This window comes from Paracoccus pacificus (genome assembly GCF_042680785.1).
Lineage (GTDB): Bacteria > Pseudomonadota > Alphaproteobacteria > Rhodobacterales > Rhodobacteraceae > Paracoccus > Paracoccus pacificus.
Window position 1 is genome coordinate 111,975 of sequence record NZ_JBHUEN010000053.1, and the last position, 109,323, is coordinate 221,297.

A 109,323-nucleotide genomic window follows, 5' to 3' on the forward strand; every position below is an offset into this window, starting at 1 on the left:
ACAATCAGGTCCACGGCATCGACGTGTCGAAGTATCAGGGCAATATCGACTGGAACCGCGCGCGCGAGGCCGGGGTCAGCTTTGCCTTCATCAAGGCGACCGAAGGCGGCGATCACCGCGATACCAGCTTTCCGCGCTATTACGCCGAGGCCGCGGCGGCCGGGATTCCGCGCGGCGCCTATCATTACTTCTACTTCTGCCGCTCGGCGCAGGAACAGGCGGCGTGGTTCATCGCCAACGTGCCGCGTCAGCGGGGCGCGTTGCCGCCGGTTCTGGATGCGGAATGGACGCCGACCTCGCGGACCTGCCGCACCCGCCCCTCGCCGGCCGAGGTTCAGCGCGAGCTGAACACATGGCTGACCATCATCGAGCGGTACTATGGCCAGCGCCCCATCGTTTACACGACGGTCGATTTCTATCGTCACAACAACCTTGGCCAGCTTCAGGCGGAATTCTGGCTGCGGTCGGTCGCCGGTCATCCCAGCAAGGTCTATCCCGGTCAAAGATGGACGTTCTGGCAGTATTCCGGGACCGGGATCGTGCCGGGCATTCGGGGGAACGTGGATCTGAACACCTTTGTCGGTGACGCGCAGACCTGGCGAAGCTGGTTTCAGCGCCGTTCGCAATAGCGACCGGATCGCCGCATGAGGTTCACGGACCGGCGTTCATGGCTTTGGGCGGAATTCGTCTGCCTTTTCGTGCTGACGCCGGTCGTAATCGCCGTTTTCATGCCGCCGCGCGCGATGTTTCTGGCGCTTTTCGCCTTCAGCCTCGCCGGGTTGGTGCTGTTGTGGCGCACCGGCGGCTTTGACTGGCGCGGGCTGCTGCGCGGCTGGCGACGCATCCCGTGGGGAAAGGTCGCGGCGGTCGGGCTGATCGTGCTAGTCTCGGGGTGGATCATCCTGTCGATAAACCGCCCGCAAAACCTGTTCAGCTTTCTGCTGACCGACCCGGCGCGGATGCTGCTGGTCTGGGCGTTTTACCCGTTTCTGTCGGCGCTGCCGCAAGAGCTGATCTTTCGGGTCCTGTTCTTCCACCGCTATGCGGCGCTGTTCCCGCAGCGGCGCCCGGCGATACTGGTGAACGCCGCCATATTCTCGCTTGCGCATCTGATGTACTGGTCGCCCATCGTCGCGGTGCTGACCTTTCTGGGCGGCATCGTCTTTGCCCGCGGCTATCTGGAACGCGGCTTTCCGACCGCGTGGCTGATGCATGCGGTGGCGGGCAATGTGCTTTTCGCCGTGGGGATGGGTGTATATTTCTATTCGGGCAACGTCGTCAGACCGTTCTGAACCTTGACTTCGCCGGTGTGAAGCGGTTGATGCAGGACCGACGAAAAGGGGACCTGCCATGAACGCCTATCGCAGCCATACTTGCGGCCAGTTGACCGCCGCCGATGCCGGGACCGAGGTCCGTCTTTCGGGCTGGGTGCACCGGGTGCGCGATCATGGCGGGGTGCTGTTCATCGACCTGCGCGATCACTATGGCATCACCCAGGTCATCGCCGACAGCGACAGCCCGGCCTTCGCCACGCTGGAGAAGCTGCGGGCCGAAACCGTGATCCGCATCGACGGCCGGGTCAAGCTGCGCGATGCGGCGCTGGTCAACCCGAAGCTGCCCACCGGCGAGATCGAGGTCTATGCGACCGATGTCGAGATCCTCGGCCCCGCCGACGATCTGCCGCTGCCGGTGTTCGGCGAACAGGACTATCCCGAGGAAACCCGGCTGGCGTACCGGTTCCTCGACCTGAGACGCGAAAGCCTGCACAACAACATCATGCTGCGCTCGCGCGTGATCCGGTCGATCCGCAACCGCATGTGGGACGCCGGGTTTACCGAGTTCCAGACCCCGATCATCACCGCCTCGTCGCCCGAAGGCGCGCGCGATTTCCTTGTCCCGTCGCGCCTGCATCCGGGCAAGTTCTATGCCCTGCCGCAGGCGCCGCAGCAGTTCAAGCAGTTGATCATGGTCGCGGGTTTCGACCGCTATTTCCAGATCGCCCCCTGCTTCCGCGACGAGGATCCGCGCGCCGACCGCAGCCCCACCGATTTCTATCAGCTCGATGTCGAGATGTCCTTTGTCGAGCAGGAGGACGTGTTCAACGCCATTCAGCCGGTCATTCAGGGCGTGTTCGCGGAATTCGGCGGCGGTCGTCCGATCAACGCCGACTGGCCGCGCATTCCCTATGCCGAAGCGATGCTGAAATACGGCAGCGACAAGCCCGACCTGCGCAACCCGATCGAGATGCAGGTGGTCAGCGATCATTTCCGCGGCGGCGGTTTCGCCATTTTCGCCAAACTGCTGGAGCAGGAAGGCACCGAGGTCCGCGCCATTCCGGCACCGACCGGAGGCAGCCGCAAATTCGCCGACCGCATGAATGCCTTCGCGCAGAAAGAGGGTCTGCCGGGCATGGGCTATATCTTCTGGCGCAAGGCCGAGGATGGCTCGACCGAGGCCGCCGGCCCGATCGCCAAGGCGCTGGGCGACGGCCCGACCGAGGCGATCCGCCAGCAGCTTGGTCTGGGCGAGGGTGACGCGGCGTTTTTCCTTGGCGGCAAGCCCGAGACCTTCGAGGCCGTCGCCGGCCGCGCGCGGAACGAGATCGGGCGTGAGCTTGGCCTGACCGACGAGAACCAGTTCAAATTCGCCTGGATCGTCGACTTCCCGATGTATGAAAAGACCGACGAGGGCCGGATCGACTTCAGCCACAACCCGTTCAGCATGCCGCAGGGCGGGCTTGACGCGCTGTCGGGCGATCCGCTGGCGGTCAAGGGCTATCAATACGATCTGGCCTGCAACGGCTATGAGTTGATTTCGGGCGCGATCCGCAACCACAAGCCCGAGATCATGTTCAAGGCTTTCGAACTGGCCGGTTATGGCCATGATGAGGTCGAAAAGCGCTTTGGCGGCATGGTCAAGGCGTTCCGCTATGGCGCGCCGCCGCACGGTGGCTGCGCGGCGGGCATCGACCGCATGGTGATGCTGCTGGCCGATGAGCAGAACATCCGCGAAGTCATCATGTTCCCGATGAACCAGCGCGCCGAAGACCTGATGATGGGCGCGCCGAGCGAGCCGACCGGCGAGCAGTTGCGCGAATTGCGGTTGCGGGTTTTGCCAAAAGAGTGATCGGCCCCGGGGGCTGACCTCGGCGCCCTTACATATATATTGTAACCCGTGTCAGCGGGCGTCGAACGCCTGCGGCAAAGCGAAAGCTGGGCGGGACAAGACATGTCGATCGGTTATCCTGAAATCGCGGCGATCCGGCTGGGTTACGGCCTGTCGCCGCTGATGCCGCCGCCGGCCGGCCCCGAAGAGGTGCTGGCCAGCGCCGCGCGGACGGGGGCGGGGCCAGCAGCCATCACCACCCGGCGGGCGCATGAAATGCGGCTGGAATATCAGAAAGTTGTCCGCGGCATGGGGCCCGGCAAGGAAAAAACCCCCGAATTCGTGGAATTGCGCAACGGGCTGAGAGAGCTCGGCTATCTTCAGCTTCAATCGCGTCTGGCCCGGGCGGCGGCCGAGCCGGTGGGTTTCGGTGAAAGGCTGGTGAACTTCTGGGCTGATCATTTCACCGTGCGGATCGACAACCCGGCAATGGAGGCGATGGAAACCGCCTTCTACGACACCGCCATCCGGCCCAAGGTCAACGGCCGGTTCGCGGATCTGCTGTTCGCCGCGATCACGCATCCGGCGATGCTGACCTATCTGGATCAGGTCAACAGCATCGGGCCGAACTCGCGTCAGGCGGTGGCGCAGGCGCGCAAGGGGCGCAAGGTCGGTCTGAACGAAAATCTGGCGCGCGAGCTGCTGGAGCTGCACACGGTCGGGGTCAACAGCGGCTATACCCAAAAGGACGTCCGCCAGTTGGCCGAACTGCTGACCGGGCTGACCTATGAGCTGAAATCGGGCGAGAATTTCGTGCCGCAGCGGTCCGAGCCGGGCGCCCAGTCGGTGCTGGGTGTCAGCTATGGCGGCGGCAAGAAAGCTAGTCTCGACGATATCCGCGCGGTGCTGGACGATCTGGCGGTCCGCCCGGATACGGCCGATCATCTTTCCTGGAAGCTGGCGGTGCATTTCGTGTCCGACAACCCTGATCCCGACCTGATCAAGGCCATGTCGCAGGCATGGAAGGATACCGGCGGCGATCTTCCTTCGGTCTATCGGGTGCTGGTGAACCATCCGGCGCTGACCGCGCAATTCCGCCAAAAAGCACGCCAGCCGTTTGATTTCATTGCGGCATCGCTGCGCGCCCTGGGGATGAACCGGGCTTCGGTCATGGCCATCGAATCGCGGAGTTTCCGCAACATGATCTTTCGTCCGATGACCGCGATGGGTCAGGCCTGGGGCCAGCCGATCGGGCCGGACGGCTGGCACGAAGAGGCCGAGACCTGGATCACGCCGCAGGCGCTGGCGGCGCGGATAAGCTGGGCGATGCGCATGCCGTCGCGTCTGCGCGAGAAATTGCCCGACCCGCGGTTGTTCATGAACACGGCGCTTGGCGCAACCGTTTCCGAGCCTTTGGCATGGGCGGTGCCGAAATCGGAATCGGTGACCGAGGGGATCGGTCTGGTCCTCGCCTCGGCCGACTTCAATCGGAGATAGCGCAAGATGATCGTCAATCGCAGGCTTTTTCTGAAGGGATCGGCGCTGATCGGCTGTTCGCTGGCCGCGCATCCGTTTATGTCCACCGTCACCATGGCCGCCGCGCCGGGCGAGAACCGGCTTGTGGTGATCGTGCTGCGCGGTGCGATGGACGGGCTGGATGCGGTTCAGCCATGGGGCGACCCGCTGTTACGCAAATTGCGCCAGAACCTGTCGGTCGGACCTCAGGGCGGGGCGACGGATCTGGACGGGTTTTATGCGCTGCACCGCGAACTGGCGCCGTTGTTGCCGCTGTGGAAGGCCGGGCAGCTTGGCTTCGTGCACGCGGTTTCGACGCCTTACCGGGACGAGCGCAGCCATTTCGACGGGCAGAGCATGCTCGAGGCCGGCACCGCGAACGACATGATCGCCGAGATGCGCAAGGGCGGCTGGCTGAACCGTCTGCTGACCGTGATGCCCGACCCCGAGGCCGAGACCGCCTATGCGATCGGCAATGAGGACATGCTGATCCTGTCGGGCGAGGCTTATCGGAAAAGCTGGGCGCCGAACACGAAATTCACCATCTCACCGCAGGCGCAACTGTTGCTGGACCGCGCCTACGAAGACGATCCGCTGTTCCGCAAGGCCTCGGCCGAGGCCGCGACCATCGCCGCGAACAGTCCCGAAATCGCCGGTGCAGGCGGTCCGACCGCGGCGGCTGCGGCGCTGGGCGGGTTTGCGGCCGACAGGATGAACGGCCGCACCCGGATCGCGGCGTTTTCGCTGTCGGGGTTCGACAGCCATGCCGGGCAGGAAGCCGTCCTTGGTCGGGCGCTGGCCAATCTGAGTGCGGCCGTTCTGGCCCTGCGCGATGGGCTGGGCGCGAACTGGGACAAGACCACCGTCCTTGCGATGACGGAATTCGGCCGCACCGTCCGCGAAAACGGCTCGGACGGCACCGACCACGGCACGGCCGGGGCGATGTTGATGGCGGGCGGCGCCATCAAGGGCGGCAAGGTCTTCGGCAAATGGCCGGGACTGGGCGAGGGCAATCTTTACGCCGACCGCGACCTGTTGCCGACGCGGGATGTCCGCGCCTATGCCGCCTGGGCGATGGCGGGGCTTTTCGGCATTCCGCGCAATGCGCTGGAAACCGTGGTGTTTCCGGCCCTCGACATGGGCACGGATCCGGGCATTCTGGCCTGACGGCCGCCCGGCGTTTCCGCCGCCGGACTTGTGTCCGCCCCGGCATGCCGCCATTCTGGGCGGGCTGATCATGGGGGGCGGGAATGGAAACGCAAACTGGCGATGGAACGCGGCATGGCGCTGAACGTCCGGTCGGCCGGTCCATTGCGGGCTGGACAGCGGTGCCGAGGCCCGGGCCGGACCGGCTTGACGGGCGCTATGTGTCGCTGGAAAGGCTGAACGCCGCGCGCCATGCCGGTGATATATTCGCGGCGAACATGGGTCAGGACTGGGTCTGGGATTATCTGGGTTACGGCCCCTTCGCCCGGGTCGAGGAATACGCCGCGTGGCTGGACGGCATGGCCCAAAGCCAGGACCCCTTTTTCTATGCGCTGATCGACAAGGCCGGGGCCAAGACCGGCGGTGTCGCGTCCTATCTGCGGATCGAGCCCGGCCATGGCGTGATCGAGATCGGCCATATCGAGATCGCGCCGTTCCTGCAGCGGACCCGCGCCGCGTCCGAGGCGATCATGCTGATGGTGCGCTGGGCCTTTGAGAACGGCTATCGCCGGGTAGAGTGGAAATGCGATGCGCTGAACGCACCCTCGCGCCGGGCGGCTGAACGCTATGGCTTTGCGTTCGAGGGCGTGTTCCGCAACCACATGATCATCAAGGGCCGCAACCGCGACACCGCCTGGTTTGCGATGACCAGCGAGGATTGGCCGGCGATCCGCGCCGAGTGGGACCGCTGGCTCGACCCGTCGAATTTCGACGACACCGGCCGGCAGTTGACGCCGTTGCGGGTTTCGTCCGGGGCCTGACACCGCCAAGCCGAAACCCGGCCGGGGCCTGACCGCGGCAAGCCGAAACCCGGCCGCTGCCATCCGGGGGGAAACGCAGCGGCCGGGGTCGTGACCGGGGTCGCGAGGCCGGGGTCGTAACCGGGGGCAAGGCAGCAGGGGGAGGAGCAGGCCCCCCACGCGCCATGCCGGCCCGGCAGCAGAACCCCTCAGCCTGCCTTGGCCAGCCGATCCTGAACCAGCCCGCTGATCCGGGCGAGATCCGTCGCCAGCGCCCGGCCGGCGCGGTGATCCTCGGCCAGACCCGTCGCCGCGTCCTCCAGCATGGTGTCATGCGAGGACCGGGCCACCCCGGCCAGGAATTTCGCGATATAGTCGATCATCCCGGTATCCTGCGCCGCCGACAGAACCTCGGCCACATGGGCCAGATCGTCGCGCAGGGCCGATGCATCGGGAAACACCACCTCATCCGGCAGGGCGCGAAGGCCGATCATGCGCGCCTCGACCGGCATGGCGGCAAGGATGGATTGCTGGAAAACGGCAAGGCTTTCGATCGGCTTGGCCAGAAAGCCGTCGGCACCCGCCCGCATGGCGGTGGCCTGACCGTCGCAATCGCCGGACAGGCCCAGCACCACCGGCACCCGGGGCATCATCGAGACGATATCAGCGATAAGTTCGGCCCCCGATCCGTCCGGCAGGCCCAGATCGACGATGACCACGCCGGGGCGATAGGTTTGCAGGTGGCGCTTGGCCGATCGCAGGCAATCCGCCCGGCGGATCCGCGCCCCCGACTTCAGGCAAAGCAGCCGCACGGCCTCGCTTGCGAACTGGCTGTCTTCCACCACAAGGACCGTCAGTCCGGTCAGCGGGCGGGTCGGAACCGTCGCCTTCCACATCGGCAAGGCGGCGATGGCCGCGTCAGGGGCCGAAATGTCGGGCTGTGACGTCAAGTCGCTGTGCATTGCATCCGTCCATGTTGGAATCACCTCTTGGACGCAGTAAACCCGCAAAAGGCTAAGCAACGGTTAACGGCGTCAGGAATGACACCACAGCACCGGGACCGCCGGACACGACCCAGCCAGTCGCCCGGCCCCTGACGGAGAAACCAGATGAACCTGACCGGCGGAATCATTCTTTATGCGGTGCTGTGGTTTCTGGCGCTTTTCGTGATTCTGCCCATCGGCCACCGTTCGCAGGCCGACGCGGGCGAGATCGTGCCGGGCACCCCTGCCGGGGCGCCGGCGGAAAACCGGCTGAAACGGCAGGCGCTGATTGCCACGATCGTGGCGACGGTGATCTGGGCTGTTCTGGCATGGCTTATTCTGGGCGGCATGTTCACCCGCGATGACCTGAACACGCTGTATTACTGGCTGCGGGGCTGATCCGCGCCGCCTCATCGGGGCCGGCGCCGACCGTTTTCAAAAATCACGCCAGATAGGTGGTTTTGGCGGCCACATCGGGGCGCGGCCGTTCGGGCGGCGCGCCGCGGCTGGTGCCGATATGGACCAGCCCGACGATCCGTTCGTCGGTTTTCAGCCCCAGATGCGCACGCCCGAAGTCGGGGTTGAGAGCGGCCAGCCCGGTCAGCCACGACGCCCCCCAACCGGCCGCAAGGGCTGCGTTCAAAAGACCAAGACAGACCGCGCCGGCGGAAAGAAACTGCTCCCACTCGGGGACCTTTTCGCTGGGAACCGGGGACGAGACGACCGCCACGATCAAGGGCGAATCAAAGGCGGAGGCCGCCTTGTCGGCGCCGGCCTGATCCTGACCCTGATCCAGCGCGGCCTGATGGATCAGCGGCTTCAGCCGGTCCAGCGCCGGACGGGTCATGACGATAAAGCGCCACGGCTCCAGCTTGCCGTGATCGGGAACGCGGGCGGCAAGGGTCAGAAGCTGCTCAAGCTGGGCGCGGTCGGGCGCCGGCCCGCTAAGCAGCTTGGGCGGATGCGAACGGCGCGAGCCGAGAAATTCAATGGCGGAAGGGTCGGCAGAGGTCATCGAGAGGTTCCGAAATATTGGGCCAGTTCCGAAAGATAGGCCGAGAGATGATTGACCCAGCGGGCGTCGGGCTGGCGGGCGCGAATGGTTGCGGCCAATGGATCGTCGGCCGCAATCGTGCTGTCCGCCATGCGCGCCAGAACGGCGTGGCCGCAGAACGGAACATGCAGTTCAGAATAGCCACCCTCATGCGCCATGACCAGACGCCCGGCGCACAGCCGGTCCGCCGCCGCCAGCAGCAGGTCGGTCATCGCGGCGAAACTGCCGGCGCCAAGCAGCATGCGGCCCAAGGGATCGACGGCCGAGGCGTCATAGCCGCAGGCGACGATGATCGCCTCGGGCTCGTGGGCAGTCAGGGCGGGCAGGATGATCCGCTCCATCGCCTCAAGATAGCTGGCATGACCGCTGCCGGGTGGAAGGGGGATGTTGATATTGGCGTTACCCGCGCCGCGAACCTCGGCCGCGCCGGTATCCAGCGGATAGTTCCGATCCTGATGGACCGATACGGTCAGCACCTCGGGGTCGTCGATGAATATCGCCTCGGTCCCGTTGCCGTGATGAACGTCCCAGTCGACGACGGCGAATCTGCGGCCAAGACCCTTGGCCCGGGCGGCGTGGATGGCGACGGCGATATTGGCCAGCAGGCAAAAACCGTTCGGCAGGTCCGGCAAACAGTGATGACCGGGCGGCCGCGACAGGGCATAGGCGTTCCGCGCACGCCCGGCCAGCACCGATTCGAGCGCGGCCATGCTCAGCCCGGCCGACAGGGCGGCGATATCATATCCGCCCCGCAGAAACGGGACCCGCGGGCCGAGTTCACCGCCTTGCGCATCCGACAGCGCCTTGAACCGGGTCAGATAGTCACTGGTATGGACGCGCAGCAGATCCTCGGCCGTGGCGGGCGCGGCACTGCTGACCGAGAGTTCGGCCGAAAGCCCGGTGACGGCCAGCAGATTGACCAGACGGCGCTTGGTTTCCGGGTTCTCGGGCAGGCCGCCGCCCGGCTGGACCAACCCGCCCGCCGGGATGGTCAGGACGTAATCGCCGCCGCCGTGCCACAGCGTCCGCTCATCATGGAAAAACGCGGTTCGGGACATGCGGGCGGTTCCTAAAGGCCCAGCACGTCGGTCATGTCATATTCACCCGGCGGCTTGTCCTGCCCCCAGATCGCCGCGCGCAACGCGCCGCGCGCGAATATCGCGCGGTCGCTGGCAAGATGGCGCAGGATCACCCGCTCGCCCTCGGTCGCGAAGATCACGTCATGCTCGCCCACCACATCGCCGCCGCGTATCGACGAAAAGCCGATGCTGCCACGGGAACGCGGGCCGGTCATGCCGTCGCGGGCGGGCGTGCGCAGGTCGCCGAAGGGCTCGCCCCGGCCTTCGGCTGCGGCCTCGCCCAGCATAAGCGCGGTGCCCGAAGGCGCGTCGACCTTCATCCGGTGATGGCTTTCGACGATTTCGATGTCCCAATCGGTGCCAAGCGCCACTGCTACCTTGCGGGTCAGGCCGACCAGCAGATTGACGCCAAGGCTCATGTTTCCAGCGCGGATGATCGGGGCGTGGCGCGCGGCGGCGCGCAACCGCAGCAGATCGGTATCCGACAGGCCGGTGGTGCCGATGACATGCACGGCGCGGGCCTGCGCGCTGAGCGTGGCAAGCTGCACCGTCACCTCGGGCGTGGTGAAGTCGATCAGCGCCTGCGCCCGCGCCATCGCCTCTACCGCGTCGTCGGTCAGGGCCACCCCCAGCGCCGGGCCGCCCATGGCGGTGCCCGCGTCCTGGCCGATCAACTCGCTGCCGGGCCGGACCAGCGCCCCGACAAGCGTCACCTGATCCGAGCTGGAGACCAGTTTGACCAGCATCCGGCCCATCCGCCCCATCGCCCCGGCCACGACCACACCCGGCTTGCTCATCCCCAAATCCTCCGACTATTGCACCCGACTATTGCACCGACCAACTGTTATCCCGTTGCGGCAAAGGCCGCGACCCCCTAGATGAAGGCACATGGCTACGAACAGATTTCAACAGGGGCCCGGCCCCTCTCAGCGACAGTTGCGGGTGGGGGAACTGATCCGCCGCACCCTGTCCGACGTGCTCATGCGCGGCGATGTTCACGACCCGGACCTGAACCGGCACTCGATCACCGTGGGCGAGGTGCGGTGCTCGCCCGATCTGAAGATCGCCACCGCCTATGTGCTGCCCTTGGGCGGCCAGCGCGCGGATGAGGCGCTTGCCGCGCTGCGCCGCAATACGCGAGAGCTTCGGCATCTGGTCGCGAAGGCGATGACCCTGAAATACGCCCCCGATCTGCGTTTCCAACTGGATGAGACCTTCGACCGCATGGATGACACCCGGCGCATGTTCGCGGACGAACGCGTGCGGCGGGATATGGCGGGCGAGGCCGATCAGGATGCCGATCGGTATGGTGACGACTGGGATGACGATGATCGGGACGAGAATGATCGGGATGATGACGACCGGGACGATTCGGACGATGCGGCGCGCTGATATGCTGCGCCGGCTGGGACGGGCGGCGGGCGCCCTTGCCGTCGTCGCGATGACCGCCGCCGGTGCCCCCGCGCCGGCCGCTGCCGAGGGCATCTGCCAGCGCCTGACCCATGCCGGCAACGGCTATGTCGTTTGCACCGTTCCGGCGGCGCAGGAGCCCAATCTTCAGCTATGGCTGAAAGGGGCCGACGGGCAGGTGCTGGGGCAGTTCGACCGCATATCGGCCACGCTGCCACAGGGGCGTGCGCTGGCATTCGCCATGAACGCCGGCATGTATCACGAGGATCGCAGCCCGGTCGGGCTGATGGCGGTCGACGGCACCGAGATCTCGCCTTTGGTGACGGCGGGCGGCGGCGGCAATTTCGGGATGCTGCCGAACGGGGTTTTCTGCACCGGCGGCAAGCGGCCCTTTCAGGTGATCGAAAGCCGCGCCTTCGCAAAGGCAAAGCCCGACTGCCGTCTGGCGACGCAAAGCGGGCCGATGCTGTTGCTTGACGGTCAGTTGCACCCGCGCTTTCTGGCCGATTCCACCTCGCGCTATGTGCGCAACGGGGTGGGCGTCGATGACAAGGGTCAGGTCGCGTGGTTCGCGATTTCCGATCGCCCGGTGACGTTTTACGAATTCGCAATGATGTTCCGCGACGGGCTTGGCGCCCGCGATGCGCTGTATTTCGATGGCTCGATCTCGCGGCTGCACGCGCCCGGGCTTGGCCGCTCGGACCGCGGGCGGTTGATGGGGCCGGTGATCGGCCTTGTGGGCGACACGGCGCAGGGAAGCTGAGATGGCGCGCAAAAAGGGCCGTGACATCTCGGGCTGGCTGATTGTCGACAAGCCCGCCGGCGTGACCTCGACCGCTGTTGTGGGCAAGGTGCGCTGGGCGCTCGACGCGAAAAAGGCCGGGCATGCGGGCACGCTCGACCCCGACGCGACCGGCCTTCTGGCCGTGGCGCTGGGCGAGGCCACCAAGACCGTGCCCTTCATCACCGATGCGTTGAAATGCTATGATTTCACCGTGCGCTGGGGGGCCGAGACCACCACCGACGATGCGGCGGGCGCTGTGGTGCGGACCAGCGACCGCCGCCCGGCGCCGGATCAGTTGGCCCATGCGCTTGGCGGCTTTATCGGCGACATCATGCAGGTTCCGCCGGCCTTTTCGGCGGTCAAGGTCGACGGCGAGCGGGCCTATGATCTCGCACGGGAGGGCGCGCGGCCCGAGCTTGCCGCCCGGCCCCTGTGGGTCGAGACGCTTGAGGTGACGGGCATGACGGCCGATACGTCGGATCTGCGGATGATCTGCGGCAAGGGCGGCTATGTGCGGTCGATCGCTCGGGACCTGGGCCGTGTGCTGGGTTGTCTTGGCCATGTCGAAACCCTGCGGCGGGTCTGGTCCGGGCCCTTCGATGTCGGGGACGGGGTCAGCTTCGACCAGCTTGACCGCGACAATGCCGCCACGCTGGAGCGACATCTGCTGCCGATCCAGAGCGGGTTGGGCGATCTGCCCGAGATGCGCGCGACCGAGGAGGGCGCGATCCGGTTGCGGAACGGCAATCCCGGGCAGGTCATCGGCAGCGCCGATTTCGGAACCGAGGTCTGGGTCAGCGCGCAAGGGCGGGCGCTGGCGGTCGGGCGTTACATGGGCGGCCTGGTGCACCCCTCGCGGGTATTCGTGCTGGGCGGGTCGGCTTAGGCGGGGAACTCCAAGCGAGGAGGGGCTGCATCAGACCCCAACCGCAAAGGTGATGGCCATGCAGTTGCCACTGGCGCGGACCGTCCCGGCAGACATGCTTGTCGCCGCGCATCGCGCCACCCAATCAACCCAGCCGCTTCACGCCCAGAAACGCGCCTTCGCCGGCGGCTTCGATTCGTGCCTTCGCTTCGGCGATCCCCTCGACCGTGACGGCCATGCGGCTGCCATTGGCGTGGATCGGAACGGCAGCCGTGGTTGTCGCCGGGCGTCGCGCCGGTCAATCAGGCCATCCGATCAGGTCAGCCGCTTCACGCGCAGAAACTTGCCTTCGCCGGCGGCTTCGATTCGCGCCTTCGCTTCGGTGATCCCCTCGGCCGTGACGGCCAGGTGGTTGCCGTTCGCGTGGATATGAGCAGCAGCTGTGATTGTCCCCGGCCGACGCTTCGGTCGATCAGGCCAGCCGATCAGATAAACCGCTTCAGGCCCGGAAACGCGCCTTCGCTTGCCGCTTCGATCCGTGCCTTCGCTTCGGCGATCCCCTCGACCGTGACGGCCGTGCGGTTACCACCAGCGCGGATCGTCCCGCCATTTGTCGCCGGGGCGGCGCGCCACCCAATCAACCCAACCGCTTCACGCCCAGAAACGCGCCTTCGCCGGCGGCTTCGATTCGTGCCTTCGCTTCGGCGATCCCCTCGACCGTCACCGCCATGCGGTTGGCGTTGGCGTGGATCATCTGATCGGGCGACAGCGCGATGGCGACGTGGCCTTTCCAGAACAACAGATCGCTGCGCTGGATCCGATCCGTCACCACCGCGCCGCTCAGCCGCCATTGCTGGTCGGAATCGCCGGCGCATATCCGTCCGGCGGCGCGCATCGCGGCCTGCGCCAGACCCGAGCAGTCAATCCCCCAGCGGCTGTTGCCGCCCCACAGATAGGGCGTGCCCAGCAGCATCTCGGCCACCCCGGCCGGGTCGGGCGCGGGCTGGTCGACCGCTGCGACATGCTGGAGCGGCACGAAACCCGCACCCTCCGCCAGCCGCAGAAACCGCCCCTCGACCCCTTCCGAGGACAGCCGCGCGCCAAGCGAAAGCCCCATCAGGTCCGGCGTTTTCAGGTCGGGACCCGAAAAGATCGTCGAGCCGGGCGCGTTGACCCAATGGGTGATCGGCGGGGTCGTTGTCGTGACCGCATCGGTTTCGATCCAGCCGCAATAGCCGTCTGCCCGCGCCTGCACAAAGCTCCACCCGTCGCGCGTCTCGATCAGGGTCAGGTCGGCGCCGAAAATCACCTGCCGGTCGCGCGGGCCGCCCGGGGCGCGGCGCAGGTCGGCAACGGGGCGTATCAGCCGCGCGGGGGTGCCTTCGGTCCAGTTTTCGGCGGCGATCATCCCGCGCAGACTGTCCAGCGCGACCCGGTCGGTCGCCGGGGTCAGGCGGCGATCGGTCGGATCGACAGGGGGGGCGTCGGGCGGTGTCGTCCCACTCATGCCGAAAGCCCGGGCAGGATTTCGGGCAGCGCGTTGAAGATCGCGCGCGCGCCTTGGGCGACCCCGCCCTTTGGCCGGCCGGGGGCGGCGGCGGGGGTCCAGCCGTAAATGTCGAAATGCGCGTAATGCCTTGCCCCTTCGGCAAAGCGGCGCAGGAACAGCGCGGCGGTGATGGCCCCGGCGAAGCCGCCGCCGGGGGCGTTGTCCAGATCGGCGATCAGCGGCTCGATCATCGGCTCATAGGGTTCCCAGAACGGCATCCGCCAGACCGGATCGGCCCCCGCTTGGCCGCCCTGATGAATGGCCGCCGCCACGCTGTCGTCGTCACAGAAGAACGGCGGCAGGTCGGGGCCAAGCGCCACCCGCGCCGCCCCGGTCAGCGTCGCCATCGAGATCAGAAGCTGCGGCTTTTCCTCGGCCGCGAGCGCCAGCGCATCGGCAAGGATCAGCCTGCCCTCGGCATCGGTGTTGTTGATCTCGACCGTCAGCCCCTTGCGGCTGGTCAGCACGTCGCCGGGCCGCATGGCATTGCCCGAGATCGCATTCTCGACCGCCGGAATCAGCACCCGCAACTGCATGTGTTTCGTGGCGCCGGTTTCGGCCAGAAGCTGCGCCAGACCCAATACGGTCGCAGCACCGCCCATATCCTTTTTCATCAGCGCCATGCCGGCGGCGGGCTTGATGTCGAGCCCGCCGGTATCGAAGGCCACGCCCTTTCCGACCAGCGTCACCCGCGGTCCGGCGGTGCCACCAAAGCGCAGGTCGATCAGTCGCGGGGCGCGGCTGCTGGCGCGGCCGACCGCATGTATCATCGGCAGGTTCGCGGCCGGAAGATCGTCACCGGCCGTCACGGTGATCCGCGCGTCATGCGCCTTGGCCAGATCGCGCGCCGCCGCCTCGATCTGGTCCGGGCCCATGTCGTTCGAGGGCGTGTTGATCAGGTCGCGGGTCAGGAATTCGGCCCGCGCCATCGCCAGCGCCCGCGCCGCGTCGGCACCCGCCGGTGCCTTGAGCATGGCCCGGCTGTCGCCCGATGACGGCTTGTAGCGATCGAATGCGTATTGCCCAAGCAGCCACCCCAGCGCCGCCATCTCGGGATCGAAATCGGGGCCGTCCGCGCCCGCCAGATGCCAGACGCCGGCCGGAAGCTGCGCCACCGCGCGCGCCAGCGGGAAACGGTCCCGCGCCGGCCGGTCGGCGGCGGCGCGACGTGGACCCATGCCGAACAACGCGCCGGCAAGACCGCCATCAGCGCCCGGCAGCAGACACAGCTTTCCCGCCGCCCCGGTGAACTGCGCCTTGCCCGCCCAGTCCCTGGCCCGGGTGCGGATATCCCCGTCGAGCTGCGACAGATCGGGGCCGTCCTTGCCGGACCATATCAGCCAAAGCGGCAGGCTTTCAGCATTGTCAGGCGCGAATTCGGGGGTCATGACCGGGGTCCCTTCAGCTTTTTGCCGCCAGACTAGCGGTCGCGTTCCCGCGCGCAAGTCCCGATGCGTTCAGCCGCCGGTGCCCGGCCCGAGGGGCAGGGTCAGGCCCCGTCATCCTCGGCCATCGTGCCATCCCATATTTCGGTCAGCGAGGCATTTGCGACCCGCAGCAAACGCGCCAATGTCGCGGCATATCCGACCTCGTCACCGCATTCGGCGCAGATGGCGACGTCCTGCGCGACGGATGCAAGCGAAACCAGCCCGACCTGCCACGCCAGCCGGGACAATTGCGTGGTGCGGTCGACCACGGCCGCGCGGTTGCCGCCGGCATGGGCCAGCCGCACATCGGTGATCGCGGTGGCAAGCTGTTCCAGCGCCATGCCGATGACGTTGCGCGCCGCCATGCCGCCCAGTTCATCGACGATTTCGGCCACCCTGCGGGCGTTTACCTCAACAGGTTCAAGGGGATTCAGTCGCGCAAATTCCGGCATCGCCATCTTTCTGGTTCTGGATTCTCGATGCGCTCACATTGGCCGAATATGCTCAAGAAAGGGTAACGAGCCCCGGCAAAAATAGCTCGAATTTTCGTCAAACCGGCATTATCTGTCGCGGGACGAACGAACAGGGACGACGCAGCATGAAACTGGTGAAACCTTTGCCGGCCTATCTGATCCAACGCTATCACGGCTGGAAGGCGACCTCATATGCCGAGAACCGGGCATGGTACCGGCGTCTTGCGGATGAGGGTCAGCGGCCGCGCGCGATGGTGGTATCCTGCTGCGACAGCCGGGTTCACGTCACCTCGATCTTCGGCGCCGACTCGGGCGAGTTCTTCATTCACCGCAACATCGCCAATCTGGTGCCGCAATACACCCCCGACGGCGATCATCACGGCACCTCGGCCGCCGTGGAATACGCGGTAAGCGCGCTTAAGGTCGCGCATCTGATCATTCTGGGCCACACTAATTGCGGCGGCGTCAAGGGCTGCCTTGACATGTGCAACGGCCACGCGCCCGAACTGCTGGAAAAGACCAGTTTCGTCGGGCGCTGGATGGATATTCTGCGGCCGGGTTATGAGCGGATCGAGGATCTGCCACCGGAGCAGCAGACCGCCGCACTGGAACAGCAGGCGGTCGTCGTGTCGCTTGAAAACCTGATGACCTTTCCGTTCGTACGGGCGGCGGTCGAATCCGAAGAGCTGTCGCTGCACGGGCTGGTGCACGACATCTCGTCGGGAGAGCTGAGCCAGTACGAATCCGGGTCCGGCCGGTTCAGCGTGATCTAGGATCCCGGGGCCGGGTCATTCGCTGATCAGGACCTGATCCTCGGGCCAGCGCATTTTCGTTTCCAGCCGGATTTCCTCGGTCGCGCCGGCGGCGACGTCGGTTTCCCAGACCAGAACCCCGCGTTTGCCTTCGGGATCGGTTTCGGTGGGCGCGGGTTTGGCGGACCAGTCGATTTTCAGCGCATCCTGCGTCGAATAGGGCACGCGGTCTAGCACGCGCACCGGCCAATCTTCATCGGTCAGGTTCTTGACCGTCAGAACCGCGGTTTCCTGCCGCCCGTTCGACGAGGACAGGATCCCCCGCTCGCCCTCCGACTGCTCGGGCAGGTCGCGCCGCAGGGTGATGCCATCGATGGGGCCGAAGCCCAGTTCCATGTCATCGCCCGCAGCGGTCAGCGGCAGGTCCTGGGTTCCCGACAGCACGCCGTCGACATAAAGGCTGGCCGGTCCGGGCAGCAGAACCTGACCGCTGGAGTTCGGGGTTTCGGCGGTCAGATAGGCCGAGGTTTCGGTTCGCGGAACGGCCTTGGCATAAACCTCGGGCGTCATCGCCAGCGTGTCGAGTTTCAGGCGCAGCGCATCCGCGCCGCTGCGGATATTGACGGGCGTCGGATAGTGATAGGCGACCGTCGCGCCATACATGACCGATTCGGCCGCATCGCGGGCCACGACCGGCGCGACCTCGAGGTTGGGCGCGTCCGCCATGGACTTCGCGGTCGCCCCGCCGGACTCCATCACCACACCATCGTCGCGCGGAATGATCCGGGCCTCGACCGGCCAGGGGTCCGGGGCATTCGACTGCCCCGCGGGGCGCGAGGTCGACAGCGTCAGATCGACGCCCTGCCAGTCCTCGCCCGAGTTCTGCACCACCATCAGCCCGCGTTCGACGTCAAGCGCCGGTTTTTCGACGCCGAAACGGGTCAGCCGCAGGTCATAGACTGGCGACCAGCCGGCGTCGGTTATGGCACTGGTCACGTCGATGGTCGCCGGCGCGCCGGTCGAGGATACCGTCATCACCAGCGCCACCCCGTCGCGGTTGTCCTCGGTCAGCGCGGTCAGACGGGCCTGTGCCTGACCCAAGATCCGCAGGTCATCCTCGCGGCCGACATCGGCCTTTTGGGCCTCGAGGTCGGCGGCCTGCGCGGTTTCAAGCGCGGTCAGGATGGCGGCGCCGACCGCCTGGGACAGCGCGACGATATCGCCCTCGGCGATGGTCCTTTCGCCCTTCGCCAGATCACGCAGGAAAGCCGCCTGTTCGCGGGCGGCCTCGGCGCGGACCCGGTGGCCCTGCGCCACGGCATCACGGTCGCGCAGGGCCTGCTCCAACCGCCGCACCTCGGCCCGGGCGGCGATGACCGCATCGCTTTCGGCGCTTTCATCGGGCAGGGCGCGGCTGGTCTGCGCCGAGACCGCCCCGACCGTCACCCCTTCGGCGGCGATGCGCAGCGTTCCGGGGTCGGTGCCTTGCGGCAGCCCGGGCAGCACGACCTCATGCGTGCCGGTCGGTATGGTCAGGCTGATCTGGCGGGTGACGCTGGCGCCGTTCGGGTAAAGCGTCACCTTGGTGATCGGGGCCGAGGCGGTGATCGTGTCGGCCATAAGGGCGGCGGGCGCCACCGACAGGCACAGGAACATTGCGGAAAAGCGCATGAACAATTCTCCCTCATCAATGGGGTCAGGTTCGGCGCCAACGCGCCCGAAATCAACCGTCCAGCGCGCGTATCGCAAAGATTTCACGCGGCAATGACAAAGGGCCCGGCGAGAACCGGGCCCCGTCAATCAATCCGCCGAATGGGCTTATCGTGCCGCAAAGGGCCGGTCAGCCGCAAAGGGCCGGTCAGCCGCGGGGAGCCTCAGCCCTTCTTCAGCACCCGGTTGCCCAGCGTCTCGGCGATCTGCACCGCGTTCAGCGCCGCGCCCTTGCGCAGGTTATCGCTGACACACCACAGGTTCAGCCCGTTTTCGATGGTCGAATCCTGCCGGATGCGGCTGACGAAAGTGGCATAGTCGCCGACGCTTTCGACCGGGGTGATGTAGCCGCCCGGCTCGCGCTTGTCGACGACGAGGATGCCCGGGGCCTCGCGCAGGATGTCGCGGGCTTCGTCCTCGTCCAGAAAATCCTCGAACTCGACGTTGATCGCCTCGGAATGGCCGACGAACACCGGCACCCGTACGCAGGTCGCGGTGACCTTGATCGCCGGATCGAGGATCTTCTTCGTCTCGGCCGTCATTTTCCATTCTTCCTTGGTCTCGCCGCCATCAAGGAAAACGTCGATCTGCGGGATCACATTGAAGGCGATCTGCTTCGGGAACTTCGACGGCGCGACCTCTTGTCCCGGGACATACATGCCCTTGGTCTGGTTCCACAGCTCATCCATAGCTTCCTTGCCGGCGCCGCTGACCGACTGATAGGTCGAGACGACGATGCGCTTGATCCGCGCGCGGTCATGCAGCGGCTTCAGCGCCACCACCATCTGCGCGGTCGAGCAGTTGGGGTTCGCGATGATGTTCTTGTTCTTGTATTGCTCGACCGCCTCGGGGTTCACCTCGGGCACGACCAGCGGAATTTCGGGGTCGTAGCGGTAGAGACTGGAATTGTCGATCACCACGCAGCCCTGCGATGCCGCGATGGGCGCGTATTTCTTGGTCGCGTCCGAGCCGATCGCGAACAGCGCGATGTCATAGCCGGTAAAGTCGAACCCGTCGATGTCCTTGGTCTTAAGGGTCTTGTCGCCATAGCTGACCTCGGTGCCAATGCTCCGGCGCGAAGCCAGAGCGACTACCTCATCAGCAGGAAACTGGCGCTCGGCCAGAATGTTCAGAATTTCACGGCCCACGTTCCCCGTGGCGCCGGCGACAACGACCTTGTAGCCCATTGGGGGTTCCTTTTCAGCGAATAGCGATGCGCTTTAGCCCAGCCGGGGGCGGGAGAAAAGGGCTAAGCGTGGCGAAAAGCAGGTCCCGAAGCCGGTGATCACATAAATACCATAGCGATGCGCCGCCATGGCCACGGGCGTGGCGTCAGTCCCTGACCACGCGCAGCCGCGGGTCGGCACGCTCCAACCCCGCCACCCAAGCCGCTTCGGCCGCGAAATCATGCGGGACCTGATCGGCCGTGCGGCGTCCCGACAGGCTTTGGCTGGCGAAGAAATCAAAGCCGTAAAGGGTCAGGCTGTTCAAAGGCGCGCCCAGCAGCAGGTCGATCATCATCGCCCCGGTGGTCGGCGGCGCGCCAAGCCGTGCGGCCAGCGCCGCGTAATCCGCCGGCGGGTACAGGTAAAACCCCGGGCTGGTGGCGGTGCGCCAGTCCAGACGCTTGCGCTTGGGCGACAGCCACAGGATGCGTCCGGGCGCGATCCTGTCCCGCTCGGCGTCGCGCAGTCGCACCGCCAGCGCCAGCCAGTCGGTGCGGGTGCCATGGCTTTCGGGCGCGGGCATCGGTGCGCGGTTGATGCGGATCACCAGATCGGCGGCGTCGATGGCCGCGCCGTGCCGGGCCTTTGCCAAGGCGCGGGCATTGCCGATCAGCGCGACATCACGGCCGGCGACGGCATCGCGCAAATCCTGCTTCGGCACCGAAAGTGTCGCCAGCGCGGCTTCATTACCCGTCAGCCGTGCACATAAAAAACCAAACCTGTTCAATCGACTGCATCCAGAAGTTTGCAGTATACATCAACGATGGCGCGGGCCTCGGTCTCGATGGAATGATTGGCGCGCACATGGGCCAGCGCGGCCTGTCCCGCACGGGCGCGAGCCGCGTCGTCGGCAAGCCAGCGGGCAATGGCCCGGGTCAGTTCGGGCGCGTCGTCGGGGGGCACCAGCGAACCCGTAACCCCATCGACGATCAGCGATTCGAAGGCGCCGACGCGGGTCGCGACCACGGGCACGCCGCAGGCCATCGCCTCAAGCGGGGTCAGGCCGAACCCCTCCCAACGCGGGGGGGCGACGAAAAGGTCAAGCGCCTGATAGTGGCGCACCACATCCTCCCACGGCAGTTCGCCAAGGAAACGCACCCGGTCGGCCAAGCCGGCCTTGGCCAGTTTCTGCTGCAGCCCTTCCGCGAAGGCGCGCTGGTCGGGGGTGATCCGGCCGGTGAAAATCACCATGGCGCGGGGGTATTGCGGCAAAAGTTCGATGGCGGCATCGACCAGCAGGTCGACGCCTTTCTGTGCGCGGATACGGCCAAAACAGCCGATGACGACCGCATCGGGGGGCAGGTCGAGCTGCCGGCGCAATGCGTTCCGGTCCTTAGCCGGTTTGAAAACCGCGGTGTCGACACCGTGCATGATCACCTTTGCCGGCCGCTCCAGATAGCCGGCGGCGCGGTCCGAGGTCGCGATCAGCGCGTCCTGCTGGCGGATCAGCCAGCGGGTAAAGCCGGTATGATGGCGCTGCGCGGCCGAGGTGAACAGCAGGCGATAGCGCCGCCGCAGAATGCGCCGCAGGATCAGACCCAGCGCCATTTCGGTATTGCGCCGCGCGTGCCAGACCCGCCAGCGGTCGCGGGGCAAGGTCGCCGCGCGGGCAAGCGGGATATGGGGCAGGGCGGGGGGCAGGCCCGGCCCGGTCGTCACGATCCCGATCATCCGCGCCTGCACCGGGATCAGCCGCACCACGGTCGCCGTGACCCCGGAGAGGCGGCGTTTCAGGTTCGGGGCGACGACTTCGATCTGTTTACTCTGCATGGCGGGACATGGTGAACATGATCAGCGCGATGGCAAGGGGCAGTGCGAAAAGCGCGAAGACCGCGACATAGGCAAAGGCCGGCATTTCGGGCGACACCGCCCCGGCATAGACAGGGCGCGAGGCGAATTGCATCAGCCCCGCGCCGCCGACCCCGAACATGTTGATCAAGGTGACGCCGCGGCCGATCAGATGCGGCGGAAGGGCGGTGCGGCCATGGGCCATGATCGCGGGATAGCTCGCGCCGAAGAAACTGGTCGCGGCCAGCAGGATGGCGGCGGGCCAGATGCCGCCGCCGGGCCACAGGCACAGACCCAGAAGCGCGGCAAGCTGCATGCCGGTGCCCAGCACGATGGTCCGGCGGCGCGATCCGGTCAGCCGGTCCACCGGGTCATAAAGGAAGGTGCCGACGATCAGCGCGATACCCATCGCAAGGGTCACTTGCCCGATGCCCTCGGTCCCCATGCCGAAGACGTCGCGCAGATAGGGGCCGGCCCACAGCCCCCGGATCCCGGCGGTCGGGGCATAGGCGAAGGTGATCAGCGCCAGCAGCACCCACATCCCGGGCAGGCGCAGGATCTCGGTCAGGCCAAGGCCGCGCGCCTGTGCCGGATGCGCGATCCGTTCGGGGTCGCGGACGGTGGCGGCGATGGCCGCCGCCGTGACAAGGGTGATGATGGCAAGCCCCCATTGCGTGCCGCGCCAGCCGAACGCCTCGATCGACCATGCCAGAGGCGCGGCGCCGGCCAGATTGCCAAGCGATCCGAAACCGACGATCAGCCCGGCGAGAAAGCCGAAACGCTGCGGCGGATAGCTGCGGGCGAAGATGAAATACGAGGCCATCAGCACCGGCGAGCAGCCGATCCCGGTCAGCGCCATGGCCAGATGGATCGCCCCCGGTCCCTGCGCCATCGCGAACACCACGCAGCCCAGCCCGCCGCCGAAAGCCAGCAACCCGGCCGTGGTCCAGCGCGGCCCGAACCGGTCCAGCGCCTGCCCCAGCGGCAGTTGCATCAGCGCAAATGTCAGGAACCACAGCCCCGACGAGATCGCGAGCGTGCCCGGCGTGGCGCCGATATCCTGTTGCAGGACCGGCGCCATCACCGCAAGGCAGGCGCGGAAAAACTGGCTGAGGCAATAGCCAAGGATCAGAAACAATATGCCCGCGCTCATCATCGTCCCGGATTGTTCGGTGCTGGCGGCACGCTGACGCAGCCGGACGGCGGGCGCAAGGGTCGGACGGGTGCGGCGCGCGCGCAAGCGCAGTCATCGACGGCGGTCATCGACGGCGGTCATCCAAGCGAGGCGACCCAGTCCGGCACCAGCCGCGTCGCCGGCCCGGTCAGCCGGCGGCTGAAATCCGGGGCGTTGGCGCTGTCGGTCAGGTTCAGCTCCAGCGTCGGCACGTCGTGATCGCGCGCGCATGCCGCAAACCCGGCGGCCGGATAGACCTGCCCGGATGTGCCGATGGCGCAGAACAGATCGGCTGCAGCTATCGCCGCGATGATGCGGTCGAGGTGGTGCGGCATCTCGCCGAACCAGACGATGTCGGGGCGCGTGGCCGGGCGGTTGCAGGCGGGGCAGGGATCGGTGGCCTGCATGCGCAACGGCGCCGGCCAGCGATGACCGCAGGCGGCGCAAAGCGCCCCGTCAAGCGCGCCATGCATATGCAGGACCTTGGGCGAGCCGGCGCGTTCATGCAGGTCATCGACGTTCTGGGTGACGAGCGTAAGGTCATGGGCGGGATTGCGGCCAAGATCGGCCAGCGCCAGATGCGCCGCATTCGGCCGCGCCGCCCGGGCATCGGCGCGGCGCATGTTATAGAAGCGGTGCACCAGTGCCGGGTCGCGCCGGAAGGCCCCGGGCGTGGCCACATCCTCGACCCGGTGGCTTTCCCACAAGCCGTCGCCGTCGCGGAACGTCCGCAGGCCGCTTTCGGCCGAGATCCCCGCGCCGGTCAGGACCACGATTTTCATGCCGAATTCTCCTTAGCCGGTGCCGTTCTCTTGGGGCTGGGCGGGCCGATAGGCGAGGCAGGGATCAAGGATCACTCGCGCGCCCTCGGCCGGGACCACGCCGCCGGCGATGGTCACCACCTCGCCCGGCTGCATGCCGAGCGTCTCATAGGTGACGCACATGGCTTGCGCGCCGCCGTCGGGGCAGATGATCAGATAGGCCAGCGTGCCGTCGCCCTTGACCATGGTCAGGGGCCCGGTGACGGCCATCGAGACGCGGCTGGCCGTATCCGGCATGCGGTCCAGCCACCCGCCCAAGGTCTCGCAGGTGGCGGGCGTGTCGGGCATCGCCTCGCCGGCGCGGTAGGGGCTGGCGGGATCGCAGCAACCGGCGGCCACACCGAAGCCCGGCGCGGCAAGCGTAACCAGCGACAAAACGGCCCCGACCGCCACGCAACCCACGCGCGTCGGCCGATCAACCCGGCGCATGGCGGCCGAACGGCGCCTTAGCGGGCGCAGTATGCCTCGGCGGTATTGGCGAAATTCTTGTAGCGGGCCCAGAAGGCGTTGTCGGCGTTGGATTTCGACATCCGCACTTCTTGCGCCTTATGCGGCTCCTTGAAGAACCCGGCGGCGCGGCGCTGGTCCGAACGCGACAGGGTCATGTCGGCGACCTGCTGGATGCAGCCGCAAAGCGGGGCATTTGCCTGCGTACGGTTCGACCGCAGGCACGCGCTGTCGATAGGTCCGGCGACGGCGAATGGTGTGGTCAACGCCAGAACGGCGCCGGCCAGAATGGCACGGTTGAACATGTTCCTGTCTCCTCGATCCCGGCCGTCTTACGCGGCGCTGTTTATCGGCGGGACGAATCCCCCGCACATATCTGTGATAGTACCAGAACATGGCCTTTGGCTCAATCAGACTGTCCGCCACACAGTTCGCCGGGGCGCGTCCGATCACCACTAAATATTGTTGCGCATGGCAGTCGAGAGCATCGCTTTCTCCGCCTCCGGGCGCGACCGGACGCCCGGGTGAGTCGGGCCGCGCCTCAGTCCGGGTTGGGGCTATAGCCCGCCTCGCGAATCGCGTTCTGCGCGGTTTCGGAATCCAGCCCCTCGACCTCGACCGTATGGGTGTCGAGATTGATCTCGGCCTTGCCTCCGGCGGCGTGGATCGCCTGTTCGATGGTGGCCTTGCAATGGCCGCATGACATATCGGGAACCTTGAAGCGCATCCTTTCCCTGCCTTTCTGATGATGGAGACAGATTTCGCTGTCATTTAAGTGATCATGCCCCGCGAAGGGCGCAAGGGCAAACCTATGATCCGCGCGGGATCTGCCCAAGCTCGGCCCGCAGCCAGTCGCGAAACCGGCGCACCGGCGCGCGGCGGGCGGCGGCGTCGGTGGTCACGAACCACAGGCCATGACCCCAGGACGTGCGGCGGGGTGCGAAAGGCTCGGCAAGCTGCCCGGCGGCAAGCCGGTCCTGCGCGATGGTTTCCCATGCCAGAAAGACGCCCTGACCGGCGAGTGCCGCGTCTATGCACATCCCGGCATCGCCATAGCCGGGGCCGCGTCCCAGATCGGCGGGCGTGATCCCGCTGCCTTCCAGCCAGCGCGCCCAGCCGGACATGTCGTCATTCTCGAAGATGACCGGAACCGACGACAGGTCGGCCGGCCTGCGCAACCGTTCCGCCATGGCCGGGGCGCAGACCGGCAGGTGGTGATAGGGCAGCAGCAGTTCCGAACACAGATCCGGCTGCCAGTCCCCCGCGCCCGCCCGCAAGCAGATGTCCACGCCATCGTGGCGCGGATCGACCAGCCGGACCGTGGGGTCGATGCGGATGCGCAGATCGGGGTTCGCCTGCTGGAAACGGCTCAGCCGCCAGACCAGCCAGCGGCCGGCGAACAGGGGGGCGGCCGAAACGGTCAGCAGGTCCGAGCGATCCGCCAGCGCGATATCCACGCTTTGCGCCAGATCGGACATTGCGCGCGCCAGCGCCGGCATCATCGCCGCCCCCAGTTCGGTCGGGACCATGCCGCCGGGCAGGCGATGAAACAGCGGCCGGCCGATCAGCGCCTCGACCTTGGCGATGCGCTGGCTGACCGCACCGGGCGTGACGGCAAGCTCCTCGGCGCTGCGGGAAAGCGTACCCAGCCGGCCGACGGCTTCCACCGCGCGCAGTCCGGAAAGGGGAAGGCGATCAAGCTCGGACATTCAGATAATCTAAAGCCATACGCAGGAAATATCCATGCGTTTATGGCGGTTTCGGATGGTATCACCTTATTTCGCTAAAGGAGTGACGCCATGCTCATTTTCTTGAAAACCCTGTTCCGGCCCCTCGAATGCCCGGCCTGCTGGCGGCGCGATCCATTGTCCCATCCCGATATCGCGGCCATGGACGAACGCGCGCGCGCCGATCTGCCCTTCGATCCCAGCCGCGTCGACCCCTGCTGAGCCACGCGGCGCCCCCTTTCGCCGGCACGCGTGGCCCTGTATGGGCGGGCCATGAGGAGACACGAAGATCACCCAAGCGGTTGTGTGAACGGCCTGTCCGCGTCCGGGTGGCGCGGCGGAACCATGCGCGACCGCGCGGCGCGGCACTGGCGGGATGCCGGCCGATGAACAACCTGCGTGCCGCCGGGCTGATGGTTCTGTCGATGGCGCTTTTCGCCTTCGAGGACACGTTTCTGAAACTTTTGTCCGCGTCCCTGCCGGTCGGTCAGGTTCTGGCCATGGCCGGGGGCCTTGGCATGCTGGTGTTCTGGGCGCTGATGGCGCTCCGCGGGCAAAGGCTGTGGACGCGCGGACTGCTGCATCCGCTGGTCATAATCCGCAATCTGGGCGAGGCGGTTTGCGCCATGGCCTTCATCCTGGCCATCGCGCTGGGCGATCTGTCCTCGGCCTCGGCCATCCTGCAATCGCTGCCATTGATGATGACGGTCGGCGCGGCGCTGTTTCTGGGCGAGCCGGTGGGCTGGCGGCGCTGGGCCTCGATCGCGGCGGGATTTGTCGGCGTGGTGATGATCGTGCGGCCGGGCGCCGCGTCGTTCGACGTCGCGTCGCTTCTTGCGGTGGTGGCGGTGCTGGGGCTGACGCTGCGCGATCTGGTCACGCGGCGGATCCCGCCACAGGTTTCGTCCGATGCGCTGACAGCCTCGGCCTTCGGGACCATGATGCTTGCCGGGATTGCCCTCGCGGTCCTGCGGGCCGAGCCGCCCGAAATCCCAGCGCCGTTGGATCTGCTGCGGCTTTGCGCCAGCGTCGTCTTTGGTCTGGGCGGCTATTCGGCCATGGTCGCGTCGGTCCGGCTGGCGCCTTTGGGGGCGATCGCGCCGTTCCGATACTCGCGACTGGTGTTTGCGATGCTCCTTGGCATCATCGTGTTCGGAGAGCGGCCGGACGCCCTGACCTGGCTTGGCAGCGCGATCATCGTCATCTCGGGCATCTATGCGATGTGGCGCGAGGCGCGGGTCGCGGGCGCCCGGGTCGCGGCATCGGCGGGCCCGCCGCGCGCCGGGGGCGCATGGTCGCGTTTGCGCCGCCGCTGACAATCCCACCGCGTCTTGCACGGGTCTTGCCGGACCGGCGCAAATTCCGCTTCCCGCCCGGCTTTCGCCCTTGTATAGCCCGGCCATGACCGACCTTGATCTCATCCGCAACTTCTCGATCGTGGCCCATATCGACCACGGTAAATCCACTTTGGCCGACCGGCTGATCCAGATGACCGGGACCGTCGCCGAACGCGACATGAAATCCCAGCTTCTGGACAGCATGGATATCGAGCGTGAGCGCGGCATCACCATCAAGGCCAACACGGTGCGGATCGAATATCCCGCCAAGGATGGCCGCAAATATGTGCTGAACCTGATCGACACCCCCGGCCACGTCGATTTCGCCTATGAGGTCAGCCGGTCGATGCGCGCGGTCGAAGGCTCGCTTCTGGTCGTCGACGCCACCCAAGGGGTCGAGGCGCAGACGCTGGCCAATGTCTATCAGGCGATCGACGCGGGCCACGAGATCGTGCCGGTCCTGAACAAGATCGACCTGCCCGCCTCCGAGCCCGATCGCGTCAAGGAACAGATCGAGGATGTGATCGGCATCGACGCATCCGACGCCATCCCGATTTCCGCGAAAACCGGCATCGGCATCCCCGACGTGCTGGAGGCCATTGTCCACCGCCTGCCCGCGCCCAAGGGCGACCGCGATGCGCCGCTGAAGGCGATGCTGGTCGATTCATGGTATGACGCCTATCTGGGCGTCGTCGTCATGATCCGGGTCATGGACGGCGTGATCCGCAAGGGCGACCGCATCAAGATGATGCAGACCGGCGCGGTTTACGGCATCGACAAGCTCGCCGTCCTGAAGCCGCAGATGGTCGATATCGCCGAGCTTGGCCCGGGCGAGATCGGCGTGCTGACCGCATCCATCAAGCAGGTGCGCGACACCCGCGTCGGCGACACGATCACCCATGAACGCCGCGGCACCGACACGCCTTTGCCCGGCTTCAAACCCGCCCAGCCGGTGGTGTTCTGCGGGCTGTTCCCGGTCGATGCCAACGACTTCGAGGCGCTGCGCGACGCCATCGAGAAACTGGCGCTGAACGATGCCAGCTTCAGCTATGAGATGGAGACCTCGGCCGCGCTTGGCTTTGGCTTCCGCTGCGGTTTCCTCGGGCTTCTGCATCTGGAGGTGATCCGCGACCGGCTGGAACGCGAATATGATCTGGACCTGATCACCACGGCGCCCTCGGTGGTGTTCAAGCTGCACATGCGCGACGGCGAGGTGCGCGACCTGCACAACCCCGCCGACATGCCGGACCTGACGATGGTCGATCATATCGAAGAGCCGCGCATCAAGGCGACGATCATGGTGCCCGACGAATATCTGGGCGACGTGCTGAAACTGTGTCAGGACCGCCGCGGCATCCAGTTGGACCTGACCTATGCCGGCCAGCGCGCCATGGTCGTCTATGACCTGCCCTTGGCCGAGGTGGTGTTCGATTTCTACGACCGCCTGAAATCGGTCACCAAGGGCTATGCGAGTTTCGATTATCAACTGTCGGAATATCGCGAGGATTATCTGGTCAAGATGTCGATCCTCGTGAACGACGAACCCGTCGACGCCCTGTCGATCATGGTCCACCGCGACCGTGCGGAATCGCGCGGCCGGGTGATGGTCGAAAAGCTGAAAGAGCTGATCCCCCGCCACATGTTCAAGATCCCGATCCAAGCGGCGATCGGCAGCCGCGTGATCGCGCGCGAAACGCTGTCGGCGATGCGCAAGGACGTGACGGCGAAGTGTTACGGCGGGGATGCCACGCGGAAGAAAAAGCTGCTGGAGAAGCAGAAAGCCGGCAAGAAGAAGATGCGCCAGTTCGGGAAGGTCGAGATCCCGCAGACGGCGTTTATTCAGGCGTTGAAGATGGAGTGAGGGGATGCCTCTTTCAGCCGAACACCGCAAAACGCTACTTTACTATCGGCAAGAATCTCTCAGTCTCGAACTAAAATCTATTATTGATCTTCGATCGCGCGAAGGACAGGCAAAGCTGATTAAAGCGGTGCACGCGCTGTACAATCGAAACGGCGGCGTCCTTTTAATCGGTTTTTCTAATTCAGGTGAGGCAGTAGGTCTAGCCCAGGAAATTTTATCTGAATACACGCAAGATAATGCGCAAACAATTATTTCTCGCCACTCCACGCCCTTAATCGAGATTGAACTAGACTTTCTTGAGGCGGACAATTTCAAATGTCCAGTAATTATCGTCCCTTCTGGTGTTCGGATTCCGATTTCTGTAAAAAGGGGATTGACGGATCAGTCGGACGGGACCACGCATCTTAAAGTTGGGGAGGTTTATTTTAGAACTTTATCGGCGAATGGTACCCCCAGCAGTGCATTGTTTAAGACGACGGATTTTTCAGAATTATTAGACGTCTGCTTTAGAAACAGGGGCGCAGAGATTATTCAGTTGCTTCGCGATGTTCAGTGGGCATCAATGAAAAATAACGAATCAGAAGTAACGGATGAAGAGATTGGTCGCTCTTCGCTCGCCGATTTCGACAAATTCTTCCAAGCTGAATTAGAAGCAAGTCCACTAGCTCAGGACCGTATATGGCTTCTTAAGGCCTTAACTATGAAGGTGGCCGTCACACCTCTGTCCCCTTTAACACAACGCTCTCCAACCGAACAACTTCTTAATAGGGTAAGATCATCAAACCCGAACTACACAGGTTGGCCAGTTTGGCTTGATTCTCGTGGCTTTCATGATCAATCTACACGGCCTCATGTAACTAATAACGGCTGGAACACGCTTTTCAATCGCGACGGCTGGGACGGAAGTCCTGAACTCGAAATGCTTCGGGTGGAACCCAGTGGAAGGCTATTTCTCCGTCGAGTATTACAGGACGATCTCAATACAGAGCGCCCTCGTGGCACCGTTCTCGATCCACTTCTTCTTACTCACCGTGTGGTCGAAGTAATTGCTGCCGGTACATCCATTCTTAGGGGCATTGGCGTAGATGAAGAGACAGACGCTATTTTTGCTTTCGAGTGGAGTGGACTTTCGGGGCGCCAATTAAATGCGTGGACCGACATTACGGCTTATTTCCGTGATCAACGAGCTCACGATAATAGCGCAGTGTCGATTGTTCGTGTTCCTGTTTCGACATCGCCTTGGGAGGTCGCTGACTTTGTGGCGAAGGCGGTAGATCCTCTCTTTGCATTGTTCGAGGGCTTTGAAATGCCGAAATTTAATATAGAACAAATGGTTAGTCGGGTAGTCAAAAATTCGCTGTAAAATATTCCAAACCACCATCCGACTAAATTGCACAGCAAGGGTAGGGTGCGTGTAAACACGCACCCTACCGGGCTTATCCGGCGGCTTTGTCGCGGTGATAGGACGAATACGGCCAACCCTCGGGCTGCGTCACAAATCCATACTTCACCGGATTGAACTAACACTATTGCATATGCGCCGCAAAATCGTCCTCATCGCGTATGTGATGTTCCCAAAACCGCCGTTGCCATACCCCACGCTTTTGCCGCGAGATATGGCTGTCGGCACACCAACCATTGGCACGGCGCGCGAAAACTATGATTTGATCAAACGCCAACGTATCGAATAGTCTCGATCCCCGTCCGGCAGCCACTAGGCGCAATGCAGATGATCCAGCAAGACCACTCAAGCGGTGATCCCGAACACCCGCTCCGTCCGCGTCTACCCCACCGCTTCACACAAGCGCAGGACATGATCGGCCAATGCCCCGCCGTGCAACCGCCCCGGCAAAAAGATCGGTACACCGGGAAGGCGCGGGCGAGGATTGCGCGACATGGCAGGACGCCGCGACGAACGGCTAAGGAACCGTTACGCGAGTGCATGCCCCGCACGCCCCGCCGTCGATACGCGTATTATCTCGCAAATGGACACGCACCCAAACATGTTCGGCAGATAGGCCCCCACCGTCCGGACCATAATCGCATGGCGCCTCCGCACACGTGGCCCGGCACAGCGTCAGTGGATCCGCTCTTTCGGCGCGCAGCTTTCCTTTTCCATCTGCAAGGTGGTGTGGTGCAGGTCGTAATCGTCCTGCAGCCGCTTCTCGATGTCCCGACGCACCTGCTCGGGGTCGGCGCCGTTGGCAAGCACGGCATGCGCCGTCAGCGAGTTCTGGCTTTTCGTCAGCGACCACAGATGAAGATCATGGACCGAGGCCACGCCGGGGGTCGTGGCGACGGCCTTTTCGATGTCGGCAAGGCTCATCCCCTCTGGGACGCCCTCCAGCAGGATGTTGACGCATTCCTTCAGAAGCACCCAGGTGCGCGGGAACACCATGAAGCCGATGCCGACCGCCAGCACCGAATCGACCCATGACCAGCCGGTGAAATAGATGATGACCGCGCCCAGAATGACCCCGATGGAACCAAGCATATCCGCCCAGACCTCCAGATAGGCGCCCTTCACGTTAAGGCTGCTGTCCTTGTGCCCGGTCAGAAGCCGCATCGAAATCAGATTGACCGCAAGGCCGATCGCCGCGACCACCAGCATGCCGACCGACTGGACCTCGGCGGGCGCATAAAGCCGCTCATAGGCTTCATAAAGGATGTAGAAGGCGACACCCAGCAGCAGAAGCGCGTTGAATGTCGCCGCAAGGATCTCGAACCGGGCATAGCCGTAGGTGCGCAGCAGATCCGCCGCGCGCCGCCCCAGATAGATCGCGACCAGCGCGATGCCAAGCGCGAAGGCATCTGTCGCCATATGCATCGCATCGGACAGAAGCGCGAGACTACCGGTGATGAAACTGCCGATGATCTCGGCCGTCATGTAGGTCGCGGTCAGGCCGAAAGCCATCCACAGGCGCGGTATCGGCGTATTCTGAACATCGCCGTGATTGTGATCGCCACTCATCGGCAGCTCCTTGATTGAGGTTATGCGCGCTTCCGTGGTGCAGCAGACCACATTTCCGACCCGAAGGCCAAGTGTAACGGCGGATCGGGCGGATCAAGGACGGGTGAACGCGATGTCGCGCAAATCGGGTGGCTGAGGTCCGAAGGGGCAGATTACGAGCGCCGGCGGAAGAAAAGCCCCGCTCGCGATGGCTGAACGGCAACCGGCTGCTTTGCCCGCGCGTGAGTGATCCCGGCGCCCGACATTTCTGTGGCGGCGCGCCCTTTGCCCGATCATCGCGCGGAAAGGTCAGGGAAGGGCGCGGAATGTGCCTGCGCGTCGCTTGCCAATAAAATCCGCGGGCGAAGCGCCCTATTTTGGCGGGTTCAGCTTGATCATCGTCTGCTGCGCCATGGTGCCGTTCGCGACGATGATCTCGCGCCCGTCGTCGGTGCGCAGCGAGGTAAAGCCCAGCGAGATATTCTGCACCGTGCCGACTTCGCACGAGTTCGCGGTCGGAGCGGCGATCTGCAAACGGTCCCCGCGCCGGAACGGGCGATAAAGCACAAGGCTGATCCCCGCGATCAGGTTGCCAAGGGTCTGTTGCGCGGCAAAGCCGACGATGACCGACATCAGCCCGACCCCCGCCAGCATCGTCGTCGCCAGCCGGTCCAGCGCCGGGATCAGATGGGCGTAAAGCGTCAGCAGCAGCACCCAGACCACAAGGCTGATCAGATGGCTGAGAAAGGACAGGGTGATCTGGTTGAACCGGTCGGAGGCGTCATGGGCCAGCGCCGCCAGCGTCAGCCGCCGGATCGTCCAGGACAGGATCAACCCCGTCGCGAACAGCGCCAGCGCGATGATCGTCGCACCCGGAAGCGTGTTGGGGTCCAGCAGTTTCAGAAGCGGTTTGAGCTGTTCCATGCCGTCAATCGGTGATGAATGGCACGGCATAGTCAAGCGGGAAATGGTCGCAGCAAGGGAGGCGGAAGACTATGAATGAACGGGAATTTCGTGGTGGTTAGGCGGAGGCGCCACGGGTTCGAACCCCACGGTGAGCACCGTATAAGGGGCCCGGATCAGTAGAAGTGCAGGGACCGCAGCAACAGAAGAAACGGGCAAGACGGGCCTGCGTAATCCGCTGGATATGCTGATCCCTGCCGATGTTGCGCCGAGGAACCACCGCGTCCCGCTCGACGGCGTTGGCGCCGGATGCTGCGGCAACTTCGATCAACGCGCGCCGCAAACGTCCATTGGGGGGCTGATGAAGATTTGCTGATCGTGGAGTTAATCAACCTCGCCCGGCGCGTGAGGGACAAGAGCGCCGATCGGCTGTGGCGGCGAGAGGGGCTGAAGCGGCGGCTAGCGGGGGTGCACCGCCATGTTGAGCCAATCTTTACCGCCGGTGCACCCGTTGAACACATCAGTTCGGTCGGTCTCGCGGGTCATGCAGGGTTCCGTCGGCCGGGTGGACGTATTCGCGCAATCATTGTTTCTGGAACGCGAGGGGCGGCACGGCGTCGTCGCGCTGGCCTTGATCGAACAGCAGAATGTGCGCCACGCCCATCGAAGCACTCCCCGCATGCCCCCGCATATTCGCGTGCAGAAGGCGTTCGAGACCAGACGCTAAGGATTATCCCAAATGCCGAGGGGCGGGAGTGCGGCTATTTTCGACGCTTTCGGGACGCGGGGCGCCACGGGAACCAGACCTGCATCCAGAACTCCATCGTCGCATCGCGCCATGCGTTCATCATCTCGTTTTGCTGCTGTTTGAAGGCTGCCGCCGCTTGGCCGCGCGCTGCTGCGGACACCTGCGCTGCGGCGGACATCCACATGCTCATCCAAGGGTTTTTCATGGAAACCTCCGCTGTTCCAGAAAGATGACGGGCGTCGTGAACAAAAAGCCCCGCCTGGTCATCATATGACCCTTCGCAAATCAACGTCCGGGACGGCCCTTTGTTCCGGTTGAATTGTGACCATTGACCTGAACTTGAACTCTTGCGCCGTTCACCGATCCTTAATCATTTCCGGCCATGGTGGGGCCATGCGTATCCTGACCGTCCTGCCGTTTTTGATGCTGCCGTTTTTGATTCTGGCCGCCTGCGCCTCGCCTGCACCCGAAATGTTCGGGGCGGCGCGCCACGACATCACGCTGGACGGTATCCGCTTTGCGGTGTTCCAGAAAGGCAATGAGGCCGAGGTGATCCGGCTGGGCTATCTGACGCGGGAACAGCGCGCCCGCGTGCCCGAATTGATGATGCAGGCGGCCGCCCGGACTACGGGATGCGCGGCGATACCCGGCAGCCTGATCACCCGGCTACCCGGCGACACCGGAGAGGCGCGGGTGTCTCTGGATTGTCGCGGGCCCGCATGACCGCGCTGCTGGCGCGGGCGGTCGCTGCGACACGTCCTGGTGGACGCTTTGCGGGCGTCGACGCGACTGCGCGCGTGCGAAAGCGGGTCGCGGCTGGGGTCGCGCTGATCGTTCTCGGTTTGGCGCTGCGGCGGAGCGGGCCCGAAACCGGGTCGGTGGGGCCGGAATCTCGGCTCTGGTTAGGCAAAAAACCCGGCAAGCTGATCCGCGACCTGTTCGGGCTGGTCGGCGTGCAGCCAGTGGCCGGCGCCGTCGATCCAGCGGATTTCGGCCTGCGGAAACCATCTGCGGATCGCCTCGATGCCGGCGCCCGCGCAATAATCCGATGTGACCCCGGCCAGAAACAGCGCGGGTCCGGTGAAGGCCGCAACGGGCAGCCCCTCGGGCCAGCCGACGATATTGTCCATCTGCGCCCGCAGCACCGGCAGGTTGAACTTCCAGCGCGGCGGATCGGATTTCAGGTCCAGGCTTTGCAGCAAAAAGGCCCTGACCCCCGGTTCGCCCATATGCTCGGCCAGACGGCGGTCCGCCTCTGATCGCAGCGTCAGGCCGGCCAGATCCACCGCCTGCATCGCGTCGATATAGAACATCTGGCTGTGGTCGTAACCGAAGGGCGCGATATCCAGCACCGCAAGGCGCCGGACCAGCTCGGGCCGGGTCAGGGCCAGCGTCATCGCCGCCTTGCCGCCCATGGAATGTCCCGCGACATCGGCCAGACCGCCATAAGCCTCGATCACCTGCGCCAGATCGGCGGCCATCGCGGAATAGCTGTGATCGGGGTCGTGGGGACTGTCGCCGTGATTGCGCATATCGACGCTGACGACCAGCCTGTCGGTGGCCAGACGCCGCGCCAGCCCGTTCAGGTTCCGCCCCGAGCCGAACAGCCCGTGCGCAAGGAGCACGGGCGGAAGATCGGTGGCGGTTCCGGTGGTGAATGCATTCAGCTTCATGCCGCAAACGTTAGGCCGTGACGCGCCGGGATGCCAGCATCCGATTGCACAATCCGCCCGTCTGTGGTTCCTGTTGGGGAAAATTGCAAAGGGGCTGGCGATGGCGGGTGATGTGCATGCGATGGCTGACGACGTGGCCGGGTTGATCGTCTCGCGGCTGGGCGGAGCGCGTCGGGGCGAGCCGGTCGACCTGCAAACCATGCTGCGCCGGCGCGGCGGCGCGCTGCCCGGCAAGCTGCGGCGCGAGGCGCTGGTTCTGGCTCAGGCCGACAAGCTGTCCGAATCGCCCCGTATAGCGCGCCAGCTGGATATGGAGCGGCTGGACAAGGCGCATGCGGCGCTGGTTTCCCACCTTCAGCCGCTGGGCGCGGCCAGCCGGTTCACCGGCGGCCTGACCAATGTGATCGCCTCGGTCATGTTCGGCCTGTTGATACTGGCGGCGGTGGTGATCTGGGTGATGGTGCGGCGCGGCCAGTTGTGACCGGGCCCGCCTGCGAAAAGCGGCCGGATCATCTCTGACCCGGCCGCCCCGACGCTGTTCGCGATCCCCCGCCGCTTGCTGTTACATGCCCATGTAAAGCGGGAATTTCTTGCAAAGCTCCTCGACTTCGGCGCGGACCTGCGCCTCGATCTCGCCATTGCCTTCCACGCCATTGGCGGCCAGCCCGTCCACGACCTGAACGATCCAGCGCGCGATCTGGCGGAATTCCTCTTCGCCAAAGCCGCGGGTGGTGCCGGCGGGGGTGCCCAGCCGGATGCCCGAGGTGACGAAGGGCTTTTCCGGGTCGAAGGGCACGCCGTTCTTGTTGCAGGTGATATGCGCCCGGCCCAGTGCCGCCTCGGTCATCTTGCCGTTCACGCCCTTCGGACGCAGATCGGCCAGCATCAGATGGTTGTCGGTGCCCCCCGACACGACGTCGATGCCGCCCTTCATCAGCTCATCCGCCATGGCGCGGGCATTGGCGACGACTTTCGCGGCGTAATCCTTGAAATCGGGGCGCAGCGCCTCGTTGAAGGCCACGGCCTTGGCCGCGATCACATGCATCAGCGGGCCGCCCTGAAGCCCCGGAAACACCGCCGAGTTGATCTTTTTCGCGATCTCCTCGTCATTGGTCAGGATCATGCCGCCGCGCGGGCCGCGCAGCGATTTATGGGTGGTCGTGGTCACGACATGGGCATGCGGAACCGGCGAAGGATGCTGGCCACCGGCGACCAGCCCGGCGATATGGGCCATGTCGACCATCAGATAGGCCCCGACCTCATCGGCGATCTTGCGGAACGCCTCCCAGTCCCAGACCCGGCTATAGGCGGTGCCGCCGGCAAGGATCAGCTTCGGCTTATGCTCAAGCGCGCTGGCGCGGATCGCCTCCATATCCAGCAGGTTATCCTGCTGGCGCACGCCATAGCTGACCACGTTGAACCATTTGCCCGACATGTTGACGGGTGAACCGTGGGTCAGGTGGCCGCCCGAGTTCAGATCCAGCCCCATGAAGGTATCGCCCGGCTTCAGCAGGGCCAGAAACACCGCCTGATTCATCTGGCTGCCCGAATTCGGCTGGACGTTGGCGAAACCGGCGCCGAACAGCTCCTTGGCGCGGTCGATGGCCAGATCCTCGACCACATCGACGAATTGGCAGCCGCCGTAGTAACGCTTGCCCGGATAGCCCTCGGCGTATTTGTTGGTCAGGACGGAACCCTGCGCCTCCAGCACCGCGCGGCTGACGATGTTTTCCGAGGCGATCAGCTCGATCTCATGGCGCTGACGGCCCAGTTCGTCGTTGATGGCCTTCGCGATGGCCGGGTCGCTTTCGGCAAGCGTTGCGGTGAAGAATTCGTTGGTCTGGTTGTTCATCGGCTGACTCCGGGTCGGCTGCTGCGGTCCGCGACTGTTTAGCCGAGGAGACGGCCGGCATAAACACAGAAACCGACATTGCGGATTATCAAAGCGGCGCTTGCCCCGGGGCGCGGCGCTAATGCAGGCGTTCGTCGGGAAGGATCTGCGCCACAAGCCAGCCGATCAGAACCCCGATGGTCATCGGGATCAGGGCAAGCGTGGTCGCCATGAAGGCGAGCACGAGCAGCACCACCAAGGGCTTGTTCATCCCGACGGTGCAACAGGCCGCGACCCCGGCGGCCGTCGCGACACCGATGTCGATCCCGGGGATTGCGACCGCCACCGCCGCCCCGGCGGCCGCGCCCGCCATGGCCAGCGGCATGATCGGTCCGCCCAGCCAATGGGCCGCCAGACACAGGCCCAGCACGATCGCCTTCATAAGCCCGACACCGGCCAGATAGCCGGCGTCGATCGTGCCGCCCTGCTCGGCCAGTTGCGCCAGTTCGTGCTGGCCGTTGAACCGCAGGAACGGAAACGCCGCCGCAAGTGCTGCAAACAGCGCCGTGCCCAGCAGCACCTGCACCCGGACATCGCCGGAAACCGCGCCCAGCAGGCGGTGAAAGCCCAGAAGGCCGCCGACATAGGCCGCACCGATCACCGCGCCCGCAAGCCCGGCCACAAGCGCCGGCAACAGATAGGGCAGATCGAAACGTGGCGCCGGGGGCAGCGGCAGTTGCAGGCCCGGCCCTTCTGGCAGAACCGCGCCGGCCAAAAGCAGCCCCGCCAGGCCGGCGACCGCGGCCAGAACCAGCAAAGGCCAGGGCGCGTCCGGGGCATCATTCGCAAAACCGGCCCCGCCCGGCGGCGATCCGTACAAGCCGCCAAGCGCGCCGGCGACGCCGATCTGACCGATCAGCCGCGCCTCGGCCACGTCGCGGGCGATCCGGGCCGAGATCAGCGCCGACAATTCGGTGACGACGGCAAGAATGCCTGCCTCGGGGCCGATCGCGCCGCCGAAACCGACGGAAACGATGCCCAGGCCCGCCAGAGTCGCCGCCTTGGACAGCGGTTGCGGCAACCCCTCGCGCCCGTCCTGCAACTGGCTGTCGAAATTCGCGCCGGGCAAGCGCCAGCGCATCATCGCGATCAGCACCCCGCCCGCCATGATCGTCACGGCGATCCGCAATGGTCCGGCCTCGCCCCGCCAGATCAACGCCTCCAACCCATGCATCAGCGTCAGCATCAGCGCGGCGACGGCGCCCGCCGCCAGTCCCAGAAGGATCGAGGTGATAATCGAACGATGCATGTGCAGCCCTTTTATCGCGCCGATCTTGCCCAGAGTTTGCTGAATTGCAATGCGCCGGGGGGCTTGCCAAGGCGCGCGGCAAGCGAAAGGCTGGCGGCGTATCGACGGAAAAGGGCCGATGGTTGACAGAATCCGATTCGTGGCCAGCGACACACCTGTCGCAACGGCCTCGCTCTCGCGGCTGACGGAACGCTACGGTCAGGCCCCGCAGGCGGAGGCGCAGGTGATCGTGGCGCTTGGCGGCGACGGGTTGATGCTGTCGACGCTACACCAGAACACCGGCCTGCCGGTCTATGGCATGAACCGGGGCACCATCGGTTTTCTGATGAATGATTACGCCGAGGATGATCTGCCGAACCGCATTGATATGGCCGAGCAGACGGTGACCAACCCGCTGGCGATGATCGCGGGCGCGGCGGACGGGCACGAGTATCGCGCGCTTGCGATCAACGAGGTCAGCCTTTTGCGCGCCGGCCCGCAAGCCGCCAAGCTGCGGATCAGCGTCAACGGCCGCGAACGGATGGAGGAGTTGGTCTGCGACGGTGCGCTTCTGTGCACGCCCGCCGGTTCGACGGCCTATAATTATTCCGCGCATGGCCCGATCCTGCCGATGGGGTCGGACGTGCTGGCGCTGACGGCCATCGCCGCGTTCAGGCCGCGCCGCTGGCATGGCGCGATCATCCCCAAATCGGCGACGGTGCGCTTTGACGTGCTTGAACCCGATAAACGCCCGGTCATGGCGGATGCGGATTCGCGTGGCGTCGATTCCGTCCACTGGGTCGAAATCCGTTCCGAACCGGCGATCCAGCATCGCATCCTGTTCGACCCCGGCCATGGGCTCGAGGAACGCCTGACCCGCGAACAATTCGTCTGACCCGCATTGGGTTCTCTTCCTTGCGAAAATATCCTCGGGGGGTCCGGGGGGCGAAGCGCCCCCGGCACTTCGGCCGGCAGACATTGCAGAATGCCCGGCGGCAGGCTACATGCCGGCCATGGAAAACCGCCCCGATCTCCCGCCCGAAATCGCCCGCCGCCGGACCTTCGCGATCATCTCGCATCCCGACGCCGGCAAGACCACGCTGACCGAAAAGTTCCTGCTTTTCGGCGGCGCGATCCAGATGGCCGGTCAGGTGCGCGCCAAGGGCGAGGCGCGGCGCACGCGCTCGGATTTCATGAAGATGGAACAGGACCGTGGCATTTCGGTTTCTGCATCCGCCATGTCCTTTGAATATGACGGGCATCGCTTCAATCTGGTCGACACGCCCGGGCACAGCGATTTTTCCGAGGATACCTATCGCACCCTGACGGCTGTCGATGCGGCAATCATGGTGATCGACGGCGCCAAGGGCGTCGAATCCCAGACCCGCAAGCTGTTTGAGGTCTGCCGGCTGCGCGACCTGCCGATCCTGACCTTCTGCAACAAGATGGACCGCGAAAGCCGCGACACGTTCGAGATCATCGACGAGATTCAGGAAAACCTCGCCATCGACGTGGCGCCGGCAAGCTGGCCCATCGGCATGGGCCGCGACTTCATCGGCGCCTATGACCTGCTGAACGACCGGCTGGAGATCATGGACCGCGCCGACCGCAACAAACTGGCGGAATCGGTCAAGATCAGCGGCCTTGATGATCCGAAACTGGCCGATCACATCCCCGCCGACCTGCTCGCCAAGCTGCGCGAAGAGGTCGAGATGGCGCGCGAGCTTCTGCCCGCCTTCGACCGCAAATCCTTCCTTGAGGGGCATATGACCCCGATCTGGTTCGGCAGCGCAATCAACAGCTTTGGCGTCAAGGAACTGATGAGCGGGATCAGCAATTACGGCCCGCAGCCGCAGCCGCAGATGACCGCCGAGCGTCAGATCGAGCCAGAGGAAAAATCCGTCACCGGCTTTGTCTTCAAGGTGCAGGCCAACATGGACCCGAAGCACCGCGACCGCGTGGCCTTCGTGCGCCTCGCCTCGGGGCATTTCGAGCGTGGCATGAAGCTGACCCATGTGCGGTCAAAGAAACCGATGGCGGTGACGAACCCGGTGCTGTTCCTTGCCGCCGACCGCGAGTTGGCGGATGAGGCGTGGGCCGGCGACATCATCGGCATCCCGAACCACGGCCAGTTGCGCATCGGCGATGCGCTGACCGAAGGCGAGGGGCTGCGCTTCACCGGCATCCCGTCCTTCGCGCCCGAGCTTTTGCAGACCGTGCGCTCGGGCGATCCGATGAAGGCCAAGCATCTGGAAAAGGCGCTGATGCAGTTCGCCGAGGAAGGCGCCGCGAAAGTGTTCAAGCCGATGATCGGCTCGGGCTTCATCGTCGGCGTGGTCGGTGCCCTGCAATTCGAGGTGCTGGCCAGCCGGATCGAGATCGAATACGGCATTCCGGTCCGGTTTGAGCCATCGCAGTTCACCAGCGCCCGCTGGGTCTCGGGTCCGCAGGACAAGCTGGACGCCTTTGCCAATGCCAACAAACAGCATATGGCGACCGACCATGACGGTGATCCGGTCTATCTGACCCGGCTGCAATGGGACATCGACCGTGTTGAGCGCGACCACCCCGAACTGAAGCTGACCGCGACGAAGGAAATGATGGTGTGATTTCGGGCGCCGCAAGGCACCGCAGGTTTCACATCATTCGCCTGGGTTTTTGACTCTGCCTTAAGGAACGCCATGTTAGTCATGGGTTCAGGTGCAGGGTCGGGATATGCCATCCATCAGGGAAGCCATCGGCAAGCGGTTCGCGAAATATCTTAACGGTGAGGTCGGCGAATATCTGATCTGGTGCGCCGCCAGCCCCGAGGCGCTGCGCCGCACGCTGCGGCCCGGCGACGTGCTGCTGGTCGACGGCAACCGCCGCATGTCGCGGGCGATCCGCTTTGCCACCCAGTCGATCTGGACCCATGCCGCCTATTTCGTCGGCGACGGCGATGGTGCGGATCTGATCGAGGCCGAGGTCGAAAAAGGCGTGATCGCGGTGGGGCTTGAACGATTTCTGGGGCTCAACACCCGAATCTGCCGCCCGGTCGGGCTGGATGACGAAGGGATTGCGGCGGTGTCCCGGCGCATGCGCTCGGCCATCGGCAAAAGCTATGACCTGAAAAACGTCTTTGATCTTGCGCGCTATCTGGTGCCGGTGGTGCCGGTGCCGGCCCGGTTCCGGCGCCAGCTTCTGGCGCTGGGGTCGGGCGATCCGACGCGGGCGATCTGTTCGTCGCTGATCGCCGAGGCGTTTCAGAACGTCGGCTATCCGGTCCTGCCGCATATCAGCTTTGATCCGGTCCGGGGCGCGGATGCCGAAGTGCTGTATATCCGGCACAAATCGCTGTATGTGCCGCGCGATTTCGACCTTTCGCCCTATTTCGCGATCGTCAAGCCGACGCTCGAGCAAGGGTTCGATTACCACAGCATCCGCATGGACACGTCGACCTGGCCCGAGGATGAGCCGCTGCCACGGGCGTGGACCGGGCGCGAAAAGGACGGCCCCGGCGGTCCCGATGATCCTGAGGATCCGGATGACGCCGGGGCCGCGGGTTAGGGGCCCGTTCAGGCCGCGTTGATGGTCGCATCCATCGTGACTTCGGCTTTCAGCAGCTTGCTGACCGGACAGCCGGCTTTTGCATCTTCGGTCGCCTTGCGGATCGCCGCCTCATCGCCCTTGCCCGAGACCGTGGTGGTCAGATGCGCCTTGGTGATGGCAAAGCCCTCGCCCTGCTTTTCAAGCGTCACCGCCGAGGTGGTTTCGATCTGCGCGTCGGTGACGCCCGCGTTTTCAAGGATCATCGACAGCGCCATGCTGAAACAGGCGGCATGCGCGGCGCCGATCAGCTCTTCGGGGTTGGTGCCGGGCTTGTCCTCGAACCGGGTGTTGTAGCCATAGGGCTGATCCTTCAGCGCGCCCGACTGGGTCGAAACCTCGCCCTTGCCGTCCTTCAAGCCGCCTTGCCACTGGGCCGAGCCTTTTCTGGTGAACATCTGGATCGCTCCTTTCGCGTTGATCATGGGACCAACGCCCGGTGGCTTGCAGTGGTTGCGCGCCGGGGTTAATTGTCCGCATCTGGCGCGAGGAACCATGCCCGTACACGAACTTGCCGCTTTGGGCGCTGCACTCTGCTGGGCGGTGACGGGCATTCTGGGGGCGGGGCCGGCGGCGGCGCTGGGGCCGCTTGGTTTTGGCCGTCTGCGGCATCTTCTGGTGACCGCCATGCTTCTGGTCGCGGTGCTGGTCGGCGGCGTCTGGCATGACGTGACCGCCGCGCAGATCCTGCCGCTGATCCTGTCGGGGCTGATCGGGATCTTCGTCGGCGACACGGTGCTGTATTTCTGCATGTTGCGCCTTGGCCCGCGCCGGACCGGGGCGCTGTTCGCGCTGAACGCGCCGATCGCCGCGCTGCTGGGCTGGACCATGCTGGACGAGACCCTGTCCGGGCAGGCGATCCTGGGCATCGTTCTTTGCGCGGCGGGCGTGATGCTGGCCGTGCTGGGCCGGCCCGGCCGTTCCGGCGGTCACCGGTTCGAGGCGGTGCGTGGCAATGTCTGGGCGGGGATCGCGCTGGGGCTTCTGGCGGCCCTTGGTCAGGCCGTGGGCAGCCTGATCGCCCGCCCGGTGATGGAGACCGGCATCGACCCGGTCGCGGCCTCGCTGATCCGGGTCGGAACCGCGGCGGCGAGCCTGACCATCCTGATGGCATTGCCGGTCGCGGGGCTGAAACAGACCGGCCGGATCACGCCCCGCATCCTTGGCCAGACCGCGCTCAGCGGGTTTCTGGCCATGGGCCTTGGCATGACGCTTTTGCTGTTCGCCCTGTCGGGGGGCAAGGTCGGCATCGTCTCGACCCTGTCGGCGCTGTCCCCGGTCTTCATCCTGCCGGTTCTTTGGGCGATCACCGGCGCGCGCCCCTCGGTGACCTCGTGGGTCGGGGCGATCATCGCCGTCGCCGGCATGGCGCTGGTCTTTCTGCGCTAGGCGGCGACGCCCGGAACGTGGTCGGGGTGACCGGGCGGCATGGCGATGCCGCCGGCGGCCGGGTCGGGCGTGGTGATCTCATCCGTCCAGACCTCGAAATCCTTCAGCACATGGGGGCCAAAAGTGTTCAGCATCGGCACGTCGGCCGCGTCGCGCCCATAGGCCAGCACGATGCGGCCGACCCGATGGGCGTTGTTGCGCGGATCGAAGGTCCACCAGCGCCCCGACAGCCAGACCTCGATCCAGGCCGAGAAATCCATCGGATCATCGGCCGCCGGAACGCCGATATCGCCCAGATGACCGTTCACATAACGCGCCGGGATGTTCAGGCAGCGCAGAAAGGCGATGGCAAGATGCGCGAAATCGCGGCAAACCGCATCGCCCGAACGATAGGCGTCATATGCCGTGCGGGTCGCGTCGGCCTTTTGGTAATCAAAGGTCAGATGGCCCGCGACCCAGTCGAGAACCGCCTGCACCCGGCCCCAGCCGGGCGGAATGGCGCCGAAAAGCTTCCACGCCGGTTCGGCAAGCCGGTCGGTGTCGCAATAGCGCGACCCGAGCGTATAGACCAGCACATGGTCGGGCAGTTGGTCCAACGGCATCTCCTCGGCCGCGGGCCAGACCGGGTCGGGCAGGCCGCTGACCCCCATGACCGCATCGGCGGTGATCACCGTCTCGCCCGCGGCGGGGGTAAAGCGGCGGCAGAGATTGCCGAATTCGTCCAGATAGCTGTCGACCGGCACCGCCGGCGATACCGAGAATACCTCGGGACCGCGCGCGTTCAGCATGACCTCGGGGCGCGGCGACATCTTGATCACCGTCATCGCCGGGGTCTCGGTCTGGATGGAAATACGGTATCCGTAGCGGATAAGCATGAAGGGGAAATCCGATCTCGCAGGTTAATGGGATATAACCTTCGGACGACCGGTTCGGTTCATCGACGGGGGGGGAATAGTCCGAAAGCACGGCGGATCCGGGGCCGGGCCGGTCCGCTTGCGCGCATCTGCCCGACAATCGGGCAGCACGCAAAAGGTTCAGCCCGCGCCGGTCTCAGCCCAGCAGGCGCTGCGCCTCGGAGATGGCGAAGCGATCGGTCATGCCGGCGACGTAATCCAGAACGGTGCGTGCCAGCAGGGTGTCATCGGTCGCGGCGGTGATCTCGGCGGTCCAGTTCTGGGGCAGAAGATCGGGGTGCGACATGTACAGCGGAAACAGGGCGTTCAGGACCTCGGTCACCTTCTGCCGCTCGATGACGACCGCGGGGGCGCGGTACATGCGGGTGAACAGGAAGGATTTGATCGCCTTGATGTTCTGGTAAAGCGGCTTGGAAAACCGGATGATCGGGCCGTCCATGGCGCGGATCTCGTCAACCGACTGCGGCTGAAGCGAGGCGAGCCGGTTCTGCGCCACCGCGATCACATCCTCGACCATGACCCCGAAGACCCGGCGCAGCGCCTCGTGCCGGCGGCGCATCGAGTCAAGGCCCGGGTGCAGCCGGTCGGTTTCCCGAAACGCCTCGCCGATCACCGGCAGGTGCAGCAATTCGGTTTCGGTGAACAGCCCGGCGCGCAGCCCGTCGTGCAGGTCATGGTGGTTATAGGCGACATCATCGGCCACGGCGGCGACCTGCGCCTCGGCGCTGGCGTTGGTGTGCAGCTCCAGATCCCACATCGCGTTCACCTCGGCCAGCGCATAGGGCAGGGGGGGATCGACCGGGCCGTTATGCTTGGCGATACCCTCGAGGCTTTCCCAGGTCAGGTTCAGCCCGTCGAACCCGGCATAGTGCCGTTCAAGCCGGGTCACGATGCGCAGCGCCTGCGCGTTGTGATCAAACCCGCCGTAGGGCTGCATCAGCAGGGCCAGCGCATCCTCGCCCGTATGGCCAAAGGGCGGGTGCCCAAGGTCATGGGCCAGCGCGATGGTCTCGGCCAGATCGGCGTTCAGCCCAAGCGCGCCGGCGATGGTCCGGGCGACCTGCGCGACCTCGATCGTATGGGTCAGGCGGGTGCGGAAATAGTCGCCGCGATAGGCCTCGCCGTCCAGTTCGACAAACACCTGCGTCTTGTGCTTGAGCCGCCGGAAGGCGCTGGAGTGGATGATGCGGTCGCGGTCGCGTTGCCACGGGCTGCGGAAGGTCGAGAGGTTTTCGGGATACAGACGGCCCCGGCTGTCCTCGGGCCGGCTGGCAAAGGAAAGCTGGTCGGCGGTCATCGAAAAATCCTTGTGATGCGGGCGTCGTGATGCGGGTGTCGTGATGCGGGCGTCGTGATATGGGTGTCTTGCGAGGGTTCCGGCAGCAACCTATATTGCCACTACGCCGAAAGACACGGGAACGACCCATGAACTTGCCGCCAAAAGTGACCGATCGCGCCTTTGAACGGCTGGCCGAGATCAATTCCGGTGCCGCGCGCCAGCAACCGCTGCGGGTGGCCGTGGCCGGGGGCGGCTGCTCGGGGTTTCAGTATGACATCCGCATGGATGATCAGGCCGATGACGATCTGGTGCTGGAACATGACGGCCAGAAGGTGCTGGTCGATCCGGTTTCGCTGCCGTTTCTGGCCGGCGCGGTGATCGACTATTCGGATGAGCTTATCGGGGCGCGGTTCACCATCGAGAACCCGAATGCGACCTCGTCCTGCGGTTGCGGCACATCGTTTTCCATCTGATCCATGTGGCTTGAGATTGCCGTCATCGCGGTTTTGACGGTCGTGAACGGCGCGCTTTCGATGTCCGAGCTTGCGGTGGTGTCATCGCGGCCGGTGCGGTTGCGCGCCATGGCGGCGCAGGGCAGCAAGGGCGCGGTGACGGCCCTGAAACTGCTGGAATCGCCGGGGAAATTCCTGTCGGCGGTGCAGATCGGAATCACCCTTGTCGGGATCGTCAATGGCGCGGTTTCGGGCGCCACGCTGGGCCAGCGCGCCGGTCTGGGCCTGACCGGAATGGGCACGCCGGCCGCGGTCGCGATGCCGCTTGGCGTGGGGCTGGTGGTCGTCGCGATCACCTGGGTTTCGCTGGTGGTGGGCGAGTTGGTGCCAAAGCAGATCGCCATGTCCGACCCCGAGGGCGTGGCCGCCCGCGTATCCCCGGCCATGCAGATGATCGCCCGCGCCATGACGCCGTTCGTCTGGGTGCTGGACGGCTCGGCCCGGCTGGCGCTTTGGGCCTTGGGGCTGGGCCAGGATAGCGAGAAGAAGATCACCGATGAAGAGGTCCGCCTGACCATTGCCGAGGCGACGCAGGCCGGTGTCCTGTTGCCGGATGAACGGGCGATGATTGCGGGCGTGATGCGCGTGGCCGACCGCAACGCCAGTGCCATGATGACCCCGCGGCGAGAGCTTGAGATCGTCGAACTGACCGACCCGCCCGAGGCGCAGATGCAGCAGATCCGCGCCTCGCGCAACTGGCGGATGCCGGTGACGGATGGCGACCCGGACAACGTCGTCGGTGTGATCACCGTCCGCGATCTGCTGACCGCCGGTGGCGAGACGCCCGATCTGCGCCGATTGGTGCAGGATGTGCCGATGGTGCTTGAAACCGCCGATGCCATGTCGGTCATGGAAAAGCTGCGTGCGACGCCGGCGCGCATGGTGCTGGTCTATGACGAATACGGGCTGTTTCAGGGCGCGATCACGGCGATGGATTTTCTGTATGCCATCGCCGGGGATTTTCTGGACGAGGATGACGAGGGCCCCGATGTCATCCGGCGCGAGGACGGAAGCTGGCTGGTGAACGGCGGCGAAAACGCCGATGAATTTTCGGTCGAGACCGGCATGGCGCTGCCCGAGGGCGAATTCAACACCGTCGCCGGCATGATCCTTCAGATCCTTGGCCGGATTCCGTCGACGGGCGAGGTGATACGCCACGGCGACTGGCGGATCGAGATCGCCGACATGGACGGGCTGCGGATCGACAAGGTGATCGTCAGCCGCGTGTCCTGAAGGGGCGGGTGCCGCGGCGCGCAGGGCGGCTTGTCCTTGCCCGCGCCCGGCAACCCGCCTAGAAACAAGCCATGAAGATCGCCACGTTCAACATCAACGGTATCCGCGCCCGGCTTCCCGCCCTGACCGACTGGCTGGCCGAGGCCGCGCCGGATCTGGTGGTCCTTCAGGAAATCAAGACGGTGGACGAGGGGTTCCCGGTCGAGCATTTCAGCGATCTTGGCTGGAACGTGGTCACCCATGGCCAGAAAAGTTTCAACGGCGTCGCCATCCTGTCGCGCCTGCCGCTTGAGGATGTGACGCGGGGACTGCCGGGCGACGAGACCGACGAACAGGCCCGCTATATCGAAGCCACGGTGGTCGGGCAGGTCGCGGTGCGCGTCGCCGGTCTGTACCTGCCGAACGGCAACCCCGCGCCCGGCCCGAAATACGACTATAAGCTCGCCTGGATGGAGCGGTTGCGGCAGCACGCGCTGACGCTTTTGGCGACGGAAATGCCGGTGGTGCTGACCGGCGATTTCAACGTCATCCCCGAGCCGCGCGACGCCGCCCACCCCGAGCAATGGGTCAATGACGCGCTGTTCCTGCCCGAAAGCCGCGCGGCGCTGCGCCGGATCGAGTTTCAGGGCTGGACCGACGCGATCCGCATCCGCGACCCTTATGCAAAACGCGGACCGTTCACCTTCTGGGACTTTCAGGCCGGCGCCTGGCCGCGCGACAACGGTATCCGCATCGACCATATGCTGCTGTCGCCACAGGCGGCCGACAGGCTGCGCGATGCCGGCGTCGACCGCGAGGTCCGGGGTCGCGAAAAGCCCAGCGATCACGTCCCGGTATGGGTCGAGCTGGACGCCTGAAGCGGGTCGTCTGGCGAGTCGTCGGGCGCGATGTCGAAATGGCAGACATCCTCGCGGATGCCGAGCCTTTCATAAAGTGCCACCGCCGCCGCGTCCGGCGGATCGGCCTGCACATACATCACCCACGCGCCCCGCGCCCGTGCGATCGGCCTTAGCGCGTCGATCAGCGCCGTGGCGATACCGCGCCGGCGATGGGTGGCGGCGACGGCGAGATCATAGATATAGATCTCGCGCCGCCGTTGTTCGAGCTTCGGCAGGTCATAGGCGACCAGACCGCCAACGACCCGGCCGGCATCGACCGCCGCCAGCACGATCACCTGATCGCCGGCCAGCAGGTCGCCCAGCCAGACGTCATCGGGCGGTGACTCAAGGTAAGTCTGCGGATCCCCGAAGGCCTCGGCAAACATCGCATTCACGGCCCGCATCTGCGCGATGTCGGCGGGGCCGAGTTTGCGGATGCTCTGGCTCATACCGGGCCGGGGTTACTCGTCGTCGTCGTCGGGATATTCGTCGTCGTCACCAAAGCGGGAATCGTCGTCCATTTCTTCCTCGCCCTCGGGCACGAATTTCGAGGACAGCGCGATGGAATGGTTGTCGTGACCCGGGTCCATGACCACGTCCGACGGAATTTCGCCCACCAGCCAGTCGCGGATCTCCTCGCGGGCTTCTTCGGGGTCCATTTCGCTGATCTCGGCGATATAGGCGATGAAGGCGCGCTGGTCGCCGTCGATCTCGTCCAGTTCGGCGTCATCCGCCTCGGGCCATTTTTCCTGGATCGCCTCGTAAAAGGCGGTCCAGTTCGCTTTGACGTGGCTCCATTTCATCGCCGGTCCCCTAGTATGATGACGCCGTTCCCGCCGTCCAGTTCGATGCGGCCGTTATGTCCTGGCCGACACCTGCGACCGTATTGCAACCGCCAAGGGCCAGAAGGCCCAAAAGTGCCATCAAAATTGCCGGTTTCATGTCCGGGCTCCTTTTTTTGTCACTGCTCTTGTTTTGCTTTTACTGCTCGTTCAGTCGGCTTCTGACCACCAGAGGTCGGGCATGAACCCGGGCCAGTCGCCATAGGCCGGAATGGTTTCAGGATACTTCAATGATGCGGAATGGGCTAGACGCCCCACCGGGCTGTAAGACACCGGGATCACATACCGGCCCGCCATCAGAATCCGGTCCAGCGCGCGCACCGCCGCGGTGAAATTCTCGGGGGAATCCGCGTTCAGCATGGTGTCGATCATGGCTTCGGCGGGGGGCGAATCCATGCCCATCCAGTTGCGGCTGCCGGGCTGGGTCACGCCATCGTGTCCCCAGTAAAGCATCAGCTCATTTCCCGGAGACAGCGAAAGCGCGCGCTCATACCACGTCATGTCAAAGCGATATTCGTTGGTCCGCGCCACATATTGCGCTGAATCAAGCGGCGTGATCACCGCCTGAACCCCCAGCTTGGCCAGCGAGGTCAGGAAAATGTCGGCGATCTGCTGCTGCTCGGCCCGGCTGCGCATGGCACTGCCCGACTGGTTCAGGATGATTTCAAAGCGAAACGGCACGCCCTCGGCGTTCTGCATGACGCCGTTCTTGACCGTCCAGCCGGCATCCTCCATCAGCTTCATCGCCCGGCGCAGGCTGGGGCGGTCCAGCTCGGTGCCGGCGCTGACCGGCAGCGCATAACCCTCGATCGTGCCGGGCAGAAGCTCGGCGGAATAGGGTTTCAGCAGATCCAGCACCTTGCCCTCGGCCGGCCCCGGCCGCATGGCCAGCGCCGAGTTCGCGAAGTAACTGGTGATCCGCGGCTCGATCCCGCCGGTCAGAACCTTGTTGATGAACTCGAAATTGAACGATTCGATCATCGCCTGCCGCACCCGCCAGTCCTTAAACAGCGGGTTGCGGGTGTTCATGACCAGACCGATGATGCCCGAAGGGCGCTGGTTTCCAATCTCGGACTTGACGATGCTGCCGTCGCGCACGGCGGGGAAGTCATAGGCGTTGGTCCATTTGATCGCGTTCAGCTCGCGCCACATGTTGGTTTCGCCGGCCCGGAACGCCTCGAACATCGCGTTTCCATCGGCAAAGAATTCATAGCGGATCTGGTCCAGATTATAGCGGCCGCGATTGATCGCCAGCGCGTTGCCCCAGTAATCGGGATTGCGGCGATAGGTGATGAAGCGGCCCGGCTCGAACGTGTCGATGACATAGGCGCCCGAGCCGATCGGGACCTCAAGGCTGGAGCGGGTGAAATCCTTGCCTTCCCACTGGGCCTTCTTCAGAACCGGCCGCATCCCCATCAGCAGCGCGAGTTCCCGGTCGGGTTCCTTGAAGCTGATGCGCAGGCTGCGCGGGCCGGTCTGTTCGATCTTCTGGACCTTGCTCCACGCGGTAAGATAGCGCGGATGCCCCTTGGTCCCCAAAGTCTCATAGGACCAGATCACATCCTCGACGGTGACCGGGCTGCCGTCGGAAAAACGCGCCTCGGGGCGCAGGGTGAATTCGACCCATGTCCGGGCCGGATCGGTGTCGACGCTTTCCGCCAGCAGTCCGTAAAGCGTGAAGGGTTCGTCCAGCGATCGGTACATCAGCGTTTCGGGAACGTGGACGCCGACCGACCAGGGCGCGTTGCCGCGCAGGATCCACGGGTTGAGCGAATCGAATCCGCCCGACTCGGCCATGCGAATCGTGCCGCCTTTCGGGGCGTCCGGATTGACATATGGCAGTTCCGTGAACCCGTCTTTCAGCGCAGGTTCGCCATACATTGCAATGCCATGGGCCGGTTCGGCAGGGCTTGCCAGCGGCATTGCGGCAACACCCAGCGCAAGCGCAAATCCGGCCGCAATCGCGGATTCGTTACGTATTTTGAAGATTCGCATCGCCCGTTCAGCCCCGATCCACGATTTTCTTGTTCTTTTCAAACGCTAGACTAATCCGCCAGCCGCACCGGCGCAAACTTTGGGCTTGGAGCCATCGGCGGAAAAGCGTATACCAGACTCACTGCTCGATAGGTTTCTTGCCTGTATGAAACCTGCCTCATGACTTGCGCCCGCCTTGTGCGGGCGCTTTTTTTTGTCCATGCCTGTGTGCGTGGCAGTCGCGCGTTCACTGCCGTTGCATCAAGGAAAATCGGATATGTTCGAAGGTTTGCTGAAGGGCCGTCTGGCCGTCGTCACCGGGTCGAATTCGGGAATCGGGCTGGGCATCGCCCGCGAGCTTGCGCGCGCCGGGTCGGATCTGGTCCTGAACAGTTTTACCGACCGTGACGAAGACCACGCCCTTGCACGCGACATGGCCAAGGAATTCGGCGTCGAGGTACGCTATATCAAGGCCGATCTGTCCAAAGCCGAAGAAGCCCGGGGGCTGGTCGAAAAGGCCGGGCGCTGCGATATTCTGGTCAATAACGCGGGCATTCAGCATGTCGCACCGATCCCCGAGTTTCCGACCGAGAAATGGGACGCGATCATCGCGATCAACCTGACCTCGGCTTTTCATACCACCGCGATCGCGCTGCCCATGATGCGCAAGGCCGGCTGGGGGCGGATCGTCAACATCGCCTCGGCCCACGGCTTGACCGCCAGCCCGTTCAAATCGGCCTATGTCGCCGCCAAGCACGGGCTTGTCGGGTTCACCAAGGTGACCGCGCTGGAGACGGCGACCGAGGAAATCACCTGCAACGCGATCTGCCCGGGCTATGTGCTGACCCCGCTGGTCGAGGCCCAGATCCCCGACCAGATGAAGACCCACAACATGGGCCGCGAGGAGGTCATCGAAAAGGTCATGCTGGATCGCCAGCCCTCGAAGAAATTCGCCACGGTCGAGGAAATGGGCGGCACGGCGGTGTTTCTGTGCAGCGATGCGGCGGCGCAGATCACCGGCACGACGATCAGCGTGGACGGGGGCTGGACGGCGCTATAGGCGTCGGTGCCATCATGTCCTCGGCCGCGATCTCGCTGTTCAAAAAGGCGCGAAACGCCCGGATGGCGGGGTGATTGCGGCGCGGGGTCGGATAGACCAGCCAGTAAGACTTGCCGTCCCGCGACAGGTGCGGAAAGGGCTGGATCAGGCTGCCGGTCGCCAGCTCATAGCGGAAAAACCGCGGTGTCAGCAGGGCGATGCCGGCGCCCGCGATCGCGGCACGGGCCTCGTGCACCTGCGTGCCAAGGCGCAGACCCGGCCGCGCCTCGCATGAGGGGTGGTCAATGCCCATATCGCGCAGCCAGATCGCCCAGCCCGGATCGCTTGGATCGACCCACCGCATCGGCACCAGATCGGCCGGCGTGGTGATCGCGCCGGCGGCCTCGGCCAGTGACGGCGACAGCATCGGGGTGAATTCGATGTCGAACAGCTTATGCGCGGTCAGCCCCGGCCATTTGCCCAGACCGTGCCGCACCGCCACGTCAAAATCCTCGCGTTTGAAATCGACCAGCCGATCCTGCGAATCCAGCCGCACCGCCAGATGCGGATGCGCCATCTGGAACCGCCCCAGACGCTGGGAAAGCCAGTTTCCGGCGAAGGTCGGCAGGGTCGAGATCGAGAACGTGCCGGTATCATCGGCGGGGCTGGTGAATGTGTCGCGCAAAAGCTCGAATGCCTCGGAGGTCGGCGCGGCAAGGCGCTGGCCAAGCGCAGTCAGTTCGATCCCCTTCGGCCGGCGCAGGAACAGCGCCCCGCCCAGCTTTTCCTCAAGCACGCGGATCTGATAGCTGACCCCGGCCTGGGTCATGCCCAGTTCCTCGGCGGCGCGGGTAAAGGACAGGTGACGTGCCGTCGCCTCGAAGGCGCGGATCGCGGGCAGGGGCGGGATCGTCATAAACACACCTTATGTCGGGATGCCGAGGCTTTGTTGGAAATCCAGCAATAAAGCTATCATCTTGAGCCTACCGATCAACAAGGCTTTTGGATGGTAGGAGGAAAAGATGACCGACATTTGCCATGAAACCGCCCAAAAGACCCGCCGGCACGGCAGCGTCTATGACTTCGTGACCGCGTGGGTGGCGGATCTTGCATGCTCTCACGCTTTTCGGCACCCGATTGCACCAAGATTCCGCACCCGGTCGCGTTATCCTTCGGCACCTGATCGCGCGAGGATTCGGCACCGAAGGATCGCGTGCTGCGGTCAGAGATCGTCGAAGCTGGCCTCGCGACGGCGGAGGGACTCGCCGCGCAGCTTGATGTGGTGCCGATCTCGCGACAGGCGGTCGAGCACGGCATCGGCAATGACAGGATTGTCGATGAACGAATGCCAGTCGTTATAGGGGCGCTGCCCGACGATGATGGTGGACAGCGTTCCGGCGCGGTCTTCGATGATGTCGAACAGGATCGATTTCTCGCCTTCGCTCATCGCGACCTTACCAAAGTCGTCGAGGATCAACAGCTTGAACTTCGCCAGTTTTTCGCGCTCGCGCAGATATACCCCGTCCTCCAGCGTCATCGACAGGCTGTAGAGCAGGTCCGACACCTTGAAGTATCGGGCCTTATGACCTGCGCGAATGGCCGCCGTGGCGATACAGCAAGCCACCCAGCTTTTGCCGGTGCCGGTCTCGCCGCTGATCAGGATGTTCCAGGCATGCGGAATCCAGGCGCATTGCAGCAGCTCACGCATGATTACCGGCTTGAGGCCGCGGGCTTCGGTGTTGATCAACTCCTCGGGCACCGCCTTCATCGGCAATTTGGCCTCGCTCAGCATCCGTGTCAGCCTGCTGGACGCGCGCCGCTCCTTCTCGGCAATCAACAGCGAGGCGATCCTTTCGATGAAGACCATCTCGGCATAAAGCGGATTACTCGCCTGACGGTCCAGCGTATCCGCAAAACCTGCCAACGAAAGCTCGCGCGCCAGCGCAACGACATGTTCATGCTGCATCGTCATCGTCCTCCGCATAATAGCCCGGGCCACGGATGTTGTCAGTGGGCGGTTGTGACGGCCCCGGCTCGCGTCGGGGTGGCTTGCGCGGTCCCCGGTCGAGGATCTGGCGCAGGGTGTCGGCATTGACCCGATTGCGCCGGATGGCTTCGACGCAGGCGGCATCGATGGCTGCCTTTCCATGGACCGACCCGACCTCAAGAAGCCGACCCAGCATGTTATGGGTTGCGCGCGGATTGCCATTGACCTCCAGGTGCAGCGACACGAAACGGCCCAGGGTCGGGCTATAGCTGGTCGCCCGCTCGATCAGGGCGTCCGGGTTCTGGCGCCACATCGCGCGATGGTTTTCAGGCATATGCGCAGGATCGATGACGGGGGCGTCATCTTGTGCTGTCACGATCCGGCGGGCGTGAACGGCGACGAGCGATGAATCGTGATAGATTTCGACAGTCGCGGCGGTCGTCTTGATGCTAACGTCCTCACCGATGAGGCGGTAGGGTACGCTGTAGTCACGGCCATCGACATTCACATGGTAATGGCGCTGGACCTTGATGCTGGCTTTCCAGGTGCCGTAATCATAGGGTGTTTCCGGCAGCGGTCGGAGTTCGGCGGCTTCACGGGCCTCGAACCGTTCGGTTCGCGACATCTTCCATCGCCGCATGACCTTCCGGTTCAGACGGTCCAGCGCCAATTGTAGCAGGTTATTCAATTCGGCTATAGAACGTGGCTGCCTGTCTTGCAGAACTCTTTGGTAGTATCGTTGGCCCAGCTTGACGATGCCTTCGACCGAACCCTTGTCCGGTGGTTCACCGGCGCGTGCCGGGTCCGGGGAGATACCGTAGTGGTCGAGAAATGCCTGAAACTCCGGGTTTATCCTGGCCTCTCTCCGCCTGGTTCGTGCAACGTCTATCGCAGCCTTGAAATTGTCGAGGGTGATCCGCTTGGCGGTACCGTTCAGGGCCTCGAAAATGCGAATGAGGCCATGGATCGTATCCGCGCGGTTTTGGCTGGGGATGATCCAGCCCAGACAGTACTGAGAAAACGGGAAAATGACGAGAAGAAGGGTGCACTTGATCCGTTCGTGCCGAGCGTTGGTGTAGACCGGCTGGAACCCGGCAAAATCGATCTGCATCACCTCGCCGGGGCGATAGTGATGCCGGTATTCCGGCGCACGTTGTTTCAGCATCGCAGACAATAGCCGAACGAAGCGCGAATAACTCATATACCGCTGATGCGCATTCACGAGCGGTTGCCTGAGATAATGATCCTCGTAATAGTCCAGCATGCTGTCGCCGGTTCTCATGATGTGCCGAGCTGCGGCATCCAGATCCGGCGGCAGGCACCCGCTCTTGCGAGTGCGTGACGGCATCAGGATTTTGCGCAACTCCGAGTCGGTCAGGTCAGCCAGCTTTTCGACCGTCAGTGCAGCATCCCGTGCACGAAGCCGCATGCGCCGTACCGTGTCCCGGTTCCTGCCGATGATCCGACCGGTCTGAGATTGGTTGAGGGAAATGTCCAACAGCCTCTCAGCCATCCTGCGGATGTCAGATTTCATGTTGTCCTCGATGATGTTACGCTGCGCTCAAGGCGCAGAAATTTGCCCGACCAAGAGGCCGGATCTTGACATGGCGACGCCTATCGAGGAAGATTTCGGAAAGGGTACCAACCTTACGAGAGCTTCTCGGGAGAGCCGTCGATTTTTCGGCGGTTTTCTTCGTTTATTCAGTCATCCTTACCTCCATAAAGCTCTGGCCACAGGGCGGAGGGGGTGCTGTCCAAGGCATCCGCAATGATCTTTGCCGCGGTGTGAGACCGCCTTCGTCCCGATGACACCGCCGAAAACACCGATGGATGGATGGTGTGAAGCCGCGCCAGTTCTGCAAATGAGGTGCCCCTCATCCGCAAGCTGTACTTGATCGTCTCGCTACGGCTGCGGTTTACGTTCATCGCCGACCTCCGTCCACAATCGTGGCACATGAGGCGCTGTCTTTCAAGTAGTTGAAAAAATTAGATATTTTCTATCTAAATACAGATTGTAGTTTTTTGAACGCTCTGGCAGACCACCAGAAAACACACTCCGAAGCAAAGACTTATAGTCGGCGCTCCGATGATGCTTCCTCGGCCATCACCTCGGTAAGAAGATCCGGGAGACCAAGGCCAAGGCAATTGGCCAACTCTGCCAAGACGGTAAGCGTGGGCTGCCGATTCGATGTTTCCAGAAGGGAAATGTAACTCGGGGACAGTTCGGTGCGGAAAGCCAGCTCTTCCTGCGACAGACCGGCCTCACGCCGCTTGCGCTTCAGCACCTTCCCAAAGGCTCTGATCAGTCTGGCATTTGTCCGCTCCATCCCCAAGCTAATGGAGAAGGCGTGCGGATGTATCTATTGACTATAGTCATAGTTTTGCGGTTTCGTAGGATTGCGCGCTAATGCGGTTGCCCGAAGGGGAATCACGATGGTTACGACAGGTACGGACAAGCGGCTCCCCTCGACGGGGGCGCCGGCATCGATGATGATCATGCACTGTCCAAGGCTCGCAACACGGTGAAACCAGCCCACAGAAGGGAACGAGCATGACCACCGGACAGCAAACCGACCCGAGCATGGATGCCGCTATTGACCAATTACGGATTGAGAATCTGCAGAACATGCTGGCTCATCTGAACTGCTATCCGGCAGACGACGCGGAATGCGTTTTTGAGTTGAAGCTTCCACTGTCGATGCTGACGGCGATCATGTTGCGCAGTGCCGAAGCCCGGACAACGCCACAATCACTTGTTCTGGACCTATTGTCCGAAGCTGGATACTGACGTTGCAAGCGGAGCCTGTTCAGCCACATCCTGACGCTGGGTCCATCCGGGACTGGGCACTGTACGGACCGCGCGACCCGGCCATCGCACAGCTCGTCGAGCAGTTGGCCAACGAGCGGCACTGGCGGCTGGCCGAAATAGAAGCCCTGATCCGAGATGCTTTGATCGCCGCGCTCGAAAGTGCTGCGAAGTATGGCCCGGATACGGAATATTGACTGAGAGACATGCTTACCCGGCTCGGTGCCGAATTGCCCTTGGCGCATGACAATCCATCGGAATTGGACAATCCTCCTGCGCATGAGAGTCCGGGCAGGACGTCCGACCGGGGGCCTTCACGGCATCGCTGACAATCCATCGTCAACCCGAGATGAATGAACAGCCAGAGAAGCTGGCGCAACAACACTGCCGCCCTGTCGCGCATCCGGGCGAGATTCTCTTTAAGGATGTGTGCCGTGGCAGAGCCCGAGACGAAGGGTTTTCGGCTCAGATCGTCAAGCCGGTTCTCTGGCGCGTTCGCGAAGAATACCTTGGTGGCGTGGGTTTCATCAAACATCGGTCGCGGCGGGATGCGCGGGCAGACGCAATATGCTACGATCTCCACCGAGAAACCATAACGGAGTAGCCTGCTTTCCCCTCAGATACCGTTGCCTATCGTCGCCTCGCGCTGATGAACCTCGAAATACACGGATGCGTGGGTATCGCCGCTGCCAATCTGCTTTGCGACACTGGGCTGGTCTCGCCCGTGATCTTCGCCAAGCCTCGTGAAAATACCTTCGAGGCCGTCGAGATCGAGCTCGCAGGCACAATCGAGATCGGCCGCGTCTCGATGGCCGAGGCCGCAAACCATCCCTTCATCACCGAGGCGTTTGCCCGCATGCGCGTGGATCAGTTCGCCGCAGACAGGCATGTCGTATTCGATCATGGCTACCTTTCGCGATGCAGCACGCGGATGCTGGACATCGCATTTGCAAGGTCTGCACGGGGATGGAGAAGACAATCGGCCATAAACAGTCAGGGACAGGTTGAAGATCTAGCCGGCAACAGTGCGGATCATCATCGAGCCGCCAAAGGATCGGGACCGCCCCCTCAGCGCCGCCCGCAGGCGTGACCACCGGGAACAACCATAGATCGTTGCCTTTCCCGCCCCAAGCTGGTCAAAGTAGCGAAAACCTTTGGGAATATCGCCTTGAGCCAGCAAGCCTTGTCCGCCTTTCTCTGGTCAGTCGCCGATCTTTTGCGTGGCGACTACAAGCAGTCGGATTACGGCAAGGTGATCCTACCCTTCACCGTGTTGCGCCGCATCGACTGCGTGCTGGCGCCGACCAAGGAGGCCGTGCTGGCCGAACTCGCCCTGCGCGAATCCCAGAAGATGCCGCCCGGCCCCTTCCTGCGCAAGAAGTCGGGCGCGACCTTCTATAACGCCGACCCGCTCGACCTGAAGAAGCTGATGGGCGATCAGGACAATGTCGCCCGCAACCTGCGCCGCTATATCCAGGGCTTCTCGCCCGAGGTGCGCGACATCTTCGAACATTTCGAATTCGACATCCAGATCGACCGGCTGGCCAAGGCGGGGCTGCTCTATCAGGTCGTCGAGAAATTCGCGGGCATCGACCTGCATCCCGACCGGGTCAGCAATCACCAGATGGGCCTTGTCTTCGAGGAACTGATCCGCCGCTTCTCGGAACTGTCGAACGAGACAGCCGGGGAACATTTCACCCCGCGTGAAGTCATCCGTTTGATGGTCAACCTGATCTTCACCGAAGATGACGACGCCCTGACCAGGCCCGGTATCGTCCGCACGATCTATGACCCGACGGCGGGCACGGGCGGCATGTTGTCGGTGGCCGAGGAATATCTGACCGATCTGAACCCCTCGGCCTCGGTTTCGCTGTTCGGACAGGAACTGAACCCGGAATCCTATGCGATCTGCAAGGCGGACATGCTGATCAAGGGACAGGATGTCGGCAATATCCGCTTCGGCAACACCCTGTCCGATGACGGCCACCCCGACCAGAAATTCGACTACATGTTGTCGAACCCGCCCTTCGGCGTCGAATGGAAGAAGGTCGAAAATACCGTCCGGGCCGAGCATGAGAAATGGGGCCACCACGGCCGTTTCGGCCCCGGCCTGCCGCGCGTCTCGGACGGCTCGCTGCTGTTCCTCATGCACCTGCTGTCCAAGATGCGCCCCGCGCAGCAGGGCGGCGCGCGCTTCGGGATCGTGCTGAACGGCTCGCCCCTCTTCACCGGCAGCGCGGGTTCCGGCGAAAGCGAAATCCGCCGCCACGTTCTGGAATCCGATCTGGTCGAGGCCATCGTCGCGCTACCAACCGAAATGTTCTACAACACCGGCATCGCCACCTATGTCTGGATCCTGTCTAACCGCAAACCGGCGGCGCGCAAGGGCAAGGTGCAACTGATCGACGGATCGGGCTTCTGGCGCAAGATGCGCAAATCCCTCGGCTCCAAGCGCAAGGAACTGGGCGACGAGGATATCGCCACCATCACCCGCCTGTTCGGTGCCTTCGCCGAGGCCGAGATCGCCCGGATCATCGACGCCGATGGCCGTGAGATCGGGCGCGAGGTCGTGCTGGTGGGCGAGGCGCCGCCCGCCGCGCCCGAAGGCGGCAAGGTCAAGCTCGCGCCGCTGTCCCACATTCTGCCGAACGAAAGCTTCGGGTTCCACCAGATCACCGTCGAACGCCCCCTGCGGGATGAGGCGGGGAATATCGTCCTTGGCCAGCGCGGCAAGGCCAAGGGCAAGCTACAGCCCGATAGTAGCCTGCGTGATACCGAGACCGTGCCGCTGTCGCAGGATATCCACGCCTATTTCGCGCGCGAGGTGTTGCCCCATGCGTCTGATGCCTGGATCGACGAGGACAAGACGAAGATCGGTTATGAGATCCCCTTCAACCGGCATTTCTATGTCTTCGAGCCGCCTCGCCCGCTGGCCGAGATCGACGCCGATCTGGCGCAGGTGACGGCGCGGATTCAGGAGATGCTGAAGGGGCTGACGGCATGAAACCCTATCCTGCGTATAAGGGCAGCGGGGTCGAGTGGCTGGGGGAGGTGCCGGAGGGGTGGGAGGTGGTGCCTTCACGACGACTATACCAGCAGGTTAGGGAGGCGGCTCGCACCGGAGACGAACAGCTTTCTGCCACCCAGAAAAGCGGTGTTCTGCCACAACGGCTATTCATGGAGCAGGAAGACCAAAAAGTGGTGTTGGCCCTGTCCGGGCTCGGCAACTTCAAACATGTTGAGGTTGGCGATTTTGTAATCAGCCTGAGGAGCTTTCAGGGGGGCATCGAATTTAGCGCGTATGCAGGATGTGTCAGTCCAGCCTACACAGTTCTGCGTGCTCGCAAGGAGTTTTCGAGCGGATACTTCCGCTACCTCTTGAAATCCACCGCATATATATCTGTTCTGCAATCGGTAACCTCCGGGATCAGGGACGGACGGAATGTTAGCTATGAACAGTTCGGACTTGTGGCTCTCCCTCTCCCCCCACTCCCCGAACAACAGGCCATCGCCGCTTTTCTCGACCGGGAGACGGCGAAGATCGACGGGTTGATCGAGGAGCAGCGCCGCCTGATCGCGCTTCTGGCAGAGAAGCGTCAGGCCACCATCAGCCACGCCGTCACCCGCGGCCTGAACCCCTCCGCCCGCCTCAAACCCTCGGGCGTGGGCTGGCTCGGGGATATTCCCGAGGGGTGGGATATAGTGCGCGCAAGCCGCGTCCTTCGCGTTCAATCTGGTTTCGCTTTTCCGTCTGAGGGGTTTTCAGATAATCCGGCAGACACGCGGCTTTTACGTGGTGTCAACATTTCTCCCGAAGGCTTGCGGTGGGATGACACTGTATTCTGGAAACGCGCTGATAACGACAGACTTGAACCCTTTGAACTGAAACTTGGTGATATTGTCATCGGTATGGACCGCCCATGGATCGCCTCTGGTCTGCGAGTTGCTCACGTACGTGAGGATGATCTCCCAAGCCTTCTGCTGCAACGTGTAGGAAGAATGCAGATGGTTTCAGAGGTGAATCAGAAGTTCGTTATGCATCAATATACCGATGATCGGTTCATGCACTTTCTGGCGCCCGATTTGACCGGCGTAAGCGTGCCTCATATCAGCCCGTCGCAAATTGAATCGTTTTATATTGTTCTTCCCAAGAACCATGAGCAAAATGAGATTGTCGAGTATCTGGATTATATATTTCCGCAACTCGACACCCTCACCGAAACCGCCACCTCTGCCATCACCCTTTTGCAAGAACGCCGTGCGGCTCTCATCTCCGCAGCGGTAACGGGCAAGGTCGATGTTCGTAAAATTGCCAAGGTTCCAGCCCAAGCTTCGCAATCCGTGCACGTCAGCGCAATGGTCGCGGGCGTGATAATCGCGCGCCATGGTCAACATCCCGGCTTTGGCCGGATGATGGTTCAGAAATTTCTCTTCATGACGCAAGCTGGCGCCAACGCCCCTGAAATTGGCGGCGACTATGAACGGCAGGCCGCTGGCCCCCTTGATCGCGATTTGCAGAGCCGGGTTGAAGCAGCTCTCGAGGCTGCCGGGTTGGTTCGGGTTCAGCAAGAAGGCGGTCGGCGTTCCCGTGTTGAATATGAGTTTCTGGGGGACGCGGCCGCCTTACGTGCGGAGCTTGCGTCAGCACTCGGGGATCGGATGGAACGTTTCGACTATCTGAGCAACCAGCTTGGCAGCCTCACCAAGAACGGGATCGAGGCCGTTGCTACGCTATATGCTGCCTGGAACGATTTCCTGATCGACCGTCGAACCCCTGATCGCGCCGACATCATTCGCGAAGTGCTGGAAAACTGGCATCCAGAGAAGTCCAGGAAATTCACGGCGGACGAACTCGGCACTTGGCTCGACTGGATGGAGCGGCAGAATATCGTTCCGGATGGCACCGGACCCCGAACGCAGACTGGGAGGCTGTTCCCCTGATGGCCACGCATAAGGAAATCGGCTTCGAGGATGTGATCTGCGGCCATCTGGCGGCACATGGCTGGCTTCACGCCCCCGGCGACGCAGCGGGTTATGACCGCGCCCGCGCGCTGTTTCCCGCCGATCTGGTCGCGTGGTTTCAGGAAACCCAGCCCAAAGCTTGGGCCGAGGCAAAGGTCAAGCATGGCGAACCCGCGATCTTTGACCGGCTGCGCAAGCAGTTGAACGAACGCGGCACGCTGGACGTGCTGCGCCGAGGAATCGAGGTGGTGGGGCTGCGCGCGCCGCTGGCGCTGACCCAGTTCCGCCCCGCCATGAGGATGAACCCCGACATCATCGCGCGCTATCAGGCCAACCGCCTTCGGGTCATCCGCCAGTTGCGCTATTCCGAGGCGAACGGGAACTGCCTCGATCTGGTGCTGCTCCTGAACGGCATTCCGGTCGCCACGGCAGAGCTGAAGACCGATTTCACCCAAAGCGTGCAGGATGCCGTCGATCAATACCGCTTCGACCGTCGGCCACAGGAAAGGGGCCAAAAGCCCGAGCCGCTGCTGTCCTTCCCCGGCGGCGCGCTGGTGCATTTCGCGGTCTCGGATCGCGAGGTGATGATGACCACGCGGCTCGACGGGCCGGACACGCGCTTCCTGCCATTCAACAGGGGCGATCACGGCGCGGCGGGTAATCCAGTCAACCCAAACGGCCATCGCACCGCCTATCTGTGGGAAGAAATCTGGGCGCGCGAAAGCTGGCTTGAGATTCTCGGCCGCTACATGGTCGGGATGCGGGACGCGAAGAAGCGGCTGACCGGCATGATCTTCCCGCGCTTCCACCAGCTCGACGCCACCCGCCGCTTGCGCGCGGCGGTGCTGGACGAGGGGCCGGGCGGCAAATACCTGATCCAGCATTCGGCGGGCTCGGGCAAGACCAACTCGATCGCCTGGACGGCGCATCTACTGGCCGACCTGCATGATGCGCGGGACGAGAAGGTCTTTTCCTCGGTCGTCGTGGTCTCGGATCGCAACGTGATCGACACGCAGTTGCAGGAGGCGATCTTTGCCTTTGAACGCACCACCGGCGTGGTGGCGACGATCACCAACGAGGCCGGGGCCAAGAGCGGCCAGCTTGCCGAGGCGCTGGCGGGCGGCAAGAAGATCGTCGTCTGCACGATCCAGACCTTTCCCTTTGCGCTGAAGGCGGTGCAGGAGCTGGCGGCGACCAGCGGCAAGCGGTTCGCGGTCATCGCCGATGAGGCCCATTCCAGCCAGACCGGCGAGGCGGCCTCGAAGCTGAAACAGGTGCTGTCGGCCGAGGAACTGGCCGAATTGCATGACGGTGGCGAGTTCAGCGCCGAGGACGTGCTGGCCGCGAATATGGCGGCGAAGGCCGGGGCCTCGGGGATCAGCTTCATCGCCTTCACCGCCACGCCCAAGGCCAAGACGCTGGAACTGTTCGGTCGCCGCCCCGACCCCGGCAGCCTGCCCGCGCCCTTCCACGTCTATTCGATGCGGCAGGCCATCGAGGAGGGCTTCATCCTCGACGTGCTGAAGAATTACACCCCCTATGCGCTGGCCTTCCGACTGGCGAATGGCGGCGAGGAAATGGACGACCGCGAGGTCGAGCGCAGCGCGGCGCAGAAGGCGCTGATGCAATGGGTGAAGCTGCACCCGTGGAATATCGCGCAGAAGGTTGCCATCGTGGTCGAGCATTACCGCGCGGTGGTGATGCCGCTCTTGGACGGGCAGGCCAAGGCGATGGTGGTGGTCGAAAGCCGCAAGGAGGCGGTGCGCTGGCACATCGCCATGCAGAAATACATCGCGGAAAAGGGCTATGGGCTGGGGACGCTGGTCGCGTTCTCGGGCGAGGTGGACGACCCCGACAGCGGCCCCGATCCCTTTACCGAGACCTCGAAGGCCCTGAACCCCGGCCTGCGCGGCGACATTCGCGAGACATTCAAGGGGCCGGAGTTCCACGTGTTGATCGTGGCGAACAAGTTCCAGACCGGCTTCGACCAGCCGCTGCTCTGCGGCATGTATGTTGACCGGCGGCTGGCCGGCATCCAGGCGGTGCAGACGCTGTCGCGGCTGAACCGGGCGTATTGCGCGGGCGGAATCACCAAGGACACCACCTATATCCTGGACTTCGCCAACAGCGCCGAGGACATCCTGACCGGCTTCCGCACCTATTACGAGACGGCGGAACTGGAGGCGGTGACCGACCCGGACCAGGTGCTGGACCTGCGGGCGAAGCTGGATGCGCTTGGCTATTACGACGATTTCGAGGTGGATCGCGTGGTTCGGGCCGAGCTTGACCCGAGGGCCAGCCACGCCAGCCTGTCCGCCGCCATAGAGCCGGTGGCCGACCGCCTGCTGAAATCCTTCCGCGCCGCGAAGGAGGCCGGGATCGCCGCCCGTGCCGCCCGCGACGACCGGGCAGCGTTGGTTGCCAAACAGACGCAGGACGCGCTGACCCTGTTCAAGGCCAATATGGGGGCCTTCCTGCGGCTCTACAGCTTTCTGTCGCAGATCTTTGACCATGGCTCGACCGCCATCGAGGCGCGCAGCATCTTCTACCGCCGCCTGATCCCACTGCTGGATTTCGGCCGCGAGCGCGAGGGCGTGGACCTGAGCAAGGTGGAGTTGACGCATCACAAGCTGACGGCGAAGGACGGGACGAACCTGACCCTGGGCAGCGCGGCCGAGAAGCTGAAGCCGATGACCGAGACGGGTTCGGGCGAGGTGCAGGACAAGGAGAAGGCCCTGCTGTCCGAGATCCTCGCCAGGATGAACGATCTGTTCACCGGGGTGACGGACAACGACCTGTTATCTTATGCGATGGCGGTGAAGGGCAAGCTGATGGAGAACGAAACCCTCACCCAGCAGGCCGGCAGCAACCAGAAGGAACAGTTCGACAACTCGCCGGTGCTGAAGGCGGCAATCATGGATGCCGTCATCGGCGCCCTGGACGCCCATTCCGCAATGAGCCGCCAGGCGCTGGAATCGCAGGCGATCCGGGACGGGTTGAAGGCCGCGCTGATGGGACCGGGGCGGCTGTATGAAGCCCTGCGTGAGCGGGCCGCGTGAGGTGGCTGAAGGGAAGGTCGGCCCATAACGGCCGGTCGGTCCCGGCCGATGCTGCGTGCCCGCATTCCCGGGAGCCGCTATTCCACAAGTGTCGCAGCGCGACCAAGCGAAGGCTCACCTCTGGTTGGGTTTCATGAAATGATCAAAAGCGTCTTCCACCGGTTCTTCGTCAATCTCTGCAACAGGAGAAGCATTTTGGAGCAGAAGTAGCGACATGCCCAATTCGTATTGATCGATCACGAGCGGATATTCGAGCACTTCCTCATTCAACCAAATACCAGGACGATGTCTGACCGGATCATCGATGTCCGCATAGTTCGGATTACATCGGATCGGTGATGCAGGGGGAACTGCCTTCGGCGAAAGACCAGCAGTCCTTATGAATGCCCCGGAGCGCAACGCAGGTCTGCTTGGTTTCGACCAGAGGACGAAATCATCCTTGGAAACGACCAGCAAGGCTCGTTTTTGTGTATAGCCAAGCCACCGTAGGGTCGCCGCAGTCAGGGAAACACCAAATTGTCGTGCCACTTCATTCAGGTCCGAGAACGTGGCATCCATACTATCAGGAATGGCTCGACGGAAGGCATCAAGCGGCATGAGAAGCGATGCTGCGAAGAGGTTCGCTTCGGCTTCGACTCTGTTGTATTCGCTGTCCCAAATTGCAAGATCTTCTGGAGTACATGAGACGCCATCTGGGTATTTCAGACGATGCACTAGATAGTGGCCAAATTCATGAGCGATGGTGAAGCGAATACGTCCGCGTGACGTTATTCGTGTGGAATATCCGATCCGCCATCCTTCCCCCTGTCCGTTGCCTTTCCGCAAGATTCCGTCAAAGTCGGGGAAGTCCCTTGGCACAATTTTGGTGATGGGGTCATTTGGAAACACGTTGCTTGAGTATTCCACAGCTAAACGTTCCACATCGACAGGAAAACGATCCGGGCCGTGGACAGCGTTCAGCATGAGGGTAATCTTGTTCGCCCATCGCTCCGGGCCCATTTGCTCAATCATCCCAAAGGTCAATCATCTTGCGGATCGTATCCTGCTTTGCAGGATCAAGACCGCTGAACTTTCGAAAGAAAACTTTGTCTTCTGGCTTTAGATCGGCAACGTTGTTGATAGGCGTCCCGATCAGCACATCCACCGTCGTTCCCAGGGCTTCGGCTATCGATGCAAGCTTGTCCGCTGAGGGTCTGGGTGGGTTCTTGTTCTCCAACTCCCAGATGTAGCTCTTGCTGCAGCCTGACTTTTCGGCCAGCTGGTCCAAGGTAAAACCCTTAGCTTTTCTCGCGGCATTGATCCTGCCACCCATCGGTGTGGTCAAGGTACATCCTCCTAGCGCCCCAAGTTCAGACTAGGCGCATTTTTCTTCCTTGACAAGCGCGGCACCGAGTCGCATCTTGTTCGGAGTAGCGATATACTGCGTTCTAACTTCTCGCACTTCGTCCAGATGTTGGCGACCTTAGTGATCGTACCCCACCATGTAGCGTCTGAAACAGCCAGAAGGCGGAGAAGATGAACAAACCAACCTTCGGAAACTTTCGCCCGTTCGCCCTGATTGGTGAGCGCTTGCTCGCATCCACCGCTATCAAGATAGAGCTGCCGCCAAGCCAGCACGCCTTGATGGTGCAACGGAAGGCAGCCATCGAAAAGCATCTAGAACGGGAAGGCAGCCCGCTGAAGGGACTGATCCGCCTGTTCTACCAGCAAGGCTCAGTGGCGATTGGAGCAACGATCCGAGCGAAGTTTCGGCAAGAGGGCTTCGACATCGACATCATCGTCGAGCTGCTTGGAAGGGGCAGTCTGACGCCGGCCCAGGTCCTTGACCTCTTGTATGAAGCCATGCGTGGCGAGCCCGGTTCGCGCTACTATGATTGCACGGAACGGCAGAGCCGGTGCGTCACGGTGTACTACGCCGACGGCATGCATCTTGACCTTTCGCCAGCAGTTTTGCTGGACGAACGGGATCCGCGCCGCAGCTATATCTTTCACTCCAAACTGGAAGAGCCGCGCTGGAAAGATACGACGATCTTGACCAATTGCTTTGGGTTTGTCGCCCATTACAATGAGCGATGCCCCATCGACCAGATGTTTGCTGAGGACTATGGCCGCTTGGTGAGAGATGCTGATTTGCAGCTGCAAGTCATGATGAAGGACGCTGACTCGGTCCCGGTTCCAGTCCATTCGACGACTGTTGGCGGAAAATCTGCCGTAACCGTTGCGTTGCAACTGCTCAAGCGTAACCGCAACATCCGGTGGCTGCCTCGGAATCGTCGGATGCCGGCATCGGTCATGTTCAGTTGCCTGTCACTGGAGGTCGCCGAGGCCGGAAGGACAATTGGGCAAAATCTTAAAGTTATTGCCGAACACATTCTGGACCGTTTGATCCGGGCAAAAAGCGTCGGCGAGTTGCTTCATGTCGAGAACCCCGTATGCCGGGGCGATGTTTTCACGGATCGGTGGCCAGTAGACCACACTGACCAAGACCTCCTGATTGGCGATATGCGCCTGCTTTTGCAACAGCTGGCGGAGCTTTTCGACGATCGTCGGTCTTTCAAAGACCGGGCCAAGACGCTGGAGGACATGTTTGGTGAAACGGTCGCCAGGCGAGTCGTTGATGAATTCGCCGTCGAAATGGGCCAGTCCGTAAGATCGGGCACTCACCTTCTGGGCGCAACTGGAGGAATCCTGGCGGCACCAACCCTCGTCTCCGCCAAACCTGCGGCGCCCCGCAATACCTTCTACGGCACAAAATGGTCAAAAAGCTGAAATCCCTGCTATCCCAGGTGCAGGACATGGCCCATGTCTGGCCGCAGTTTGAGGTGGCACGTGGGCTTGGCCCGAACTCTGTTATCTGGTTCGGGCCGCTCAAGGGGCTCGAGCGAGCTTTCACCCTGTCCATCGAGTATGGTCTGCCCATTCCAGGTCTTGTTCAGCGTCACCGCCTTTTTCCCGTTGTGCGCGTTCTGCGGCCATCTTTGGTCTTGAATTTCAACGCTGGCGACGAGGCACCGCTGCCCCATGTCTACTTCGAGGGACCAGATTACCGCCTTTCCCCGCTTTGTTTGTTCGACCCGATGGCCAACGAGTGGAACCCATCTATGTCTATTGCCAGAACCACCGTCCCGTGGGCCGCAAGATGGCTGGCGTGTTATGAACTCTGGGAGGCCACTGGCCGTTGGCATGGCGGGGGAAGACACATGACTCAAGAGGACCCGAAAGATGCCGCGTGACAACGACTATGATCATACGGTTCCGCGTCGCTCGGACGGAACCAAGCAAACTCAGCGTGTTGCTCAGCCTTGGCCAACAAACAAACCATTCAAAATTCTGTCCATTGACGGCGGCGGCATCCTTGGTCTGCTGCCAACCTTGGTGCTCGCCGAGATTGAGAAAAGGTACCTTGGTGGCGAACCGATAGGTCAACATTTCGACCTTATCGCGGGTACCTCGACCGGCGGTATCATCGCTCTTGGTTTAGGCCAAGGGATGTCCGCACAGGAAATCTCCAAGGTCTACATTGAGCGCGGTGACATGATTTTTCCACAAGGCAATCGTTTGACCAGATGGCTTCGGCGCCTTCGGCAACTGGCTATGTATGGGTACAACAGAACGGCGCTGGAAAATGAACTTCGCCGTATTTTTCAGACCAATTTGCTGGGTTCATCGAAGGTGCCGCTCTGTATCCCCGCTTTTGAAGGCCGCTACGGCGAGCCCTACATTTTCAAGACTCCGCATCATCCGGATTACAAGCGAGACCAGTATGAGAAGTTGGTCGATGTAGGGGTGTCGACTGCCGCTGCGCCGACGTTTTTCTCGGCAATCAAACGCGATGGATATACATTCATCGATGGGGGAGTTTGGGCCAACAACCCCGTCATGGTCGCGCTCGTCGATGCCCTTTCGTGCTTTGACATTGAACGGCGTCAGGTCCGAATCGTGAGTTTAGGCACCGGGCAAACCAGGTTCAGGGCAAGCCGCCGCCTGCAATTTGGTGGCCGTCTGCTCTGGGCCTCTGGGTTCTACGCTGCTGCGATGCGATCCCAGTCACACAACGCTCTGGGCCAGGCATATCTTTTGGTCGGGAAAGATCAGGTCCTTCGCCTGGATGCTCCAGAAACCGCAACTTGGATCGAAATGGACGATGTTCGGCGGGCTATAGATGAGTTGCCCGGCATAGCAAGGTCTTTGGTGGAAAGTGCGGGGCATCATGTAGTGAAGGACTTCCTGGGCGTTGGTTCGGAAATGGAGCGACGGGTTTCCTGATGTTCCGGCTGTCGAGCGTGCGGCTTATGCTGCCGGTGATGGGGTGGACGCGCTGGCGCAGAGGTCGCGCAATGAGTTCTCACATCTCCCAAATGTGCGTGGATATCATGTCCATTGGCGGACGGTCGCGGAAACCAAACCAGAGGTCTTGCGCGGCTCCCTGCCGCGCCGTGGTATCCTAAAACCTGCATGTAATAATACTAATAGTAGGACACTTCCACGTCCGTCTTGGCAGAGGTTTGCCTCAATTTTATTCGACCGCAGGTTTTTCTATCGGTGTAGTAGTAGCCCGACAGTTCCAAATTTTGCGGCGCCTTGAGAGCAGCATTGCGCACATCCAAAATTGTAGATCCCGTATAAGATGGTCAAGTCAGGTTTGAAGGGGTTGAACGATAAGTATAGTAAAGCTTAAATTGCCCCGCTGCGATCACGGGGGTGGTTTCAAGTGTCAAAGATTTTGACGTCGCTGTATGGAGGTCGATTTGTACCTCAATAAGATTTTGCCTAATTACAGCTCTTGCCGGAATTTTCTGCCCCTCTTCAATATCGATCTCTCCTTCCCATGTTCCATTTAAGTCAGGATAAAGGGAGGAATTCAATTTATTAAGCAGCCTCCAAGTTGCTCGCGAGGTTGAATTCGTTGTGATGAAAAGAATAATAATTAGCGCCACCCACGGCGCAACAGAAAAAAGACGCGCAATCGGCAATTCAATCTGCAGTATTTTCTCAGCACCCCAGTAAGCAAGGATACTCAAAGTGGCAGTCGCAATCGCGACGTAGCGGAGTAAATATGTGAAGTTTATGACTCTAAACATCGCCGTCAATAAAGTTGAACTCGCAAACACGAGCCTTTCCCGTGCTTTTTGCGTAAAGAAGTGCTACGTATGATTCGCGCAGAGATTTACCAACTCCGACGGAAAAGGAAATCTCATCGCCGCCGATGATTTCTATTTCCTGATACAATGAGGATGTATCTATTTGGTCCGCCTTCAGGGCGCCGGCCACACCATCTGCAGCACAAAAGAAAACATCATAACCCAAGCTTGAGAGCAAATCCGAAATCTTTCTTGTTTTGAGATCGATCAAGTCTTTGGTGGCCTTGAGGTTATCAACGCGATTGGCAAGGTAGCTGCTTGCAAGCTTTCTGCCGATGTCATTGCCATCAATCGCGACATAAATCATTCAAGAATCCACTCAGTTCGTCGCCCAATTGATCTCTAGCGGTCACCTTACTATAGGCGAACTCGCAGTATGGGTGCTGCTTCACCAATTACATCAATCAGAAACCCGTTGCCAAGCGATTTGGGGGCTGAACAGCGGCGGTCCCGGATGGCAGCTAGTGCAGATTGCCGCAGGCTTAACGACGCAATGACACAGGTCGGCTCTCCCTCGAAAGGGCAGGAGACGGTGACGTCCCAGCGCACCACATCACTGTCCGCTTCTTGGTTGCGCTGCGGCTGCTGTGCCGCACTGTCGTCAGGCGGCTCTCCGCCCTTTCTTCGTCGCAGCTTTCCATAACCGCGAAGGCGAGAACCGCTGCGATAGCTGAGGTCTCCGCGCTTCTCGCCTTCGCTAACGCTGCGAGTGGCGCTCCCGTGGCTCGTGGTGCCGAAGGTCATGCAGCTGGGTGCCGAAGCTTAGTGCGAGCCGGTGCCGATTCGGATGAGAACCAGCACGGATCTGATGCAGCCCCGCGTTTCGCTGGAAGAGATCCCCGATCATCTGCGCCGCGACATCGGCCTTTCGGGTCTCTCGGACATCTATGAGGGGTGCAGCGGCGCCTGCCGGACGCTGAACGATGGCGGGGACGCGCTGCGCCGCCATCTGTGGTGATCCGCACCCGGGCATGAAACAGGCGGCCATCGAGGCCGCCTGCATTTCCGTTTTATCCGTATCCCGCGCGCGCTGTCAGTCCACGGCCTTGGCGATCTCGGCCAGACTGGCGTGGGTCATGGATTTGGGCACCTCCTTGACGATCCGGTGCTCCAGCTCCTTGTGGTAATGTTTGCGCATCGACCCCAGCGTCACCGGCGCCGCAATGATCGCCAGTTCCTCGAACTTATGCGCGATCGCCAGCTTGTTCAGATGTGCGACCAGCAGACGGGCAAATGTCGCCTCGTCCTCCTGCTTGGGCGATGCGCCCTCGGGCAGGTCCGATCCCGAATGGTTGGCCAGCGAGGCGGGCGTGAACCGCTCGACCTCTTCCAGCTCGATGCCGATGCGGGCGGTGTTGCGGAAGATCGTGGCGTTTTCGCCGTCGGCGACGGCGACAAAAGCGTTGTGGGACAGCATCATGTAACTCCTTACAGACAGTTTCAGAACGCCTTGCCGCCGGACGGGTTCCTAGGTCAAACCGCCGCAGAAGGAACGGATGCGCCCGATCGCGTCCTGCAATACCTCGTCCGAGGTCGCATAGCTGATGCGGAAATGCGGGCTGAGGCCGAAGGCCGCGCCGAACACCACCGCCACGCCGGTTTCGTCCAAGAGCGCGGTCGCGAACGCCGCGTCATCGGTGATCTTCACGCCCTTGGCCGAGGTCTTGCCGATCAGCCCTCGGATCGAGGGATAGACATAGAAGGCGCCATCCGGCACCGGGCATTCGATGCCTTCGCACTGGTTCAGTCCCGAGACCACCAGATCACGGCGGCGCTGGAACACCGCCCGGCTTTCCGGGATGAAGTCCTGCGGGCCGTTCAGCGCGGCAAGCGCGGCATATTGGCTGATCGAGGTCGGGTTCGAGGTCGATTGCGACTGCACCTTGCCCATCGCCTTGATCAGCGCCTCGGGGCCGCCGGCATAACCGATCCGCCAGCCGGTCATCGCATAGCTTTTGCTGACCCCGTTCACGGTCAGGGTGCGGTCGATCAGACCCGGTTCGACCTCGGCCGGGGTGACGAATTTGAAATCGCCGAATACCAGATGTTCATAGATGTCATCGGTCAGCACCCAGACCTGCGGATGACGCATCAGCACATCGGTCAGCTTTTTCATGTCGTCGCGGGTATAGCCGGCCCCGGTCGGGTTCGAGGGCGAATTCAGGATCACCCATTTCGTCCGGGGCGTGATCGCGGCCTCAAGCTGTTCGGCCGAGATCTTGTAGCCGTTTTCCATACCGGCCTCGACGATCACCGGCGTGCCCCCGGCCAGCAGCACCATGTCGGGATAGCTGACCCAGTAGGGCGCGGGGATGATCACCTCGTCGCCGGGGTTCAGGGTGGCGATCAGCGCATTGTACAGGATCTGTTTGCCGCCGGTCCCGACGGTGATCTGCGACGGCTTGTAGTCCAGCCCGTTGTCGCGCTTGAATTTCGCGCAGATCGCCCGCTTCAGCTCGGGGATGCCGTCGACGGCAGTATAGCGGGTGTGGCCCGCGTCGATGGCGGCCTTGGCGGCCTCGCGGATATGTTCGGGGGTGTCGAAATCGGGTTCACCCGCCGAAAGGCTGATGATGTCGCGTCCCTCGGCGGCAAGTTCGCGCGCCTGATTGGTGATCGCGATGGTGGGCGAGGGTTTGACCCGCGCCAGCGTATCGGAAAGAAATCCCATGACCGTGTTGTCCGTTTGATCCCGTGGCGCAACTGTCATAGGCTTCGGGCTTGGCCAAGACAAGCAAGGCAAGCCATCGTGACCCAACCATTGACCGTTAAACCCGACACTTCCGTTTCAGATGATCGTGAGAACCGGCTGAAACGCCTGAACATGCGCAGCCGTCGCCGCGGGATGAAGGAAATGGACGTGATTCTGGGCAATTACGCCAGCCGCAGATTGATCGAGCTGAGCGGCGCGGAACTGGACGAATACGAGCTTTTGCTGGCCGAGAACGATCAGGATCTTTACATGTGGATCCTTGCCCGCAGCGTCGGCCGCCCGGGCGGCCCCGAGACGCTGCAACCGGCGCTGGATCGCATCGTCAAGGATCTGTCCAGCATCTGATCGTCGGAATCGTTCCGCCGGTTAACCGAATGTTCGGGTTTTTCTACCAGTCTGTTCCCATACGATTCGCGTAAACGGGGCGGACATGATCCTTCACAGCAGCTCTTTGGCACGCCACAATCAGCCCGAGCCGGATGAAACGGCGGGCGATGTGCAGCGCAGCTATCTGGATGCGTTACAACTTTTGGAACGATTGCATCGGCTGATGCTTGATCTGGTCAAGGATGAATTTGAAAGGCTGGGCCAGCAGGACCTGACCCCGGTGCAGGGCATGATCCTGTTCAATCTGGGCGGCCAGCAGGTGTCGGCGGGCGAATTGCGCTCGCGCGGGATGTATCAGGGCTCGAATGTTTCGTATAACCTGAAGAAGCTGGTCGACATGGGCTATGTCCATCATGAAAGGTCCAGTCTGGACCGCCGCTCGGTTCGCGTCAGCCTGACCTTGCGCGGCGCAGAGGTGCGCGACCGTATCGACGCGCTGTTCAGCCGGCACGCCGAACTGCTGTCCATGTCGGGCGTGCTCGACGATCCGCCGTTGCAGGACGTGAACCGGCAATGGCAGAGGATCGAACGATTCTGGTCCGATCAGATCCGCTATATCTACTGATCCGCGATCCGCGATCCGTTATCCGTGATCCGCTGGCGGCGGGGTGGCGGATCAGTATTCCCACTGTCCAAGACGGCGCAGCGTGGCCATTGCCGCCTGATTCAGCCGGTAATGCCCGGTGCGGGGGAAACGCATCAGTGCGTCCTCTTCGCGGGCACCGGCGCCGATGTTGTGGATGACAAGCGGCCGCTGCCCGTCGGGCGTGCGTTTGTCGCTGACCAGAAGGATATGGGGCAGGTTTCCGGGCAGCATCATGGTGACGATATCGCCGGGCTGGAAATCCTCGGGGCCTTCACCCGCCGGCACCTCGGCGCCGATCCGGCGCAGAAAGGTCGAAAGGTTCGGCACCCGGCGATGGTCGATGTTCGAATCGGGGCGTTTAAGCCCCCAGCTGCGGGGATAGGCGCTGAAATCGGCGCTCATGTCGCGGTTGACGGCGAGTTGCAGGTCGATTTGCGCGCCCTCGCGCAGGGCACGGATCAGCACGTCGGTGCAGACGCCGCGGTCGGGGGGCACGTCGCCGCCGGGAAAGTCCAGCCGGGTATAGGCCGGATCATAGCGGTTCGTCACCCCGACCTGACGACGCGCGGCGGTCAGGATCGCCGCGATCTCGGGTGGGGTGGCCGGGACCTCGGCCGTGCTCAGGTCGCCGCCGGGCATCGGGGCGGCAAGCCCGGCCCGGTACGGCGGCGGGGCGGATTGCGACAGCGGGGTAGCCAGCGCAGCCGCGCCCCAGATCGACAGCGCCACGGTCAACAGCGCCACCGTCAACAGCGACACGGGCAGCATCGCCACGGGCAGCATAGGCGCAGCGATCGCCGCCGTGCCGGGTAGGCGCGCATTGCCGAAGGCGCCCGGCATCACCAATGCCCCGTATTTTCCATGCTTGCCCACGGCTCTGCCGGGGCAAGACGCTCGCCCTCCTGCAAAAGCTCGATCGAGACATTGTCGGGGCTGCGCACAAAGGCCATGTGCCCGTCGCGCGGCGGCCGGTTGATGGTGACGCCTGCGTCCATCAGCTTCTGGCACATTTCGTAGATATTGCCGACGCGATAGGCCAGATGGCCGAAATGGCGGCTGTCGCTTGGCAGCCCGTCATCGCCGTCCCAGTTATAGGTCAGTTCGACCGGGCATTCGGGCTGATCGGGGGGCGCCATGAACACCAGCGTGAACCGGCCGGTTTCATTGTCGATGCGGCGGGTCTCCTCCAGCCCCAGCAACCGGAAAAAGGCCATCGAGGCCTCCAGATCCTTGACGCGCACCATCGTGTGCAGATAGCGAATCTTCATGTTCACCCCTTTCGCGTGCCGATAACCTGGCGCCAATCTGCCATGTGCGGGGCGCGGCCACAAACCCCAATCGGCCCCAACTGTTGGGTTGCGCCACGGCCCGGGCGCGATATGTATATTCCTGACACAGGGCGGCGAGGACAGCGCGTGCAGCAATACCATCAGGCACTCCGAACCATTCTTGATCAGGGCGAACCCTCGACCGACCGCACCGGCACCGGAACGATCGCGATGTTCGGCATGCAAAGCCGGTACCGTCTGGCGGACGGATTTCCGCTGGTGACGACCAAAAAGCTGCATCTGCGCTCGATCATCCATGAGCTTCTGTGGTTTCTGAACGGTGACACGAATATCGCCTATCTCAAGGAAAACGGCGTCTCGATCTGGGACGAATGGGCCGACGAAAACGGCGATCTCGGGCCGGTTTACGGCCATCAGTGGCGACGCTTTCCGGCGCTTGATCCGGCCGGTCTGGACAGCGACGGCAGGCCGGTTTTCTTCGCCCGTTCCGTCGATCAGATCGCCGATCTGGTCGAAAACATCCGCAAGAACCCCGATAGCCGACGCCTGATCGTCTCGGCCTGGAACCCCGGCGAGGTGCCGGAAATGGCGCTGCCGCCCTGTCATACGCTGTGGCAGGTGCGAGTCCTGAACGGCAAGATGCATCTGCAGTTATACCAGCGCTCGGCCGACATGTTCCTCGGCGTGCCGTTCAACATCGCCTCTTATGCGCTTTTGCTGGCGATGCTGGCGCATGTGACGGGGTATGAGGCGGGGGATTTCATCCATACTATCGGTGATGCGCATATCTATGCGAACCATCTGGATCAGGTGAAAACCCAGCTTGCCCGCACCCCGAAACCCTTGCCGCAGTTGCGGATCAGGCGTGAGGTCGATTCGATCTTTGATTTCCGCTTCGAGGATTTCGAGTTTCTGAACTATGATCCCGATCCGGCGATCAGGGCGCCGGTGGCGGTCTGATGCTGACCCTGATTGTGGCCCGGGGGCGGGACGGCGCGATCGGCAAGGCGGGCGGCATCCCGTGGCACATTTCCGAGGATTTGCGCATGTTCAAGCGCGAAACTCTGGGTGGCGCGGTGATCATGGGGCGCCGCACATGGGAAAGCCTGCCGGTCAGGCCGCTGAAGGACCGGCTGAACTGCGTCCTGTCCCGCGACCCGGGCGTTGCCGAAAACGTCTTTTCCGAACTGGATACGGCCATCGGCTTTTGCAGGGCCGAGGGGTATCACCGCATCTATGGTCTGGGGGGCGAGGCGGTTTTTCGCGATCTTCTGCCGCGCGCCGATCGCCTGATGATCACCGAGGTCGACACCACCGTCCCGGGCGCCGATACGTTTTTTCCCGCGTTCGACGAAGGCGACTGGTGGGAAATAAACCGCCAGCCCCTGTCGTCGGAAGCCCCTGCCGCCGTCCTGCGCGAGCTTCTCCGGCGTTAGGGCAGGCGGCCTGAACCGCCTGCCGGTTATCGCATGCTCGGGTGGCGGGCGTCAGGTGTCTTGGCCGAGCGCTTTGTCCATGCTCCACGGGCCGGGGCCGCTGAAGACGATGTACAGGAATACAAAGCAGAACAGGATCGCGGCGTCGCCGCCATTCAACGCCGGGAACGGGCTTTGGGGCGCGTGCGCCATCCAATAGGCGACGGCCATCTGACCCGACAGGATGAATGCGACGGGCCGGCTGAACAGCCCGAGAATCAGCAGCGCACCGCCGATCACTTCCAGCATGCCGGCGGTCCAGGGCAGCGAAAAGGCCGGGGGAAAGGCGCTATCGCTGGCCGGAAAGCCCAGAATCTTCTGCGTGCCATGCGCCATGAACAAAAGCGCGGTGACGATACGAAGAATGCTGCGCATCTGCGGTTCATAACGGGACAGGGATTTGAAAATCACGGCTCATCACTCCACGGTTGTTGCAACCGCAGGTTTTGGCGAGACATCTGGCGCAGTCAATCCCGTTTCGGGTCAAAACCCGGTGGGTCAGCGCATGTTCCGGTTCAGAAGCGTTGCGGCGACCCGGCGGGTTTCAGGCTGAAAGCCGCCCCAGCCAAGCCCCGATCGCGCGAAGGCTCTCGGCCTCGTCCAGCCATGGGATATGGGCGCGGTCCGGCACTTCGGCATAGATCCCGTCGGGGCGGCGGCGCTGCATTTCCCGAAAGGTCGCGGCTGACAGAAGGTCCGAGTTGGCGCCCCGGATCACCGCCACTGGAAAGCCTTCGGTCGCGTCCCAAAGCGGCCACAGATCCGGTGGCTCGCCTTCAAACGCCGCCAGAAACGCATCGCGCAGCGCCGGGTCATATCTGATCCGCAGGCCCTCTGCCGTCTGCGCATAGTGCTTTTGCGCATCGGCCAGCCAGCGGCCATCCGGGACATTGGCGAAGCCGGGCATGTTGGCGGGCTGTTTCGTCGCCAGGGCTTCATATGTCGGGGCGCTGGGATTGCGGCCGACGTAATCCTTGATCCGGTCCAGCCCCGCGCCGTCGACCACCGGCCCGACGTCGTTCAGGCACAATCCGAGCAACCGGTCATGGGCGGCCGCGGCCAGCAAAAGCCCGATCAGACCGCCCCGGGACGTGCCCAGAACAGCCGCCTTTTCCACGCCCAGATGGTCCAGCAACGCCAGCGCGTCCTTTCCCTCTTGCGGGACGGTATAGGTGGCGGCGCCGGTGAAATCGGACTGGCCGCGGCCGCGGTAATCCATGCGGATCAACCGCACATCGGGCAGATGCGGCGCCAGATAGTCGAAATCGGCCATGTTGCGGGTCAGCCCGGCAAGGCACAGCAGCGGTAGGCCCCGGCCCTGATCGGAATAGGCAAGGCGCGCGCCGTCTTCGGTGGTGAAATGAGGCATTACAGCAATCCCGTCAGGTCGTTCAGAATGCGGGCGGGGCGATGAGGTAGGCGATCGACCGGCAGGCCGGCGCGGTTGATCCAGACCGTATCAAAGCCGAAGGCGGCGGCGCCATAGATGTCCCAGCCGTTCGATGAGACAAAGGTGATCCGGGCGGGCGCGCAGGCGAAATGTCCGGTGACGACGCGGTACGCCTCGGGCGCCGGCTTGAACCGCCCGGCGGATTCCACCGACAAAAGCGCCTCCAGATCCGCAGCAAGCCCGGCGCTTTCGACCGCGGCGCGCAGCATCCCCGGTGAGCCGTTGGAAAAGATCGCCGTCCGACCCCGCGCCTTCAGCCCGGCCAGTGTCCCAGCCACCTCGGGATAGGCGGGCAGGCGGCGGTACAGGTCCAGAAGCCGGGCGGTATCGGTGAGGCCATGCCGCTCGGCCGCCCAATCCAGCGCATCCGAGGTCACCTGCCAGAAATCGGCATGTTGCCCGGTTGCCAGCCGCATCCATGAATATTCAAGCTGCTTGCGCCGCCAGTCAAAGGAAAGCGCCGGCCAAAGATCCGCCAGCGCGGGATCGGCGCGGGCGGCCTCGCGGGCCGCGCCATCGACGTCGAACAGCGTGCCGTAAGCGTCGAATACCCAGATCACAGGTTTTCCGACTGCGGCATGCCCAGCACGTGATAGCCGCCGTCGACCAAAACGATCTCGCCCGTCGTGCAGGCCCCCCAGTCGCTGGTCAGCCAGACGGCGGTGCCGCCGATGGCCTCAAGCGTGGCATTGGCGCGCAGCGGCGCATTGGCCTCGGTATGGCGAAAGGTCTTGCGCGCGCCGCCGATCGCCGCCCCGGCCAGCGTCTTCATCGGGCCGGGGCTGATTGCGTTTACGCGGATACCCTCGGGCCCAAGGTCATTGGCCAGATAGCGCACCGTCGATTCCAGCGCCGCCTTGGCCACGCCCATGACGTTATAGAACGGCGTCACCCGGTTCGAGCCGCCATAGGTCAGGGTGATGATGCTGCCACCGCTCTGCATCAGCGGATGCGCGCGGCGGGCGACCTCGATCAGCGAATAGCAACTGATTTCGAGGCTGTGCTTGAAATTCGCCCGGCTGGTGTTCACGAACCGGCCGGTCAGTTCGTCCTTGTTGCTGAAGGCGATGGCGTGGACCAGGAAATCCAGCTTGCCCCAACGCTCGGCGATCGCCGCGAAGGCCGCGTCAAGCGAGGCATCGTCGGTCACGTCGACATCGACCAGAAAATCCGAACCGACACTGGCCGCCAGCGGCTCGACCCGCTTTCCGAACGCCTCGCCCTGATAGGAAAAGGCCAGCTCGGCGCCCTGATCGGACAATGCCTTTGCAATACCCCAGGCGATGGAACGGTCATTCGCGACCCCCATCACAAGGCCGCGCTTTCCGTTCAGCAAATCGCCCATGAAATCAATCCCGGTATTTCGACATGACGAGGGTGGCGTTGGTGCCGCCGAAACCAAAGCTGTTCGACAGGACAGAGTCCAGACCCGCGTTGTCGATCCGCTTGGTGGCGATCTCGCCCGCGTGAATTTCGGGATCAAGCTCGGTGATATTGGCCGAGGCGGCGATGAAGTCATTTTCCAGCATCAGCAGCGAATAGATCGCCTCATGCACACCGGTCGCGCCAAGGCTGTGGCCGGTCAGCGACTTGGTGGAACTGACGGGCGGGGTCGAACCCTCGCCAAAGACGCGGCGGATCGCCTTGATCTCGCCGATATCGCCCACCGGGGTCGAGGTGCCGTGCGAATTGATATAGCCGATCTTGCGATCCTCGGGCAGGGTCGCGAGTGCCAGCTTCATCGCCCGCTCGCCGCCTTCGCCCGAGGGCGCGACCATGTCATAGCCGTCGCTGGTGGCGCCGTAACCGGTCACCTCGGCATAGATCTTGGCGCCGCGCGCCAGCGCGTGCTCCAGCTCCTCCAGCACCACGACGCCGCCGCCGCCCGCGATCACGAAACCGTCCCGCGTCGCGTCATAGGGGCGCGAGGCGGTTTGCGGGGTGTCGTTGTATTTCGACGACATCGCCCCCATCGCGTCGAACAGACAGGACAGCGTCCAGTCCAGTTCCTCGCCGCCGCCGGCGAAAACGATGTCCTGCTTGCCCATCTGGATCAGTTCGACCCCGTTGCCGATGCAATGCGCGCTGGTCGAACAGGCCGAGGTGATCGAATAGTTCACCCCCTTGATCTTGAACGGCGTCGCGAGGCAGGCCGAGTTGGTCGAGGACATGCAGCGCGTCACCATGAACGGCCCCATCCGCTTGGGGCTGCCCTTTTCGATGACGATCTGATGGGCGTCGAAGAAGTTCGAGGTCGACGGTCCGCCCGAGCCCATGATCAGGCCCGAGCGCGGGTTGGACACGTCGCTTTCCTCAAGCCCGCTGTCCTTGATCGCCTGTTCCATGGCGATGAAGTTATAGGCCGCCCCCGGTCCCATGAAGCGCAGGTTGCGCTTGTCGATGTGATCCTCAAGCACGATCTGCGGCATGCCGTGGATCTGGCTGCGAAAGCCGTGGTCGGTGTAATCCGGCGCCGCGACGATGCCGGAACGGCCCTCGCGCAGACTGTCCAGAACCTCGATGGCGTTATTGCCGATGGGCGAGACGATCCCGATCCCGGTGATGACGACGCGACGCATGATCGCCTCCATAGCAAAGGTCAGGCTTCGGAAAGCGCGACTTTCATGTCTTTGACAAGGTAAATGACTTCACCATCGGCCTCGACGCGGCCATCGGCCACACCCATGGTCAGCCGGCGGGACTGCACGGCCTTGGTGAAATCAACGTGATAAGTCAGCAATTTGCGGTCGGGGCGCACCATGCCGGTCAGCTTGACCTCGCCGACGCCAAGCGCATAGCCGCGCCCCTGCCAGCCGCGCCAGCCAAGGTTGAAGCCGGTCAATTGCCACAGCCCGTCAAGACCCAGACAGCCGGGCATGATCGGGTTGCCGGGAAAGTGGCATTCAAAGAACCACAGGTCGGGCTTGATGTCGAATTCCGCCGTGACATGGCCCTTGCCGTTGGCGCCGCCATCCTCGCTGATGTCGGTGATGCGGTCCATCATCAGCATCGGCGGTTCGGGCAACTGGGCGTTTCCCGGACCGAACAGTTCACCGCGCGCGCATCGCAGCAGATCTTCCCGGTCGAAGCTAGTCTGACGTTCTGTCATGCAATCTTGCCCTGTATCTGGTGCCCCCTGATATACAGAGGCGCATTCCTTTGACGAAAATCTCTATCATCGCGCGGCTTGCTGACGCAAGGGCAGGACGCCGCAGGCAGAATATGGGGCATTCATCCGGCTGGACAAGTTCAGGTGGGTTTCCGCGCCTGCCGGCACGCGCTTGCAAAGGCCCGATTGATCGGGTGCCGGTTGCCCGGTGCCGGGGTCTTGTCACCCGACCGGCCGGCCAGAATCTCGATCAGAACCCCGATCAGAACCCCGGTCAGAACCACTGTCCGGGCTCCATCAGCCCGTTATCCATCAGTTGCTGTGCGTTCCATTCGAAGGGATGCGAGTGGCGCCAGACGAAGCTGTCGATCTGCCAGCGCGATCCGGGATTGCGCAAAAGCGCCTTGGCGACCCTGAACGAGGCGATGGCCGCGGTCAGATTGTGGTGCCACGGGCAGGCGTAGGTGTTCATTTCCTCGATGTTGAAACGGTGATCCGGCAGCAGGGTCAGCCCCTTGTCGGCGCGGAACAGCGCGATCCGGTCGATACGGCGGCGGTCGGGCGGCAGGTGTTCTTCAAACCGCCAGCGCAGCCCGCCGAGAAAGTCCTGCTGGCGTTCCAGATATGCGCCATCCGCCGACTGGCGGCCAAGCGCGTAATAACCCTTGGCGTCGAACATCGCCTGCGGCAGGTTCACCGCATCGGGGTTCTGGGACAGATCCGCGGCATAAAGGTCGATGACATAGGCCAGCATGGCATCGCGCCGTTCCTCGGTGTGAAAAGCCAGCAATTCCCCGACCGATCGGGTTTCCGAGAAAGGATAGAACAGAAACTCGGCGTTATAGCAGTAATAGACCCAGGTGCCGGCGGGCAGGGCGGCGATGATCGGGTTCATGATCTCGGTCGTTGCGCCGCGCCGGGTCGTGTCGCAATTCAGGTTCAGAACGCGCGGATCCTCCAGCGCCGGCATCGGCGCAAGCGGACGGGCCGACAGCGCCAGCACCGATCTGAAGCCGCAGTTCAGGTGATGATTGAGCGTGGCCTCGACCGCGCTGTCATCCTCGATCAGGATGACGGCGACCGGCCCCTTCAGCCCGGCCAGGGTTCTGTCGTTCAGCGCCTGCTGCAGGCTTCTGGTCTGGGTCGGCGCGGTCTGGATCGGCGCGATTTCGGGCATCGGTCAGTTCAACGCCGCCTTCACCTGTTGCAGCGCGGCTTCAAGCAGGGTCGGATCGGACTGGGCGCTGGTCAGCAGCGCCTTGAGCGAGGTTTTTTGCGCGTCCGCGATGCTGCTTGCGTCGATCAGCTTGCTGACCCGGGCCAGATCAAAACCGGCGGGGGTCAGGATCTGATCTATTTCGGCGGCATCGGCGGTGGCGCTGGCGGCCTGACCGGCGGCGGTTGCGGCCTCTTGCGTGGCGCTGGTCGCGGCGTTGACGGCATTGGCGGCGGCGGTCGAGGCACCGGCGGCGGCTTTCGCCTCGGCCTCTGCGGCGGCGGCGGCGGCGTTATCGGCGGCGGTCGCGGCGGCTTCGGCGGCGGCCTCGGCCTGATCGGCGGCGCTTTCGGCAGCGGGCACGGTGGCGCTGTCGGCGGCCGAGCGTGCGTTGGCCGCCGCATCGGCCGCGATGGCGGCCGCATCGGCTGCGGCATCGGCGGCGGTGCCGGCGGCGTCGACCGGCACCTGATTGGCGGGCGGCTGGGTCGAGGACGCGGGCGCGGGCTGGACCGGCGCATCGCCGGCGGTATCGGTCGCGCTGCTGTCCGCCGGTCTTTCCGAGGGCGCCTCGCGCAGGCCGACCGCGCTCAGAAGCCGGTTCAGATCGCCCCCGGACTGGGTGTAAAGCCAGCCGCCGCCCAGAACGACGACCACAAGAATGATTATCCACAACAGCGAACGACCCATCACGCCTATCCTCAGTTTGATGTCGCTTTCTCTATGCCACAGGCCGGCCGCCGCGGAAAGCCGGGCCGTTCACCACGATACCGTGTCACTTGGGTCGCAATGGCCGGGGAAAGCGCGTTCCGGCCCGCTATTGCTGTTGAACAACGCGCCGCGCCGTTCTATCTGCAATGCATCCCCCCATGGCAGCACTAGGAGTATCGCCATAGCCCGTAGACCACATAACGCGCCGCCCACCAGAGATACCGGCCCGCGCGTCAACGATCGCATCCGTGCCCCCGAAATCCGCCTGATCGGCGCCGAGGGTGAAAATATCGGGGTCGTTACGCCCGCCCGCGCCATGCAACTGGCCGAAGAGGCCGGGCTCGATCTGGTCGAAATCTCGCCCAACGCCGAGCCGCCCGTCTGCAAGATCATGGATCTGGGCAAGTTCAAATACGAACAGCAAAAACGCGAGGCCGAGGCCCGCAAGAAGCAGAAGATCATCGAAATCAAGGAAATCAAGTTCCGTCCGGGGACCGATACCCATGATTACGACGTCAAGATGCGCAGCGTGCTGAAGTTTCTGGACGAAGGCGACAAGGTCAAGATCACGTTGCGGTTCCGCGGCCGGGAAATGGCCCACCAGCAACTGGGGGTAGAGCTTTTGAACCGCGTGGCCGATGACGTGGCCGAAGCGGGCAAGGTGGAATCCATGCCGAAGCTGGAAGGCCGGCAGATGGTGATGATGATCGCCCCGAAATAAACCGGCCCGCCGGCCGTACCGGCCCGCCGCCGAATGCAGGCGAACGAACCGGCACGATGGAAAAAGGCCCCCTTTCGGGGGCCTTCTTTATTGATCGGGCAGGGGTGCGCGATTACCGGCCGGTGTCCAGCAGATCGGTTATCCGGCGCACCGCGACGCGGCGGTTCGCACGTTCGGAATCCTCGGTCGGGACTTTCAGAAATTGCTCGCCATAGCCCTGAACCACAAGGTTTTCCGGGGGCACGTCGAAATATTCCGAAAGCGCCAGAGCAACCGATTCCGCGCGCCGGTCGGACAGGGCGAGGTTCGACCCGGGCGAGCCCACGGCATCGGTGTAGCCCTCGACCATAAAGACCTCGCGCGGGTTCTCCTTGACATAGCCGTCGATCACCGAACCGAGCGCCGACAATTGCCGCGCCTGATCGGGGCTGATCGCGGCCGAGCCGGTGTCGAAGGTGATCGAGTCGAGATCGACCGGCGCCACCAGCGCCCGCACCTCGGGGATCGACCGGATCTGGCCAAGGGTAAAGCTGCGGTTCACCTGAGCCTCGCGGTCAAGGGCTGCGCGCAATTCATCCTCGGTCATGTTCACGCTGGCCGGCTGCACGGTCATCGCGGGCGGCAGGCTCGAGACGGTCACCGGCTCCACCGCCGTCGTGTCGTCGATCAGCAGCGTCTGGGTGCCGTCGGCCGAGACCAGCGTCCGGCGCAGCACGCGCAGGTTCGCGTCACGAATGGTGACGACCTGGCTGCCGTCCTCGCGCGTGACGGTCACGCGGGACGAACCGTCGTTGAAGTTCTCGGTCTGCACCGTTGCGCCGGGCTGGCGCAGCAGCATCGCGTCATCCTTGAGGATTTCGCGCGAGCCATCGGGACGGACGACCACGACCCGGTCGCCGGTGTTCGATTCGACCGTGCGGTTGTTCGACAGCATCGAGCCGACCGCCAGCGCGCCCAGACCCAGCAGCGCGGCCTTTTCCAGATTGGACAGGCCACTGTCGTTGTTGTCGTCCTTGTTGTCGGCGTTGCTGTCGGAATTGACCTGCGCCGCGCCTTCGGCCGCCGCCTGCTCACGGATTTTCGCCAGTTCTTCCGGGGTCAGGTTCTGACCGACCTTGCGCTGGAACTCTTCGTCCGAGCTGCGGGCGGTTTCCTTGGTCACCTTTTCCTCGACCACCTGACCCTTGGCATCATTCTGAAGGGCTGCGGCAACCGGGGCCTCGGACATGGCGGCAGCCTCGGCGGCGGCCTGGGTTTCCTTGGCGCGGGTTTCCGGCGCGACCTCGGCGGTGGCGGCCTTCTCGGCGGCGTCGCCGGGTTTGGCTACCGGGGCGGGGGTGGCGGCGGTTTCAGCGGTGGCGGCGGCTTTCGCGGCGGCATCCGCATCGGCGGCGCGTTTCTTGGCCGCGGCCAGATCAGCCTCGGCCTTGGCGGCGGCCTCGGCGTCCGCTGCGGCGGCGGCCTTAGCCTTGGCCTGGGCTTGCTCAAGCTCTTTTTTCGCGGCCTCAGCCTCGGCCTGCGCCTTTGCTTTCGCCTCGGCGTCCAGCTTGGCCTGCGTGTCCTGGGCCTGCGCATCGGCTTTGGCCTTCAGGTCGGCTGCCGCGGCGGCCTCGGACTCGGCCTTGGCGGCGGCTTCGGCCTTTTTCTCGGCCGCGGCCTTCTGGGCTGCCTGTTTTTCGGCGGCGGCCGCTTCCTGCGCGGCTTTTTTCTGGGCGTCGGCGTCGGCCTGCGCGGCCTTCTTGTCCGCCTCAGCCTTGGCTTTCGCTTCGGCCTGCGCATCTGCCTTGGCCTGCGCATCGGCCTCGGCCTTGGCATCCGCCTTGGCCTTGGCGTCGGTTTCCGCCGTGGCCGCAGCCTTGGCCTTATCCTCGGCGGCTTGCAGCTTTTTCTTCAGATCGGCGGCTTCTTTCTCGGCCGCGTCGGTCGCGGCCTCCAACGGCTTGGCGGGCGGCTTCTCGGACGCGGGCTTGGCGGCGGGCGCCTTCGCCTCTGCCGGGGCTTTCGCCTCTGCCGGCGCTTTCGGCTTTACCGGGGCTTCGGTTTCAGAGGTGGCGGCGTCTTCCGCCGTCGCGGCCTCTTTGGCCGTGGGGGCGGCACAAGGCGCGGCAGTGCCGTCGGCACATGTCTCCTGCGCCACCGCGTAATGCGGCAGCATCAGGGAAATCGCAGTGACAAGTGCGGTGGTGGTCTTGAGGGTATTCATTGTCCTTATCTCCCTTCCGCCGGGGCGGATCACGAGTTTCGCTGATCGCAAAACCAACCGGGCGCGGGACAGGTTCCCCGAATTTCATGTGAACTGACCGTGAACGGAAAGCTGTTGCATCCGGGCATGATCTGCGGCCGGATATTGCGTCCGCCGCCCCACGGTCCTATCCCATAGGCCACACCGCATCCGATGGAGTATATGATGGCCGATCGTCCCACGCTGAAACCGAAAGACGCCCCCGATCTTGGCAAGTTCGATTGGCAAGACCCGTTTCGGATGGATGAGCAACTGACCGAAGAAGAGCGGATGCTGCGCGACGCGGCCCGCGCCTATGCCCAGCAGAAACTGCAACCGCGGGTCATCGCCGCCTATCGCGACGAACAGACCGATCCGGCGATCTTCCGCGAAATGGGCGAAATGGGCCTGCTTGGCGTCACCATCCCCGAGGAATACGGCGGTCTGGGGGCGTCCTATGTCTCATACGGGCTGATCGCGCGCGAGGTCGAGCGCGTCGACAGCGGCTATCGCAGCATGATGTCGGTGCAAAGCTCGCTGGTGATGTATCCGATCTATGCCTATGGCTCCGAGGAGCAGCGCCGGAAATATCTGCCAAAGCTCGCCTCGGGCGAATGGATCGGCTGCTTCGGACTGACCGAACCGGATGCGGGGTCGGACCCGGCCGGGATGAAGACCGTCGCCCGCAAGGATGGTGACGGCTATGTGCTGAACGGCTCGAAAATGTGGATCTCGAATTCGCCCATCGCCGATGTTTTCGTGGTCTGGGCGAAATCCGACGCCCATGACGGCAAGATCCGCGGCTTTGTGCTGGACAAAGGCACCAAGGGTCTTTCGGCGCCGAAGATCGGCGGCAAGCTCAGCCTGCGGGCCAGCATCACGGGCGAAATCGTGCTTCAGGACGTCAAGGTCGGCGCCGATGCGCTTTTGCCCCATGTCGAGGGGCTGAAGGGCCCCTTCGGCTGTCTGAACCGGGCGCGCTATGGCATCTCATGGGGTGTCTTGGGCGCGGCCGAGTTCTGTCTGCACGCCGCGCGGCAATACGGGCTGGACCGTCAGCAGTTCAAGCGCCCGTTGGCGCAGAACCAGATCTTCCAGCTTAAGCTGGCCAATATGCTGACCGAGATCGCGCTGGGCGCCCAGGGCTCGCTGCGGGTCGGGCGTCTTCTCGACGAGGCGCAGGCGGCGCCCGAGATGATCTCGGTCGTCAAGCGCAACAATTGCGGCAAGGCGCTGGAGGCGGCGCGGATGGCGCGCGACATGCACGGCGGTAACGGGATTTCGGAAGAGTTTCAGGTCATGCGCCACATGGTGAACCTTGAAACGGTGAACACCTATGAGGGCACGCATGATGTCCACGCGCTGATCATCGGCCGCGCGATCACCGGGCTTCAGGCGTTTTTCTGAACCCGCCCGGCGGAATTGCCGCCGGCTTGGCTGAGCCGCACGCGGGGCGCGGCCTAGCCATAATTCGCCACGAAATAGACCAGTTCGCTTTGGCGCGAGGTGCCGGTTTTCTCGAAGATGTGGCGCAAATGGGTGCGTGCGGTCGAGGGCGCGATACCCATCGCCTGCGCCGTCTCGACCGCGCCAAGGCCCTTGTAGATCAGGCGCAGAACCTCGGTTTCGGTGCCGGTCAACCCGAAGGCCGCGCTGATCGTCGGAATGTTGTCCTGTTTGCGCGGCGTGGTGCCGATGACGACGATGGCCTTGCCCCGCGCGGTCGGCCCTGCGGTTGAGCGCATCGGAAAGACGAAGATCTTGTAGCCGCCGTCATCGGATCCGGGCCCAAGCTCGGCCATCGCGCCGATCCTGATCGCGTGACGGATCCTCGCGTCCCAGAACCGGTTGCCCGTGCTGAGCCGGTTCATCCAGACCTTGACCCCCGTCGTGCCGAAATCGGCGTCGGGGCCCGAGGCGAGAACCTGCAGCTCGGCGTCCACCAACAGCGCCACTGCGACTTTGCCGCCCGCTTTCGCGTGCAAATCGGGGCTGTGGATATATCGCCCTTCGACTAGCTCAAGATTGGCAATGACATTCACTGGTTGCACCTCTTATTCAGATCACCGGCAAGCTGTGCCGCCATGACCGGAACGGATTTCGGATACCCCCGGAATGTTAGAAGCTGATAGCCCCCCCGACAGTCATCATATGATGACTGCTGCGGGAAAAGTTACGGATGAGGCGAATTAACGCAGAAACAAGAACGGACCCGGAGAATTTGCCGCCCCACCCGTAGCCTCGCACTCTGCGCCGGCAAAATCAGCCTCGCATCATCCGTTTGGATGATACGGGCCGGCATCCGTTCTGACATGATCGCGCGGATCGGCGGCGCGCTGTTCCTTGGTGCGATCGGTCGGCAGATAATCAAGGGGGGGGACGATGCGGGAAACCGCGTGTTTTCAGGTATCGCAGGATCTGCGCATGTTATCGGCGAACAAGGCCGCCAAGGCGATCCTGGCGGATCGCACCCGGTTGAGGCTGGTTGACGGCCATATCGCGGCGGCGAACGCGCATATGACGCGCGCACTTCGCGGACTGGTCGCCGATGCCTGTTTTCGCATCGACGGCGAACCGGGTCCGGGGGGCGAGCTTTACATCCCGCCGGTCGCGGCCAATGCCAACGGGCTGCGGGTCGTGGTTCTGCCGGTCGATCCGGTCGCGGAATGCGCGGCCTGCGAACCGGCCGCAATCCTCAAGATCGAACCCGTGAGGATCAGCAAGACCGAGGCAAGAACCGCCGCGCTGATCCGCCGCTTCGGCCTGAGCCCGCGCGAGGCGCAGATCGCCGTTCATATCGCCGACGGAACCTCGGTCAGCGAACTCGCACCGCTTCTGAACGTCAAGATCTGCACGGTGCGCACGCATCTGGCAAGAATTCTGCGCAAGACCGGCTGCAATCGGCAGGTGCAGCTTGTGGTTCTGCTGAACAATGTCGGCGTGACGCGATAGCCGCGCGGCGGATCGCCCGTTGCCGCAGGTCCCGATTTTGACATGCCGGTGGGTGCGAGTCGTGATCCGCATATCAAAGACCCGGCATTTTCAAGTTATAGACGTTATTTCAAGGGCTTTTCGCCGTTTGAAACGGCATTGTCGCGCCGGCGGAAGATCGGGTGCAAGGCGCATATTACGGCTGTCTAATGAATTATATATATCAAATTATGATTAACCGTTTTCGCGGCGTTGGTTTAGAATTTTGAAGCGGATATTGTAACTTCTGATGGAATTTCCCGTCTGATGTCGTTAGTTTGAATGATATCGGGTTTGGGCAGACAGATTTCCTAGCTACGCTGGAATTTCTGTTGTGCCGCTCCCATTGAATAATGCATTCGAATGATGATTGATCAGGGTGCGGAATGTCAGATGCGACGGGGTTGATTGACCGGATTTACGACGCGGCGCTGATCCCCGAGCTTTGGACCTCGGTTCTTTCCGATGTCGCCGCACGGGCCGACGCGGCATCGGGCGAGTTGATGGTCTTCAAGGATGACTTCACCCCGCATTGGCGCGCGACCGAACGAACCCATGATGTTCTGGGCGCGTATATCGAGGGCGGTTCGTGGCGGCATTGCAAGCGCGCCCGCAACCAGTTTCAGGCGGCCCGGCACGGTTTTTACCCGGCCACCCAATTCCTTTCGCCGCGCGAATTTGCCGATGATCCGGCCCATGCCGCCCTGCGCCGGATCGGTCTGGATCAGCAAACCGGCACGATCATCAGGACATCGACCGGCGAAATGGTCGGCCTTACCTTCGCCCGACATATCGAATCCGGGCCGCCTTTGATACGCGACATCGACAGGCTCAACGCGCTTTGGCCGCATCTGGCACGGGCGACGGCGCTTGCGGCGCGGTTGCGGCTGGAACGGGCCGATGCAACGCTGTCGGCGCTGGACGCCATCGGTCTGCCCGCGGCCACGCTGTCGGCGCGGGGGCATGTGATGGCCACGAACGCCCTGTTCGAGGGGCTTGACCTGTTCGCCTCCGGCGCATTTGGCGGCCTTGTGATCGTCGATGAACAGGCGGCGCGAAACCTTTCCGCCTCGCTTGCCGCGCTGCGTGCCTGCGGGACCCTTGCGATGCAGTCGATCCCGGTGAAGGCGGGACCCGACGGTCAGGCGGCGGTGATCAATCTGCTGCCGCTGCACGGTCCGGGCAGGGACATCTTCCTTCGCACCGACGTGCTGATGGTGGTGAATCGGTTCGCGAGCGGCGCCAACGTGCCGTCGCATGCGGTTCTGTCGGTGGTCTTCGATCTGACCCCGTCCGAGGCGCGTCTGGCGACCGAACTCGCCCGGGGCAATTCGCTGCGATCGGCGGCAGGTGCGCTGGGGATCAGCTTCAGCACTGCGCGGACCTATCTCGCGCGGATATTCGACAAGACCGGAACATCCCAGCAAAGCGCGATGGTGGCTTTGGTGAAATCGACTTGGGCGGCGCCTGTTCATTAGATGAGCACCGCCCGCACCCCGCGCGAATAGAGGATATGGACGCGCCAAAAAGCGGAAAACGCAAGTGACGAGTGACTTGATCGACCGGATTTATGAGGCGGCATTCCTGCCCGAGACATGGCCCGACGTGCTTGACAGACTGGCGCGGGCGACCGGTTCGGCATCGGGGGCGCTTTTGGTCTTTGACAGCCCCGACAGCCCGCCCCGGTTCAAAAGCTCGGCCCTGACGCATGACGCGCTGGAAGAATTCGTAGCGACCGACCAATGGCGCAGCAGCCAAAGGGTGCCGGCGCTGTTCCCGGAACTGCTATCGGGGCGGCTGTCGTGGTTCTTCTATCTGACCGACCATGTTTCCCGGTTCGCCGGCGGCCCCGGGGATTCGGTCGGAACCGCGCTGGCGCGTCTGGGCTTGGGTGAGCAGATCGTCACGCTGATACCCGCCCCGGGCGATGCGGCGGTTTGCTTTACGCTTGAGCGTCGGGTTCAGGATGGCCGCCACGCCCCCGCCACCGTCGATCTGCTGAACGATCTGAGGCCGCATCTGGCGCGCGCAGGCCTGATCGGGGCGCGGCTGCGCCTTGAACGCGCACAGGCCGCCGTGGCCGCGATGGAGGCTTTGGGGGTGCCAGCCGCCGCGCTGAGCGGTGACGGTCGGGTGCTGTCGACGAACGCGGGTTTCGCGGCGGTCGAGGCGTGGATACGGCCCGCCGCCTTCGGCAAGCTCTTCATCGCAGCGGATGAGGCGAACCGGCTGTTCCAGACCATTATCGAGACCGCGCGGAACGGGAATGAACCGCTTGTCAGGTCAGTGCCCATCCGCGCCGAGGACGGCCGGGCGGTCGCCGTTGTCCATCTGCTGCCGCTGCGACGCTCGGCCCATGACGTGTTTTCGGGCGCCGACAATCTGCTGATCGTGTCGCCGGTCAAAGCCTCGCTGGGCGTTCCCAGCGGCAAGATCCTGACGGCGCTGTTCGATCTTGCCCCGTCCGAGGCCCGGCTGGCCGCCGCGCTGGCCGAGGGAAAGTCGCTGAAGCATGCGGCGGGCGAGATGCGGATCAGCGTAGGCTCGGCCCGCACCTATCTGTCGCGCATATTCGAGAAAACCGCGACCAATCAGCAAAGCCAGCTTGTCGCCCTGCTGAAATCCGCCCAACCTCTGGGGCCCGGCGGCCGGGACGTATTCGCACCCGGCACCGCGGACGGTCACGGCAGGTCGTAAGGGCGACCCTCGCTTGGGTTGGCGCCGAACGCGGCCCTGAACCGCCGCGCGAAATGGGTCCGTGACGCGTAACCGACCGCGATCGCCGCCGATTGCACCGGCGCCCGCCGATCGATCATCTGCTTGGCGGCGGACAGGCGTTCGCGCCGCAAAAGCGCCGAAAAGGTTATTCCTTCCTCGGCCAGCCGCCGCCGCAGGGTCGATTCCGAGACGCCGATCGCGCGCGCCACATCCGGGGCCTTCCAGCCATGGGCCAGATCGCCGCCGATCAGCGCCTTGACCCGACCCGCGACCGACAGGTCGAACAACGGCCGGGCGGCGGGGTCGCCGCGCAAAAGCGCAAGCAGCTCGGTCATGCGGGCGCGGCGCACCCCGGCCCGGGCCGCGTCATCGGCGATGGCCGAGGCGGCATGCGCCACCGCATCGACCAGTTGCCGCGTCAGACCGACCCGCATCGCCGCATCACCCGCCCCCCGCCGCCCGTCCACGACCGCAGGATGCGCTACGGACAGGATTTCGGGCACCTCGCGAACCTCGAGGATGATCGACTGGTAATGACCATTGGCCGGGTCGGGCAGATTGAGGATGTCCATTGCGGTCCTGGCCGGCAGCACGAAAAGCGACCCCGCCGGCAGCAGGCAGGCGTTGGTGCCGCGCCAGATCTCTTTGGCGCCACAGATGACCACGCCGATGATCGGATGCGGAAGATCGACCGCGATCAGCCGCTCCTCGGCCAGCGCGCAATAGGAAAACAGGTTCTCGCCATGGGGCAGGTTGCCGGCGCTACCCACGGATCGGAACTGTGCCAGCCCGTTCAGCAGTTCGGACGCCAGCGGTTCGGAGGAAAGATATTTCGGTGCCATATCGGCTTTCTAACCCAACGCCGGCGTTTCGAGAACGGCAGATTGACCGAAACGGGTTCATCTCTGGCGGAACCGGGCGCGTGGCCTGCCGCGATCTCCGCAATTCTGCGCGCATCGGTTTAAGGAGAAGCAGATGACACGATCAATTCCTATCCCGGCAATTCCTATCCCGGGCGGCGCCGCGCTGATGACGACGGCCGCGATCCTGATCGGCGCGGCCGCGGCTGCAAGCGCCGATCAACCGGCAAAGCTGGCTTTCGTCATCGACGGGCTGCAATCGCCGGAAAGCGTGCTGATGGTTGGCGAGCGACGGTTCGTGTCGAATATCGGCAAGGTGCTCGACCCCTCGGCCAGGGACGCGGACGGCTATATCGCGGAATATGCCGCCGACGGCCGGCTGGTCGCCGAACGCGCTTTTCCGCCCGCGGGCGAAACGCTCAATGCGCCGAAAGGCATGGCGGCGATCGACGGGCGGCTGTTCGTGACCGATATCGACCGCGTGCTGGGATTCGACATCGCCAGCGGCAAGCGGGTGTTCGATCAACCCTTGCCGGGCGGTGAAATCGTGGGCGCCAACGATCTGGCGGCGACCGGCGACGGCAAGCTGATCATCAGCGATACCGAGCGCGGCATCGTCTATCGGCTGGATCCCGACAGCGGCCAGTTCACCGAAATCGCGGCGGATATTCCCGGCGCCAACGGCATCGCCATCGACCCCCGGGACCAGAAGATCCTGGTCGCCGGGGTCGGTCGGAATTTTGCCGGCGGGGATGTCTATGCGCTGGAGCCGGGCGGGCCATCCAAGCGGCTGAAGAATGCGCCGCACGGGATTCTGGACGGTTTGGCGGTTCTGCCCGATGGCCGCGCCATTGTTTCCGACTGGGTGGCGGTCGATCGCCCGGTTCCCGGCAATCTCGACCTGATCCCGGTCGATGGCGCGGCGGCCGGGGCGATCCAGACCGGCCGGGACATCGCCGGGCCGGCCGACTTCGCGCTCGACAGCGCGGGTGGGACACTGTGGGTGCCGGCGATGCTGAGCAATCAGATCGTGGTGTTGAAGATCGGCGAATAAGCCGGGTCATCGGCATGCGGGGCGATCCGTATGTTCGACGGTATCGAAAGGGAGGGCTGGCCGGCCCCCATTTTTGTTGCAAACCCACGCCGCATCCACCGGCGCAAAAACCCGCCGGAGCCATGCGATGTATGCCGTCGATTGTCTTTGAAAATTGGAGCGGGCGATGAGATTCGAACTCACGACCCTAACCTTGGCAAGGTTATGCTCTACCCCTGAGCTACGCCCGCGCCCCAACCCGGCGGACGCTGCCGCCGGTGAGCGGTGATTTAGAGAAGGCTTGCGGGGCGTGCAAGCGGAAAATCCGCCCCGATGGTCAAAAAAAGCACGCCCCGGCGGCAACCGGCCCGGGGCAGGCGTGCAACCGAACCCGGACCGGCGCGTTAAGCCCTGTCCTGATGAATGTTCCCCGATGCAACTTCTGTTCTGCCCGATTTGCGGCACCAAGGCCTATTTCCACAATCTCATCTGTCCCTGCGGCGCGGATCTATATTTCGATCCGGAACAGGGGCAGTTCCGGACCGACGGGCCGGCCTGTGCGAATCGGGAAAGGATCGCCTGCAACTGGGTGGGCGAGCGGGGGTTGTGCCGGTCATGCCTGATGTCGCCGACGATTCCGCCGCTGAGCGTCGAGGGCAATCTGGAGCTTCTGGCCGGTGCGGAACGCGGCAAACGCTGGGTGCTGGCCAATCTGGCCCGCTGGGGCTGGTTCACCGATGCCGATGCCGATCCCGGCCCGCGTCCGCAATTCCTGATGCTGTCCGAACGCACCGGCCAGCAGGACGACGTCCGGGTGATGATGGGCCATCAGAACGGTATCATCACCATCAACGTGGTCGAAGCCGATGACGAGATCCGCTTTCACCGCAAGAACCGGCTGGGCGAGCGTTACCGCTCCATGGTCGGGCATTTCCGTCACGAGATCGCGCATTTCCTGTTCGAGCGGCTGGAGGTCACGCCCGGTTTCCTGCCCGCCTTTCGTCCGGTCTTTGGTGATGAAACTCAGGATTACGGCGCGGCGCTGGCGCGTCACTACGCAGCGCCAAGGGACCCGGGCGAGGAGTTCATCACCCCTTACGCGACCGCCCATCCGCATGAGGACTGGGCCGAGACCTGCGCCCATTTCCTGCATCTGGTCGATATGACCGACAGCTTCATGGCATCGGGTCTGATGGCGCCGCAAGTGCCGTCCAAGGATTATGACGCTTATGCCGATCCCGACAGCACACGCCTGTTTCAGATCGCCTCGGTGGTGGCGCTGGCGGTCAATGACATCAACCGCGCGCTGGACAACCCCGACCTTTATCCCTTCGTGCTGACGCCGCGCATCCGGCAAAAACTTTCCTTCGCCCATGACTGGGTGACGAGGCCGCGTTAGTATCCCGGCAGTCGCCCCGGACCACGATCAGGCCGCCGGTCAAGATCACCTGCCCCGGCCAGACCAGGCGTTGGCCGGATCAGCAGCCACGCGCCCGGTCCGCCGATGATTTTGCCGGTAAGGGTCGCCGCATCAACCGCGCAGGGCAGGTTCATCCCACTACAGCCCGACCCACCAGAAACATTGGCGGCGATGCTCGTCAGGATGGCCGACATCGGCCCCGGCACGAACAAGACCCGACCCGGGATCGGTACAGCCGTTTCGGTCGCCGCCGGATCTTGCAATTTTGCCGGCAATCACCACGCATCGCCCCCGCAAGGGCGCCGCACGCACAGCGGCCTTTTTCTTTCTTGCCCAAATATCCCGGGGTGAATTGGCCGGTACGGCCAAAAGGGGCAGCGCCCCTTCTACCTTTATTCGATCTCGATCAGCAGGTCCTTGGCGTCGATCTGCTCGCCCGGGGCGACATGAACCGCCCTGATGGTGCCGGGGCGGTCGGCATGGATGCCGGTTTCCATCTTCATCGCCTCGATGGTCAGCAGAAGATCGCCCGCATTGACCTTTTGCCCCGCCGTCGCCGCGACCGAGGCGATGACGCCGGGCATCGGGGCGCCGATCTGGCCGGGGTTGCCCGGGTCGGCCTTGGGGCGGTCGACGGTTTCGGATTTCACCATGCGGTTCGGGACCCGGATCGACCGGGGCTGGCCGTTCAGCTCGAAAAAGACCTTGACCTCGCCCTTTTCGTCGGTGTCGCTGATCGCGAGCAGCCGGACCTCCAGTGTCTTGCCGGGGTCGATCTCGGCGGTGATCTCTTCGCCCGGCTCCATGCCATAAAAGAAGGTGCGGGTCGGCAGGGTGCGCACCGGGCCATAGCTGCGGTGACGGCCCATGTAATCAAGGAAAACCTTGGGATACATCAGGTAGCCGTTCAGATCCTCGTCGTCGACGCGTTTGCCCTCAAGCTGTTTGCTGAGCGATTCCCGCTCGGCCTCGATATCGACGGGCTGCATTCTGGCGCCGGCACGCTCGGCCAGCGGCGTTTCGCCCTTGAGGATCTTTTCCTGCAGCGCCTTCGGCCATCCACCGGGCGGCTGGCCCAGATTGCCGCGCATCATATCGACCACGCTGTCGGGAAAGGCGACCTCGACGGCCGGATCCTCGACCTGCGCGCGGGTCAGCCCCTGCGCCACCATCATCAGCGCCATGTCGCCCACCACCTTGGACGAAGGCGTGACCTTGACGATATCGCCGAACATCCGGTTCACGTCGGCATAGGTCTGGGCGACCTCGTGCCAGCGATCCTCCAGCCCCAGGCTGCGCGCCTGCGCCTTGAGATTGGTGAACTGCCCGCCCGGCATTTCGTGCAGGTAGACCTCGGAGGCGGGTGCCTGAAGGCCCGATTCGAAGGCCGCGTAATGTTCGCGCACGGCCTCCCAGTAATTGCTGATCTCGCGCACGGCGCCGATGTCCAGCCCGGTGTCGCGGTCGGTCTGGGCCAGCGCGGCAACCACCGATCCCATGGTCGGCTGGCTGGTGTTGCCCGACAGCGCATCCATGGCGCAATCGACCACATCCACCCCGGCATCCGAGGCGGCCAGTATCGTCGCCCCGCCCATGCCGCTGGTGTCATGGGTGTGGAAGTGGATCGGCAGCCCGATTTCTTCCTTCAGCGCCTTGATCAGGACGCGGGCGGCGGCGGGTTTCAAAAGCCCCGCCATATCCTTGAGGCCAAGCACATGGGTGCCGGCGGCCTCAAGCTCCTTGGCCATGTCGACATAATATTTCAGGTCATACTTGGCCCGGTCCGGGTCCAGAATATCGCCGGTATAGCAGATGGCGGCCTCGCACAGCTTGCCGCTTTCCAGCACCGCATCCATGGCCACGCGCATGTTTTCGACCCAGTTCAGGCTGTCGAAAACGCGGAACACGTCGATGCCGGTGCGCGCCGCCTGCGCGACGAAGAACTGCACGACATTGTCGGGATAGTTGGTATAGCCGACCCCGTTCGAAGCCCGAAGCAGCATCTGGGTCATCAGGTTCGGCATCCGGGCGCGGATGTCGCGCAGCCGCTGCCACGGGCATTCCTGCAAAAAGCGATAGGCCACGTCAAAAGTGGCCCCGCCCCAGCACTCGACGCTGAACAGTTGCGGCAGATTGGCCGCATAGGTCGGCGCCACCCGGATCATGTCGATCGACCGCATCCGCGTCGCCAGAAGCGACTGATGGCCGTCGCGCATCGCCGTATCGGTGATCAGCAGCCGCTTTTGCGCCAGCATCCAGTCGGCGACCGCCTTGGGACCCTTCTCCTCCAGCAGGTTGCGGGTGCCGGGGATCGGCTCGGCCTTGGGCGCGGGGGGAACGGGCGTGCGCGCTTCGGCCGAGGGCAGCGGCCGGCCCGAGGTCTCGGGGTGACCGTTGACGCTGATATCGGCGATATAGGTCAGGATCTTGGTCGCCCGGTCGCGGCGGCGGGTAAAGTTGAACAGGTCGGGCGTCGTGTCGATGAATTTGGTGGTGTATTCATCGGACAGGAAAACCGGGTGTTTCAACAGGTTGATGACGAATTCGATATTGGTGCTGACCCCGCGCACCCGGAACTCGCGCAGGGCCCGGTCCATGCGGCGCACGGCGGCCTGCGGCGTCTGCGCCCATGCGGTCACCTTGACCAGAAGCGAATCGTAATAGCGGGTGACGACCGCGCCGGGATAGGCGGTGCCGCCGTCAAGCCGGATGCCATTGCCGGTCGCGGTGCGATAGGCGGCGATGCGGCCATAATCGGGGATGAAGTTGTTCTGCGGGTCCTCGGTCGTCACCCGGCACTGGATCGCATGGCCGGACAGCTTGATCGCGTCCTGATCGGGGGCGCCGGTGGCGGCGGCCAGCGTCTCGCCCTCGGCGATGCGGATCTGCGCCTGCACGATGTCGATGCCGGTGACTTCCTCGGTCACCGTATGCTCGACCTGAACGCGGGGGTTCACCTCGATGAAATAGAACCGGTCGCTGTCCATATCCATCAGGAACTCGACCGTGCCGGCGTTCTGATAACCGACGGCGCGGCCGATCCTCAGCGCGAGATCACAGACTTCCGCCCGCTGCGCCTCGGTCAGATAGGGGGCGGGGGCGCGTTCCACGACCTTCTGGTTGCGGCGCTGTACGGTGCAGTCACGTTCATACAGATGGTAAAGGCCGCCATGCGTGTCGCCCAGCAACTGCACCTCGACGTGGCGGGCGCGGAGGATCATCTTTTCAAGATAGCCCTCGCCATTGCCGAATGCCGCCTCGGCCTCGCGCCGCCCCTCGCGCACCTTGTCGGCCAGTTCCTCGGGGTTGTTGATCGGCCGCATGCCGCGGCCGCCGCCACCCCACGAGGCCTTCAGCATCAGCGGATAGCCGATCTCAGCCGCCTCGGCGCGGATGGCGTCGAAATCATCGCCCAGAACCTCGGTCGCGGGGATCACCGGCACGCCGGCGCCGATCGCCACGCGCCGGGCGCTGGCCTTGTCGCCAAGCGCGCGCATGGTGTCGGCGCGGGGGCCGATGAAGGTGATCCCGGCCGCCGCGCAAGCATCGACGAATTCGGGGTTTTCCGACAGAAGACCATAGCCGGGATGGATCGCATCCGCGCCCGATTCCTTTGCCACGCGAATGATCTCGGGGATGCTCAGATAGGCCGCGACCGGGCCCAGCCCCTCGCCGATGCGGTAGGCTTCGTCCGCCTTGAAGCGGTGCAGGCTCAGCTTGTCTTCCTCGGCATAGACAGCGACGGTTCGCTTGCCCAGTTCGGTGGCGGCGCGCATCACGCGGATGGCGATTTCACCCCGGTTGGCGATCAGGATCTTGCGAAACATCGGCGGTCCCTCCCTATCTGGTTGGGCGCATCCTAGCGATGCTGCGTTGCAGCGCAATAGTTTCGTGACAGGCCGGTAAAGCCGATTTCCGGCCGCGATCTATCCCAGCCAGCGGTCGGCCAGCCCGGGCAGATCATCGAAATGGGCCAGCATGGCGTCGGGCGCCAACCGGCTGAGACCGGCGCCTTCGGGGCCAAAGGCGACCAGCGCCACCTTGACGCCGGCCGCCGCCGCGGTCTTGCGGTCGGTCACCGTATCACCGACCAGAAACGACCGCGCGACGGTGCCGCCCGCGCCTTCGACGGCGGCGACATAGGGGCGGGGGTCGGGTTTGCGCACCGGCAGCGTATCCGCCCCGATCAGGGCATCGAACATGCCTACGATCTGCAACTCGGCCAGCAGGGCGCGGGCCAGGACTTCGGGCTTGTTGGTGCAGACCGCAAGGCGATGGCCGGCATCGGCCAGCCGTTCCAGCGCGGCAAGCGTGCCGGGGTAAAGCCGGGTGTGCACGGCGATATTCGCGCCGTAATGCCCAAGCAGGTTAAGGAAATCCGCATCCTCGGCACCGGGCGGGATGATCCAGTCCGACCCGGCGCGCGCATAGCCCTCGCGCAGCATCGCCCGGCCGCCGGCAAAGGCGAAACCGGCGTCGCGCACCGGATCCAGAAGCCCGGTCAGCCCGCGCAGCGAAAGGCAGGCATTCGCCGCCGCGATCAGATCCGCCGAGGTATCCGCAAGGGTTCCGTCCAGATCGAATACCACGGTGCCCGCCATCGCGATTGTAACCTTCGTTAACCAAGAGTGATCCGCAGTCCCCTTGCGGTGACCGTCCGCGCCTAGGTAGAACGCCGGGGGCAATTGATAAACATGAAAATGGAGCAATGATGACCGACGAGCAGCCGGATCACGGCGCGGATCAGCAGGAACGGGTCGCCGTCATCGTGTTGGCGGCGGGGCAGGGAACGCGGATGAACTCGGACCTGCCGAAGGTGCTGCATCCGCTGGGCGGCGTGCCCTTGGTCGGCCATGCGCTGGCTGCCGCCGGGCGGCTGGAGCCGCAGCGCATCGTCGTCGTCGCCGGCCACGGCGCCGAGGCGGTGCGGGCGGCGGTGGCGAAGCTTGACCCCGACGCGCAGGTCGTGCTTCAGGACCAGCAGCTTGGCACCGGTCATGCGGTGGCGCAGGCATTGCCGGCGCTGGACGGCTTTTCCGGCAAGGTCATCGTGCTTTATGGCGATACCCCGTTTATCGGCGACGATACGCTGGCCGCCCTGACCAGCCACCCGGCCGATGTCGTGGTGCTGGGTTTCGAGGCCGCCGACCCCGGCCGCTATGGCCGGCTTGTCACCGGTCCGCGCGGGCTTGAACGGATCGTCGAATGGAAAGATGCCGACGCCGCCACCCGCGCCATCCGGCTGTGCAACTCGGGCGTGATCGCCGCGGATGCGGGGCTGTTGCGCGATCTGGTGGGGCGGCTTGGCAACGACAACGCGGCGGGCGAATATTATCTGACCGATGTCGTCGGTCTGGCGCGCGACGCGGGCCGCAGCGCCGCCGTCGTCACCTGTGACGAATCCGAGACGCTGGGCATCAACACCCGCGCCGAACTGGCGGCGGCGGAAAGCGCCTTCCAGACCCGTGCCCGCGCGTTGCTGCTGGACGATGGTGTCACGATGACCGCGCCGGACACGGTCTTTCTGGCGCTGGACACGGTCGTCGGCCGCGACGCGGTGATCGGGCCCAACGTGGTTTTCGGCCCCGGCGTCACGGTCGAATCCGGCGCCCGGATCGAGGCGTTCTGCCATCTCGAGGGCTGCCATATCTCGCAAGGCGCGAGTGTCGGGCCCTTCGCGCGGCTGCGGCCCGGCGCCGAACTGGGCGGCGATGTGCATGTCGGCAACTTCGTCGAGATCAAGAACTCGGTTCTGGACGAGGGTGTAAAGGTCGGTCACCTGACCTATCTGGGGGATGCCGATGTGGGTGAGGGCACCAATATCGGCGCAGGCACCGTTACCTGCAATTACGACGGGGTGATGAAGCATCGCACCCGCATCGGCGCCCGGGTCTTTATCGGCTCGGATACCATGCTTGTCGCCCCGGTGTCGGTCGGGGACGAGGCGATGACGGCCAGCGGGTCGGTCATCACCGAGGATGTGGCCGACGGCGGGCTGGCGATAGGCCGGGCGCGGCAGGTGACGAAACCGGGACTGGCGCGGCGGATGATGGCGGCGCTGCGGCAGAAGAAAAAGGAACGCGGCTGATGTGCGGGATTATCGGGATACTCGGCAAGCATCAGGTCTCGCCGCAACTGGTCGAGGCGCTGAAAAGGCTGGAGTACCGGGGCTATGACAGCGCCGGCGTCGCGACGGTCGACGGCGCCGGTCAACTGGATCGCCGCCGCGCGGTCGGCAAGCTGGTGAACCTGTCCGACCGGCTGGTGCATGAGCCGCTGGAGGGGCAGAGCGGCATCGGTCACACCCGCTGGGCGACGCATGGCCCGGCAACCGAAACCAATGCCCATCCTCACAAGCGCGGTCCCGTGGCCGTGGTCCATAACGGCATCATCGAGAATTTTCGCGAGCTTCGGGCAGAACTGGCCGCGGCGGGGCTGGTGCCCGAAAGCGACACCGACACCGAAACCGTGGCCATGCTGACCGCGCAGGCCATGGCCGATGGCATCGGGCCGGTCGAGGCGGCGCGGGCGACGCTGGGCCGGCTTCACGGCGCCTTCGCGCTGGCCTTTCTGTTCGACGGGCACCCCGATCTGATGGTCATCGCCCGCAAGGGCAGTCCGCTTGCCATCGGTCATGGCGAGGGCGAGATGTTCGCGGGCTCTGATGCCATCGCGCTGGCGCCCTTCACTCACCGGATCACCTATCTTGAGGATGGCGACCACGCCGTCCTGACCCGCGCGGGCGTCGAGATTTTCGACAAGGACGGCCGCCGCGCCAATCGCGACATGGCCCGCATCGACGTAGGCGCGACCACCATCGACAAGGCCGGCCATCGCCATTTCATGGCCAAGGAAATCGCCGAGCAGCCGGTCGTTCTTGGTGATGTGTTCAGCCATTATCTGCAGGGCGAGACCATCAACCTGCCGGACCTTGATTTCTCGACGGTCGACCGGCTGTCGCTGGTCGGGTGCGGAACGGCGCATTACGCGGGCCATGTTGCAAAATACTGGTTCGAGACCCTTGCCGGGCTGCCCTGCGATATCGAGGTCGCCTCGGAATTCCGTTATCGAGAGCCGCCGCTGTCGCCGCAAGGCTGGGCGGTGTTCATCAGCCAGTCGGGTGAAACCGCCGATACGCTGGCGGCGCTGCATTACGCCCGCGATCATGTCGCGCGGACCATCGGCGTCGTGAACGTGCCGACATCGGCCATCGCGCGCGAGGCGGATGTGGCGCTGCCGACGCTGGCCGGGGTCGAGGTCGGCGTGGCCTCGTCCAAGGCCTTCGTCTGCCAGCTTGCGGTTCTGGCGGTGATGGCGGTCAAGGCCGCGCATGACCGTGGCCGGATCGACGATGCCGGTCTGCGCCGGCATATCGCGGATCTGCGCATGCTGCCGGGGCTGCTCAATCAGACGCTTGCCATATCGGACCCTTGCCGCGTGCTGGCCGACTGGCTGGCCGAGGCGCAGGACATCCTGTATCTGGGGCGCGGCGCCATGTATCCGGTCGCGCTGGAAGGCGCGCTGAAGATGAAGGAACTCAGCTATATCCACGCCGAGGGCTATGCCTCGGGCGAGTTGAAGCACGGCCCGATCGCGCTGATCGACCGGAACGTGCCGGTGGTGGTGGTCGCCCCGCGCGACGGGCTTTTCGACAAGACCGTGTCGAATATGCAAGAGGTCATGGCGCGGCACGGTCAGGTGCTGCTGATCTCGGACGCGGCAGGGATCGAGGCGGCAGGGCAGGGGATCCGCGCCGGTCTGACCATGCCGGCGGGCGGGGGGGCCTTCGCCCCGATCCTTTACGCCGTGCCGATGCAGTATCTGGCCTATCACACCGCCGTCGCCAAAGGCACCGACGTGGACCAGCCGCGCAATCTGGCGAAATCGGTGACGGTCGAATAAGGGGCCGGCTGGTAGAGATTGTGGCGGTTGCCTAAGCGTATTCGCCGCGCCGCTCTAACGGTCTTGACACGTACAATTTCACGTACCATATTTGGCGAGCTCAAGCATCAGCTCACTTACATCATATATAGCACCCTCAAATGCACATCGTTAATTACTCGGATGCGCGCAAGCATCTGAAGGACGTCATGGATCATGCGATCCATGATAAAACCGAAACCGTGATTACCCGCACGGGCAAGGAGGCTGTGGTCGTCGTTGGAAAGGAAGAGTGGGATGCGATTCAGGAAACGCTCTATCTTCTGACCTCGCCGGCCAACGCGGCGCGCTTGCGCGAATCCATCGCCCAATTGAATGCTGGGCGAGGCGTTGAGCGAACGCTGAAAGATGAAGCTGATATTTTCTGATGGTGCTTGGGAAGACTATCTCCACTGGCAAAACAGCGACGCCAAGATACTTCAACGGCTGAATGAGCTGATCAAGGAAACCCAGCGGAATCCGTTCAAAGGTATGGGAAAACCCGAGCCGTTGAAGGGCGATTTAAGCGGCTGGTGGTCGCGGCGGATTACGCAATCTGACAGGTTTGTCTATCGCGTCTCAGGCAGCGGGCAGGATCAGGCGCTCGAGATTGCGCAGTGCCGTTATCACTACTGACGGCGGTCGGACTGCTTATTGGCGCGAACCCTTCGCCCGCCTATTCCCTATCCCGTTCAAACCGCTGCTTTACCGGAAATTCGGGCAACCAGCTTTCGCGGCGGATGGTCCAAAGCTCATAGGTCGGGGTGAACTGGTTGGGGGCGTCCAGCGCGCCGAGGTTCAGCTCGACCTCGTCACCCGAGCGGCCAAAAACCGAACTGCCGCAATAGGGGCAGAAATGGCGGCCCTGATAATCATGGGTCTCGCCGGTGATCATGACCGCGTCCTGCGGGAATATCGCCGAGGCGTGAAACAGCGCGCCATGATGCTTGCGGCAGTCCATGCAGTGACAGATGCCGACCCGCAGGGGCTGCCCCGTCGCGGTGATGCGGACCTTGCCGCAAAGACAGCCCGCCGTGACCCGTTCCATATCCTGTCCCTTCGGTCATCCGCTGGTGAGGTTATCGCCCGGGCGTTCGGGCGTCCACCGGCGCCGCCATACCCTTTGACCATGGCCGCCGTCCCGCGTAACTGGACCGGTACCGCCCCGTTTCCCCGCGGTCGGCATGCCTTGACGGAGATCGCGATGACCAGCCTGAACCGAATCGTCATGCAAAAGACCAGCCGCGCCTGGTTCGCCGAGCTGACGCCCAAACGGCTGGATGTGCTGGAGATTTCGGGGAACTGGGGCGCGTCGCTTGGGTTTCGCAGCCACGAGAGCGTCTCATATCCGGCTTTCGACATATGTCAGGGACCGCTGCGGGATGCCGGGGACAAGGTCCGCAAATTCGATCTGGTGATGGCCAATCAGGTGTGGGAGCATCTGGACCGCCCCTATGCCGCCACCCGAAACGTCTGGAAAATGCTGCGTCGGGGCGGATATTTCTGGGTGGCGGTGCCGTTCTTCATACCGTTCCACGCCGCGCCGAATGATTGCTCGCGCTGGACGGCGCGCGGCCTCGGCAATCTGCTGATCGAATGCGGCTTTGAACCGGACGAGATCCGGGCCGCGCAATGGGGCAATCGGGCCAGCGCCGCGCGCAATCTGGAAACACCATGGCCGCCCCGGTTCGACGCAGATACCGACGATCTGGACGACGACCCGGAATTTCCGCTGGTCTCTTGGGCGATCGCGCGCCGCGTCTGAAGCGCGCGCAACGCAGGCTTTCGCGGCGCCGGTTCAGGCGCTGGCGCCGTCGACCGGCTTGGAATCCAGCGACCGCGCGTCGACATCGTCAAGGCAGTTGACGTTGACCGCAACCATGCGCGTCCCGTCGGGCATGCTGCCGAAGGAATAGGCCTCGATGCCGCAGACCGGGCAGAACCGATGTTCGATCTGCTGTTTGTTGAACAGATACTCCGTGGTCGCGCCATCCTTGGTCAGCTGGAATTCCTCGCGGGGCGCGAAGGCCAGAACCGAGCCCAGCCGCCGGCAACGCGAGCAGTTGCAGACGACTGTCTGGGACAGATCCAGATCAACCTCGAAAGCGATGGCGCCGCATTGGCAGCTACCGGTGTGATGTTGCTTGGTCATGGCGTTTCTCCGTTGCTGCGGACAGTTTGCCCGGCTGCTTTACCGGGGTCAACGAAGCTCCAGCGAAACCACGTCCTTGACATAGCGGGCGCCGCGGGCGTCGCCGGGGGTAACCATCCGCAGCCCGTCGGGAATCGGGGCGCCGTCCAGCTTGTAGCCGATCATGATCGGGCGATCGCCAAAGCCGGGCGCGATTTCGCCGATGGAAAAGGCCACCTGATGATTGTCGCGCGCGGTGACCAGAACGACCCGCCGAAGCGCGGATTTCACGTCATCGTCCAGATCCGTATTGGCGGCGATCACGTCCCATAACAACGCGCCGGTATAGCGCCCCTTCTGTTCGCCGTTGCTGCCGCCGTGGACGGTGTCCACCTTATGCACGGGCAGGGCGGCGAGGGTTTCGGGGTTCAGCACGACCGCCAGCCCGTCCGGCCCGGTCAGTCGAGCCGAGGCGGGCTGGTCGGCCGATACCGAGGCGCCAAGACACAGGAAAACCACAGCCGCGACAGGCAGAACTCGGGACATGGCGACCTCGATTCGTTGTTCCCAACCGAACATATCGCAAAAGAGGTTCCGCGCAATTGGTGATTTGTTCTTGATACGTTCCGTGATCCATGTTGTCTTTTCCATGGATTTGACTATGTGATGCGCTTGGTCGAATAGGGCACGGCTTTGGAACAGAAGTATATCGAGGTTCGCGGTGCGCGCGAACACAACCTGAAAAACGTCGATATGGATATTCCGCGCGACAAGCTGGTGGTGATCACCGGCCTGTCGGGGTCGGGCAAGTCCAGCCTTGCCTTCGACACGATCTATGCCGAGGGGCAGCGGCGCTATGTCGAGTCGCTTTCCGCCTATGCGCGCCAGTTTCTGGACATGATGGGCAAGCCCGATGTCGATCACATCAGCGGCCTGTCCCCGGCGATCAGCATCGAGCAGAAGACGACCTCGAAGAACCCGCGCTCGACCGTCGGCACGGTGACCGAGATCTACGACTATCTGCGGCTGCTGTTCGCCCGCGCCGGCACGCCCTACAGCCCGGTGACCGGCCTGCCGATCGAGGCGCAGCAGGTGCAGGACATGGTCGACCGGGTGATGGCGATGGCGCCGGGGACGCGCGCCTATCTGCTTGCCCCGATCGTGCGCGACCGCAAGGGCGAATATCGCAAGGAATTCCTTGAACTGCGCAAGCAGGGCTTTCAGCGCATCAAGGTCGACGGCCAGTTTCACGATCTGGACGAGCCGCCGGTGCTGGACAAGAAATTCCGCCATGACATCGACGTGGTGGTCGACCGGCTGGTCGTGGCCGAGGGGATCGAGACGCGGCTGGCCGACAGTTTCCGCACCGCGCTGGATCTGGCCGACGGCATCGCGGTTCTGGAAACCGCCCCGGCCGAGGGCGAGGGCGACCCCGAGCGGATCACGTTTTCCGAGAATTTCGCCTGCCCGGTGTCGGGCTTCACCATCCCCGAGATCGAGCCCCGGCTGTTTTCCTTCAACGCGCCCTATGGCGCCTGTCCGGTTTGCGACGGGCTGGGGGTCGAGCTGTTCTTCGACGACCGGCTGATCGTGCCGGACCAGTCGCTTTCGATCGCGCAGGGGGCCATCGCGCCTTGGGCCAAGTCGAAATCGGCCTATATGACCCAGACCATCAACGCGCTGGCCAAGCATTACGGCTTCGACAAGAAAACGCCGTGGAAAGACCTGCCCGAGTCGGTGCGGGAACTGTTCCTGCGCGGCTCCGGCACGGAAGAAATCAAGTTCCGCTTTGACGACGCGGGCCGGGTCTATGAGGTCAGCCGGGTCTTTGAAGGCGTGATCCCGAACATGGAGCGGCGCCTGCGCGAGACCGACTCGGCCTGGGTGCGCGAGGAATTCGAGCGGTATCAGAACAACCGCCCCTGCCATGCCTGCAACGGCTATCGCCTGAAGCCCGAGGCGCTGGCGGTGAAGATCGCCGGCAATCACATCGGTCAGGTGGTCGAGCTGTCGATCCGCGAGGCGCTGGACTGGATCGAAAAGGCGCCGGCGAGCCTGAGCAAGCAGAAGAACGAAATCGCCGCGGCGATCCTCAAGGAAATCCGCGAGCGGCTTGGGTTTCTGGTCAATGTCGGGCTGGATTATCTCACGCTGTCGCGCGCGGCCGGCACGCTTTCGGGGGGCGAAAGCCAACGGATCAGGCTGGCCAGCCAGATCGGATCGGGCCTGACCGGCGTGCTTTACGTGCTGGACGAACCCTCGATCGGCCTGCATCAGCGCGACAACGACCGGCTGCTGACCACCTTGCAGGGGCTGCGGGATCAGGGGAACTCGGTTCTGGTGGTGGAACATGACGAGGACGCGATCCGCCATGCGGATTATGTGTTCGATATGGGGCCGGGCGCCGGGGTGCATGGCGGTGCGGTTGTGGCCAAGGGAACGCCGGCCGAGATCGCGGCCAATCCCGACAGCCTGACCGGCCAGTATCTGTCGGGCGCGCGCGAAATCGCGGTGCCGAAAACCCGGCGCAAGGGCAACGGCAAGATGCTGACCGTGGTCGGCGCGACCGGGAACAACCTGAAGAACGTGACCGCCGAATTCCCGCTGGGCAAGTTCACCGCCGTCACCGGGGTTTCGGGCGGCGGCAAATCGACCCTGACCATCGAGACGCTGTTCAAGACCGCCAGCATGCGGCTGAACGGCGCCCGCCAGACGCCGGCGCCCTGCCAGACGATCAAGGGGCTGGAGCTTCTGGACAAGGTTATCGACATCGACCAGCGCCCGATCGGCCGCACCCCGCGCTCGAACCCGGCCACCTATACCGGCGCCTACACCCATATCCGCGACTGGTACGCCGGTCTGCCGGAATCGAAGGCGCGCGGCTATAAGCCCGGGCGGTTCAGCTTCAACGTCAAGGGCGGCCGCTGCGAGGCCTGTCAGGGCGACGGCGTCATCAAGATCGAGATGCACTTCCTGCCTGACGTCTATGTCACCTGCGAGACCTGCAAGGGCAAACGCTATAACCGCGAAACGCTCGAGGTGAAGTTCAAGGGCAAATCCATCGCCGATGTACTGGATATGACGGTCGAGGATGCGCTGGAATTCTTCAAGGCGGTGCCCTCGATCCGCGACAAGATGGCGGCGCTGGTCGAGGTCGGGCTTGGCTATATCAAGGTCGGTCAGCAGGCGACGACCCTTTCGGGGGGCGAGGCGCAGCGGGTGAAACTGTCCAAGGAACTGTCGCGTCGGGCGACCGGCAAGACCCTGTATATTCTGGACGAACCGACCACCGGCCTGCATTTCGAGGATGTGCGCAAACTGCTTGAAGTGCTGCATTCGCTGGTCGATCAGGGCAACACGGTCGTGGTGATCGAGCATAATCTGGACGTGATCAAGACCGCCGACTGGATCATCGACATCGGCCCCGAGGGCGGCGACGGCGGGGGCGAGATCGTGGCCACCGGCACGCCCGAGGATGTGGCCAAGGTCAAGGAAAGCCACACCGGGCGCTATCTGGCGCCGATGCTGAAAGCGGCCGAGCGGCGCCGCGAGGTGGCGGCGGAATGACCCGGGCGGGGCGGTTGGCATGACGGCGCGGGTGTGGCAGCAGGCCGAAGGCGCCGGGGTTGCGGTTGCCGGACTGGGCATTGCGGCGCTGACATCGCCCGGCTGGGGCTGGTGGCTGTGGATCCTGATCCTGCTGGCCCCGGATCTGACGATGCTCGGCTATCTCGCCGGGCCGCGTGTCGGTGCGGTGACCTATAATCTCGGGCACATCTATGCGTTGCCGCTGTTGCTGGCGGTCGCCGGGGTGGCGATCGGGGCGACCGTTCTGCTGGCCATCGGGGGGGTGTGGCTTGCCCATGTCGGAATTGACCGTATGCTGGGCTATGGTCTGAAGTTGCCGAGCGGGTTTCAGGACACCCATATGGGACGGATCGGCCGCGATCGCTAGCCGGCCGGGACCGGCTGCCGACAGTGACGCCGCGCCGCGGCGTCGATTGCGGTCGGGCGGGCCCGAAAAGGGGGGGCGCCCGTTGACCCTGCCTGCGCCAAGGGCTAAACGAAAAATCAGCCAAACCCGTCGCGGAACCGCCCAATTCGGCCCCCGCGCATGACAGGGAGCCTGCCACGTGGACTATCTTCTGAACGAGTATCTGCCGATCCTGGTCTTTGCCGCCATGGCTTCGGCGCTGGCGCTCGTGCTGATGCTGGCGGCCCGTATCGTCGCGGTCCGCAACCCCGACCCCGAAAAGGTCAGCGCCTATGAGTGCGGGTTCAACGCCTTTGACGACGCACGCATGAAATTCGACGTCCGCTTCTATCTGGTGTCGATTCTGTTCATCATCTTCGACCTTGAAATCGCG

Annotated in this window: 113 protein-coding genes and 1 tRNA gene (2 of these 114 running past the window's edge); 54 read left to right on the top strand and 60 right to left on the bottom strand. The window is 63.7% G+C overall.

What is annotated here, in order from left to right; translation table 11 throughout:
- The 6 genes from ACFSCT_RS18725 to ACFSCT_RS18750 all read left to right on the top strand — a co-directional run.
- Nucleotides 1-629, top strand: the 3' portion of a protein-coding gene (locus tag ACFSCT_RS18725) for a glycoside hydrolase family 25 protein (RefSeq protein WP_379145591.1). It extends 130 nt beyond the left edge of the window; the window shows 629 of its 759 coding nt (coding positions 131-759); its start codon lies beyond the left edge, outside the window; the stop codon is at nt 627-629.
- A gap of 15 nt (nt 630-644) precedes the next feature.
- Nucleotides 645-1,292 (top strand): CPBP family intramembrane glutamic endopeptidase, encoded by a 648-nt coding sequence (locus ACFSCT_RS18730; RefSeq protein ID WP_379145329.1) that lies wholly within the window; start codon nt 645-647, stop codon nt 1,290-1,292.
- A gap of 58 nt (nt 1,293-1,350) precedes the next feature.
- Nucleotides 1,351-3,126 (top strand): aspartate--tRNA ligase, encoded by a 1,776-nt coding sequence (gene aspS / locus ACFSCT_RS18735; RefSeq protein ID WP_379145331.1) that lies wholly within the window; start codon nt 1,351-1,353, stop codon nt 3,124-3,126.
- 102 nt (nt 3,127-3,228) lie between these two features.
- Nucleotides 3,229-4,602 carry a DUF1800 domain-containing protein gene (locus ACFSCT_RS18740; RefSeq protein WP_379145332.1) on the top strand — a complete coding sequence of 458 codons (1,374 nt, stop codon included), beginning with the start codon at nt 3,229-3,231 and terminating at the stop codon, nt 4,600-4,602.
- Between the two features lie 6 nt (nt 4,603-4,608).
- On the top strand, nt 4,609-5,787 hold the full coding sequence (locus ACFSCT_RS18745) for a DUF1501 domain-containing protein (RefSeq protein ID WP_379145334.1): 1,179 nt from the start codon (nt 4,609-4,611) through the stop codon (nt 5,785-5,787).
- Between the two features lie 83 nt (nt 5,788-5,870).
- A complete protein-coding gene (locus tag ACFSCT_RS18750; protein WP_379145335.1) occupies nt 5,871-6,587 on the top strand; it encodes a GNAT family N-acetyltransferase in 717 nt (238 codons plus the stop codon).
- A gap of 188 nt (nt 6,588-6,775) precedes the next feature.
- Here the strand turns inward: ACFSCT_RS18750 and ACFSCT_RS18755 are convergent, their stop codons facing one another.
- On the bottom strand, nt 6,776-7,462 hold the full coding sequence (locus tag ACFSCT_RS18755) for a response regulator (RefSeq protein WP_379145592.1): 687 nt from the start codon (nt 7,460-7,462) through the stop codon (nt 6,776-6,778).
- Between the two features lie 213 nt (nt 7,463-7,675).
- Here ACFSCT_RS18755 and ACFSCT_RS18760 point away from each other — a divergent pair, with 213 nt between their 5' ends.
- Entirely contained in the window at nt 7,676-7,948 is a 273-nt protein-coding gene (locus ACFSCT_RS18760) for a DUF1467 family protein (protein WP_379145337.1), read from the top strand.
- A gap of 43 nt (nt 7,949-7,991) precedes the next feature.
- Here the strand turns inward: ACFSCT_RS18760 and ACFSCT_RS18765 are convergent, their stop codons facing one another.
- From ACFSCT_RS18765 to dapB, 3 genes are read right to left on the bottom strand one after another with little or no spacing between them, the layout of a single operon-like run.
- Entirely contained in the window at nt 7,992-8,564 is a 573-nt protein-coding gene (locus ACFSCT_RS18765; RefSeq protein WP_379145339.1) for a nitroreductase family protein, read from the bottom strand.
- A complete protein-coding gene (locus tag ACFSCT_RS18770; protein ID WP_379145342.1) occupies nt 8,561-9,661 on the bottom strand; it encodes a class II histone deacetylase in 1,101 nt (366 codons plus the stop codon). Before ACFSCT_RS18770 ends, ACFSCT_RS18765 begins: the two co-directional genes overlap by 4 nt.
- 11 nt (nt 9,662-9,672) lie before the next feature.
- Entirely contained in the window at nt 9,673-10,479 is an 807-nt protein-coding gene (dapB, locus tag ACFSCT_RS18775) for a 4-hydroxy-tetrahydrodipicolinate reductase (protein ID WP_379145343.1), read from the bottom strand.
- A gap of 91 nt (nt 10,480-10,570) precedes the next feature.
- Between dapB and rbfA the strand changes: the two genes are divergently transcribed.
- The 4 genes from rbfA to ACFSCT_RS18795 are packed head-to-tail and all read left to right on the top strand — an operon-like array spanning nt 10,571 to nt 13,174.
- Nucleotides 10,571-11,074, top strand: coding sequence for a 30S ribosome-binding factor RbfA (gene rbfA, locus ACFSCT_RS18780; RefSeq protein ID WP_379145345.1), 504 nt, complete (start codon nt 10,571-10,573; stop codon nt 11,072-11,074).
- A gap of 1 nt (nt 11,075) precedes the next feature.
- Nucleotides 11,076-11,855 (top strand): phosphodiester glycosidase family protein, encoded by a 780-nt coding sequence (locus ACFSCT_RS18785; RefSeq protein ID WP_379145594.1) that lies wholly within the window; start codon nt 11,076-11,078, stop codon nt 11,853-11,855.
- A gap of 1 nt (nt 11,856) precedes the next feature.
- Nucleotides 11,857-12,762, top strand: coding sequence for a tRNA pseudouridine(55) synthase TruB (truB, locus tag ACFSCT_RS18790; RefSeq protein ID WP_379145346.1), 906 nt, complete (start codon nt 11,857-11,859; stop codon nt 12,760-12,762).
- A 58-nt stretch (nt 12,763-12,820) separates the two neighbouring features.
- Nucleotides 12,821-13,174 carry a hypothetical protein gene (locus ACFSCT_RS18795; RefSeq protein ID WP_379145348.1) on the top strand — a complete coding sequence of 118 codons (354 nt, stop codon included), beginning with the start codon at nt 12,821-12,823 and terminating at the stop codon, nt 13,172-13,174.
- A 204-nt stretch (nt 13,175-13,378) separates the two neighbouring features.
- Here ACFSCT_RS18795 and ACFSCT_RS18800 read toward each other — a convergent pair whose 3' ends face one another.
- The 3 genes from ACFSCT_RS18800 to ACFSCT_RS18810 form a co-directional block, all read right to left on the bottom strand.
- Entirely contained in the window at nt 13,379-14,248 is an 870-nt protein-coding gene (locus ACFSCT_RS18800; RefSeq protein ID WP_379145350.1) for a C40 family peptidase, read from the bottom strand.
- Nucleotides 14,245-15,678, bottom strand: a complete 1,434-nt coding sequence (locus tag ACFSCT_RS18805; RefSeq protein ID WP_379145351.1) for a leucyl aminopeptidase family protein — start codon at nt 15,676-15,678, stop codon at nt 14,245-14,247. Before ACFSCT_RS18805 ends, ACFSCT_RS18800 begins: the two co-directional genes overlap by 4 nt.
- Before the next feature lie 101 nt (nt 15,679-15,779).
- Nucleotides 15,780-16,112: a hypothetical protein gene (locus tag ACFSCT_RS18810; protein ID WP_379145352.1), complete on the bottom strand. Its 333-nt coding sequence runs from the start codon at nt 16,110-16,112 to the stop codon at nt 15,780-15,782.
- A gap of 203 nt (nt 16,113-16,315) precedes the next feature.
- Here ACFSCT_RS18810 and ACFSCT_RS18815 point away from each other — a divergent pair, with 203 nt between their 5' ends.
- A complete protein-coding gene (locus tag ACFSCT_RS18815; RefSeq protein WP_379145355.1) occupies nt 16,316-16,963 on the top strand; it encodes a carbonic anhydrase in 648 nt (215 codons plus the stop codon).
- Nucleotides 16,964-16,978: 15 nt separating this feature from the next.
- Here ACFSCT_RS18815 and ACFSCT_RS18820 read toward each other — a convergent pair whose 3' ends face one another.
- From ACFSCT_RS18820 to ACFSCT_RS18865, 10 genes are all read right to left on the bottom strand, one after another.
- Nucleotides 16,979-18,613, bottom strand: coding sequence for a DUF4139 domain-containing protein (locus ACFSCT_RS18820; RefSeq protein ID WP_379145356.1), 1,635 nt, complete (start codon nt 18,611-18,613; stop codon nt 16,979-16,981).
- 203 nt (nt 18,614-18,816) lie between these two features.
- A complete protein-coding gene (locus ACFSCT_RS18825; protein ID WP_379145357.1) occupies nt 18,817-19,839 on the bottom strand; it encodes an aspartate-semialdehyde dehydrogenase in 1,023 nt (340 codons plus the stop codon).
- A gap of 145 nt (nt 19,840-19,984) precedes the next feature.
- On the bottom strand, nt 19,985-20,605 hold the full coding sequence (locus ACFSCT_RS18830; protein WP_379145359.1) for a glycosyltransferase family 29 protein: 621 nt from the start codon (nt 20,603-20,605) through the stop codon (nt 19,985-19,987).
- Nucleotides 20,602-21,648, bottom strand: a complete 1,047-nt coding sequence (locus ACFSCT_RS18835) for a glycosyltransferase family 4 protein (protein ID WP_379145361.1) — start codon at nt 21,646-21,648, stop codon at nt 20,602-20,604. Before ACFSCT_RS18835 ends, ACFSCT_RS18830 begins: the two co-directional genes overlap by 4 nt.
- On the bottom strand, nt 21,638-22,819 hold the full coding sequence (locus ACFSCT_RS18840) for an MFS transporter (RefSeq protein ID WP_379145596.1): 1,182 nt from the start codon (nt 22,817-22,819) through the stop codon (nt 21,638-21,640). Before ACFSCT_RS18840 ends, ACFSCT_RS18835 begins: the two co-directional genes overlap by 11 nt.
- A 119-nt stretch (nt 22,820-22,938) precedes the next feature.
- Complete coding sequence (locus ACFSCT_RS18845; RefSeq protein ID WP_379145363.1) at nt 22,939-23,622, bottom strand: NAD-dependent deacylase; 684 nt, start codon at nt 23,620-23,622, stop codon at nt 22,939-22,941.
- Between the two features lie 12 nt (nt 23,623-23,634).
- A complete protein-coding gene (locus tag ACFSCT_RS18850; RefSeq protein ID WP_379145366.1) occupies nt 23,635-24,090 on the bottom strand; it encodes a hypothetical protein in 456 nt (151 codons plus the stop codon).
- Between the two features lie 17 nt (nt 24,091-24,107).
- Nucleotides 24,108-24,413 carry a hypothetical protein gene (locus tag ACFSCT_RS18855; protein ID WP_379145367.1) on the bottom strand — a complete coding sequence of 102 codons (306 nt, stop codon included), beginning with the start codon at nt 24,411-24,413 and terminating at the stop codon, nt 24,108-24,110.
- 236 nt (nt 24,414-24,649) lie between these two features.
- Nucleotides 24,650-24,835 (bottom strand): heavy-metal-associated domain-containing protein, encoded by a 186-nt coding sequence (locus tag ACFSCT_RS18860; protein ID WP_379145369.1) that lies wholly within the window; start codon nt 24,833-24,835, stop codon nt 24,650-24,652.
- Between the two features lie 82 nt (nt 24,836-24,917).
- Nucleotides 24,918-25,817 (bottom strand): LysR substrate-binding domain-containing protein, encoded by a 900-nt coding sequence (locus tag ACFSCT_RS18865; RefSeq protein WP_379145371.1) that lies wholly within the window; start codon nt 25,815-25,817, stop codon nt 24,918-24,920.
- A gap of 90 nt (nt 25,818-25,907) precedes the next feature.
- Here ACFSCT_RS18865 and ACFSCT_RS18870 point away from each other — a divergent pair, with 90 nt between their 5' ends.
- The 4 genes from ACFSCT_RS18870 to ACFSCT_RS18885 all read left to right on the top strand — a co-directional run bounded on the left by ACFSCT_RS18870 (nt 25,908) and on the right by ACFSCT_RS18885 (nt 30,396).
- Nucleotides 25,908-26,057: a hypothetical protein gene (locus ACFSCT_RS18870; protein ID WP_379145373.1), complete on the top strand. Its 150-nt coding sequence runs from the start codon at nt 25,908-25,910 to the stop codon at nt 26,055-26,057.
- A gap of 164 nt (nt 26,058-26,221) precedes the next feature.
- Entirely contained in the window at nt 26,222-27,151 is a 930-nt protein-coding gene (locus tag ACFSCT_RS18875; protein ID WP_379145374.1) for a DMT family transporter, read from the top strand.
- Nucleotides 27,152-27,236: 85 nt separating this feature from the next.
- On the top strand, nt 27,237-29,033 hold the full coding sequence (gene lepA, locus ACFSCT_RS18880; RefSeq protein WP_379145376.1) for a translation elongation factor 4: 1,797 nt from the start codon (nt 27,237-27,239) through the stop codon (nt 29,031-29,033).
- 4 nt (nt 29,034-29,037) lie between these two features.
- The gene (locus ACFSCT_RS18885) at nt 29,038-30,396 is read left to right on the top strand and encodes an AlbA family DNA-binding domain-containing protein (protein WP_379145378.1); all 1,359 of its coding nucleotides are present in this window, start codon (nt 29,038-29,040) and stop codon (nt 30,394-30,396) included.
- 714 nt (nt 30,397-31,110) lie between these two features.
- Here ACFSCT_RS18885 and ACFSCT_RS18890 read toward each other — a convergent pair.
- Both ACFSCT_RS18890 and ACFSCT_RS18895 read right to left on the bottom strand, forming a co-directional pair.
- Nucleotides 31,111-32,004, bottom strand: coding sequence for a cation diffusion facilitator family transporter (locus ACFSCT_RS18890; protein ID WP_379145379.1), 894 nt, complete (start codon nt 32,002-32,004; stop codon nt 31,111-31,113).
- A gap of 351 nt (nt 32,005-32,355) precedes the next feature.
- Nucleotides 32,356-32,907: a mechanosensitive ion channel family protein gene (locus tag ACFSCT_RS18895; RefSeq protein WP_379145382.1), complete on the bottom strand. Its 552-nt coding sequence runs from the start codon at nt 32,905-32,907 to the stop codon at nt 32,356-32,358.
- 490 nt (nt 32,908-33,397) lie between these two features.
- On the opposite strand from ACFSCT_RS18895, the gene ACFSCT_RS18900 reads away from it, so the two are divergent.
- On the top strand, nt 33,398-33,613 hold the full coding sequence (locus ACFSCT_RS18900) for a hypothetical protein (RefSeq protein ID WP_379145383.1): 216 nt from the start codon (nt 33,398-33,400) through the stop codon (nt 33,611-33,613).
- Nucleotides 33,614-33,647: 34 nt separating this feature from the next.
- Here the strand turns inward: ACFSCT_RS18900 and ACFSCT_RS18905 are convergent, their stop codons facing one another.
- Nucleotides 33,648-33,839 carry a hypothetical protein gene (locus tag ACFSCT_RS18905; RefSeq protein WP_379145384.1) on the bottom strand — a complete coding sequence of 64 codons (192 nt, stop codon included), beginning with the start codon at nt 33,837-33,839 and terminating at the stop codon, nt 33,648-33,650.
- Between the two features lie 188 nt (nt 33,840-34,027).
- Here ACFSCT_RS18905 and ACFSCT_RS18910 point away from each other — a divergent pair, with 188 nt between their 5' ends.
- Entirely contained in the window at nt 34,028-34,357 is a 330-nt protein-coding gene (locus tag ACFSCT_RS18910; RefSeq protein ID WP_379145387.1) for a hypothetical protein, read from the top strand.
- A gap of 179 nt (nt 34,358-34,536) precedes the next feature.
- On the opposite strand, the gene ACFSCT_RS18915 is transcribed toward ACFSCT_RS18910, so the two are convergent.
- Nucleotides 34,537-35,307 (bottom strand): alpha/beta fold hydrolase, encoded by a 771-nt coding sequence (locus ACFSCT_RS18915; RefSeq protein WP_379145389.1) that lies wholly within the window; start codon nt 35,305-35,307, stop codon nt 34,537-34,539.
- A gap of 100 nt (nt 35,308-35,407) precedes the next feature.
- Between ACFSCT_RS18915 and ACFSCT_RS18920 the strand changes: the two genes are divergently transcribed.
- Nucleotides 35,408-35,788: a hypothetical protein gene (locus ACFSCT_RS18920; RefSeq protein WP_379145391.1), complete on the top strand. Its 381-nt coding sequence runs from the start codon at nt 35,408-35,410 to the stop codon at nt 35,786-35,788.
- Nucleotides 35,789-35,869: 81 nt separating this feature from the next.
- On the opposite strand, the gene glyA is transcribed toward ACFSCT_RS18920, so the two are convergent.
- Both glyA and ACFSCT_RS18930 read right to left on the bottom strand, forming a co-directional pair.
- Entirely contained in the window at nt 35,870-37,159 is a 1,290-nt protein-coding gene (gene glyA / locus ACFSCT_RS18925) for a serine hydroxymethyltransferase (RefSeq protein WP_379145393.1), read from the bottom strand.
- Nucleotides 37,160-37,277: 118 nt separating this feature from the next.
- Nucleotides 37,278-38,447 carry a chloride channel protein gene (locus ACFSCT_RS18930; RefSeq protein WP_379145395.1) on the bottom strand — a complete coding sequence of 390 codons (1,170 nt, stop codon included), beginning with the start codon at nt 38,445-38,447 and terminating at the stop codon, nt 37,278-37,280.
- A gap of 118 nt (nt 38,448-38,565) precedes the next feature.
- Between ACFSCT_RS18930 and ACFSCT_RS18935 the strand changes: the two genes are divergently transcribed.
- The 3 genes from ACFSCT_RS18935 (at nt 38,566) to ACFSCT_RS18945 (ending at nt 41,972) form a co-directional block, all read left to right on the top strand.
- On the top strand, nt 38,566-39,321 hold the full coding sequence (locus ACFSCT_RS18935) for an NAD kinase (protein ID WP_379145397.1): 756 nt from the start codon (nt 38,566-38,568) through the stop codon (nt 39,319-39,321).
- A gap of 118 nt (nt 39,322-39,439) precedes the next feature.
- Complete coding sequence (locus ACFSCT_RS18940) at nt 39,440-41,035, top strand: peptide chain release factor 3 (RefSeq protein ID WP_379145598.1); 1,596 nt, start codon at nt 39,440-39,442, stop codon at nt 41,033-41,035.
- A gap of 106 nt (nt 41,036-41,141) precedes the next feature.
- Nucleotides 41,142-41,972, top strand: a complete 831-nt coding sequence (locus ACFSCT_RS18945; RefSeq protein ID WP_379145400.1) for a C40 family peptidase — start codon at nt 41,142-41,144, stop codon at nt 41,970-41,972.
- Between the two features lie 8 nt (nt 41,973-41,980).
- Here ACFSCT_RS18945 and ACFSCT_RS18950 read toward each other — a convergent pair whose 3' ends face one another.
- Complete coding sequence (locus ACFSCT_RS18950; RefSeq protein ID WP_379145401.1) at nt 41,981-42,409, bottom strand: OsmC family protein; 429 nt, start codon at nt 42,407-42,409, stop codon at nt 41,981-41,983.
- 97 nt (nt 42,410-42,506) lie between these two features.
- Between ACFSCT_RS18950 and ACFSCT_RS18955 the strand changes: the two genes are divergently transcribed.
- Nucleotides 42,507-43,400: a DMT family transporter gene (locus ACFSCT_RS18955; RefSeq protein ID WP_379145404.1), complete on the top strand. Its 894-nt coding sequence runs from the start codon at nt 42,507-42,509 to the stop codon at nt 43,398-43,400.
- On the opposite strand, the gene ACFSCT_RS18960 is transcribed toward ACFSCT_RS18955, so the two are convergent.
- A complete protein-coding gene (locus ACFSCT_RS18960; protein WP_379145407.1) occupies nt 43,397-44,275 on the bottom strand; it encodes a transglutaminase-like domain-containing protein in 879 nt (292 codons plus the stop codon). The two genes, ACFSCT_RS18955 and ACFSCT_RS18960, sit on opposite strands and share 4 nt — an antisense overlap.
- 175 nt (nt 44,276-44,450) lie before the next feature.
- Nucleotides 44,451-45,611 (bottom strand): deoxyguanosinetriphosphate triphosphohydrolase, encoded by a 1,161-nt coding sequence (locus ACFSCT_RS18965; RefSeq protein WP_379145408.1) that lies wholly within the window; start codon nt 45,609-45,611, stop codon nt 44,451-44,453.
- Nucleotides 45,612-45,739: 128 nt separating this feature from the next.
- On the opposite strand from ACFSCT_RS18965, the gene erpA reads away from it, so the two are divergent.
- The 3 genes from erpA (at nt 45,740) to xth (ending at nt 48,195) form a co-directional block, all read left to right on the top strand.
- Complete coding sequence (gene erpA, locus ACFSCT_RS18970; RefSeq protein ID WP_379145410.1) at nt 45,740-46,066, top strand: iron-sulfur cluster insertion protein ErpA; 327 nt, start codon at nt 45,740-45,742, stop codon at nt 46,064-46,066.
- 3 nt (nt 46,067-46,069) lie between these two features.
- Nucleotides 46,070-47,338 carry a hemolysin family protein gene (locus ACFSCT_RS18975; RefSeq protein WP_379145412.1) on the top strand — a complete coding sequence of 423 codons (1,269 nt, stop codon included), beginning with the start codon at nt 46,070-46,072 and terminating at the stop codon, nt 47,336-47,338.
- A gap of 71 nt (nt 47,339-47,409) precedes the next feature.
- Nucleotides 47,410-48,195 carry an exodeoxyribonuclease III gene (xth, locus tag ACFSCT_RS18980; RefSeq protein ID WP_379145415.1) on the top strand — a complete coding sequence of 262 codons (786 nt, stop codon included), beginning with the start codon at nt 47,410-47,412 and terminating at the stop codon, nt 48,193-48,195.
- On the opposite strand, the gene ACFSCT_RS18985 is transcribed toward xth, so the two are convergent.
- The 3 genes from ACFSCT_RS18985 to ACFSCT_RS18995 form a co-directional block, all read right to left on the bottom strand.
- A complete protein-coding gene (locus ACFSCT_RS18985) occupies nt 48,162-48,665 on the bottom strand; it encodes an AAC(3)-I family aminoglycoside N-acetyltransferase (protein ID WP_379145418.1) in 504 nt (167 codons plus the stop codon). The genes xth and ACFSCT_RS18985 overlap by 34 nt on opposite strands.
- 12 nt (nt 48,666-48,677) lie before the next feature.
- The gene (locus ACFSCT_RS18990) at nt 48,678-49,019 is read right to left on the bottom strand and encodes a hypothetical protein (RefSeq protein WP_379145420.1); all 342 of its coding nucleotides are present in this window, start codon (nt 49,017-49,019) and stop codon (nt 48,678-48,680) included.
- Nucleotides 49,020-49,208: 189 nt separating this feature from the next.
- A complete protein-coding gene (locus ACFSCT_RS18995) occupies nt 49,209-51,053 on the bottom strand; it encodes an extracellular solute-binding protein (RefSeq protein WP_379145422.1) in 1,845 nt (614 codons plus the stop codon).
- A gap of 256 nt (nt 51,054-51,309) precedes the next feature.
- On the opposite strand from ACFSCT_RS18995, the gene ACFSCT_RS19000 reads away from it, so the two are divergent.
- Nucleotides 51,310-52,092: a 3-hydroxybutyrate dehydrogenase gene (locus ACFSCT_RS19000; RefSeq protein ID WP_379145424.1), complete on the top strand. Its 783-nt coding sequence runs from the start codon at nt 51,310-51,312 to the stop codon at nt 52,090-52,092.
- Here the strand turns inward: ACFSCT_RS19000 and ACFSCT_RS19005 are convergent.
- From ACFSCT_RS19005 to ACFSCT_RS19025, 5 genes are all read right to left on the bottom strand, one after another.
- Nucleotides 52,061-52,987 carry a LysR substrate-binding domain-containing protein gene (locus ACFSCT_RS19005; RefSeq protein ID WP_379145427.1) on the bottom strand — a complete coding sequence of 309 codons (927 nt, stop codon included), beginning with the start codon at nt 52,985-52,987 and terminating at the stop codon, nt 52,061-52,063. The two genes, ACFSCT_RS19000 and ACFSCT_RS19005, sit on opposite strands and share 32 nt — an antisense overlap.
- Before the next feature lie 306 nt (nt 52,988-53,293).
- On the bottom strand, nt 53,294-54,037 hold the full coding sequence (locus tag ACFSCT_RS19010) for an ATP-binding protein (protein ID WP_379145430.1): 744 nt from the start codon (nt 54,035-54,037) through the stop codon (nt 53,294-53,296).
- Nucleotides 54,027-55,592: a Mu transposase domain-containing protein gene (locus ACFSCT_RS19015; RefSeq protein ID WP_379145432.1), complete on the bottom strand. Its 1,566-nt coding sequence runs from the start codon at nt 55,590-55,592 to the stop codon at nt 54,027-54,029. The genes ACFSCT_RS19010 and ACFSCT_RS19015 overlap by 11 nt, the downstream gene beginning before the upstream one ends.
- Nucleotides 55,593-55,759: 167 nt before the next feature.
- A complete protein-coding gene (locus tag ACFSCT_RS19020) occupies nt 55,760-56,014 on the bottom strand; it encodes a helix-turn-helix domain-containing protein (RefSeq protein ID WP_379145435.1) in 255 nt (84 codons plus the stop codon).
- A 113-nt stretch (nt 56,015-56,127) separates the two neighbouring features.
- Complete coding sequence (locus ACFSCT_RS19025) at nt 56,128-56,385, bottom strand: helix-turn-helix domain-containing protein (RefSeq protein ID WP_379145437.1); 258 nt, start codon at nt 56,383-56,385, stop codon at nt 56,128-56,130.
- 224 nt (nt 56,386-56,609) lie between these two features.
- On the opposite strand from ACFSCT_RS19025, the gene ACFSCT_RS19030 reads away from it, so the two are divergent.
- Nucleotides 56,610-56,846 carry a hypothetical protein gene (locus ACFSCT_RS19030; protein WP_379145440.1) on the top strand — a complete coding sequence of 79 codons (237 nt, stop codon included), beginning with the start codon at nt 56,610-56,612 and terminating at the stop codon, nt 56,844-56,846.
- 634 nt (nt 56,847-57,480) lie between these two features.
- Here the strand turns inward: ACFSCT_RS19030 and ACFSCT_RS19035 are convergent.
- Nucleotides 57,481-57,768 carry a hypothetical protein gene (locus ACFSCT_RS19035; RefSeq protein WP_379145443.1) on the bottom strand — a complete coding sequence of 96 codons (288 nt, stop codon included), beginning with the start codon at nt 57,766-57,768 and terminating at the stop codon, nt 57,481-57,483.
- A 264-nt stretch (nt 57,769-58,032) separates the two neighbouring features.
- Here ACFSCT_RS19035 and ACFSCT_RS19040 point away from each other — a divergent pair, with 264 nt between their 5' ends.
- Genes ACFSCT_RS19040 through ACFSCT_RS19050 form a run of 3 tightly spaced genes read left to right on the top strand, consistent with a single transcriptional unit; the run spans nt 58,033 to nt 64,885 of the window.
- Entirely contained in the window at nt 58,033-59,868 is a 1,836-nt protein-coding gene (locus ACFSCT_RS19040) for a type I restriction-modification system subunit M (RefSeq protein WP_379145444.1), read from the top strand.
- A complete protein-coding gene (locus tag ACFSCT_RS19045; RefSeq protein WP_379145447.1) occupies nt 59,865-61,805 on the top strand; it encodes a restriction endonuclease subunit S in 1,941 nt (646 codons plus the stop codon). The genes ACFSCT_RS19040 and ACFSCT_RS19045 overlap by 4 nt, the downstream gene beginning before the upstream one ends.
- Nucleotides 61,805-64,885 carry a type I restriction endonuclease subunit R gene (locus tag ACFSCT_RS19050; RefSeq protein WP_379145450.1) on the top strand — a complete coding sequence of 1,027 codons (3,081 nt, stop codon included), beginning with the start codon at nt 61,805-61,807 and terminating at the stop codon, nt 64,883-64,885. Before ACFSCT_RS19045 ends, ACFSCT_RS19050 begins: the two co-directional genes overlap by 1 nt.
- A gap of 114 nt (nt 64,886-64,999) precedes the next feature.
- On the opposite strand, the gene ACFSCT_RS19055 is transcribed toward ACFSCT_RS19050, so the two are convergent.
- Both ACFSCT_RS19055 and ACFSCT_RS19060 read right to left on the bottom strand, forming a co-directional pair.
- Entirely contained in the window at nt 65,000-65,848 is an 849-nt protein-coding gene (locus ACFSCT_RS19055) for an ImmA/IrrE family metallo-endopeptidase (protein WP_379145451.1), read from the bottom strand.
- 40 nt (nt 65,849-65,888) lie between these two features.
- Entirely contained in the window at nt 65,889-66,209 is a 321-nt protein-coding gene (locus tag ACFSCT_RS19060) for a helix-turn-helix domain-containing protein (RefSeq protein WP_379145453.1), read from the bottom strand.
- 191 nt (nt 66,210-66,400) lie between these two features.
- Between ACFSCT_RS19060 and ACFSCT_RS19065 the strand changes: the two genes are divergently transcribed.
- Genes ACFSCT_RS19065 through ACFSCT_RS19075 form a run of 3 tightly spaced genes read left to right on the top strand, consistent with a single transcriptional unit; the run spans nt 66,401 to nt 69,151 of the window.
- Nucleotides 66,401-67,654 carry a nucleotidyltransferase domain-containing protein gene (locus tag ACFSCT_RS19065; protein ID WP_379145455.1) on the top strand — a complete coding sequence of 418 codons (1,254 nt, stop codon included), beginning with the start codon at nt 66,401-66,403 and terminating at the stop codon, nt 67,652-67,654.
- Nucleotides 67,639-68,118, top strand: coding sequence for a type II CBASS E2 protein (locus ACFSCT_RS19070; RefSeq protein ID WP_379145457.1), 480 nt, complete (start codon nt 67,639-67,641; stop codon nt 68,116-68,118). Before ACFSCT_RS19065 ends, ACFSCT_RS19070 begins: the two co-directional genes overlap by 16 nt.
- On the top strand, nt 68,108-69,151 hold the full coding sequence (locus tag ACFSCT_RS19075; RefSeq protein WP_379145460.1) for a CBASS cGAMP-activated phospholipase: 1,044 nt from the start codon (nt 68,108-68,110) through the stop codon (nt 69,149-69,151). The genes ACFSCT_RS19070 and ACFSCT_RS19075 overlap by 11 nt, the downstream gene beginning before the upstream one ends.
- A 365-nt stretch (nt 69,152-69,516) precedes the next feature.
- Here the strand turns inward: ACFSCT_RS19075 and ACFSCT_RS19080 are convergent, their stop codons facing one another.
- Nucleotides 69,517-69,996, bottom strand: a complete 480-nt coding sequence (locus ACFSCT_RS19080; protein WP_379145462.1) for a Cap15 family cyclic dinucleotide receptor domain-containing protein — start codon at nt 69,994-69,996, stop codon at nt 69,517-69,519.
- Nucleotides 69,959-70,333, bottom strand: a complete 375-nt coding sequence (locus ACFSCT_RS19085) for a mCpol domain-containing protein (protein WP_379145463.1) — start codon at nt 70,331-70,333, stop codon at nt 69,959-69,961. The genes ACFSCT_RS19080 and ACFSCT_RS19085 overlap by 38 nt, the downstream gene beginning before the upstream one ends.
- 480 nt (nt 70,334-70,813) lie before the next feature.
- Between ACFSCT_RS19085 and ACFSCT_RS19090 the strand changes: the two genes are divergently transcribed.
- Nucleotides 70,814-70,984 carry a hypothetical protein gene (locus tag ACFSCT_RS19090; protein ID WP_379145465.1) on the top strand — a complete coding sequence of 57 codons (171 nt, stop codon included), beginning with the start codon at nt 70,814-70,816 and terminating at the stop codon, nt 70,982-70,984.
- A 75-nt stretch (nt 70,985-71,059) separates the two neighbouring features.
- Here the strand turns inward: ACFSCT_RS19090 and ACFSCT_RS19095 are convergent, their stop codons facing one another.
- Nucleotides 71,060-71,446 carry a baeRF12 domain-containing protein gene (locus ACFSCT_RS19095; RefSeq protein WP_379145467.1) on the bottom strand — a complete coding sequence of 129 codons (387 nt, stop codon included), beginning with the start codon at nt 71,444-71,446 and terminating at the stop codon, nt 71,060-71,062.
- Nucleotides 71,447-71,494: 48 nt separating this feature from the next.
- Nucleotides 71,495-72,697 (bottom strand): pyridoxal phosphate-dependent aminotransferase, encoded by a 1,203-nt coding sequence (locus ACFSCT_RS19100; protein ID WP_379145470.1) that lies wholly within the window; start codon nt 72,695-72,697, stop codon nt 71,495-71,497.
- A gap of 153 nt (nt 72,698-72,850) precedes the next feature.
- Between ACFSCT_RS19100 and ACFSCT_RS19105 the strand changes: the two genes are divergently transcribed.
- Together ACFSCT_RS19105 and ACFSCT_RS19110 are read left to right on the top strand one after the other, a co-directional pair.
- Nucleotides 72,851-73,084, top strand: coding sequence for a succinate dehydrogenase assembly factor 2 (locus ACFSCT_RS19105; protein ID WP_379145472.1), 234 nt, complete (start codon nt 72,851-72,853; stop codon nt 73,082-73,084).
- 85 nt (nt 73,085-73,169) lie between these two features.
- The gene (locus ACFSCT_RS19110; RefSeq protein WP_379145473.1) at nt 73,170-73,691 is read left to right on the top strand and encodes a MarR family winged helix-turn-helix transcriptional regulator; all 522 of its coding nucleotides are present in this window, start codon (nt 73,170-73,172) and stop codon (nt 73,689-73,691) included.
- 51 nt (nt 73,692-73,742) lie between these two features.
- Here ACFSCT_RS19110 and ACFSCT_RS19115 read toward each other — a convergent pair whose 3' ends face one another.
- Together ACFSCT_RS19115 and ACFSCT_RS19120 are read right to left on the bottom strand one after the other, a co-directional pair.
- Nucleotides 73,743-74,552, bottom strand: coding sequence for a DUF1287 domain-containing protein (locus tag ACFSCT_RS19115; RefSeq protein WP_379145475.1), 810 nt, complete (start codon nt 74,550-74,552; stop codon nt 73,743-73,745).
- Nucleotides 74,552-74,980, bottom strand: coding sequence for a VOC family protein (locus tag ACFSCT_RS19120; protein WP_379145476.1), 429 nt, complete (start codon nt 74,978-74,980; stop codon nt 74,552-74,554). The genes ACFSCT_RS19115 and ACFSCT_RS19120 overlap by 1 nt, the downstream gene beginning before the upstream one ends.
- Nucleotides 74,981-75,127: 147 nt before the next feature.
- Between ACFSCT_RS19120 and ACFSCT_RS19125 the strand changes: the two genes are divergently transcribed.
- Together ACFSCT_RS19125 and ACFSCT_RS19130 are read left to right on the top strand one after the other, a co-directional pair.
- Nucleotides 75,128-75,961, top strand: a complete 834-nt coding sequence (locus tag ACFSCT_RS19125) for a thymidylate synthase (RefSeq protein WP_379145478.1) — start codon at nt 75,128-75,130, stop codon at nt 75,959-75,961.
- Entirely contained in the window at nt 75,961-76,437 is a 477-nt protein-coding gene (locus ACFSCT_RS19130; protein WP_379145481.1) for a dihydrofolate reductase, read from the top strand. Before ACFSCT_RS19125 ends, ACFSCT_RS19130 begins: the two co-directional genes overlap by 1 nt.
- A 51-nt stretch (nt 76,438-76,488) precedes the next feature.
- Here the strand turns inward: ACFSCT_RS19130 and ACFSCT_RS19135 are convergent, their stop codons facing one another.
- From ACFSCT_RS19135 to ACFSCT_RS19170, 8 genes are all read right to left on the bottom strand, one after another.
- Entirely contained in the window at nt 76,489-76,851 is a 363-nt protein-coding gene (locus tag ACFSCT_RS19135; RefSeq protein WP_379145482.1) for a DoxX family protein, read from the bottom strand.
- A 169-nt stretch (nt 76,852-77,020) separates the two neighbouring features.
- Complete coding sequence (locus ACFSCT_RS19140) at nt 77,021-77,845, bottom strand: alpha/beta fold hydrolase (protein WP_379145484.1); 825 nt, start codon at nt 77,843-77,845, stop codon at nt 77,021-77,023.
- On the bottom strand, nt 77,845-78,486 hold the full coding sequence (locus ACFSCT_RS19145; RefSeq protein ID WP_379145485.1) for a haloacid dehalogenase type II: 642 nt from the start codon (nt 78,484-78,486) through the stop codon (nt 77,845-77,847). Before ACFSCT_RS19145 ends, ACFSCT_RS19140 begins: the two co-directional genes overlap by 1 nt.
- Entirely contained in the window at nt 78,483-79,271 is a 789-nt protein-coding gene (locus ACFSCT_RS19150; RefSeq protein WP_379145487.1) for an enoyl-ACP reductase FabI, read from the bottom strand. The genes ACFSCT_RS19145 and ACFSCT_RS19150 overlap by 4 nt, the downstream gene beginning before the upstream one ends.
- Nucleotides 79,272-79,275: 4 nt before the next feature.
- Nucleotides 79,276-80,505: a beta-ketoacyl-ACP synthase I gene (gene fabB, locus ACFSCT_RS19155; RefSeq protein WP_379145489.1), complete on the bottom strand. Its 1,230-nt coding sequence runs from the start codon at nt 80,503-80,505 to the stop codon at nt 79,276-79,278.
- A gap of 20 nt (nt 80,506-80,525) precedes the next feature.
- Nucleotides 80,526-81,035: a bifunctional 3-hydroxydecanoyl-ACP dehydratase/trans-2-decenoyl-ACP isomerase gene (fabA, locus tag ACFSCT_RS19160; RefSeq protein ID WP_379145490.1), complete on the bottom strand. Its 510-nt coding sequence runs from the start codon at nt 81,033-81,035 to the stop codon at nt 80,526-80,528.
- A gap of 274 nt (nt 81,036-81,309) precedes the next feature.
- Nucleotides 81,310-82,212 carry a glycosyltransferase family 2 protein gene (locus ACFSCT_RS19165; protein ID WP_379145491.1) on the bottom strand — a complete coding sequence of 301 codons (903 nt, stop codon included), beginning with the start codon at nt 82,210-82,212 and terminating at the stop codon, nt 81,310-81,312.
- Between the two features lie 3 nt (nt 82,213-82,215).
- Nucleotides 82,216-82,941 (bottom strand): hypothetical protein, encoded by a 726-nt coding sequence (locus ACFSCT_RS19170; protein WP_379145492.1) that lies wholly within the window; start codon nt 82,939-82,941, stop codon nt 82,216-82,218.
- 130 nt (nt 82,942-83,071) lie between these two features.
- Here ACFSCT_RS19170 and infC point away from each other — a divergent pair, with 130 nt between their 5' ends.
- A complete protein-coding gene (gene infC / locus ACFSCT_RS19175; protein WP_465263189.1) occupies nt 83,072-83,683 on the top strand; it encodes a translation initiation factor IF-3 in 612 nt (203 codons plus the stop codon).
- Between the two features lie 112 nt (nt 83,684-83,795).
- Here the strand turns inward: infC and ACFSCT_RS19180 are convergent, their stop codons facing one another.
- Entirely contained in the window at nt 83,796-85,886 is a 2,091-nt protein-coding gene (locus tag ACFSCT_RS19180) for an OmpA family protein (protein ID WP_379145494.1), read from the bottom strand.
- 204 nt (nt 85,887-86,090) lie between these two features.
- On the opposite strand from ACFSCT_RS19180, the gene ACFSCT_RS19185 reads away from it, so the two are divergent.
- Complete coding sequence (locus ACFSCT_RS19185; protein ID WP_379145497.1) at nt 86,091-87,311, top strand: acyl-CoA dehydrogenase; 1,221 nt, start codon at nt 86,091-86,093, stop codon at nt 87,309-87,311.
- A gap of 53 nt (nt 87,312-87,364) precedes the next feature.
- On the opposite strand, the gene ACFSCT_RS19190 is transcribed toward ACFSCT_RS19185, so the two are convergent.
- Nucleotides 87,365-87,946 carry a helix-turn-helix transcriptional regulator gene (locus tag ACFSCT_RS19190; RefSeq protein WP_379145499.1) on the bottom strand — a complete coding sequence of 194 codons (582 nt, stop codon included), beginning with the start codon at nt 87,944-87,946 and terminating at the stop codon, nt 87,365-87,367.
- Nucleotides 87,947-88,328: 382 nt separating this feature from the next.
- Here ACFSCT_RS19190 and ACFSCT_RS19195 point away from each other — a divergent pair, with 382 nt between their 5' ends.
- From ACFSCT_RS19195 to ACFSCT_RS19205, 3 genes are all read left to right on the top strand, one after another.
- On the top strand, nt 88,329-88,856 hold the full coding sequence (locus tag ACFSCT_RS19195) for a helix-turn-helix transcriptional regulator (protein WP_379145501.1): 528 nt from the start codon (nt 88,329-88,331) through the stop codon (nt 88,854-88,856).
- 404 nt (nt 88,857-89,260) lie between these two features.
- Nucleotides 89,261-90,352: a helix-turn-helix transcriptional regulator gene (locus ACFSCT_RS19200; protein ID WP_379145503.1), complete on the top strand. Its 1,092-nt coding sequence runs from the start codon at nt 89,261-89,263 to the stop codon at nt 90,350-90,352.
- A 64-nt stretch (nt 90,353-90,416) separates the two neighbouring features.
- Entirely contained in the window at nt 90,417-91,571 is a 1,155-nt protein-coding gene (locus tag ACFSCT_RS19205) for a helix-turn-helix transcriptional regulator (protein WP_379145505.1), read from the top strand.
- Here the strand turns inward: ACFSCT_RS19205 and ACFSCT_RS19210 are convergent.
- A complete protein-coding gene (locus ACFSCT_RS19210) occupies nt 91,556-92,434 on the bottom strand; it encodes a helix-turn-helix transcriptional regulator (RefSeq protein ID WP_379145508.1) in 879 nt (292 codons plus the stop codon). The two genes, ACFSCT_RS19205 and ACFSCT_RS19210, sit on opposite strands and share 16 nt — an antisense overlap.
- Before the next feature lie 133 nt (nt 92,435-92,567).
- Between ACFSCT_RS19210 and ACFSCT_RS19215 the strand changes: the two genes are divergently transcribed.
- The gene (locus ACFSCT_RS19215) at nt 92,568-93,506 is read left to right on the top strand and encodes an NHL repeat-containing protein (protein ID WP_379145510.1); all 939 of its coding nucleotides are present in this window, start codon (nt 92,568-92,570) and stop codon (nt 93,504-93,506) included.
- A 155-nt stretch (nt 93,507-93,661) separates the two neighbouring features.
- Here the strand turns inward: ACFSCT_RS19215 and ACFSCT_RS19220 are convergent.
- Nucleotides 93,662-93,736 (bottom strand) — tRNA-Gly (locus tag ACFSCT_RS19220).
- Between the two features lie 182 nt (nt 93,737-93,918).
- Here ACFSCT_RS19220 and ACFSCT_RS19225 point away from each other — a divergent pair.
- Complete coding sequence (locus ACFSCT_RS19225; protein ID WP_379145511.1) at nt 93,919-94,884, top strand: zinc-binding metallopeptidase family protein; 966 nt, start codon at nt 93,919-93,921, stop codon at nt 94,882-94,884.
- Nucleotides 94,885-95,297: 413 nt separating this feature from the next.
- Here ACFSCT_RS19225 and ACFSCT_RS19230 read toward each other — a convergent pair whose 3' ends face one another.
- Nucleotides 95,298-98,732, bottom strand: a complete 3,435-nt coding sequence (locus ACFSCT_RS19230; RefSeq protein WP_379145512.1) for a pyruvate carboxylase — start codon at nt 98,730-98,732, stop codon at nt 95,298-95,300.
- Nucleotides 98,733-98,831: 99 nt separating this feature from the next.
- Nucleotides 98,832-99,506, bottom strand: a complete 675-nt coding sequence (locus tag ACFSCT_RS19235) for an HAD family hydrolase (RefSeq protein ID WP_379145513.1) — start codon at nt 99,504-99,506, stop codon at nt 98,832-98,834.
- 110 nt (nt 99,507-99,616) lie between these two features.
- Here ACFSCT_RS19235 and glmU point away from each other — a divergent pair, with 110 nt between their 5' ends.
- The 4 genes from glmU (at nt 99,617) to ACFSCT_RS19255 (ending at nt 103,461) form a co-directional block, all read left to right on the top strand.
- Nucleotides 99,617-100,993, top strand: coding sequence for a bifunctional UDP-N-acetylglucosamine diphosphorylase/glucosamine-1-phosphate N-acetyltransferase GlmU (glmU, locus tag ACFSCT_RS19240; RefSeq protein ID WP_379145515.1), 1,377 nt, complete (start codon nt 99,617-99,619; stop codon nt 100,991-100,993).
- Complete coding sequence (glmS, locus tag ACFSCT_RS19245; RefSeq protein WP_379145516.1) at nt 100,993-102,807, top strand: glutamine--fructose-6-phosphate transaminase (isomerizing); 1,815 nt, start codon at nt 100,993-100,995, stop codon at nt 102,805-102,807. The genes glmU and glmS overlap by 1 nt, the downstream gene beginning before the upstream one ends.
- A 140-nt stretch (nt 102,808-102,947) precedes the next feature.
- A complete protein-coding gene (locus ACFSCT_RS19250; RefSeq protein WP_379145518.1) occupies nt 102,948-103,214 on the top strand; it encodes a type II toxin-antitoxin system Phd/YefM family antitoxin in 267 nt (88 codons plus the stop codon).
- Complete coding sequence (locus tag ACFSCT_RS19255; protein WP_379145521.1) at nt 103,195-103,461, top strand: Txe/YoeB family addiction module toxin; 267 nt, start codon at nt 103,195-103,197, stop codon at nt 103,459-103,461. The genes ACFSCT_RS19250 and ACFSCT_RS19255 overlap by 20 nt, the downstream gene beginning before the upstream one ends.
- 40 nt (nt 103,462-103,501) lie before the next feature.
- Here the strand turns inward: ACFSCT_RS19255 and ACFSCT_RS19260 are convergent, their stop codons facing one another.
- Nucleotides 103,502-103,873, bottom strand: coding sequence for a GFA family protein (locus ACFSCT_RS19260; protein WP_379145522.1), 372 nt, complete (start codon nt 103,871-103,873; stop codon nt 103,502-103,504).
- Nucleotides 103,874-104,029: 156 nt separating this feature from the next.
- Here ACFSCT_RS19260 and ACFSCT_RS19265 point away from each other — a divergent pair, with 156 nt between their 5' ends.
- Nucleotides 104,030-104,590 (top strand): class I SAM-dependent methyltransferase, encoded by a 561-nt coding sequence (locus ACFSCT_RS19265; RefSeq protein ID WP_379145525.1) that lies wholly within the window; start codon nt 104,030-104,032, stop codon nt 104,588-104,590.
- A 33-nt stretch (nt 104,591-104,623) separates the two neighbouring features.
- On the opposite strand, the gene ACFSCT_RS19270 is transcribed toward ACFSCT_RS19265, so the two are convergent.
- Complete coding sequence (locus ACFSCT_RS19270; protein WP_379145527.1) at nt 104,624-104,977, bottom strand: GFA family protein; 354 nt, start codon at nt 104,975-104,977, stop codon at nt 104,624-104,626.
- Nucleotides 104,978-105,025: 48 nt separating this feature from the next.
- Nucleotides 105,026-105,502: a hypothetical protein gene (locus tag ACFSCT_RS19275; protein ID WP_379145528.1), complete on the bottom strand. Its 477-nt coding sequence runs from the start codon at nt 105,500-105,502 to the stop codon at nt 105,026-105,028.
- Between the two features lie 147 nt (nt 105,503-105,649).
- On the opposite strand from ACFSCT_RS19275, the gene uvrA reads away from it, so the two are divergent.
- The 3 genes from uvrA to ACFSCT_RS19290 form a co-directional block, all read left to right on the top strand.
- Entirely contained in the window at nt 105,650-108,523 is a 2,874-nt protein-coding gene (gene uvrA / locus ACFSCT_RS19280) for an excinuclease ABC subunit UvrA (protein ID WP_379145529.1), read from the top strand.
- Between the two features lie 19 nt (nt 108,524-108,542).
- Nucleotides 108,543-108,911: a DUF4260 domain-containing protein gene (locus ACFSCT_RS19285; protein ID WP_379145530.1), complete on the top strand. Its 369-nt coding sequence runs from the start codon at nt 108,543-108,545 to the stop codon at nt 108,909-108,911.
- A gap of 178 nt (nt 108,912-109,089) precedes the next feature.
- On the top strand, nt 109,090-109,323 hold the 5' portion of the coding sequence (locus ACFSCT_RS19290; RefSeq protein WP_379145533.1) for an NADH-quinone oxidoreductase subunit A. It continues 132 nt past the right edge of the window; 234 of the gene's 366 nt are visible here — the first part of the coding sequence; its start codon is at nt 109,090-109,092; its stop codon lies beyond the right edge, outside the window.

Excerpts from the sequence above, each read along its gene's own strand:
- ACFSCT_RS19035 (WP_379145443.1), bottom strand. The coding sequence starts at position 57,768 with ATGATCGAATACGACATGCCTGTCTGCGGCGAACTGATCCACGCGCAT.
- fabA (WP_379145490.1), bottom strand. The coding sequence starts at position 81,035 with ATGACAGAACGTCAGACTAGCTTCGACCGGGAAGATCTGCTGCGATGC.
- dapB (WP_379145343.1), bottom strand. The coding sequence starts at position 10,479 with ATGAGCAAGCCGGGTGTGGTCGTGGCCGGGGCGATGGGGCGGATGGGC.
- ACFSCT_RS18960 (WP_379145407.1), bottom strand. The coding sequence starts at position 44,275 with ATGCTTATCCGCTACGGATACCGTATTTCCATCCAGACCGAGACCCCG.
- ACFSCT_RS18950 (WP_379145401.1), bottom strand. The coding sequence starts at position 42,409 with ATGTTCACCAGAAAAGGCTCGGCCCAGTGGCAAGGCGGCTTGAAGGAC.
- ACFSCT_RS19015 (WP_379145432.1), bottom strand. The coding sequence starts at position 55,592 with ATGAAATCTGACATCCGCAGGATGGCTGAGAGGCTGTTGGACATTTCC.
- ACFSCT_RS19050 (WP_379145450.1), top strand. The coding sequence starts at position 61,805 with ATGGCCACGCATAAGGAAATCGGCTTCGAGGATGTGATCTGCGGCCAT.
- lepA (WP_379145376.1), top strand. The coding sequence starts at position 27,237 with ATGACCGACCTTGATCTCATCCGCAACTTCTCGATCGTGGCCCATATC.
- ACFSCT_RS19100 (WP_379145470.1), bottom strand. The coding sequence starts at position 72,697 with ATGGGATTTCTTTCCGATACGCTGGCGCGGGTCAAACCCTCGCCCACC.
- ACFSCT_RS18770 (WP_379145342.1), bottom strand. The coding sequence starts at position 9,661 with ATGTCCCGAACCGCGTTTTTCCATGATGAGCGGACGCTGTGGCACGGC.
- fabB (WP_379145489.1), bottom strand. The coding sequence starts at position 80,505 with ATGCGTCGCGTCGTCATCACCGGGATCGGGATCGTCTCGCCCATCGGC.
- ACFSCT_RS19020 (WP_379145435.1), bottom strand. The coding sequence starts at position 56,014 with ATGTGCCACGATTGTGGACGGAGGTCGGCGATGAACGTAAACCGCAGC.
- ACFSCT_RS19000 (WP_379145424.1), top strand. The coding sequence starts at position 51,310 with ATGTTCGAAGGTTTGCTGAAGGGCCGTCTGGCCGTCGTCACCGGGTCG.
- ACFSCT_RS18815 (WP_379145355.1), top strand. The coding sequence starts at position 16,316 with ATGAAACTGGTGAAACCTTTGCCGGCCTATCTGATCCAACGCTATCAC.
- ACFSCT_RS19165 (WP_379145491.1), bottom strand. The coding sequence starts at position 82,212 with ATGCCCGAAATCGCGCCGATCCAGACCGCGCCGACCCAGACCAGAAGC.
- ACFSCT_RS18860 (WP_379145369.1), bottom strand. The coding sequence starts at position 24,835 with ATGCGCTTCAAGGTTCCCGATATGTCATGCGGCCATTGCAAGGCCACC.
- ACFSCT_RS18820 (WP_379145356.1), bottom strand. The coding sequence starts at position 18,613 with ATGCGCTTTTCCGCAATGTTCCTGTGCCTGTCGGTGGCGCCCGCCGCC.
- rbfA (WP_379145345.1), top strand. The coding sequence starts at position 10,571 with ATGGCTACGAACAGATTTCAACAGGGGCCCGGCCCCTCTCAGCGACAG.
- ACFSCT_RS18915 (WP_379145389.1), bottom strand. The coding sequence starts at position 35,307 with ATGAAGCTGAATGCATTCACCACCGGAACCGCCACCGATCTTCCGCCC.
- ACFSCT_RS18855 (WP_379145367.1), bottom strand. The coding sequence starts at position 24,413 with ATGTTCAACCGTGCCATTCTGGCCGGCGCCGTTCTGGCGTTGACCACA.
- ACFSCT_RS18910 (WP_379145387.1), top strand. The coding sequence starts at position 34,028 with ATGCGTATCCTGACCGTCCTGCCGTTTTTGATGCTGCCGTTTTTGATT.
- ACFSCT_RS19045 (WP_379145447.1), top strand. The coding sequence starts at position 59,865 with ATGAAACCCTATCCTGCGTATAAGGGCAGCGGGGTCGAGTGGCTGGGG.
- ACFSCT_RS19210 (WP_379145508.1), bottom strand. The coding sequence starts at position 92,434 with ATGGCACCGAAATATCTTTCCTCCGAACCGCTGGCGTCCGAACTGCTG.
- ACFSCT_RS19030 (WP_379145440.1), top strand. The coding sequence starts at position 56,610 with ATGACCACCGGACAGCAAACCGACCCGAGCATGGATGCCGCTATTGAC.
- aspS (WP_379145331.1), top strand. The coding sequence starts at position 1,351 with ATGAACGCCTATCGCAGCCATACTTGCGGCCAGTTGACCGCCGCCGAT.
- ACFSCT_RS19230 (WP_379145512.1), bottom strand. The coding sequence starts at position 98,732 with ATGTTTCGCAAGATCCTGATCGCCAACCGGGGTGAAATCGCCATCCGC.
- ACFSCT_RS18745 (WP_379145334.1), top strand. The coding sequence starts at position 4,609 with ATGATCGTCAATCGCAGGCTTTTTCTGAAGGGATCGGCGCTGATCGGC.
- ACFSCT_RS18840 (WP_379145596.1), bottom strand. The coding sequence starts at position 22,819 with ATGAGCGCGGGCATATTGTTTCTGATCCTTGGCTATTGCCTCAGCCAG.
- ACFSCT_RS18985 (WP_379145418.1), bottom strand. The coding sequence starts at position 48,665 with ATGAGCCAGAGCATCCGCAAACTCGGCCCCGCCGACATCGCGCAGATG.
- ACFSCT_RS18895 (WP_379145382.1), bottom strand. The coding sequence starts at position 32,907 with ATGGAACAGCTCAAACCGCTTCTGAAACTGCTGGACCCCAACACGCTT.
- ACFSCT_RS19135 (WP_379145482.1), bottom strand. The coding sequence starts at position 76,851 with ATGCGCAGCATTCTTCGTATCGTCACCGCGCTTTTGTTCATGGCGCAT.
- ACFSCT_RS19010 (WP_379145430.1), bottom strand. The coding sequence starts at position 54,037 with ATGCAGCATGAACATGTCGTTGCGCTGGCGCGCGAGCTTTCGTTGGCA.
- xth (WP_379145415.1), top strand. The coding sequence starts at position 47,410 with ATGAAGATCGCCACGTTCAACATCAACGGTATCCGCGCCCGGCTTCCC.
- ACFSCT_RS18905 (WP_379145384.1), bottom strand. The coding sequence starts at position 33,839 with ATGAAAAACCCTTGGATGAGCATGTGGATGTCCGCCGCAGCGCAGGTG.
- ACFSCT_RS18835 (WP_379145361.1), bottom strand. The coding sequence starts at position 21,648 with ATGCAGAGTAAACAGATCGAAGTCGTCGCCCCGAACCTGAAACGCCGC.
- ACFSCT_RS18730 (WP_379145329.1), top strand. The coding sequence starts at position 645 with ATGAGGTTCACGGACCGGCGTTCATGGCTTTGGGCGGAATTCGTCTGC.
- ACFSCT_RS19120 (WP_379145476.1), bottom strand. The coding sequence starts at position 74,980 with ATGAAGATTCGCTATCTGCACACGATGGTGCGCGTCAAGGATCTGGAG.
- ACFSCT_RS19250 (WP_379145518.1), top strand. The coding sequence starts at position 102,948 with ATGCACATCGTTAATTACTCGGATGCGCGCAAGCATCTGAAGGACGTC.
- ACFSCT_RS18825 (WP_379145357.1), bottom strand. The coding sequence starts at position 19,839 with ATGGGCTACAAGGTCGTTGTCGCCGGCGCCACGGGGAACGTGGGCCGT.
- ACFSCT_RS18920 (WP_379145391.1), top strand. The coding sequence starts at position 35,408 with ATGGCGGGTGATGTGCATGCGATGGCTGACGACGTGGCCGGGTTGATC.
- ACFSCT_RS18935 (WP_379145397.1), top strand. The coding sequence starts at position 38,566 with ATGGTTGACAGAATCCGATTCGTGGCCAGCGACACACCTGTCGCAACG.
- ACFSCT_RS18865 (WP_379145371.1), bottom strand. The coding sequence starts at position 25,817 with ATGTCCGAGCTTGATCGCCTTCCCCTTTCCGGACTGCGCGCGGTGGAA.
- ACFSCT_RS19270 (WP_379145527.1), bottom strand. The coding sequence starts at position 104,977 with ATGACCAAGCAACATCACACCGGTAGCTGCCAATGCGGCGCCATCGCT.
- ACFSCT_RS19260 (WP_379145522.1), bottom strand. The coding sequence starts at position 103,873 with ATGGAACGGGTCACGGCGGGCTGTCTTTGCGGCAAGGTCCGCATCACC.
- ACFSCT_RS19090 (WP_379145465.1), top strand. The coding sequence starts at position 70,814 with ATGAGAACCAGCACGGATCTGATGCAGCCCCGCGTTTCGCTGGAAGAG.
- ACFSCT_RS18845 (WP_379145363.1), bottom strand. The coding sequence starts at position 23,622 with ATGAAAATCGTGGTCCTGACCGGCGCGGGGATCTCGGCCGAAAGCGGC.
- ACFSCT_RS19235 (WP_379145513.1), bottom strand. The coding sequence starts at position 99,506 with ATGGCGGGCACCGTGGTATTCGATCTGGACGGAACCCTTGCGGATACC.
- ACFSCT_RS19115 (WP_379145475.1), bottom strand. The coding sequence starts at position 74,552 with ATGCCGGGCGCCTTCGGCAATGCGCGCCTACCCGGCACGGCGGCGATC.
- ACFSCT_RS18740 (WP_379145332.1), top strand. The coding sequence starts at position 3,229 with ATGTCGATCGGTTATCCTGAAATCGCGGCGATCCGGCTGGGTTACGGC.
- ACFSCT_RS18930 (WP_379145395.1), bottom strand. The coding sequence starts at position 38,447 with ATGCATCGTTCGATTATCACCTCGATCCTTCTGGGACTGGCGGCGGGC.
- ACFSCT_RS18875 (WP_379145374.1), top strand. The coding sequence starts at position 26,222 with ATGAACAACCTGCGTGCCGCCGGGCTGATGGTTCTGTCGATGGCGCTT.
- ACFSCT_RS19070 (WP_379145457.1), top strand. The coding sequence starts at position 67,639 with ATGGTCAAAAAGCTGAAATCCCTGCTATCCCAGGTGCAGGACATGGCC.
- ACFSCT_RS18755 (WP_379145592.1), bottom strand. The coding sequence starts at position 7,462 with ATGTGGAAGGCGACGGTTCCGACCCGCCCGCTGACCGGACTGACGGTC.
- ACFSCT_RS19025 (WP_379145437.1), bottom strand. The coding sequence starts at position 56,385 with ATGGAGCGGACAAATGCCAGACTGATCAGAGCCTTTGGGAAGGTGCTG.
- ACFSCT_RS19095 (WP_379145467.1), bottom strand. The coding sequence starts at position 71,446 with ATGATGCTGTCCCACAACGCTTTTGTCGCCGTCGCCGACGGCGAAAAC.
- ACFSCT_RS19285 (WP_379145530.1), top strand. The coding sequence starts at position 108,543 with ATGACGGCGCGGGTGTGGCAGCAGGCCGAAGGCGCCGGGGTTGCGGTT.
- truB (WP_379145346.1), top strand. The coding sequence starts at position 11,857 with ATGGCGCGCAAAAAGGGCCGTGACATCTCGGGCTGGCTGATTGTCGAC.
- ACFSCT_RS18955 (WP_379145404.1), top strand. The coding sequence starts at position 42,507 with ATGCCCGTACACGAACTTGCCGCTTTGGGCGCTGCACTCTGCTGGGCG.
- ACFSCT_RS19065 (WP_379145455.1), top strand. The coding sequence starts at position 66,401 with ATGAACAAACCAACCTTCGGAAACTTTCGCCCGTTCGCCCTGATTGGT.
- ACFSCT_RS19140 (WP_379145484.1), bottom strand. The coding sequence starts at position 77,845 with ATGCCTCATTTCACCACCGAAGACGGCGCGCGCCTTGCCTATTCCGAT.
- ACFSCT_RS19105 (WP_379145472.1), top strand. The coding sequence starts at position 72,851 with ATGCGCAGCCGTCGCCGCGGGATGAAGGAAATGGACGTGATTCTGGGC.
- ACFSCT_RS19085 (WP_379145463.1), bottom strand. The coding sequence starts at position 70,333 with ATGATTTATGTCGCGATTGATGGCAATGACATCGGCAGAAAGCTTGCA.
- ACFSCT_RS19275 (WP_379145528.1), bottom strand. The coding sequence starts at position 105,502 with ATGTCCCGAGTTCTGCCTGTCGCGGCTGTGGTTTTCCTGTGTCTTGGC.
- ACFSCT_RS18995 (WP_379145422.1), bottom strand. The coding sequence starts at position 51,053 with ATGCGAATCTTCAAAATACGTAACGAATCCGCGATTGCGGCCGGATTT.
- ACFSCT_RS18945 (WP_379145400.1), top strand. The coding sequence starts at position 41,142 with ATGCCATCCATCAGGGAAGCCATCGGCAAGCGGTTCGCGAAATATCTT.
- ACFSCT_RS18965 (WP_379145408.1), bottom strand. The coding sequence starts at position 45,611 with ATGACCGCCGACCAGCTTTCCTTTGCCAGCCGGCCCGAGGACAGCCGG.
- ACFSCT_RS18850 (WP_379145366.1), bottom strand. The coding sequence starts at position 24,090 with ATGCGCCGGGTTGATCGGCCGACGCGCGTGGGTTGCGTGGCGGTCGGG.
- ACFSCT_RS19075 (WP_379145460.1), top strand. The coding sequence starts at position 68,108 with ATGCCGCGTGACAACGACTATGATCATACGGTTCCGCGTCGCTCGGAC.
- ACFSCT_RS19200 (WP_379145503.1), top strand. The coding sequence starts at position 89,261 with ATGTCAGATGCGACGGGGTTGATTGACCGGATTTACGACGCGGCGCTG.
- ACFSCT_RS18800 (WP_379145350.1), bottom strand. The coding sequence starts at position 14,248 with ATGAGTGGGACGACACCGCCCGACGCCCCCCCTGTCGATCCGACCGAT.
- glmU (WP_379145515.1), top strand. The coding sequence starts at position 99,617 with ATGACCGACGAGCAGCCGGATCACGGCGCGGATCAGCAGGAACGGGTC.
- ACFSCT_RS19110 (WP_379145473.1), top strand. The coding sequence starts at position 73,170 with ATGATCCTTCACAGCAGCTCTTTGGCACGCCACAATCAGCCCGAGCCG.
- ACFSCT_RS18990 (WP_379145420.1), bottom strand. The coding sequence starts at position 49,019 with ATGAAATGGAGCCACGTCAAAGCGAACTGGACCGCCTTTTACGAGGCG.
- ACFSCT_RS18805 (WP_379145351.1), bottom strand. The coding sequence starts at position 15,678 with ATGACCCCCGAATTCGCGCCTGACAATGCTGAAAGCCTGCCGCTTTGG.
- ACFSCT_RS18885 (WP_379145378.1), top strand. The coding sequence starts at position 29,038 with ATGCCTCTTTCAGCCGAACACCGCAAAACGCTACTTTACTATCGGCAA.
- ACFSCT_RS19180 (WP_379145494.1), bottom strand. The coding sequence starts at position 85,886 with ATGAATACCCTCAAGACCACCACCGCACTTGTCACTGCGATTTCCCTG.
- ACFSCT_RS18785 (WP_379145594.1), top strand. The coding sequence starts at position 11,076 with ATGCTGCGCCGGCTGGGACGGGCGGCGGGCGCCCTTGCCGTCGTCGCG.
- erpA (WP_379145410.1), top strand. The coding sequence starts at position 45,740 with ATGAACTTGCCGCCAAAAGTGACCGATCGCGCCTTTGAACGGCTGGCC.
- ACFSCT_RS19215 (WP_379145510.1), top strand. The coding sequence starts at position 92,568 with ATGACACGATCAATTCCTATCCCGGCAATTCCTATCCCGGGCGGCGCC.
- ACFSCT_RS19195 (WP_379145501.1), top strand. The coding sequence starts at position 88,329 with ATGTTATCGGCGAACAAGGCCGCCAAGGCGATCCTGGCGGATCGCACC.
- ACFSCT_RS19255 (WP_379145521.1), top strand. The coding sequence starts at position 103,195 with ATGAAGCTGATATTTTCTGATGGTGCTTGGGAAGACTATCTCCACTGG.
- glyA (WP_379145393.1), bottom strand. The coding sequence starts at position 37,159 with ATGAACAACCAGACCAACGAATTCTTCACCGCAACGCTTGCCGAAAGC.
- ACFSCT_RS18940 (WP_379145598.1), top strand. The coding sequence starts at position 39,440 with ATGGAAAACCGCCCCGATCTCCCGCCCGAAATCGCCCGCCGCCGGACC.
- ACFSCT_RS18975 (WP_379145412.1), top strand. The coding sequence starts at position 46,070 with ATGTGGCTTGAGATTGCCGTCATCGCGGTTTTGACGGTCGTGAACGGC.
- ACFSCT_RS19150 (WP_379145487.1), bottom strand. The coding sequence starts at position 79,271 with ATGGGCGATTTGCTGAACGGAAAGCGCGGCCTTGTGATGGGGGTCGCG.
- glmS (WP_379145516.1), top strand. The coding sequence starts at position 100,993 with ATGTGCGGGATTATCGGGATACTCGGCAAGCATCAGGTCTCGCCGCAA.
- ACFSCT_RS18795 (WP_379145348.1), top strand. The coding sequence starts at position 12,821 with ATGCAGTTGCCACTGGCGCGGACCGTCCCGGCAGACATGCTTGTCGCC.
- ACFSCT_RS18760 (WP_379145337.1), top strand. The coding sequence starts at position 7,676 with ATGAACCTGACCGGCGGAATCATTCTTTATGCGGTGCTGTGGTTTCTG.
- ACFSCT_RS19055 (WP_379145451.1), bottom strand. The coding sequence starts at position 65,848 with ATGCTGAACGCTGTCCACGGCCCGGATCGTTTTCCTGTCGATGTGGAA.
- ACFSCT_RS18765 (WP_379145339.1), bottom strand. The coding sequence starts at position 8,564 with ATGACCTCTGCCGACCCTTCCGCCATTGAATTTCTCGGCTCGCGCCGT.
- ACFSCT_RS19005 (WP_379145427.1), bottom strand. The coding sequence starts at position 52,987 with ATGACGATCCCGCCCCTGCCCGCGATCCGCGCCTTCGAGGCGACGGCA.
- ACFSCT_RS18750 (WP_379145335.1), top strand. The coding sequence starts at position 5,871 with ATGGAAACGCAAACTGGCGATGGAACGCGGCATGGCGCTGAACGTCCG.
- ACFSCT_RS18890 (WP_379145379.1), bottom strand. The coding sequence starts at position 32,004 with ATGAGTGGCGATCACAATCACGGCGATGTTCAGAATACGCCGATACCG.
- ACFSCT_RS18870 (WP_379145373.1), top strand. The coding sequence starts at position 25,908 with ATGCTCATTTTCTTGAAAACCCTGTTCCGGCCCCTCGAATGCCCGGCC.
- ACFSCT_RS19225 (WP_379145511.1), top strand. The coding sequence starts at position 93,919 with ATGCAACTTCTGTTCTGCCCGATTTGCGGCACCAAGGCCTATTTCCAC.
- ACFSCT_RS19185 (WP_379145497.1), top strand. The coding sequence starts at position 86,091 with ATGGCCGATCGTCCCACGCTGAAACCGAAAGACGCCCCCGATCTTGGC.
- ACFSCT_RS19130 (WP_379145481.1), top strand. The coding sequence starts at position 75,961 with ATGCTGACCCTGATTGTGGCCCGGGGGCGGGACGGCGCGATCGGCAAG.
- ACFSCT_RS19170 (WP_379145492.1), bottom strand. The coding sequence starts at position 82,941 with ATGGGTCGTTCGCTGTTGTGGATAATCATTCTTGTGGTCGTCGTTCTG.
- ACFSCT_RS19265 (WP_379145525.1), top strand. The coding sequence starts at position 104,030 with ATGACCAGCCTGAACCGAATCGTCATGCAAAAGACCAGCCGCGCCTGG.